Origin of the sequence: Pseudarthrobacter sp. PvP004 (genome assembly GCF_017876035.1) — a bacterium.
In the GTDB taxonomy this organism is placed as follows: Bacteria; Actinomycetota; Actinomycetes; order Actinomycetales; family Micrococcaceae; genus Arthrobacter; species Arthrobacter aurescens_A.
In genome coordinates this window covers 4457350-4572692 of sequence record NZ_JAGINL010000001.1, presented here as the reverse complement: position 1 = coordinate 4572692, position 115343 = coordinate 4457350, and the positions used below count along the sequence as shown (strand labels likewise).

The following is a 115343-nucleotide window of genomic DNA, read 5'->3' as shown; positions in this document are numbered from 1 at the left end:
CCTTGGCGCCGTTCTTGGCCGCGGCGGACATCGTGGTCAATTGCACCCTGCAGGATCCGAACGCCCCGCTGACCTACCTGCGGACGGAGGACCTGGCGGAATTCCAGCCGGACAGCCTGATCGTGGATGTTTCCTGCGACGAAGGCATGGGTTTCAGCTGGGCGCGGACCACCACGTTCGACGAGCCCATGTTCCGCGTGGGCGGGCACGTCAACTACTACGCCGTGGACCACAGCCCGTCATATCTTTGGAACTCGGCCAGCTGGGAAATCAGTGAGGCCCTGCTTCCATTCTTGGAAACCGTGGTGGCGGGACCGGACGGATGGGACGCCAATGAGACCGTCTCCCGGGCCATCGAAATCCGTGAAGGTGTCATCCGCAATCCGGACGTCCTGGAGTTCCAGGGCCGATCCGCGGAGTACCCGCACCTACCTGTGGCCTAGCGCCACGCAGAATGAAGCGCCCCCCGGTTCGCCGGGGGCGCTTCGACTGTTTAGACGGTCTGCGGCTCCCGCACGATCCGCAGCACCCGACGCCGATCCCGCAGGTCTACTTTGATGTGCAGGGATGACTTCCGGGCCAGTACGACGGCGACTACCGCAGCTGCGATGGCCGGCACGCCACCGGAGATCAGGACGGCCAGGTGCGGACCGAGGTGCTCGGCGAGCCAACCCATCATGGGACCGCCGATTGCCTGGCCGCCGATCAGCACCACCAGGTACAGGCTCATGACACGGCCGCGAATGCTCATGTTGGAGCTGGTCTGCACCATTTGGTTGGCCGCGGTGAGGAACATCAGGCACCAGAATCCGGCCAGGACCATGGTGACGCTGAACCACACCATGGTTGGCATGAGCGAGGAAACACAGAGCATCAGGCCGTACAACCCGGCGGACGTCACCACCGAGCGCAACCGCAACTGACGACGGCGGGTGGACGCTACCGCACCGGTCAGCGCACCGAGCGCAACCATGGCGTTCAGCAGGCCGTAGCCTCCGGCACCGGCGTCGTACACGTGGTCCGCGAACGCGGCCAGCAGCACCGGCAGGCTCATCGCGAAAACTGCCACGAAGCCGGCCATCAACCATGGCCAGTAGATGGTTGGCTTGCTCAGCGCGTAGTTGAGGCCTTCGCGCAGCATTCCTTTCTTGCGGGGCGTCGGCTGGCTGAGGTGCAGCTGGTCCTTGCGGAGGATCAGCAGCATGGCCACCGTGGAGCAGCACGCCACGGCGTTGGCGGCGAAGGCCCAGCCGGCACCAACTGCTGTGAGCAGCACACCGGCCAGGGCGGGACCGATCAGTCCACCGAGCTGGAAGGTGGTGGAGTTCACGCTGATGGCGTTCCGCAGGTACTTGGGGCCCACGAGTTCGTTGACGAACACTTGCCGGGCCGGCTGGTCCAGGACGGTCACAAAGCCCAAAACCAGGGCGATGACGTACACGTGCCACACTTCTACGCGCTGGCTTAGGGAGAGCACCGCGAGCACGGCTGCGAGTACCGCTGCCGCCGACTGGCAGATGATGAGGATCTTTCGCTTGGCAAAGCGGTCGGCGATCATGCCGCCCCACGGACCAAGGAAAAGCGACGGCATGAACTGCAGCGCCACTGTGATTCCGACGGCGGTGACGGAACCGGACAGCTGGAGCACCATCCAGTCCTGGGCGATGCGCTGCATCCAGATGGCGATCACGGCAATAAAGTGGCCGATCGCGAAGATCCTGAAGTTGGGGACTTTCAGGGATATGAAGGTATGCCGCCAGGGCAGCTTTTCGCTCACGACGGCGAGTGGCTGGGTGACGGTGTCCGGCGGCTGAGGCGCGGAGAGGGAATCGATGACGGGCTGGCTGACGTTTGCCGCTGAAGGCGGTGGGGGTGCCAAAAGTAGTCCTCGGATCGAGAGTTTCGGTGGGATACGTTTAACGCTATGGTTGCCAGCAGCAATTATGGAAGCGTATTGCGCCTATAACTAGCATTGCGGAATGCAATGAGCCCTCTCCACCGGCGCAGTACTCCGGCCCGGCGCTGACCTGCGCTTTAGGAGTTACGTGTTCGAACCTGTCCAGCTCCGTTCCTTTTTGGCCGTCGCAGAGACGCTGAGTTTCACCAAGGCTGCAGAGCGCCTGGGGCTGGCACAGCCCACAGTCAGCCAGCATGTCCGCAAGCTCGAGGCTTCCGCCAAACGGGTGTTGGTTGCCCGCGATACGCGCGAGGTCCGGCTCACCGACAACGGCGATGCCATGGCCGGATTTGCCCGCAGCATCCTGGCCGCCCACGACTCCGCTGCCCGCTACTTTTCCGGTTCAGCCATGCGCGGGCGGCTCCGCTTTGGCACTGCCGACGACCTCGCTATCACCGGCCTTCCCCGGATCCTTCGCGAGTTCCGGCAGCTGTACCCACAGATCAACTTGGAGCTCACCGTCAGCCAAAGCGACCAGCTCTACAAGCGACTCAACGCCGGGCAACTGGACCTGGTGTTCGTGAAGTGGGTGGCCGGGGCGAAGGAAGGCACCGTGGTCCGGCACGACAACTTCGCCTGGGTGGGCGTCGAGCAGACCGTGCTGGAACCCGGGGCACCCGTCCCCCTCATCGCCTACCCCGCCCCAAGCCTCAGCCGAAAACTTGCTATCGACGCTTTGGAAGCCGAGGGCCGGACCTGGCGGATCACCTGCAGCACCAAGCAAATCAGTGGCGTGCTCGCTGCTGTGCGCGCCGGTATTGGAGTTGCGGTAATGCCCGCATCCTTGGTGCCGGAGGACTTGAAGGTCATCACCCAGAGGTTCGGCCTACCCCCGGTGGGTGACGTCGATTTCACCCTGATCCGCAATCCGCTGGCCAACGCTGAAGTGATTGACGCCCTCACTCAGGCCATCATGGGCCGGACGTTGAGTAAGTCGAACTAGTGGACAGGACGGCTTGGCCGGCTGCGGTCCACCAGCGACAGTCGGGGTGGGAATGCGACTTTCGAAGGCGGCGGGTTGAGGACGCCGAAAGCGACCGGAACATCCGAAGCCTGAACCGACGGCCGTAGTACGCTCACCCAATGATTCACGCTGAGCTAACACGTCCATCGTCAAGCCTCCATGCGTCCTGGCTGGAAAGCTGGGACGAGTGGGGAACCCTTGACCAAGACGGCTCCGCGGCCTTTCTGGCAGCCCGCTACGAGTTGGATCTTCGCGACAGCAACCACTTCGCCCAGTGGGTTGAACTGCTGCATCACATGCCCTTGGCAGAATTCCAGCCTCCTGAAGGCGTGGTCAACCAGAGCACCATCTGGGTGGTGGAGGGCAATTCGTATCTGGGTTCCACCAGTCTCAGGCACGCCCTTTCGAGTGAGTATCTGACCGAGGTGGGAGGACATATCGGTTATGGAATCCGGCCCAGTGCCAGGGGCCGGGGACTCGCCAAGCTTGCCCTCACTGGGGCCCTCCAGGAAGGGCGCGCCCTGGGGATGGAGCGCGTCATGGTCACCTGCAAGCAGTCCAACCCGGCTTCCGCCCGCACCATCGAGGCCTGCGGCGGCATCCTTGAAGGCGTCCGCCCACCGGAGAGTTTCAGCCCGGACCTGGGCGTTACCGAACCCATTCGTCGTTACTGGATAGATCTCTAGCCCACAAAAGTGCGCGGTCAAGGTCATTGCTGACTCGGCACGTACACCGCACCCATTTCCGCCGAATGCACCCGTAACCTCTGGTGCGCACGGCGGGAAAGGGCGCGGCGCCGGCGCAAAAGGGGTGCGCACCGCGGGAGTGGGTGCCCAAAATGTTCAACAGGCGATACACCCTTACTGGGTAAGCGCATTCCCGGTATCCTGTGAAGCATGATCGACCTCACCACGTTGGCTGACCTCACGCCTGGCATTTGCTCCGTCACTCTCCGCTCACACGGGATTGACGATGTGGTCCGGATTTCCTCGGACGCAGGCTTGGCCGGCATCGAATGGGGAACGGATGTGCACGTCAGCGATCCCGGTTCAGCTGCGCACGCGAGGGAAGCCACGGAGGCGGCTGGACTCAGCGTCCTGTCGTTGGGTTCGTACTACCGGTGCGGCGCATTCGGAGACTTCACCCGCGACCTGGACCTCGCTGCAGCGCTCGGAGCCCCCCGCGTCAGGGTGTGGGCCGGTGAACTCGGTTCGGCGGACGCCAGCCAGGAGCACTGGGATGCGATCGTGAAGGACACTCGGCGAATCGCGGACCTCGCGTCCGAGCGCGGAATCGCCATCGCGTTCGAGTACCACGGCCGAACCCTCACGGACTCCCCCGCCACCACTCTTGAACTCCTGAACCAGGTCAACCACGCCAACGTCGGCACTTACTGGCAGCCCGCCGTCGGGCTTTCAGACAAGCAGGCGCTGGAGTCCCTCCACGAAGTCTTGCCGCACCTGGTGGGCGTGCACTGTTTCTCGTGGGGGCCCCAAGCTGAGCGTTTCCCGCTTCGGAACCGGAAACTGCTGTGGCAGACCGTTACCGACGTCCTGCGCGGCAACGGCAAGGACATGGACATCATGCTGGAATTCGTGGAGGACGACCTTCCGGACAACGTGCTCAACGACGCCGCTTTCCTGCACACCATCACACTGGGTGAGGACTAAACGGTCCAGCCCATCCGGTGAAGCCATGCGGCACAAAGCACGGTCCACTGATCCGCGCCGGGCGTCCCCGTAGCCAAGCCAATGCCGTGGACACCGTTCGGAAATACGTGAAGCTCCACTGAAACGCCGGCCCTGCTCAGCGCTCCTGCGTACGCGAGGCTGTGGCTGACTGGAACGGATTCGTCGTCGGCAGTGTGCCATAGGAAAGCGGGCGGAGCGTCAGGCGTGACGTGCAGTTCCGTTGACAGCTCACGCAGGACTTCCGGCGTTGCGCCCACTCCTGCGAGGTTGTCCACGGACCCCTGATGCACGGAATCCACGAACGAAATCACCGGATAGCAGAGGATGCTGAGGTCTGGAACTGACGCATCAATATCCAGCCCGGGATCTCCAGTGAGCACGCCCACGGACAGCGTTGAAGCCAGATGCCCGCCGGCAGAAAACCCGAGGACCCCAGCCCGCGCCGGATCGACGTTCAATCCATGATCACCATCGCGGATCCAGATCAAGGCCTGCTTGGTGGTGGCCAACGGCGCCGGGTGCCGATGCGGAGCCACTGGATATCGCAACACAAACGCGTGGATCCCCAGCGAAGCAAGCCATTCAGCCACCGGCTCGGCCTCGTGGTCGGCCTGCTTGGCGTAGCCTCCGCCGGGTAGCACCAGGACGGCGGGGGCCGCTCCGGTGGAACGCCCGACGGCGGGAATCACCGTGAGTGCCCGGGGCGCCTGGCCAGCGGCGGAGGTCATACTTGCGATTCGGCCGGGATCTCCGTGCTGCGGCGGAGCTTGACCGCGCCACTGACGGGAGGCGTGTCAGGATCTCCGGCAGCGAGGCGCCCAATGTCCTCCAGCGGCAGATGCACGGTGGACAAAGCCGGGCGGAAGTCCCGCAGGGTTTCGATGTCGTCAAAACCGGCGATGGTGGCGTCCCGGGGAATCCACACGCCTTCGGGCCGGAGCGCCGCTGTAACTCCAATGGCCATAACATCATTCACGGCGAAGATGCAGAGCCGTTCTTCGGAAGCCTTGATCCGCTCGGCGAGCGCCAGGCCGGCGTCGTATCCGCCGGCGCGGTTGAAGCCCGTGCGCATGATCTCTGCTTCGGGCCTGCCGGCGTCAGCGAGTCCGCGCTGGAAACCGCGGACACGGTCGTCGGAGGTGTACAGCCCTTCGGGACCTGCAACGATCAGGAACTCACCGTGGTGCGTGGCGGCCAGTTCCGCAGCGAGGCCTGCAGCAAGCTCCTCATTGGGGACTTTCACCACGTGGTAGCCCTCCGTAGTGGAAGCGCCAACCACCGGGTGGCCCACGACCCCCACGTGACCGCCGTTGCGGCAGTAGCGGTCCAGTTCGGCGGCGAGTTCCACGTTGCCTTGCTTGTCCTCGGCGCGCACGGAGCGCGAGCCGGCGATCACGATCGAATCGGCACGCCGGGCGGCAAATGCGGCCACTGCTTCTTTTTCATCCGCGGGCGCGCCGGACGTGCTGGCCAGCAGCACCATGCGGTTCTGCTGGCGGGCTGCTTCCTGGACGCCACGTGCGATGGCGGAGAAATAGGGATCGGCGATGTCATGAACAATGAGGCCGATCAATCCGGAGCTGGATTTCGCCAGTGCCTGTGCCTGGGCGTTGGGTACGTAGCCGAGCTTGTCGGCGGCCTCGCGGACACGCTCTGCGATGTCCTCGGCGGGTTTGCGGGACGAGCCGTTCAGGACCCGGGATGCCGTGGCAAGGGAGACTCCTGCCAAACGGGCAACTTCACTCAGTGTGCTGGCGGCCACGGGGCCCTCCTTTTCTGCAAGCGTCGGGACTGGCGCTAAGGAAATTATGGCAGTTCTCGCTGAATTATGGGAAAGCGCTTGCCAACCCGGCGCGCCATAGTGCATGATCGATGCAACGGGAATGCGCTTTCCCACATGAGAACAGCAAGCACCGGCATCCGCAGAGCGACCGGCACACAAGGCACTGGAGAAAACATGGGCTACGAAACAAAGACGATCCGCATCGCCATGAACGGCATTACCGGCCGTATGGGTTACCGCCAGCACCTGCTGCGGTCCATCCTGCCCATCCGCGACGCCGGCGGCTTCACCCTTGAAGACGGCACCAAGGTTCAGGTTGAGCCGATCCTGGTTGGACGCAATGAAGCCAAGATCCGCGAACTCGCCGAGCTCCACAAGGTCTCCGAATGGACCACTGACCTGGACGCCGTCATCGCTGACCCCACCGTTGACATCATCTTTGACGCCTCCATGACCAGCCTCCGCGCCGCCACCCTGAAGAAAGCAATGCGCGCCGGCAAGCACATCTTCACCGAGAAGCCCACGGCCGAGACCCTCGAAGAAGCCATCGAGCTGGCACAGATCGGCAAGGAAGCCGGCGTCACCGCAGGCGTTGTGCACGACAAGCTGTACCTCCCCGGGCTGGTGAAGCTCCGCCGTCTGGTGGATGAGGGCTTCTTCGGCCGCATCCTTTCCATCCGTGGCGAATTCGGCTACTGGGTCTTCGAAGGCGACGTCCAGGCTGCACAGCGTCCCTCCTGGAACTACCGCAAGGAAGACGGCGGTGGAATGACCACGGACATGTTCTGCCACTGGAACTACGTCCTTGAAGGCATCATCGGCAAGGTCAAGAGCGTCAACGCCAAGACCGCCACGCACATCCCCGCACGCTGGGACGAGGCAGGCAAGGAATACAAGGCCACCGCTGACGACGCTTCCTACGGCATCTTCGAACTGGAGACCCCGGGCGGCGACGACGTCATCGGCCAGATCAACTCCTCCTGGGCCGTCCGCGTCTACCGCGACGAACTGGTCGAGTTCCAGATCGACGGCACCCACGGTTCCGCCGTCGCCGGTTTGAACAAGTGCGTTGCGCAGCAGCGCGCCCACACCCCCAAGCCCGTCTGGAACCCGGACCTGCCCGTCACGGAATCCTTCCGCAGCCAGTGGCAGGAAGTTCCCGCCAACGCTGAACTGGACAACGGCTTCAAGCTGCAGTGGGAAGAATTCCTGCGCGACGTCGTCGCCGGCCGCGAGCACCGCTTCGGCCTGCTTTCGGCAGCACGCGGTGTGCAGCTGGCCGAGCTCGGCCTGCAGTCCTCGGCTGAGCGCCGCACCATCGACATCCCGGAGATCACCTTCTAATGACGTCACTGATTCTTCCCACCGACGACGGCGGCACCCGCGAGTACCGCCTTCAGGCAGCCACCTCGTGGGTCAAGCCGACCGCTCCTTTGACGGCACGCCGCGCTTACGCCGCCGCCCACGTCATCCCTGAGGTCGCCGCGGACAACACTCCCGGCGCACCGGCTCAGCTCGATTGGGACGCCACGTTGGCCTACCGGCACGAGCTGTGGTCCTACGGGCTTGGCGTTGCCGACGCCATGGACACCGCGCAGCGCGGCATGGGCCTTGACTGGGCAGCCACCCAGCAGCTCATCAAGCGCACCGGCGCCGAGGCCGCCTCCGTTGTTGCAGCGGGCAACGCTGCCATCACCGGCAAGTCCGTCCGCGACCTTGTCTCTTGCGGCGCAGGCACCGACCAGCTGGATATCGCTGCCCTTCCCGAGGGCGCAGCGGGTATCCAGGCCGTCATCGACGCCTACCGCGAGCAGATCGCCGTCGTCAGCGAAGCCGGTCCCAAGGTCATCCTCATGGCGTCCCGCGCCCTGGCCAAGGTTGCCAACGGCGCTGACGACTACCTGCACGTCTACTCGACACTCCTGCAGGAAGTCGACCAGCCCGTCATCCTTCACTGGCTTGGCACCATGTTCGATCCCGCACTGGCCGGCTACTGGGGCTCCGACGACGTCTCTGTGGCCACCGATACGTTCCTCAGCTTGATCCGCGAGCACTCGGACAAGGTTGACGGGGTGAAGGTTTCGCTGCTGGATGCTTCCCACGAGGTCGCCCTGCGCGCTGCACTTCCGGAAGGCGTCCGCCTCTACACCGGCGACGACTTCAACTACCCGGAACTGATCGACGGCGACCAAACGCACCACTCGGACGCCCTGCTGGGCATCTTCGCTGCCATCTACCCTGCCGCTTCGGTTGCCTTGCAAAAGTACGACGCCGGTCAGGGCACCGAAGGTCGCGCCATCCTTGACTCCACCCGTGAGCTCGGAAAGCACATCTTCAGCGCACCCACGTTCTACTACAAAACCGGCATCGCCTTCATGTCCTGGCTCAACGGCAAGCAGCCCGGCTTCCAGATGGTGGGCGGCCTGCACTCGGGTCGCTCCGTGCTGCACCTGGCTAAGACGTTTGAACTGGCCGATCAGGCCGGCTTGCTGAAGGATCCGTCGCTGGCCGCGTTCCGGATGTCCGACTTCCTGCGGATCAACGGGGTGGGCGCATGAGCGCGGACTTCTCCCGGCTGTCGCTGAACAGCGCCACCACCAAGAAGTGGACCCTGGCCGAAGCCGTGGATGGTTGCGCACGCGCGGGGATCCCCGCGATCGGACCGTGGCGTGACCGCGTGGCCGAGGCTGGCTTGGACAAGGCAGCGAAGCTGATCAAGGACGCAGGTCTCCGGGTTTCCTCGCTCTGCCGCGGTGGCTTCCTCACGGCGGCTGACGCTGAAGGACAGGCTGCAGCGCTGGCTGACAATTTTGAAGCCGTCCGTGAGGCAGTAGCGCTGGACACGCAGGAGCTGTTCCTGGTGGTTGGTGGGCTCGCTCCGGGTGAGAAGGACGTGGTGGCTGCACGCCAGCGCGTGGCCGACCGCCTTGAGGAACTTGTTCCGTTCGCTTCGGAGAACGGCGTGCGCCTGGTGCTGGAACCCCTGCACCCCATGTATGCCGCCGACCGCGCGCTCATCTCCACCCTTGGCCAGGCTCTCGATCTCGCCGCGCCGTACGACGCAAAGGCTGTCGGCGTCGCCGTCGATACCTTCCACGTCTGGTGGGATCCGGAACTGAAGGCGCAGATCGAACGCGCCGGCCGCGAAAATCGCATCGCCTCTTACCAGGTGTGCGACTTCAACCTGCCCATCGCTGCGGACGCGCTTTTGTCCCGCGGCATGATGGGCGACGGCGTCATCGACTTCGCCACCATCGGCACCTGGGTCAGGGATGCCGGATACACCGGCGACATCGAAGTTGAAATCTTCAACCAGGAAATCTGGGACGCCGACGGCGACACCGTCCTGGAAACCATGAAGCAGCGCTACGCGGAGCTGGTCCTCCCGTTCGCCTAACAACGTGGTCCTCCCGCGGATGCCCTAAGTTCCGCGGGAGGATCGCTCCAAAAAGCCAGCGGGCTCCTGCCAAGGTCACGGCAGGGGCCCGCTTTTGTGTCAGCGCCACCCATGTTTCAGCTTTGCTGGCTCGGGACTGTGCGGCCACCACCTACTTTGATTGCTGGCATCGGCGGACACGCCGCATTCTGGGCGTGTCGAGAGGCTTTGAGTTTCGAAGAGGGTGGTGACCGCACGCTCGTCTTTTGTGTCGGTTGTAAGTCCTCGAACGGGCAGGTGAGATAAGTGGTACACAGCGGAAACATTGCGTCGACGAGAGGAAACAATGGCCACCTACGCTGGTTTTACCTGGACAAAGACGTCCACGAAACCACTGAAAGGACACCACCATGATGCTCTTGAAGACCCTGAACTTTTTCCTCGACGCCAGCGGCAGCCATAGCGGATCCGGCGATTCCAACAGCGAACCCGCTCCTGCCTTTACTACCGAACGCCTGACCTCCAGCGCTTGGGAGGGTTGGTGGGACGACGCCGATCAGGGCTTCCCCGCCGAAGCCTGAGTCGTCAACCCGCCACAAGCCCGTCCCAGGACCACTTGGGAACCATCCGGCCAGCGGGGACGTCCTCTGCTGAGCGCTGATAGCGGGCGGCGGTCCAATGCGTGCCCCACCACCTCGTCCGGCCAGGAACGGATTCAGGAGGCTCGCGCAGCGAGCTGCACCTTGGCCTTCGGCAGGCCGATGAAGGTGACCGAACCGCCGTCCGGCGCTGTCAATTCCAGCCTGATGTTTCGCGAGCCCTCTTGGGGTTCGATTGAGTCCACCAGGAAAACCTCACCGCTGATCCGGACGCTGTCACCGTTTCTGATGGTTTTGAGCTTGGTGTTGTGCGCTTCAGTGCTCATGGCGGGGAGCTCCACGTCGGCTACTTGTTCTTCCTGGGCTCGTCACCGTGAGTTTCACGGATTTCTTCGCCGTCCCGAACCACTTGGTCTTCCTTTTCCTGCATCTTGTCGCTCTTCTTGGTATCGCGCGGCGGCAGTTGGATGCTTTCTTCGGCTTTAATACCGCCCTGCAGTTGGCGTCCGCGCTCCATCTCGGCATCGAATTCGGCTCCGAACAGCAAGGACATGTTCAGGATCCAGAGCCACAGCAGCATGATGATCACGCCTGCGAGAGCGCCGTACGTCTTGTTGTAGTTGCTGAAGTTGGCAACGTAGAAGCCGAAACCCAGCGACGCCAGCGCGAAAATTACCAGAGCGATCAGGGAACCCATGCTCATCCAACGGAACTTAGGCTGCTTGACGTTGGGGGTGAAGTAGTAGAGCACCGCAATGATCGCCACCACAATGATGATGAGGACCGGCCACTTGGCGATGTTCCAGACGGTCAGGAACGTCTCCGACATTCCGATTGCGCCTCCTACCGCCTCCGCTACGGGACCGCTCAGCACCAGCATCCCTGCCACCAACGCAGCGCCCACAACGGAGACAACGGTGACCGCCAACATCGTGCCGCGCAGCTTGACGAAACCGCGGCCTTCGTCCACTTCGTACACCCGGTTCATCGCCCGGCTGAAGGCTGTGGTGTACCCGGAAGCGGACCAAAGCGCCACCAGAATACCGAGAATCAGCGCGAAGCCAGCGGCGTTGGACTGAGTCAGCTCCTCGATGGGCTGACGCATGGCGTCTACGCCCGGTCCCGGAGCGAACTGCTGGACAATATCCAGCAGGGCGCCGGTGGTTTTTCCTGCATCGCCGAAGATCCCGATCAGAGAGACCAACGCCAAGAGCGCCGGGAACAGGGCAAGCACTGCGTAATAGGTCAAACCAGCAGCAGCGTCCGGGCACTGATCCTTGGTGAACTCCCGCAAGGTCCGCTTGGCGATGTACATCCACGTGGGCTTGGCGAGGTCGTTGGGACTATCCGGCTTGCGCGAATCTTCGGGGGAAGGTGCGGTCTTCGCCTTGGCGGTGCTGGTGTGGGCTGAGTCTTGTGTAGTCATGGGGCACTCGTCCGTTGGGGTAGTTTGCGCGAACAACTGGCCCATCAATAGTAAGCATGCTGATGATTCATTCGGAAGAACCTACGCCGAATTATCGCCTACGAGTCCGGAAGATTATCGCGGACCTGACGGTGCGGCGTGATTCGAGCGCTCCCCAAGGCTGAGCCCTGGGGAGTACAGCTAGGCCAGCTTGCTCGCCAGCAGGAACTCGAACGGGGACTCAATCACGGACCTGATGACTTGGCCCGCGGCTCCGAGGAGCGTTCCGGAATGCTCAAGGGAAGAAACCGTGAGGTTGCCCGGATCCAGCAGGCCCGGCGCGTGGCGCTCCAAACTGCCGAGCAACGCCGGCCTGAGCCACTCCGCCAGTACGGCGAAATGCCCGCCGAGGACTACGGCTTCAATATCCATCAACCGGGCAGAAGACGCGAGCGCAACGCCTAAGTACCTCCCGGCGTCGTGAACTGCCTGCGTGGCTTGCAGCTCCTGGGCGGTCAAGGCCGCCAGTAGCAGTTGCGTGCGTCCGCCCAGCGAGCCATCCGGGATGCCGGCCGCCTCGAAAATAGCCTCCTGGCCGGCAAAGGTTTCCAAGCATCCGGCTCCACCGCAGGAACAAGCCGGCCCGTCCGGGTGCACCACGATGTGGCCAAGTTCGCCCGCCGACCCGCCAGGTCCGGTGTAAAGCTCCGAGCCGATGATGACGCCCCCGCCCACGCCCACCTCACCTGAGACGTAAAGGAAGTCCGGCCGGCCTTCGCCATACCAAAGCTCTCCCAGCGCGGCACTGTTGGCCTCGTTGGACAATCTGACGCCAAGCGGGGCGCCTTCCAGCAAGGACCTAGGATTCAGCTCCTTGTGTTCCCAGTGCAGGTTGGGGGCGGACAACACCATGTTGCGCTGCTCATCCACCAGGCCCGGCACCGCCAGTCCGCCACCGAGGATCGAGATGTCCGCTGCGGCCGCGGCGGCTATGGCTTGGGCAGCCAGACCACCCAAGCGTTCCATGACCTTTTCAGGCTCCAGCCCCCGGTTTCGGGATTCAACGGTGGAGTGGAACCGGAGGTTGCCCCCCAGGTCTACGAGGCCAACAGCCAGGTAATCCACATTGATCTCCATGCCCACCACGCCACGGCGCGCGCTGAGCTCCAAGCCTTGGCCCGGCCGCCCCCGTTCACCGTCGCGATACAGACCAACTTCCGAGACCAGCCCGGATTCAACCAGATCGGCAACCAAGCTGGAAACGGCTGCCTTGGTGAGCCCGGTTCCGGCAGCCAACTGCGCGCGGCTGGGCTTGGCATCCCCGGTCCGTGCGATGGAGTCCATCACCAATGAAAGATTTCGACGGCGGACGTCACCTACGCGTCCGGGCGCGGCTTGCTCATTCACTGGCGTGGGACCTCCCTGCAGATTCAAAAAATTCTCCCGCTTCCATTGACCATGATCCATTATCCCTCATATAGTTCAGATTGAAAACTAATTGGAATGATCTTCTTCCAGTTCTTCCCAGTGCTTTGCAAAGGAGCAAAAATGACCCCGCAGCCCACCCCGCAGGACCGCTTCACCTTTGGCCTCTGGACCGTCGGCTGGACCGGCGCCGATCCGTTCGGCGTAGCCACCCGCCCGGCGCTGGACCCGGTGGAAGCAGTCCACAAGCTCAGCGAGCTTGGCGCCTACGGCATCACGTTCCACGACAATGACCTGATCCCCTTCGACGCCACGGCGTCCGAGCGCGACCTCATCCTGAAGAACTTCAAGGCAGCGTTGGCCGAGACCGGACTGAAGACGCCCATGGTCACCACAAACCTGTTCAGCCACCCTGTGTTCAAGGATGGCGGGTTCACCTCGAACGACCGTTCCATCCGCCGCTTTGCCCTGAGCAAGATCCTCCGGAACATCGATCTCGCTGCTGAACTGGGTGCCGAGACCTTCGTGATGTGGGGCGGCCGCGAAGGCAGCGAATACGACGGCTCCAAGGATCTTTCCGCAGCCCTGGATCGCATGAAGGAAGGCGTGGACACCGCGGCCGGCTACATCAAAGAGAAGGGCTACGGCCTGCGCATCGCCCTTGAGCCCAAGCCGAACGAACCCCGCGGCGACATCTTCCTGCCCACCGTGGGCCATGGCCTGGCGTTCATCGCACAGCTGGAACACGGCGACATCGTAGGCCTTAACCCGGAAACGGGCCACGAGCAGATGGCCGGGTTGAACTTCACCCACGGCATTGCACAGGCCCTGTGGGCGGGCAAGCTCTTCCACATCGACCTCAACGGCCAGCGCGGGATCAAGTACGATCAGGACCTTGTTTTCGGCCACGGCGACCTCACCAGCGCCTTCTTCACCGTGGACCTCCTGGAGAATGGCTTCCCCAACGGCGGACCAAAGTACGACGGTCCGCGCCACTTCGACTACAAGCCCTCCCGTACCGACGGTTACGACGGCGTGTGGGAATCAGCCAAGTCCAACATGTCCATGTACCTCCTGCTGAAGGAACGCGCACTGGCCTTCCGCGCGGACCCCGAGGTTCAGGAAGCACTCGCCACCTCAGGCGTCTTCGAACTGGGCGAACCCACGTTGAACGCTGGAGAGACCACGGCGGATCTGCTGGCTGACGCCAGCGCCTTCGACACGTTCGACGCCGATCAGGCCGCCGAGCGCTCGTTCGCCTTCGTCCGCCTCAACCAGCTGGCCATCGAGCACCTGCTCGGCGCCCGCTAGGTCCTTCCCACCCACCGCAACCCCGCCGCCGGGCTCCCAAGGGTTCTCTTTGGAGACTCCTTGCCAGCCCGGCGGCGGTCCCCCTAAGGAACAAAAGCATGCCTCTCGTAGCCGGGATCGACAGCTCCACCCAGTCCTGCAAAGTGGTCATCCGGGATTCAGTCACTGGTGCCTTGGTACGTCAGGGCCGGGCCTCCCACCCCGAGGGCACAGAAGTCCACCCGGATCATTGGTGGTCAGCCCTCCAGGAAGCAATCGCACAGGCGGGCGGGTTGGAAGACGTCGACGCTGTATCCGTCGGCGGCCAGCAGCACGGCATGGTGTGCCTTGACGAGTCCGGAGACGTCGTCCGCCCGGCGCTGCTGTGGAACGACACCCGTTCGGCCACGGACGCGGAAGAACTGATCCTCGAGGCCGGCAATGGAGATGCCACCGCGGGAGCGTCCTACTGGGCATCGCGCACCGGAACCGTGCCGGTGGCATCACTGACGGCCACCAAACTGCGATGGTTGGCACGGAACGAACCCGGAAACGCCCAACGGACAGCAGCCGTATGTCTTCCCCATGATTGGCTGGCCTGGCGCTTGGCCGGCCACGGACCCGGAAGCGGGCCGGCATCCTTGGACCTCCTCCGCACGGACCGCTCGGATGCTTCCGGTACGGGCTACTTCTCTGCCAGCAGCGGCGAATACCTGCCTGAGGTCCTCAACAGCACGCTCGGCCACGTGCCCATACTGCCCGTTGTCGTCGGGCCGTTGGAAGCCGCGGGTAAGACACCTGGCGGCGCATTGATTGGGCCGGGGGCGGGCGACAATGCGGCAGCGGGACTGGGCGTGAGTGCCGCCGTGGGGGATGTTGTCATTTCGATCGGAACATCGGGGACGGTCTTCGCCGTTTCAGATGTTCCAGCGCAGGATGAAAGCGGGCTCGTGGCAGGCTTCGCGGACGCTACAGGCAATTACTTGCCGCTGGCCTGCACGCTCAATGCGACCAGGATCTTCGACGCTACAGCTGCGCTGCTCGGTGTGACCCTCACGGAGCTCGGCGACTTGGCTTTGTCTGCTCCGGAAGGCGCCGAAGGGCTGACTCTCGTCCCGTACTTCGAGGGCGAACGAACCCCGAACCTGCCGGAAGCCACGGGTTCACTCCACGGCATCACGGTTTCCAACTACACTCCCGCCAACATGGCACGGGCCGCAGTGGAGGGCGTGTTGTGTTCGTTGGCCGACGGGCTGGCCGCCCTGCAGGCGCAGGGTGGCTCCGCACAGCGCATCATCCTGGTGGGCGGCGGCGCTCAATCGACGGCGGTCCAACAGATCGCGGCCGCAGCCTTCGGATTGCCCGTCTTCGTCCCAGCACCCGGAGAATACGTGGCGGACGGCGCAGCCAGGCAAGCCGCAGGCATCCTGACAGGCAAATTGCCGGAATGGCCACTCGAGGGAACTGAGGTTGCTCACCGAAAAACCACCGGGAATCCGGAGTTCCTGACGAGGTACCGCCACTACGCTGCCAAGGTGGCCAAGGGCTGATCAACGCCGCGCGTGCTCTATCGTGACAGGGTGAGCACTGAAGAATCCGCACCGTCCCGGCCTCCCGTCATGGAGGACGTTGCCCGAGTGGCAGGTGTCTCCCACCAGACCGTCTCCCGGGTGTTGAATAACCACCCCAATGTGAGCTCAAAGACCCGCGAGCGCGTGGAACAGGCCATCACTGAGCTGGGGTACCGCCGGAACACTGCCGCGCGAAGCCTGGTCACTCGGCGATCCCAGACCATTGGCGTGCTTGGCAGCGAAATGGCACAGTACGGGCCGTCGCACACCCTCCTCGGAGTCCAGCAGGCGGCGAGGGAGGCGGGCTATTTCGTCAGCATCGCGGCCTTGCGGGAAGTAACGCCGGAGACCATCAAGGACGCCATGGCGCACTTCATGGACCAAGGCGTTGACGGCATCGTGGTGACCGTGCCCCACCCGGGGACTTTTGACGTCCTCAAAGACATCACAGCGCAGGTGCCCTTGGTTGCTGTTGGGTCCATCGGTGACGAGCACCTCACGGGCGCCACGGTGGACCAGCGGCAGGGTGCGCGGCTCGCCGTCGAGCATCTCTTGGAACTGGGGCACCAGCGGATAGGACACCTATCCGGGCCCGCTGATTGGATTGACGCCGCTGCCCGCATCGAGGGCTGGCGGGATGCGCTGACGGAGGCCGGGATCGAAGGGGAGACCCTTATTGAGGGCGATTGGAGCGCCGAATGCGGGTACCGCGAAGGTTTGAAAATCGCCGCAGACCGATCCGTGACAGCCCTGTTTGTCGCCAATGACCAGATGGCCCTCGGTGTACTCCGTGCGCTCAACGAACTTGGCGTCCGGGTGCCTGAGGACATCAGCGTGGTGGGCTTTGACGACCAACCGGAGTCGGCATACTTCATTCCGCCGTTGACCACGGTGGCGCAGGACTTCGAGGAACTCGGCCGGCGTTGCATCGGCTTGCTGTTGGATCGGCTGGAGAGCGGCAGCACCGGCACTCCTGTCACGGTGGCACCGCGGCTGGTTGTCCGCTCCACAACGGCGCCGGCCATCAGCTAAGCGTCCCGCCCGCCAAGAACCCGCGTCATGAGCCTCGCTTTCGGACTGCACGCTCTTGACATCAAAGTTGTGAGCGCTAACAATTGCATCAGACCTTCTTCAGTTTTCCACCCCGACCCCCGGCAATGAGGCCTTGGCCAGCCGGATGGAGACCCCATGAATACCTCTGAAAACATCCCGCTCGACGAACAGTTCGTCATTGGCGTGGACTATGGCACTTTGTCCGGCCGCGCCGTCGTTGTGCGCGTATCTGACGGCGCCGAGATCGGCAGTGGCGTGTTCGAATACCCGCACGCCGTCGTGACGGACAACCTGCCCGGAAGCAGCCAGCGACTCCCCGCCGATTGGGCCCTCCAAGTACCCAACGATTACCGCGACGTCCTGCGCAACGCTGTACCGGCCGCCGTCGCCGATGCCGGAATCAACCCGGAAAATGTGGTGGGCATCGCCACCGACTTCACCGCGTGCACCATGGTTCCGACGACGGCGGACGGTACGCCGCTGAACGAACTGGAACGCTTCGCGGATCGACCACACGCCTTCGTCAAGTTGTGGCGTCACCATGCGGCCCAGCCGCAGGCGGACCGCATCAACCAGCTCGCCGCAGAACGCGGCGAATCTTGGCTTCCCCGTTACGGCGGTCTGATCTCTTCTGAGTGGGAGTTCGCCAAGGGACTGCAGCTCCTTGAGGAGGATCCGGAAGTTTACGGCGCCATGGAGCACTGGGTTGAGGCCGCCGACTGGATCGTTTGGCAGCTCTGCGGCAGCTACGTCCGCAACGCCTGCACCGCCGGGTACAAGGGCATTTACCAGGACGGAAAGTACCCGTCCCAGGACTTCCTGACTGCACTCAACCCGGATTTCAAGGACTTTGTGTCCGAAAAGCTCGAACACACCATCGGCCGCTTGGGAGATGCCGCCGGCTACCTCACGGAAGAAGCCGCGGCATGGACCGGCCTCCCAGCGGGAATCGCAGTAGCAGTAGGCAACGTGGACGCCCACGTCAGCGCACCGGCCGCGAACGCCGTTGAACCAGGACAGCTAGTAGCGATCATGGGCACCTCCACCTGCCACGTAATGAACGGGGACGTCCTCCGCGAAGTCCCCGGCATGTGCGGAGTGGTGGACGGCGGCATCGTGGATGGGCTGTGGGGTTACGAAGCAGGCCAGTCAGGAGTGGGCGACATCTTCGGTTGGTTCACCAAGAACGGAGTACCACCGGAATACCACCAAGCCGCCAAGGACAAGGGCTTGGGCATCCACGAGTACCTCACCGAACTCGCGGAAAAGCAGGCAATCGGCGAGCACGGGCTGATCGCCTTGGACTGGCACTCGGGCAACCGCTCAGTGCTGGTGGACCACGAACTCTCCGGCGTGGTGGTGGGCCAGACCCTGGCCACCAAGCCCGAGGACACATACCGGGCGCTGCTGGAAGCCACTGCCTTTGGCACCCGGACCATCGTGGATGCCTTCCGCGATTCCGGCGTCCCGGTCAAGGAGTTCATCGTGGCCGGAGGGCTCCTGAAGAACAAGTTCCTGATGCAGGTGTACGCCGACATTACCGGCCTGCAGCTCTCCACCATCGGATCGGAGCAGGGTCCTGCGCTGGGCTCGGCAATCCACGCCGCCGTGGCCGCAGGGAAATACAAGGACATCCGTGAAGCCGCCTCCTCCATGGCTGCCGCTCCCGGCGCCGTCTACACGCCCATCCCGGAAAACGTGGCCGCCTACGAGGTCCTCTTTCAGGAATACCGCACCCTGCACGACTACTTCGGCCGCGGCACCAACAACGTCATGCACCGCCTCAAGGCCATCCAACGCGCTGCGATCCTAGGCTCCTCACACGAAGGACCAGCGACTCAGGCCAGCACCTTGGAAGGAGCATCCGCATGAGCTCGCTTCTGGAATCCATCGCGAAGGTCCGCAGGGACGTCTGCGATCTGCATGCCGAACTGACCCGCTACGAATTGGTCGTTTGGACCGCAGGCAACGTGTCGGGCCGTATCCCGGGTCACGACCTCATGGTCATCAAGCCATCCGGCGTCTCCTATGACCAGCTCACTCCTGAGCTCATGGTGGTCACTGACCTGTACGGCACACCCGTCCGGGGAATGAACACCGGGAGCGCCGGCACCGTGGATTGGGGCAACCCGGAGCTCTCCCCGTCCTCCGATACCGCAGCGCACGCCTACGTCTACCGGCACATGCCCGAGGTAGGAGGTGTGGTCCACACCCACTCCACTTACGCCACGGCCTGGGCTGCGCGCGGCGAGGAAATCCCCTGCGTGCTGACCATGATGGGCGATGAGTTCGGCGGGCCCATTCCGGTGGGACCGTTCGCGCTGATCGGCGACGACTCCATCGGCCAAGGCATCGTGGAGACCCTCAAGAACTCCAACTCCCCCGCGGTCCTGATGCAGAACCACGGCCCCTTCACCATCGGCAAGTCCGCCCGCGAGGCCGTCAAGGCTGCGGTGATGTGCGAGGAAGTGGCCAGGACGGTCCATATTTCCCGCCAACTCGGTGAGCCACTGCCCATTGACCAGGCCAAGATCGAGTCCCTCTACAAGAGATACCAGAACGTTTACGGCCGCTAAAGCGCAGCCGCTCACAAAGCAGCCGCTTTCAGCCCGTAGCCACCACGCCGGACCCCATACTCCAGGAGCACCACATGCCCAGCGCCACCAGTAATCCCGCTAACAACACCTCCCTCGAGCAGTACGAGGTGTGGTTCCTCACCGGCAGCCAGCACCTTTACGGCGAAGACGTCCTTAAGCAGGTAGCAGCGCAGTCACAGGAGATTGCCAACGCCCTCAATGCCAACAGCAACGTTCCGGTCAAGCTCGTCTGGAAGCCGGTCCTCACCGATTCCGATGCCATCCGCCGCACAGCACTCGAAGCCAACGCGGACGATTCCGTGATCGGCGTGACCGCTTGGATGCACACGTTCAGCCCCGCCAAGATGTGGATCCAGGGCCTGGACGCACTGCGCAAACCCCTGCTTCACCTGCACACGCAGGCCAACAGGGACCTTCCCTGGGCCGACATCGACTTCGACTTCATGAACCTCAACCAGGCAGCCCACGGAGACCGCGAGTTCGGGTATATCCAGTCGCGACTCGGCGTGCCGCGGAAGACCGTCGTCGGACATGTCAGCAACCCTGAGGTTGCCCGCCAGGTTGGTGCGTGGCAGCGCGCCTCGGCTGGTTGGGCCGCCGTCCGCACACTGAAGTTGACCCGTTTCGGCGACAACATGCGCAACGTCGCCGTCACCGAAGGCGATAAGACCGAAGCCGAGCTTCGCTTCGGCGTCTCGGTGAACACCTGGTCCGTCAACGAGCTCGCTGACGCTGTCCACGGCGCGGCAGAGTCCGACGTCGACTCCTTGGTTGCCGAGTACGAGCGGCTTTACGAGGTGGTCCCCGAACTTAAGAAGGGCGGCGCCCGCCACGAGTCGCTGCGCTACAGCGCCAAGATCGAACTGGGTCTCCGCAGCTTCCTGGAGGCCAACGGTTCCGCAGCTTTCACAACCTCGTTCGAGGACCTGGGGGCGCTGCGTCAACTCCCAGGCATGGCGGTCCAGCGCCTCATGGCTGACGGTTATGGCTTCGGCGCCGAGGGCGACTGGAAGACCGCCATCTTGGTGCGCGCCGCCAAAGTCATGGGCGGCGACCTGCCCGGCGGTGCCTCCCTCATGGAGGACTACACGTACCACCTGGAACCGGGAAGTGAGAAGATCCTGGGCGCGCACATGCTGGAGGTCTGCCCGTCATTGACCGCCAAGAAGCCGCGCGTTGAGATTCACCCGCTGGGCATCGGCGGCAAGGAAGACCCCGTCCGCATGGTGTTCGACACCGACGCCGGTCCCGGCGTCGTGGTGGCGTTGTCCGATATGCGGGATCGCTTCCGTCTGGTGGCGAACGTGGTGGACGTCGTGGATCTTGACCAGCCGCTGCCCAACTTGCCGGTTGCCCGCGCACTCTGGGAGCCCAAACCCAACTTCGCTACCTCCGCCGCCGCGTGGCTCACCGCCGGCGCCGCGCACCACACGGTATTGTCCACGCAGGTGGGTCTGGACGTGTTCGAGGACTTCGCCGAAATCGCCAAGACCGAACTTCTCACCATCGATGAGGACACCACCATCAAGCAGTTCAAGAAGGAACTCAACTGGAACGCGGCCTACTACAAGCTGGCCGGCGGCCTGTGAGCACCGAATTCACGCTGAGCGCGGGCGGCTACACGGCAGTTGTCACCGCCCGCGCGGCCGCGCTGCGCGTCCTGCAGTTTGAAGGCCGGGACCTCATTGTCCCGTTTCCGGAGGGTGGTCCCATCCCGGACTACCGTGGCGTTATCGCCGCGCCGTGGCCCAACAGGATCGCCGACGGCACGTACAGCTTCGACGACGTGGAGCACCACGTGCCGATCAACGAACCGGAGCGGGCCACGGCCTTGCACGGGCTCGCCTTCCCGCTCGATTGGGTCCTGAAAGAGTCCGACGCCGGTTCGCTCACCTTGACGTGCACGGTAGGACCCACGGCCGGGTACCCTTTCGTGCTGGAGCTTTCGGCCCGGTTCATGCTGGACGAGGCCGGGCTGCACACGCAGGTGACGGCCAGGAACGCAGCCGATGTCGCTGCTCCCTACGGCGTCTGCCCGCACCCCTATCTCGTGGCGGGCACCTCGCCTCTGAATGAATGGGTCCTTGAGTTCGCTGCGGATTCATTCTTGGAAGTCACCCCGGACAGGCTGCTGCCAGTGGGCGTCGTGGGCGTGGAGGGCCACGCGTTCGACTTCCGCAATGCGCGGGCCATCGGCAGCACGGAAATCGATCACGCCTTCACGGGAATAACGTTCGACGGCGGGCTGGCGCGGCTGGCGCTGAGGGACCCGGCGGGCACCGGCGTCGGAATGTCCTGGGACGAAAGCTGCCCTTGGCTGCAGATCCATACGGCCGACAAGCCGGCACCGATCCCGAGCCGCATTGGCCTGGCCGTGGAGCCCATGACCTGCCCGCCGGATGCCTTCAACAGCGGCACGGAGCTGATCCGGCTGGAACCGGGCGCATCACACACGGCGTCCTGGAGCATATACGCCCTGTAGTTACCCAACTGAGTCGCAGTTCAGGCCGTTTTGACCGCTCAAGACGGCCTTAATTGCGACTCAGTCGGGTGAGCCGGCCGTGCTTTGGCGGACCACAAGTTCGGGCGTGAACACCACTGCCCGGTGCTTGGTTCCGCCGCTGTCCTGCTCCTCAGCGAGCAGCTCGATTGCCGTCCGGCCCAACGCTTCTGTCGGCTGGCGGATGGAGGACAACGGGACCACTGCGGAGATGGCGAAATCGATGTCGTCGTAGCCAATGAGGGCGATGTCCTCCGGGATGCGCACCGTCCGCAGCATTGTCAGGGATTGCATGACTCCGAGCGCCAGGAGGTCGTTGGAGCAAAAGACCGCTTCAGGCCGTGCCGCCGGGTCTCTTTCCACCAGCTTGTTGCCCACTTTGCGACCGGTCAGGACTGTCTGCCCTTCGGAGTCGAGCACCTCGATGCTGGCATCCGATACTTCGCCGACAGCGCGCTGCGCGCCCTTGAGTCGGCTGGCCACCTGGCGGATGGAGGGCGTACCAACAAAGGCCAGACGACGGCGGCCCAAGTCCAGCAGGTGCCTGGCGGCCAGATACCCACCTTCCTCGTCATCCACGGAGACTGAGCTGCAGCGCTCGGTGTCCGCGAGCTCATCTACCAGGACGGTGGGGACTCCCCGTTCGCGGAGGGTATCGATCCGTTCTCCGACGTCGCCTACCGGAGAAATCAGCAGGCCCTGGACGCGCTGTTCCTGGAACAGGTCCATGTAGTGGGCTTCACGGGAGGCGTCTTGGCCGCTATCCCCCACCAGCACCACGCTTCCAAGGGCCGTGGCAGCATCTTCAGCGGCACGAGCCACGGAGGAGAAGAACGGGTTTCCAACGTCGAGCACGATCAAGCCGATGGTGCGGCTCTGGCCAGCACGGAGTTGGCGGGCGGCGTCATTGCGGACGAAGCCTAGTTCAGCGATGGATTTGAGAACGCGTTCCTTGGTCCTCTGTGAAACCCGGTCCGGATAGTTCAGCACATTGGAAACAGTTCCCACTGCTACCTGGGCGTGAGTGGCAACGTCTTTGATGCTGGCTGTCTGGGACATGCTTTCCGATCTCCGCTGGCTGACGTCAATGTGTTGGAAACGCCTTGACACCCTCCCGTTTACGAGGGTAATTTGAATCGTAACAAATGAAACGATTCAAAGACGAGTAACCCTGGAGATCCGCACATGAGGGTTTGTTTCCGCTCTTCAGTCCAACCGGAACTGATGGCCGAGTACAAGCAGCGCCACGCCGCCGTATGGCCGGAGATGCTGGCCGCACTGAAGAACGCCGGGTGGAACAACTACTCACTGTTCCTCGCTCCGGATGGCCAATTGATCGGCTACCTGGAATGCGAAGACTACGAGGCAGCGCAGGCCCGCATGGCCGTGACAGAGGTCAACGCCCGCTGGCAGGCCGAGATGGCCACCCTCTTCGCGAACAGCGATGTCCTTCCGGACCAAGGTTTTGAGGTGGTCGAGGAAGTTTTCAACCTCGAAGACCAACTTGCTGCGGCGGACGACGCCACAGCCGCCGCCACCACACACATAGACAAAGACCCCGCCCACGAGTACCAAAAGGAACAAGCATGAACACCACAGAATCGGCCCTGGGCCGTCTAGGGGAACTGGCCATTGAAGTGCCGTCCTGGGCCTACGGAAATTCCGGGACCCGGTTCAAGGTCTTCGGCACTGCAGGTACACCGCGCACCGTCCAGGAAAAGATCGCGGACGCCGCGAAGGTCCACGAGCTCACCGGCCTGGCCCCCACGGTCGCCTTGCACATCCCGTGGGACAAAGTGGACGACTACTCGGCCCTGCGCGAGTACGCCGCGGGTCTGGGTGTTGGGTTGGGCACCATCAACTCCAACACGTTCCAGGATGACGAGTACAAGTTCGGCTCGCTGACCTCGTCCAACGAGTCCGTGCGTCGCCGGGCCATTGATCACCACTTGGAGTGCATCGAGATCATGCACGCTACCGGTTCCAAGGACCTGAAGATCTGGCTGGCGGATGGCACCAATTACCCTGGCCAGGACGATATCCGCGGCCGCCAGGACCGCCTCGCCGAGTCCCTCCAGGAAATCTACGCAGGCCTCGGCGACGAGCAGCGCCTGGTCCTGGAGTACAAGTTCTTCGAGCCGGCTTTCTATCACACCGATGTTCCGGACTGGGGCACTTCCTACGCTCAGACCCTTGCCCTGGGTGAGAAGGCGTTCGTTTGCCTGGATACCGGGCACCACGCCCCGGGTACCAACATCGAGTTCATCGTGATGCAGCTCCTGCGCCTGGGCAAGCTGGGTTCGTTCGACTTTAACTCCCGCTTCTACGCCGATGACGACCTGATTGTTGGCGCGGCCGATCCGTTCCAGCTGTTCCGCATCATGCACGAGGTCATCCGCGGCGGCGGTTTCGGCAAAGATTCCGGCGTCGCGCTGATGCTGGACCAGTGCCACAACTTGGAAGAGAAGATCCCCGGCCAGATCCGCTCAGTGCTCAACGTCCAGGAAATGACGGCCCGCGCCCTGCTCGTGGACACCGCAGCACTCTCCGAAGCGCAGCGTGCCGGGGACGTTCTGGCCGCCAACGGCATCTTCAACGATGCCTTCTACACCGACGTCCGCCCGGTCCTGGCCGAGTGGCGCGAATCCCGCGGCCTCCCCGCCGACCCGATGGCCGCGTACAAGGCCAGCGGTTACCAGAAGAAGATCAACGAGGACCGCGCAGGCGGCCAGCAAGCCGGATGGGGCGCTTAAGAGCATGACCACGAATAAGACTGTTGAAGAACTGATCAGCCGTTCCAACCGCCTCGGTGCGGATAAGCGGAACACCAACTTCGCCGGCGGCAACACCTCCGCAAAGGGCACCGAGAAGGATCCGGTGACGGGTCAGGACGTTGAACTCCTGTGGGTCAAGGGCTCCGGCGGAGACCTCGGCACGCTGAATGCTGAGAACCTTGCAGTCCTTCGGCTGGACCGGCTGCAGGCACTCAAGGATGTTTACCCCGGCGTCGAGCGTGAAGACGAAATGGTGGCCGCCTTTGATTACTGCCTGCACGGCAAGGGCGGCGCTGCACCGTCGATCGATACCGCCATGCATGGTCTCGTTGATGCTGCCCATGTTGACCACCTGCACCCGGACTCGGGCATCGCGATCGCCACCGCAGTGGACGGCGAAGCCCTGACGTCCAAGGTCTTCGGCGACAAGGTCGTGTGGGTTCCGTGGCGTCGCCCTGGTTTCCAGCTGGGCCTGGACATCGCGGCGATCAAGGAAGCCAACCCGCAGGCCATCGGCACCATTCTGGGTGGCCACGGCATCACCGCATGGGGCGCCACCAGCGAAGAGGCCGAGGCCAACTCGTTGTGGATCATCGATCAGGCCGAGAACTACATCAAGGACAACGGCAAGGCCGAGCCCTTCGGCGCCACGCTTCCCGGCTACAGCGCCCTCCCCGAGGCCGAGCGCAGGGCCAAGGCGGCCGCCCTCGCACCAGTGATCCGAGGCCTGGTCTCCACCGACAAACCGCAGCTGGGGCACTTCAGCGATGACGCCGTCGTGCTTGAATTCCTTGAGTCCGCAGAGCACCCGCGCCTCGGTGCGCTGGGCACGTCCTGCCCGGACCACTTCCTGCGGACCAAGGTCAAGCCGCTGGTCCTGGACCTGCCGGCCGATGCCTCGATCGAAGACTCCGTGGCCCGGCTCAAGGAACTGCACGCGGCCTACCGCGAGGACTACCAGGCGTACTACGACCGGCATGCTGACGCTGATTCACCGGCGCTGCGTGGCGCGGACCCGGCCATCGTGCTGATCCCCGGCGTGGGCATGTTCTCCTTCGGCAAGGACAAGCAGACCGCACGCGTGGCCGGCGAGTTCTACATCAACGCCATCAACGTGATGCGCGGCGCGGAGGCGATCTCCACGTACGCCCCGATCGAGGAATCCGAGAAGTTCCGCATCGAGTACTGGGCGCTGGAAGAAGCCAAGCTCGCCCGGATGCCCAAGCCCAAGTCCCACGCAACCCGCATCGCGCTGGTGACCGGTGCGGCGTCGGGCATCGGCAAGGCGATCGCCACCCGCCTGGCGTCCGACGGCGCGTGCGTGGTCATTGCCGACCTGAACCTTGAGAACGCACAGAAGGTTGCCGAGGAACTGGGCGGTTCCGACGTCGCCATCGGCGTCCAGGCGGACGTGACCGATGAAGCGCAGATCGCTGCCGCGGTTCAGGAGGCCGTGCTCGCCTTCGGCGGCCTGGACCTGGTGGTCAACAACGCCGGGCTGTCCATCTCCAAGCCGCTGCTGGAAACCACCGAGAAGGACTGGGACCTGCAGCACAACGTCATGGCCAAGGGCTCGTTCCTGGTGTCCAAGGCCGCGGCCAAGGTCATGATCGATCAGGGCATGGGCGGAGACATCATTTACATCTCCTCCAAGAACTCCGTGTTCGCCGGCCCCAACAACATCGCCTACTCCGCTACCAAGGCAGACCAGGCCCACCAAGTGCGACTGCTCGCCGCCGAACTGGGCGAGCACGGTGTCCGCGTCAACGGCATCAACCCCGACGGCGTGGTCCGAGGCTCCGGCATCTTCGCCGGCGGCTGGGGCGCCAAGCGTGCCGCCGTGTACGGCGTGGACGAGCAGGAACTGGGCAAGTACTACGCCCAGCGCACGCTCCTCAAGCGCGAAGTCCTCCCGGAGAACGTGGCCAATGCCGCGTCCGTGCTCACCAGCAACGAGCTCTCCCACACCACCGGCCTCCACATCCCCGTGGACGCCGGCGTGGCAGCAGCATTCCTCCGCTAGGACCAACAGTGACCAACGGAACCACCACGAACACCGCCCCGGCATACGCCGGGGCGGTGTGCGCTCCCGCAGACATCAACGCGGTGTTCGCCGCCATCGACATCGGAGCCTCCTCCGGCCGCGTCATGCTCGGCCGCGTCTCCCCCTCCACAGGCGTCTCCCTCGAGACGATCCACCGCTTTCCCAACGGAGTAGTGGAGCTCGACGGCGGCCTCCACTGGGATTTTGACGCCCTGTTCGCCGAGGTGCTCAAGGGACTCACGGCGGCCGCTTCCGTGGCGGCCACGAACGGCGAGCGCATCGTGAGCGTCGGCATCGACACCTGGGCAGTGGACTACGGCCTGGTGAACAAAGCCGGCGAACTCACCGCGCAACCCTACAGCTACCGGGACGCGCGCAGCCGGGCCACGGTGGGACGGGTCCATGCGGCCATTTCCCCGGAGAAGCTGTATGCCACCACCGGCTTGCAGTACTTGCAGTTCAACACTTTGTACCAGCTGGCGGCGGAGCCGAACCTGGACGGGGTACAGGCTCTCCTGATCCCGGACCTGATCGCGTTCCTACTCACGGGAGAGCGTCGGACCGAGGCTACCAACGCTTCCACCACGGGGCTCTTCGATGCCGTCAAGGGCGAGTGGGCCACCGGATTTTTGGATGCCTTGGGGCTCCCTCGGAGCATCTTCCCGCCGCTCATCCAGCCCGGCGAAACCGTGGGCACACTGTTGCCGGCGATCCTGAAGCAGACGGGCTTGCCCGCGGATGCCACGGTGGTGGCCGTGGGTTCCCATGACACAGCATCAGCCGTGGCGGCCGTCCCCGCTGACGGAGACGACTTCGCCTATATCTCCTCCGGTACCTGGTCCCTGGTGGGCGTGGAGTTGGACGCCGCAGTGCTGACCGAAGCGAGCCGTAGCGCCAACTTCACCAACGAACGCGGCGTGGACGGAACCATCCGCTATCTCCGCAACGTCGGCGGCCTGTGGTTGTTGAGCGAATGCCAGCGTTACTGGGCTGCCCAGGGATTGAGCCAATCGCTCCCTGCCTTGCTGGAGTCCGCTGCTGCTCTTCCTGCTGGCGGGCCGCAGATCAACGCCGATGATCCGGCCTTCACGGCACCTGACAACATGCCTGATCGTATCCGCGCAGCTGTGCGCAACACAGGTGCGCTGCTCCCGGACCGGCCTGCCGCCGTCGTGCGTTGCATCATGGACAGCCTTGCGGCCGGTTACGCCAGAACGCTGGCCGATGCCGAGCGGCTCACCGGTCGAAGCACCAGCGTGGTGCACATAGTTGGAGGCGGTTCCCAGAACCGGCTCCTGTGCCAGCTCACCGCAGACGCGACTGGCAAATCCGTGATCGCGGGACCTGTGGAAGCGACGGCACAGGGCAACGTCCTGGTGCAGGCGCGTGCTGCGGGTGTAGTCGCGGGTGGCCTAAGTGAGCTGCGCGCGCTCGTTGCGGCGGGAACGCAACTGGTGCGGTACGAATTTAGGGATGCTTTTGCGTCACAATCAGGAGGATCCTAGTTAGAGCCGAGTCTACGACGAACAAATGTAACCGAATGGTGCCATAATAGAGCAATGAACATGAACGCGGAGGCTGTTGGCCGCACTATGCGCGAGCGACGGAAAGCCCTCGGCTATACGCAACAAGCCCTGGCTGACTCCATAGGGACTTCCCGCAAGTTTGTTGTGGACCTGGAATCAGGAAAGGAAGGTGCATCCTTCGGGTTGGCCCTGAAGGCGATGCGAGTCCTCGGCCTGGAAATAACCTCCCATGAGAGCTCTTTCCATGAATTCGCGGCTGACTTTGAACGCACTCTGAACGAGGGCGACTACCACTACGCCATCCGGTTGCTGGGCGAATACACCAACTCCTCGCTCGCTGCGGGCCGGGCACTGATGCCCGCCGCCCCTTCCTTCAATGACGATGCTTACCGGGCAGCACTTGGCGCAGTCACGCTATGGGTCTCAGCAAAGACCGGCTCTCCCGCACCAAAGTGGGCGAAAAACGCCAAGGCATCGTCGCAGCCGGTTTTCCTGGCCGAGAAGCTCCATCCGGTCAGTGACCGAATGAAAGACCTCATTCGTAGTGAGACTCCCGCTGAGATCGCTGCAATGAACGTATGGATCCGCGAGAGAGATTTGGCCACGGTTTGAGGGTGCTCGAATTCCAACGTGCCGACGTGGTTGAACTGCTTCGCGAATAGGAAGCCCGGCTTGGAACCCGCGGCGTCACCTTAGACATCCAAATCGTAGGTGGCGCCGCACTCCTGCTGCATGGCATCTTGGACCGCGCAACCAGCGATATTGATGCACGCTACACTCCCATTGGCGACGTGGATGAAGTGGCCGCAGCCATGGAGCAGGAGTACGGGTTGCCCCCGAAGTGGCTAAACAGCAATGCAGCAGCCTTCCTCCCCGAAGAAGCGCGGTGGATCGCCGGCCCAAAGGGGACCTCATCAGCCATCCAGCTCGCCGACCTGCCCACCTTGGCTGCAATGAAGATAGCTGCGGAGAGGGCGAAAGACATTGAGGACCTTGGCCACATAGTGCTGGCACTGGGGATCGAAAAAGCCGGCGACCTCGTGCAACTCGCTTTCGAGAAATATGGCGAGCACTCTATAGCTCTCAGCGCACCAGCAGACAATTACGAAATCGTTGCTGAAGAAGCAATGGCCGCAGCCAGAGCCTTGCGTCGACCACCCAGCTAGCCTTTCACTAGCGCTAAGAACGCGAACGTCTGGTACGTCACAGCGCCGGGTGAGGGTGCCGCGCTAAACTGATCGCATTATGATCCGCACAATGTTCAAGTCCAAGATTCACCGCGCAACGGTGACCCACGCCGACCTCCACTACGTCGGTTCGGTCACTGTCGACCTGGACCTCCTGGACGCGGCCGACATCCTTCCCGGCGAGCTCGTCTCCATTGTTGACGTCACCAACGGCGCCCGGCTGGAGACGTACACCATTGCCGGCGAGCGCGGTTCAGGCGTGATCGGGATCAACGGCGCGGCCGCCCATCTGGTACATGTGGATGACACGGTCATCCTCATTACCTACGCGGAAATGACCACGGAAGAGGCCCGGACATACGAGCCCAGGGTGGTCCACGTGGGCAAGGACAACAAGATCCTGCAGCTCGGCAACGACCCCGCAGAGGGCCATACACCCGGTCTCATGCGTCCTCCGCACGCACTCAGTAACGCGGCGCACCTCAGCTAAGGCTCCACAGCAACGTTCGACGTCGGCACTCACCGGAGTGCCGACGTCGAACGCGTTTACACGTCCGTATGACGGAACTCTCGGCAGAAAACGCTTACTCGGACGGCGATTCTGGCTAGGCTGGGAACCGTGATCCAACGATTCCCACACAGCGCAGCCTCATGATTGGTGTCCTGTCCGGGTTCTTCGTGGTGTGGGCCATCATCCTGGTGGGCATGTTCGTTGGACGCCGGAACATCCTTGGCGAGAATGCCCGGTCCGTCCTGAGCTCGCTGACTTTCTTCGTGGCGAGTCCGGCGCTCCTGTTCGAGACCTTGAGCAAAGCCAAACTGCATGACGTCTTTGCCGCCCCGTTGCTGGTCACAGCCGTGGGCGCTGTGGTGACGGGCTTGCTGTTCTTTCTGATTGCGAAGTTCTGGCTGAAGCGGGCCATGCCCGAAGCCCTGATGTCCTCCATGAGCTCGTCCCTGGCCAACTCCGCCAACCTTGGCATCCCGATTGCCGTTTTCGTCCTGGGTGACGCGAGCTACGTGGCACCGCTGCTGATCTTCCAGCTGGCGTTCTTCACGCCCCTGTACCTGATGGCCCTCGACGCCAGCACCAGTACGCACCGAACAACTCCCCTGCGCTTCCTGCTGATGATCGTGAAGAACCCCATGATCGTGGGCTCGGCGCTGGGCCTGTTGGTGGCGGGTACGGGTTTCCACGTCCCGACGCTCATCCTGGAGCCGATCCACCTGATCGGCGGTGCCGCGATTCCGGCCATGCTGATGTCCTTCGGCATGAGCCTGAACGGATCCAAGCCGTTGCAGAAGGCCTCGGGGCGGAGAGTGGATACCCTGCTGGCAAGCGGCTTCAAGCTGATTGTCCACCCCCTGATCGCATACCTGTTCGCCCGCTTCGCGCTGGGCATGGACGGGCACGCACTCTTTGCCGTGGTGGTGACATCCGCGCTTCCCACAGCCCAGAATGTTTTCGTCGCGGCGAACCGTTACCAAGCGGGTATTACCGTGGCCAAGGACACCGTTCTCATCACCACCATCGTGGCCGTGCCGGCCATGATCGCCGTGGCGCTGCTGCTCACCTAGCGCTGAGTTACTCCACGTCCGCACTCGCCAGATAGTGGTCCAAGAGCTGAGCGCAGCGGATGAAGCCCAGATGCGAGTATGCCTGCGGGTGGTTGCCCAAGTGTGTTTCCGTACCGGGATCGTACTCCTCCGGCAGCAAGCCCGTTGGCCCGAACAACGCCACCAGCTGGTTGAACAGCTCCAAGGCATCATCCAAGCGGCCAACGGCAAGGTACGCCTCGATCAGCCAGGTGGTGCAGATGTGGAAACCGCCCTCCAAACCCGGCAGTCCGTCGTCGTACCTGTACCGGAAAACGGTGGGCCCCACACGCAACTCCCGCTCAACGGCAGTGACGGTATCCAGGAAGCGCTGGTCCTGAACATCCAGCAGGCCCGAAAGCCCAACGTGGAGGACGGCGGCGTCCAGGTCAGGGCTGTCGTAAGCCACCGTGTAGGACATTGCAGACGAATCCCAGCCTTCGCGGAGGACTTCCTCGCGGATGGTTTCGGCAGTGGGGGCCCAATCAGCGTGGGCTGGGCGCCCGTGCAAAGCTGCAGCCTGGAGGGCCCTGTCCAGCGTGACCCAACACATGACCTTGGTGTACACATGGTGCCTGGGGGGCCTGCGTGCTTCCCAAATTCCGTGGTCGGGCTCGTGCCAACGGGCAAGCACCGCATGGGCCATCTGCTCCATGAGGAACCAGTGCTCATCGGGCAGGAACCCGCGGCGCTCGGCAAGATCATGGATCAGCTCGGCGATGGGACCGAACACATCCAGCTGCACTTGGTGGTCTGCCGCGTTGCCGATCCGGACCGGACGCGAGCCCGCATAACCGGGCAGGCTCTCCACGATTGCCTCCGTGGACAGAGGAGAGCCGGTCACCGAGTAGAGGGGGTGCAGCCACTCGGGCCCGGGAGCATTCTGGAGGATGCCGTCCAGCCAGGCAAGGAACCCGTCGGCCTCCTGCGTGGAGCCCAACGACACCAGCGCATTCACTGTCATGGACCCGTCACGCAGCCAGCAATACCGGTAGTCCCAGTTGCGGGTTCCCCCGATGCCCTCAGGCAGCGATGTGGTGGGCGCGGCCAGCACGGCGCCGGTGGGTTCGTGGACGAGCGACTTCAGCACCAGCGCGGAGCGCCGCACCAATGACGTTTTGATGGTGGGCAGTTGCAGTGCCTTGATCCACTCCCGGGAGGACTGCCCGACGGCGGCACGCCGGTTTGGTTCGCCGTCCGGGTCAGCGGGTGGTGGCTCGGTGTCACCGCAGCGAAGGTTCAGCACCACAGGACCGTTGTCCAGGGGAATCTCGGCGGTTGCAGTGGCGTATTTACCGTCGCTGGTGATCATGAAGGTGACGCCTTGCGCGGAGAGGATGATCGGATCCGAGGTACCCATGATGTGGACTTCGTCGCCACGGGTCTCCATGCTGAAGGGCGCGTTGGCGTAATCAGGCCTGGGGGCAAACACCACACGCGCAGCCCCCGTTCCGGAGAGGACGCGGACCAGGCTGGTAATGCCTTCCGGCGCGGGCTCCAAGTAATCGGTCACGGTGACATCGGCCCAGCGGGTCTCCACAATCATGGTGTTGTCCACGTAACGCTGCGCCAGCACCTGTGAGGCCTTCACCGGCTCGATGCTGAAGTGGCCGGCGGGCTCACCGCCAAGAATGTGGGCAAAAATCGACCCGGAATCCGGCAAAGGATGGCTCATCCAGCACACTTTGGCGTCCGGGGTAAGCAACGCGGTGGAGCTTCCGTTGCCGATCATGGAATGCCGTTCCAGGCCTACCGCGTCTTCGCCGAACAACCATGCCCGCCGAAGTTCGAACAACAAAGCCAGCACGCGGGCAAAGGCCTCCGGGTCCGGAAGGGTATGTGCCGCCGTCGTATCCCCCGGCCCCACGTGCAGGCCAAGGTCCGGTCCGCGCAGGGTGGCGATCGCTTTTTCGTCACTCTCGGCGTCGCCGGCAAAAAGTGCGGCGCTGACGCCCAGCCGCGCACGAAGCTGCTCCAGGGCCTGGCCTTTGGCCGGTTCCTCAACGGTCAAATCCAGCACCGTTCCATCAATGATGAAATACAGCCCGAACTCGATGGCTATCTTCTGCGAAACGAAGATCACCCGCTCCACTACCTCGGGAGTCGCCGGGCGGGTATGCACGGCAACACCCACGGGTTTGCGGACAACGCTGATGCCCTTCTCGGAAGCAACGGCTTCGGTCAACGCGGCGGCCACTTGTTGAAGCAGCTGCTCCGTGGCGAGGGAGAGCGTGTAGGCATAGCCCATGTCGAACTCCACGCCGTGGGACCCCACCAAGTGAACCTCTGCCGGCAGCCGGGACACCGCCGCCAAATCCCTCAGGGACCTACCCGAAATGATCGCGGTGTGCGTGTTGGGCAAGGCGGCCAGCGCACGGAGTGCCACAGCAGCACTGTCCAGCGGCAACGTTTCCGTGGAAACACCCTCAGCGGAGCAGAGCGTCCCGCCATAGTTGCATGCCACCAGCAGCCCGGGCACCCGGGCGAGTGCCCTGAGTTCCGAGAACAGCTCGGGCGTGATGCCATGCTGCGCGTCGGATTGGAGGACGGTCCGGAGGAGGCCAAGCGGGAGCGATTTCATCAGCAGTGCCGAGTCGGCCACTGCTTGGTTCAAGTGCGTAGGCATGGCGAATCCTTCCGAAGCGGATAGCTATAGTCTCCGCCCGGACGGTTTCGCTTGACTACCTAGTAGATTGCGAATGCGTAAAGCTTTTCCTTGGATTTATGCGCTCACAAGCCCGGCAACCTCGGCCAGCAGTTCCACGGACCGCAGGCGCTCTTCGGTGCCGATGCTCTGGTGGGCCACGATCAGTTCATCAGCATCAGCGAACGCCGCAAACTCGTCGAGGTAGTCGCGCACCACATCCTTGGTACCCACGGCGGAGAACTTCATCATCTGCGCGATGTGCTGACCCTGAGGGGAATCGAGCACCATGTCCGCTTCGTCATCGGTGAACTCGCGGCCGCCACCGAAGAACAGTGACACACGGGCCCGCTTCACTGCGAGATGGATGGCCTGCGCCTCGGCGTTGGAGTCCGCGGCAGTAACGTTCACGCCGGCGATCACGTGCGGCTCGGACAACTGATCCGAGGGCTTGAACTCGCGGCGGTAGACGGCCACAGCATCCTGCAGAGCGGCAGGGGCAAAGTGTGAAGCGAAAGCGTAGGGAAGACCCAACTGGGCGGCCAACTGGGCGCCGAAGAGCGAGGACCCCAGAATGTACAGCGGCACGTTGGTGCCCTTGCCCGGCGTCGCTTCAACACCTTGGATGCGGGTGGGCCCAGTGAGGTAGCCCTGCAGTTCAAGGACATCCTGCGGGAACCTGTCCGAGGACGTGTGGTCGCGCCGCAGCGCGCGCATGGTGTTCTGGTCGCTGCCGGGAGCCCGGCCCAGGCCGAGGTCGATCCGCCCCGGATGCAGCGTTTCCAGCGTGCCGAACTGCTCAGCGATGGTCAACGGCGAGTGGTTGGGCAGCATGACACCGCCGGCCCCGAGGCGGATGGTGTTGGTGTGCGCGGCGACATGGGCGATCAGGACACTCGTAGCCGAGGACGCAATGGCGGACATGTTGTGGTGCTCGGCGTACCAAACGCGGCGGTAGCCCAGCTCTTCAGCCTTCTGCGCCATGGCCACGCTGCCCGCGAGACTTTCCGCCACCGTCTGGCCCTTCCCGATGGTTGCCAGGTCGAGGATGGAAAGAGGAACAGTCACGGTGGAGGCCTTTCGGTACGTTTTGCGGTGCCGCACGGTTGATTGCCGGCACTCTAGCGACAACGACGGCGGCACCCGGCTTATTTCTGTGAGTTGCGTCGCGCGGTGCCTCGGCTTGTGTTTTGTGACCCTGTTCGACGCCCGATTAACTGCCGTGAACCCCTGTATCCCCGCGTTTCGGAGCACTTTGACCGCCTCCCACGGCTGCCGGATAGTTGCAGCCACAAGTACGCATCAGAAATCTCTGTCCATGATCAGGACAAACCCAAGGAGAACCAATGGCACGTTTTGCAGGCAAGACCGGCGTCACAGCGGCGCTGGCCGCTACCGCTCTGCTGGGGCTCGCCGCCTGCTCGGACCCGGGCGCGACGGCGGCAACGGGAGCGTCAGCCCCGGCGTCGAGCGCTTCTTCCAGCTCGTCCACGAAAGAATTCAACCTGACCCCGCAGCAGGACCGCATCAAGGTGACGGTGGACTCCGCAGCGGCTGCGCTGGTTCCGGACGCCATCAAGGCGGACGGCAAGCTGACTGTGGTGACCACCGGCGGCACTCCCCCGCTGAGCACGTTCGCCACGGACAACAAAACGCTGATTGGCAGCGAAGTGGACATTGCCTACGCCGTGGGCGAGAGCCTGGGCCTGCAGGTGGAAGTGCTGCCGGTAGCGTGGGCAGACTGGCCGTTGGGCGTCGAATCGGGCAAGTACGAGGCCGTTCTTTCCAACGTCACGGTCACCGAAGCGCGCAAGGAGAAGTTCGACTTCGCCACGTACCGCAACGACCTCCTGGGCTTCTACGCGAAGACGGACTCGGACATCTCCACCATCAAGGAAGCCAAGGACGTGGCCGGCAAGCGCATCATCGTCGGCTCAGGAACCAACCAGGAAGCCATTCTGGTGCGTTGGGATGAGGAGAACAAGAAGAACGGCTTGAAGCCGGTGGAGTTCCAGTATTACGACGACGACTCCGCCTCCCAGCTCGCCCTCCAGTCAGGCCGCGCAGACCTCACGTTCGGGCCCAACGCGTCCGCGGCGTACAAGGCAGCGAAGGACGGGAAGACCAAGGAAGTGGGCACGCTTGACGGCGGCTGGCCCCTGAAGGCAGAAATCGCCTTCACCACGCAGAAGGGCAACGGCTTGGCTGTGGCCGCTCAGGCTGCGCTCAACACCCTCATCAAGGACGGCAACTACGGCAAGATCCTGGATCGCTGGGGACTCGCCTCCGAGGCAATCCCGGCGTCCGAACTGAACCCGGCAGGCCTGCCCAAGAAGTAGGAACCGCTGTGGCAGGGCACCTGCCGACGCCGAATCCCCGCCGGACACCAACCGGCGGGGATTCTTGCGTTCGCTGACCCAACGTGGGTGCGGCCGGAAGTGGTTAGAAGTGGGAGGGATCGGTGTTGGCTCCGCAGAGGATGACCGCCACCGTTTCCCCGTCGTTCGGTTTGTATGCCCCGGACAGCAACGCCGCGTAGGCAGCCGCGGCGCCGTGCTCCACGACGATGCGATGCTTCTCCCACAGGGCACGACGGGCCTGGACAATGTCCTCGTCCGAGACCAGCAGGCTTTGAACACCGGTGCGTCGGGCAACTCCGAAACCGATCTCCCCGATGCGCCGGGCTCCGAGGGAGTCCGCAGCAATTCCGGAGACGGCCACGTCCACAGGCTCGCCCTTGGCCAACGCGGTGTGCAGTGTGGGGACCGTCTCCGGTTCGACGCCCACTACACGAGCCCCGCCTTCGGCGGCTGCGGCAATGCCGCCCATCAGTCCACCGCCGCCTACAGCAACAAGGATGGTGTCGACGTCGGGCAGTTCATCCAAGAGTTCAAGCCCTACCCCGCCCGCGCCAGCCACGATCTCGGGCTGATCATAAGCGTGGCAATACACAGCGCCCTTCTCCTCGGCGAAGCGGATCGCGGCGGCGTAGGCCTCCGCGTATTCGGCGCCGCCTTGGACCACCTTGGCACCACTGGCGTACAGCTTGTGGACCTTGTTTGCCGGAGCCGACTCGGGAACGAAAACCGTGGCGGGGACTCCGAGTTTGGCGGCAGCGTACGCGTTGGCCAGGCCTGCGTTGCCGCCGGAGGCCACCACGATACCTACCGCGGGGTCCAGCTCACCGCTTTCCTTGGCCGTGAGCAGGCGGTTGAAGGCACCACGGGCCTTGAAGGAGCCGGTGTGCTGCATGTATTCGCACTTGAACCACAGGTGATACGGCTCCTGCTCGCCACTTTCCGCCAGCGGCGTATGCCGAACCCACCCGGCTGTCCGTGAGTACGCTGCTTCTACTTCTTCGCGTGTGACCATCGTGGCTGCACCTTTCGTCCGTTTCATCCTATGGTTTGCGTGGCCGCCTCGGACCCAGCCGAATAGGCTTGTTCACATGTCCGTCGACTTTGTCCTCCGTCCCTCCGTAGCCTCCGACGCCGCCTGGATTGCCGAACTTCGCGCCGTGGTGATGCGCCCGGACCTTGAGCGACTTGCCCGATGGGATCCGATCCGGGTCCGTGAGCGCTTCCTTAACGCCTTCCAGCCGGAACACACGTACGTCATACATTCCGAGGGCGTGGACGCAGGAGTGATCGCCATCAGGCCCGAGCCGGATGCCCGGTGGATCGAACATTTCTTTGTTGCACCGGCCCACCAGGGCAAGGGGCTCGGCAGCGCTGTGCTGAGGCACGTCATGTCGGCTTCCGTTGACGAGCGGCCGTTCCGCCTGGATGTGTTGCAGGGAAGCCCGGCACGGCGTCTCTACGAACGGCATGGCTTCGTGCTGGAATCCGAGGACCCGATCGATGTCTTCATGATGGCGCCTGCCACCCCCTGACCCCGCGCCCGGAAGTGCGGTAACCTCAGCACACACCACGCGGCAACGACGCGATACTTTCCGGGGGGAAAAATGGGGATTCTTCGATCGCGCTCGTTGAGGCGCGCAGCTACCACCGCAATGGCATTGGGACTCTTGGTTTCCGGGCTGACTGCTGCCGGCCCAGCCACTGCAGCATCCCAGCCGACACCGTATATTGACGGCGTCCCTTACGTCGGTTCTGAGATGCGCCGCCAGTACAACTACGACTATTGGGGTTGCAGGAACCCGGACGGCTCCGGAGATGCGATCACCCTGGAGTGGTTGCGCAACGGCGAACCACTTCCTGCCGAGCGTCAGGGTGAAACTTTGCGTGTCCTCCCTGAGGATCAGGGCAGCCGCATCTCCTTGAGGGTGTACCCGCTCACGCCCGGCGAACCCGGCTGTCCCACCGGGACACAGCTGAGCGCCGAGACGAAGCCCATCAAAGCCTCCAGCCGCGCCATGGGCTGGACCGGGCGCGGCAATTTCGAGCCGCTGGCCCGCACACACGACGGCAGGCTCATCCTGTACCCGCGGACGTACACCTATTACAAAGGCATGTGCGAGGGGCCGTGCCCGGTCTATTTCGGCGCGTGGGATGAACCCCGGCAGGTCGGGGCGGGTTGGAATATGTTCAACATCGTTTTCTCTCCCGGAGATTTTGATGGCGACGGATTCAACGATCTCCTGGCGAGGAACGCCTCCGGCCAACTGTTCCTTTACCGCGGAGACGGCGATGGCGGTTGGCTTCCCACCCGCCAAGTAGGTGCCGGGTGGAACATTTTCGATTCCATCGTGGGTCCCGGGGATTTCAACGGTGACGGCACCAACGATGTCCTGGCCCGGAACGCGGGCGGTGACCTGTTCCTGTACCCGGGCAACGGAAACGGCGGCTGGCTCGCACCAAGCAAGGTGGGTTGGGGCTGGCAGGTCATGAACAAGATCATCCCCGGCGGCGACATGAACGGCGACGGCACCGTGGAGGTCTTCGGCCGGGACCACAGTGGCGGCCTGCAGTTGTACTCCGCCGACGGTCAAGGCGGATGGGGTGCCCAGGCGTATATGGGTGGTGGCTGGAATGACTTCCAGGATGTGGCGGGCCTGGGCAGTTACGCCCACCAGAAGTACAACAACCTTGCTGCCATCAATGGCAACGGCGACCTCGTGTTGTACTCCACTGGCGCCATGACCACCGGTCTTTACGGGCCCCAAGGTCCTGTCGGCAGCGGCTGGAACGTGTTCAGGGAACTGCTCTAGTTCCCTGAGCCGGACTAGAGCGGCTGGCTCCCCACCGTCAGTTGCAAACTGACCGTTCCGCGCGAAACGTCGACGACGGCGGCACTTGAGTCGCCGCCGTCGGGCGCTGTTCCGCGTCGGCCCGGCTGGAAGCCGAGCCGACGCAGCAACGTCTTCAGCAGGTGACCTGCCTTCATGAAACGTGCGCCGACTCTTCGGAGCGCACCGGCGTTTCCAGCCCCAGGTTTTCGCGCAGCGTGGTGCCGCGGTATTCCGTGGGGTAGACGCCGCGTTCCTGGAGCTCAGGCACCAGGTGGTTCACGATGTCGTCCAAACCCGTGGGGATGAGCCATGGCGAGATGTTGAAACCGTCCACCGCCCCAACCCGTGCGAACTCGGCGAGATGGTCGGCCACTGCGGTATAGGAACCCGTGAACGTGGCGTCGATGCGAGCCGTTTTTGAAGTGACGAACTGGCGGATGGAGAGGCCCTTGTCCTTGGCCTCGGCCCTCCACTGATCGGCAAGCTGGCGGGCCTTGGCACCGTGGAAACCACTGCCGCGCGTTTCGGAGGTTTCCTCCACAACAGGATCAATCTCGGGAAGGGGACCGTCGGGATCATAGGAAGAGAGCTCCCGGCCCCAAAACTGTTCCAGGTAGGCAATAGCCTGCTGCGGACCGATCTGCAGGCTCCGGACCCAAACCTTCTTCTCCTGGGCTTCCTGGTCCGTGGCGGCGAGGATGAACTCGCTGGCCGGCATGATCTGCACGGCGTTGGCACCGCGGCCGGCGGCTACGGAGCGCGCTACGATGTCGCGGCGGAACTCCACGGCGTCGTCGAACTTGGGGTGGGCGGAGAAGATCACGTCAGCCTGGCGGGCTGCGAAGTCGCGGCCGTCCGGGGAATCGCCGGCTTGGAAGAGCACGGGGCGGTACTGGGCGCTGCGCGGCAGGCGCGGGGTCACATCAACGGTGTAGTGCTGGCCTTCGTGGAGGACTCGTCGCGCAGGTCCGGTGGAAGTTTCCCACGAGTCCCAGATGCGCTTGGCGGTCTCCACGAACGCTTCGGCATGTTTGTAACGGTCGGCGTGGTCCAGGTATCCGCCGCGGCGGAAGTTCGCGCCGGTCCAGGCGTTGTCCGTGGTCACAATGTTCCACGCGGCCCGGCCTCCGGAGATCAGGTCCAGTGAGGACAGGCGGTGTGCGAGGTCCGCGGGGTCGTTATACGTGGTGTTTTGCGTGGCCACCAAGCCGATGTTCTTGGTGACTGCGGCAAGTGCGGCAAGCATGGTCTGGGCGTCAGGACGGCCCACCACATCCAGTGCATGGGGACGCCCGAGGTGTTCACGCAGGCGGAGGCCTTCACCCAGGAAGAAGGCTGCGAACTTTCCGCGCTCGGCTGTCTGGACGATGTGGCGGAACGACTCGAAGTCCGTCTGCGAGCCTGATTCGGGAGCCTTCCAGATGGTGCCGGAGTTGACGCCCTGGAAAAAGATTCCGAAGTGGATGTGGCCGCTCGGCTGGAAAATGTCGCGTGTCATGGTGTTCCCCTACTTTCCGGCGGCAACAGCAGCCGCGGCAGTGGTCGAATAGCGGTTCTCCGCCGGAGCCAGCCCCAGCAGCTCACGGAAAGTTCCGTCCTGGACAGGCGCCTTCAAGGAACCGCGGCGACGCAGCGCCGGGAGGACCAGCCGTGAAAGTTCTTCCAGCTCCACGTCCAGAACAGCTGGGTGAAGACGAACGCCGTCGGCTTCCTGGAGAAGTGCATCGAGCAACTCAGTAAGGCCGGCAGCCGAGCCCACAAACCGAGCAAGCCCGTTTTCCTGCAACTGGACCGGGCGTGAATCCGCAGCCTGCCCACGCGAGTCCAGGACGACGTCGAGCTCTGCCACAACGGCCACTGAAGCACCAAGCCGGGCCCTCACATCGCGGATCTCGGCAGTGAGGAGCTCCGGCGTCGGAGCGGAAACCAGCACGGCGTCCACCGCGTCAGCGGGCACCAGGCCCTCGCCCACCAATGACGCCGCGGCGAGCACGGGGAGTTGACCCTGCAGCGGCCGCGGGATGATGGACGGGCCCTTCACGGAGTAGCCAGTACCAGCGAAGTCTGCGGGAGTTTCGAAATCCGCGTAGTGCAGCTTGTCGACGTCGATATACCGCCCGGTGGCGACATCGCGGATGACGGCGTCTTCCTCCCAGGAGTCCCACAAGCGGCGGCCCACCTCAATGGACGCCGCGGCTTCCTGCGCCAGTGCCTCCCCCTGAACAAAAGAGCGTCCGACGGCGGCAGCAGCATCGGGTGACTCAGCTGCGGTAGCGATCCACCCGGCACGGCCCCCGGACACATAGTCCAGGCTCGCGAGCTGCGTGGAGACGTGGAAAGGCTCCGTATAAACGGTATCCACCTCAGGGACCACAGCAATGGTCCGGGTCACCGGCCCGGCAAAAGCCGCGCGCTGGAGGGCGTTGGCCCGCCCGGCCTCCGGCGTGTCCTTGAAGGTTGCCGCATGGAAACCGGCGGACTCGGCCGCGAGGACGGCGGTGGCAAGGTTCTCATAACCCGCGCCGTCAAGTTCAATGGCCAGGAACCCGGCCTTGCGTTCTTCGAAGGTACTCACTGCTGATCCTGACGTTCGTAGGGAATCTTTTCGCCTGCTTCGATGGCCACGGGAAGCCGGTTTTCGGCGGGCGGCAACGGGCAGGTGGCGAGGTCGGTGTAGGCGCACGGCAGGTTCACGGCCCTGTTGAAGTCGAGCTGCACGGAGCCATCAGCGGCGGGGACCACGGACAGCGAGCGGTTGGCCGCATAGGTGGTCTTGCCGGAGGTCTGGTCGGTGAACAACACAGATAGTGACCCCGGCGCGTGGCCGTTGAACGCCGTCAGCGCGAGTTCCTCACCGGCCAGTTTGAAGCGAATCTCACCCGGAGCTTGGTAGACGTGCTGGATGCCCTCGACGGCGGCACCCACCGTGGTGGGGCGCGGAGCCTCGAACGGGACAAAAGTGCCAGCCACAGCAAATGCAGCATTGGGCGTGTAGGCGGGCGTGCCTTGGTACTCCTGCAAGAGCTGATTCTGCGGGTTTCGGGGCCGGACGATGTACTCGCCGCCCCGCTTGGCCACCTCGATCACCGTGTCGCCGGAAACCAGGTTGATGCCACCGCGTTCCTCGATGGGACCCAATTCCACAGGAGTGCCGTTGTTCAGTTCCACGCCGTCCAGCTGCAGGCTTTCGCCCGGTTCCAGGACAACACGTACGACGTCGTCCTCCGCCTTCCAGGTGCCAGGCGCGCCTTCGAGTCGGCTCGCCTCGCTGCTGAGCCAGTGCAGGTGGGTCACGGCGAGGAAGCCATGCGGGTGGGCACGGTGCCGCTCGTGGGCGTCGTGCCATTCCTGCCATTCTTCGTCGAAGGATTCGAGTGCTGTATCAGTGTGCAAAGACATGGGCGTTGTCCGTCCTGTTGAAGGCATGATCTGCGGTGACTGCTGCTGCGGCGTCGGGTTCTGTGGCCCCGGCAAATTCGGGTCGGCCCGCGAAGGGATCCCCGGCTTCCCACAGCTTCGCCGTCTCCACCACCTGGTTCAAGCGGTCAGCGGTGGAGACAATCTCCCCCGTCACTGGATTCTTCAGGTGGGGAATGATGTCCAGGACTTGGAACTTCATTTGCCGGTACCAAAAGTTGCTTCGGTGACTGTCTTGGATTCGGGGATGGCTTCCTCGGAGAGGCCCCAGCGTTCCAGGACTTTGCCGTACGAGCCGTCCTTGATGGTGGAGTTCAGGGCGTCCGTGATGGCCGGAGCCAGTCCGTTGCCCTTGAGGGTTGTGGCGGCGACGAGTGTTTCCGCGGGCCAGCCGGCGTTGACCTTGCCCACCACTTTAAGGTCATCCCGGGTGTTCTCGCGGTACGTCACCGATGGGTACGGTGCCAGGTTCAGGTCGGTACGGCCCGAAGAGAGGGCCAGGATGGTGTCTGCGTCGGAGGAGTAGTACTGCAAGGTGGCCGGTGCCTTGCCCTTGGCTTCGAGCTCCTTGTTCCAGGCCAGCAGGATCTTCTCCTGGTTGGTGCCGGAGCCCACGGAGATCTTCAGCCCGGAAATGTCGTCCGAGCCCTTGATGTCGTAGGTTGAGCTCTTCTTCGCCTCAAAGCCCATGTACGCGGCGCGGTAGGTGGAGAAGTCGAACAGCTTCACACGGGCTGCGTTGATGCCCACGTTGGAGAAGACGGCCTCGAAGTCGCCGGACTGGGTCTTGAGCGGCCAGTTCTCCCACGATGTCACTTGGAGGTCCAGTTCCAGCCCGAGCTTGTCGGCCACGAGCTGGGCGATGTCCACCTCCACCCCGATCGGAGTCTTGTCGTCCGTGGCGTGGAAGGACAACGGAATGGACCCCGCAGTGGTGGCAACGGTCAGCTTGCCGTCCTTGGCGATGGCTTCAGGAACAGCAGAAGCTGCGGCGGCGTCTTTCTCACCGCGGATGCGGTTCTGGTCCACGGACGTGTTGTAGACAATCCCGTTCTTGGCAGCTTCGGACTCCGGCTGGGCTGCCGACGCTCCAGGATCGGAGCACCCGGCCAGCACGGGAAGCACGACGGCGGGAAGTACAGCGAGTGCCAGAATCTTGCGTTTCTTGGTGGAGCTGGTGGTGCGAAGCATGGGGATGTCCTAGATGTTGAAAGCTGGTTCGATGACTTTGGAGAAGAAGCTGCGGGTGCGTTCCTCGCGGGGGTTGGCGAAGATGTCCTGCGGTGTGCCGGACTCCACAATTTGGCCTTGGTCCATGAAGACCACGGTGTCCGCGACATCCCGGGCGAAGCCCATCTCGTGGGTCACCACAATCAGCGTGGTGCCGGACTTGGCGAGTTCGCGGATGACGTCCAGGACCTCGTTGACGAGTTCCGGGTCCAACGCGGAAGTGGGTTCATCGAACAGGAGGATCTTGGGATCAAGTGCCAGCGCCCGGGCAATCGCGACGCGCTGCTGCTGGCCGCCGGAAAGCTGGCGCGGGTAGGCGTCGGCGCGGTCCTTCAAGCCAACCCTGTCCAGAAGTTCCAGGCCGCGTTTCCGGGCTTCGGCTTTGGAACGCTTCTGAGCCACGATGGGCGCCTCAATGACGTTCTCCAGCGCCGTGAGGTGCGGGAACAAGTTGAAGCTCTGGAACACCATGCCAATGTGGGTGCGCTGCTTGAGGATGTCCTTCTCACGAAGTTCGTGGAGCTTGTTCCCGCGGACTTCGTAGCCCACCAATTCGCCGTCAATGGTGATGTAGCCGCCGTCGACTTTTTCCAAGTGGTTGATGGTCCGCAGCAGGGTGGACTTGCCGGAGCCGGACGGGCCGACAATCACAGCCACCCCGCCTGGTGGGACGGACAAGGAGACGCCCTTGAGGACTTCGGTGGCGCCAAAGGACTTCCGGACATTGGTGATGTCCACTTGGCCGCGGGTAGCCGCCGTCGTACCGGGCCGTGCCGCTGTGGCGGCCCCTGCCGCCGTCGTGCCTTCCGGAGCCGCGGCCGAAGCGGCAGCCTGCTTTTCCTCTGCGACCTTTGCCGCCGTTGCGGATTCTTTGCGTGCAGCGATGATGCTCATCGGGCGTCCTTCGTGGGAGAGGCAGCAACGTGGGTGGTGAAGAACTTACGGGCCTTCTGCAAGGGAGTAAGCGGGAGGGTCCGCAGGGCGCCCTTGGAGAAGTGGCGTTCGATGTAGTACTGGAAAACGCTCAGTACCGAGGTGATCACCACATACCAGAGCGTGGCGACCAGCAGCAGCGGAAGCACCTGCTGGGTCCGGTTGTAGATGACCTGAACCGTGTAGAAGAGCTCGGAGTAGGCAAGGACGTAAACGATCGAGGTGCCCTTGACCAAGCCGATGATCTCGTTGAACGCGTTGGGCAGGATGGCGCGCATGGCTTGCGGCAGCACAATCCTGGTGGAGCGCTTCCACGCCGGGATACCCAGGGCTGAGGCAGCTTCGAGCTGACCCTGGTCCACGGACAGGATGCCGCCGCGGATGATCTCGGCGGAATAAGCGGCCTGGTTCAGCGTGAGCCCCAGGACTGCAGCAGCGAACTGGCTGATGAGCGTGGTGGTCTGGGCCTCGAAGAAGCGGACGTCCGTGAAGGGGATGCCCAAGCTGATCTTCTCGTAGAGGTAGCCAAGGTTGTACCAGAGCAGGAGTTGGACCAGCAGCGGTGTCGAGCGGAAGATCCAGGAGAACGTCCAGGACACCGAGACCAGCAGCGGTGAGGCGGACAGGCGCATGAGAGCCAGGATGAAACCGAGCACAAAGCCAAGGACACCGGAAATGGCAGTGAGCTTGAGGGTCTCGATGAGTCCGTTGACCACCGACTGGGCCGTGAACCATTCGGCCACCACGCCCCACTCCCAGCGCGGGTTGGTGACCAGCGACCACGCAATGGCTGCGACGCCTGCAGCTACCAGTACGGTACCCACCCATCGCCAGGGATGCCGGGCCGGGACCAGCTTGTACTCGGAGTAATCCGGGGTGGGCGGTGCAGTTTCCGCCGTGGCAGGCGGTGCGATTGCACTCATGCGCCACCTCATTTCAGATCGGTTGTTGTCTATCGGATGGCTGCCAATCTAGGGCCGCGCGAAACCCGGCAGCAAGGCGGGAATTTGCACTTCTTCACTGGACTTCGCGCGGCTTCGCCGGAGTTCGCACAGCGTCACAATCTGCGTCACGAGACGTCCTATGAGACGTGGTTTTGCGCGTTTTAACGCTGCATGACGTGTGGTGAACGGCGGTTACCGCCGCCTCGACCGGCAGCCTGCTTCGTCCTTAGATTGGGCATCACCAACCACTGCTTTCAGGAGATCCCATGCCGTCTCGAGTACCCGCCATCGCCTTCATTGGCGGCGGCCCGCGCACGGCCGGCGTCCTGGAACGGCTGGCCGCCAACCGTCCCGCGTTGTTCGCAGGTCCCCTGCACGTCCACGTCATCGAACCACACCACCCAGGCTCCGGGAGGATCTGGCGCTATGACCAGGATCCCGGCCTGCTGCTGAACTCCACCGCTGCGGACGTCACCATGTTCACGGATGCCTCGGTGGCCTGCGATGGGCCTTCCGTTGACGGACCCGGGCTCTCCACCTGGGCGGCAGGGGTGTTGGATGGCAGCATCCGCGACGTTCCCGCTTTCGAGCCGCACCTGCTCCACCAACTCCGCGCATTGACTCCCGCGTCTTTTCCCACCCGGCAGCTACAGAGCAAGTACCTTGAGTGGTTCTTCCGCCGCGCCGTTGGGGCGCTCGGCCCGGACGTCACAGTGACAGTACATCGCGACACGGCCACCGGCGTCTCGGCGGCGGCGGACGGCATCTCCGCCGCGGCGGGCGGCGGGCACGACGACGATGCGCACCGCGTGCGGCTGGCTTCCGGCGCAGAGGTGGTTGCCGACGTCGTGGTTTACGCGCTGGGCCACACCGACTCCCTGCCCGATCCCGAATCTGCACGCCTCAGCGAATTCGCTGCCCGGCACGGCGGGTTCCACGCGCCGCCGTCGTACACCACGGACGTGGACTACTCCGCGGTTGAGCCCGGGCAGGACGTGATCGTCTCCGGCATGGGGCTCGCGTTTGTGGACCTGCTGGTGCTGCTGTTTGAGGGCCGCGGCGGCCGCTTTGAAGAAAGGCCCGACGGCGAACTGGACTATGTGCCTTCGGGCGCCGAACCCCGCGTCTGGGCAGGATCACGACGCGGCGTGCCGTACCACTCCAAGATCTCCTCCGTCCTGCGGGGCGAGCCGATCGCCCGTCCGCGGTACTTCACCGCAGAGGCCATTGACGCCCTGCTCGCAGAGCACCAGGAACTCGATTTCCGCACACACCTGTGGCCCCTGATCGCCAAAGACGCCGGCTACGCCTACTACCGTGAGCTGTTCACGGGGTACCCGTCCCGCGTGGTGGGTACCTGGGCCAGCTTCGAGGCGAGGTTCGACGCCCTTGATTGGTACAGCGCTGCCCGGGAAGAGCTGGCGGCATTCTCCGTGCGGGACCCCGCGCTGCTTCTGGACCTCGAGAAACTTGACCATCCCCTGAGCGGCTGCGCGTTCGCCGATCACCAGGCCGTTCAGCGCTCGGTGGCCGCGTACATCCAAAGCGACCTCAACCTCCGGACCAGCCCGGACCATTCCGAGACCCTCGCCCTGTTTACCGCCCTGTTGTTCGTGTACATGGACTTGGGGCGTTTGGTCCCGCAAGAGCGGCTCAACGCGCGCTCCCAGCAGACCATCCATGGTTGGTGGCACGGATTCTTCAGTTTCGTGGACTCGGGGCCGCCCGCGCACCGGCTGCGCGAGATGCTGGCCCTGCACAGGGCCGGGCTCCTGAAGTTCCTGGGCCCCGGCATGTGGGTCCGCGCCGACGACTCTCTTGGCAGGTTCGTAGCCGGGACGTTCCAGTCGCCCGTGGTGGTGGATGCCTCTGCGTACATTGAGGCGCGGCTGCCTTCTGCGTCCGTGGAGCGTTCCGCGAATCCCGCCTTGGCTGACCTGCACGACGCCGGATGGGGCACCGAACAAAGGCTCCTCACCTCCGAGGGCGCCCACTCCACCGGGAAGCTCCTGGTCTCCGGGAATCACCAGGTCCTGTCCCCTGTTGCTACTCCACAGAGGGGTTTGTTCGCGGTAGGCCCGTGGACGTCCGGGTGGGGCGCGGGGGCTTTTGCCCGTCCCAACACCAACGCAGCACCCTTCCGGGAGAACGACGCCCTGGCGCGGAGCATCCTGTCCACGGTTGCCACCACCCGCCCAACTGAGTCGCAGTTAACGCCGTTTTGAGCCCTCAAAACGGCCTCAGCTGCTACCTACTTGGGTTCCACCTACGAAAGGCCTGACATGACCACCACCCCCACCCTGCCGACGTCGGGCCTTACCGTCCTCAGCCTGCCCATGCGCGATCCTCGCGTTCGCCCGCTCCTGGACGAGCTCGCGGTCGAATACGAAACCCGCTACGGCAACCTGTTCGGCACCGGCGGCGCTGCGGAGGAACTGAACAGGTACCCGGCCGAGGAATTCGAAGCTCCCCACGGCGCCCTGATCATCATTCAGGAGAACGGCGAGTCCGTGGCTGGCGGCGCGTTCCGCCGTTACGACCAACACACAGCCGAGCTGAAGCGGATCTGGACGCACTCAGCTCACCGCCGCCGCGGTTTGGCGCGGCTGGTGCTGGCCGAACTGGAAAACGAGGCTCGACGGCGGGGCTACAGGAAGCTGTACCTCACCACCGGGCCACGACAGCCGGAAGCCAAAAACCTGTATCTGGCAACGGGCTACAAAGCACTGTTCGACCTCGCTGCGGACCCCGAGGACATCAAGCATTTGGCCTTCAGCAAGGATCTTGCCGCGCACAGCTAAGCTATGCGCATGGCCAACAAACCCACCGCAACAACTGCCGAAAAACTCGCCACCATCCAGCAGGGGTACACCCTGGAAGGTGCCACCATCGAGCTAGGCGCCGCGATTGTTGACGGCGAAATCCACAAAGAGGCCCAGGTCCGGCTCCCACTTGCCATGATGAACCGGCACGGGCTGGTGGCCGGCGCCACGGGCACTGGCAAGACGGTCACGCTGCACATGATCGCCGAGCAGCTTTCGACGGCGGGTGTCCCGGTTTTCCTCGCTGACATCAAGGGTGATCTGTCAGGATTGGCGACGCCGGCCACTGGCAGTGAGAAGCTGACGGCCCGTACGTCTGCGCTGGGCCAGCAGTGGGAGGCCAAGAACTTCCCGGTGGAGTTCTTCTCACTCGGTGGAGACGGCCACGGCATCCCCGTCCGCGCCACCATTACCTCGTTCGGGCCCATCCTGCTGTCCCGCATCATGGATCTCAACGACACCCAGGAATCCAGCCTCCAGTTGATCTTCCACTTCGCGGATAAGAACAACCTGGAACTGATCGACCTCAAGGACCTCCGCGCAGTCATCCAGTACCTCACCTCGGACGAAGGCAAGGCCGAACTCGCAAACCTTGGTGGACTGTCCAAGGCCACAGCCGGTGTGATTCTGCGCGAACTGGTGGGTTTGGAAGCGCAAGGCATGGAGAAGTTCTTCGGCGAACCCGAGTTCGACACCGCTGAACTCCTCCGCACGGCACCGGACGGCCGCGGTGTCATCAGCTGCCTGGAACTTCCCACGCTGCAGACCAAGCCCTTGCTGTTCTCCACATTCCTCATGTGGCTGCTGGCCGACCTGTTCGAGGACCTGCCCGAAGCGGGCGACCTGGACAAGCCCAAGCTCGTCTTTTTCCTTGATGAGGCCCACCTGCTGTTCAACGGTGCGTCCAAGGCCTTCCTTGAAGCCATCACCACCACCGTCCGGCTCATCCGTTCCAAGGGCGTGGGCATCTTCTTCGTCACCCAGACCCCCAAGGATGTTCCCGCCGATGTCCTCGGCCAGCTGGCCAACCGCGTGCAGCACGCCCTTCGCGCCTTCACCCCTGAAGATGCCAAGGCCTTGAAAGCCACAGTGTCCACTTTCCCGGTCAGCGACTACGACCTCGAAGAAACCCTCACGTCCGCAGGCATCGGTGAGGCCGTGATCACCGTCATGAACGAGAAAGGCGCACCCACCCCCGTTGCGTTGACCCGGCTCCGTGCCCCGGAATCCGTGATGGGCCCAAGCGCCGATGACCTCATCCGGAGCACCGTTGCGGCGTCCTCCCTGCTGGTCAAATACGGCACCGCCGTGGACAACCTCTCCGCCTACGAGAAACTCAATGGGCAGGCGGCCGCTCCTACGGGCGACGCCGCGCCGGGATTGCCGCCTGTGCCGGCTTCTAGTTCCGGGGTTCCTTCCGGGGCTTCGCAAGCCGACATCGACGCCGAAGCCCGCCGTATCGAGGAAGAAATCCTGGGCCGGCCCAGCTCACGGTCCTCGTCGCCTGAGTCCTTCCCGGCACCTCCCGCGCCCGTTCCCGCACCGGCTCCGACCTCGCAGCAGGACGGTATGTTCGGTGACATCGCCGGCGCACTCGGTGGAGCGCTGGGCGGTGGGCTCAAGAGCCTGGTCCGATCCATGGGAACACAACTTGGACGCGACCTCATGCGCGGGGTGTTCGGCACGTCCTCGCGGCGACGCCGCTAGTCCTTTCCAGCTGCCGGAACCACGACGTCGGGTGGCCGCAGCGCTTGCTGCCGTCCGGCGTCGGGCCTTCTCCAAACGGTGGATATAAGTCGCTCCGAGGCATTCCTGCACGGCGATGGCTGCCACGGCAGGTAACGTAAAGGGCGTGCAGTTGAGTCAAGCGTTCGTCAAGACCGCAGCCGGATGGCTGCTCGGTCTGATGCTTGCTGCCGCAGGAGCGATCGTTTGCATCAACCTGGTGAGCTCATCGGTGGCCAGCCCTCAACAGCCCGTCAAGGAGTATTTGGCGGCCCTGCAGAAGGGCGAAGGCGAAGAGGCTCTGGGCCTCCTGCGCGCCAAAATTCCCAGCTCCAACCCTGCCATGCTGGACGGTACGGCCCTGCAAACCGCAGTTTCCAAGATGTCCGACGTCAAGGTGGGAAACCCCGAGGCCCGGGGCAGCAACCGCATGGCGGTGCCGGTGGATTACAGTCTTGACGGCAGCCGGCTCCACACTGAATTCCTGATGGAGCGGACTGGGACACAGTGGCTTTTCTTCGCCAAATGGGCGTTTGTGCCCACTACGCTCCCCACCATAGAAGTCACTGTGGTCAACGCCAGCGAGGCCACACTCAACGGCGTCCCCGTGAACATGCCCAACGGCCGCAATAACTTTGCCGTGTTATTTCCTGGCAAGTACGAGGCCAGCTTGAACGGCACCTACTTCGAGGCGCCGGCAGCGTCGGCCCTGGTTTCAACCCGCGACGGCGGCCAGGCACCCCTGAACCTGCAGACACGGTCTACCGCCGCCATGAATGAAGCCGTGGCCGGCAAGGTCCGCGAATTCCTGGACAGCTGCGCGGCGCAAGCCACCGAGCAGCAGCGTCTACAACCCGATTGCCCGTTCTATCACGCCAGCAACGCCCGCGTGGTGGACGGAACCATCAAGTGGGAAATCACCGAGTATCCCAAGATCACCATCGAGCCGTTCGGTGGCAAATGGGTAGTGGCTCCCCTGGATGGCAAGGCCACACTGACTGCCCGGGAGATCGACCTTTTCACCGGGTTCGTCAACGACCTCAACGTGGAGCACGACTTCAGCTTCACCACCCAGCTGGACGTCAGCGGCGACGCTGTGACGGTCACCCCGATGCTGACCTTCTAGCCTCTTTTTCGGGCGGCCCGGGTGTCGGATCTGGCCCAGTTTCCACCCCCTAGCCCCCCCATTCAATGCCTGTGGTGGCAAGAGAGCCGCCCTAAAGTGGGCTAGTTCGACCACATGCGAGCCGGCCCTCGAAGAAGAACTTCACGCACATGCCGGAGCATTCGCTCTGGTGCATGCACAACGTCGTCATAGAAGAACCTCAGCACCAGCATCCCTTGCCTGATTGCTTCGTTGTCCCGCCGACGGTCCTTTTTGAACTGCCGCGGCTCCATGTGGGATGCGATACCGTCTATCTCGACTATGAGAAATCCTTCGAGGAGAAAGTCCACGGTTCCTACGCCCTCAATCCAGACCTGGGTCTCGGTGCGGATGCCCACATCACGGAACAGGACCCGTGCAAGGGTTTCTATTAATGAACCTGCGCCCCGATCCACCTTGGCCAACACATTCCGCGCCTGCCCGCCCCGATTCCCCACAAGATGGCGGCGCAAGTAATCAAGGGTGATGTCGCCGCGAATATAGGCACTTTCGACCATCACGAGCGATTCCAACGGAGGAAGGCAGAGAAGTGCGTGCAAAAGAACGTCCGGCAGTGCGACGAACGGCTCGCTCCGCCGAGGTTGGGACAGGGACGTGCGGTGGCTGATGCAACCGGCGGACCGTCGACCGTTGTTCTGCCAGTAGTGGGGCTCAGCGGGTTTGTGCAGCAGCCACAAGCCGTAACGGCCAGCCGCCGATGCGCATGTCAGCAGCGATCTCGCTCTGACAGCCGCAACAAACTCCGGAGCCGCGCCGGGGAGGCCCAGCACTCCCCGCTCCACGCGCTGGATACTTCCCGCCTGCAACGCGGCTCGAATCGCCTTTTCACTGACACCACGGCCTTGTACCTGCCGGGTCAGTGCCACGCCGCCCAGTTGTCGCAGGGCTTCCTCGGGTTTCATCCCTCCAGCGTGCCGTCTGACCAAGGGAGCCAGCAGCCGCAGGGTGGGCTATGTGGATAAGCTGTCGCTCCGGAGTAGCCCACTTTCGACGGTTCCCACGGCATAAGAATGGCCCGGGCAACCCCTTGAGGGGTCAAACCCGGGCCATTCTCGGTAGCTAACGTTTAGTCCATGCCGCGCAGGTCCAGGACCAGCTCGGACTCACCGTCGGCCTGCAGGATTACCGGAATGCCCCAGTCCTGCTGGTAGAGGTGGCACGCTGCGTGATCGGGGATTTCGCCGTCCTCAGTCTCGGGACCATCGCATGCGGCCGCGCGGGCGGTGATGTGGAGGATGCCCTCGGGAACATCGGCGGACAGCTCCAGGGTGCGCAGCAAGCCCACCGATGTCCCACCACCGGAGACCAGCAGTTCCGGCGGCGTGGAGGAAATCTTCAGCTGTGTGGGATCGCCCCAACGGTCGTCCAGCTTCTGGCCGGTCGGAGCCTTGAAGCGCACTGCCAGCTCAAGGGTTCCGGGGGTCACCGGGCTCTTGGGACGGTGTGTCTGCGCAGCTCCCTCATCCACCTGCTGGGCTTCCTTGGGAATGGGAACCAGGACCAGTTGGTGCTTGTTCGACTCCACCACGATAAGCAGCGGATCGCTGCCTTCTACCTGGACCACGACGACGTCACTCGGCTCAGCGAGGCCCCTCGCCAAGGTGGATACGGACTTGGTGGCAGGGTCGTAGCGGCGAACGGCACCGTTGTAGGTGTCAGCGATGGCCACGGAATTGTCCGGCAGAACCGTGACACCCAAGGGGTGCTGCAGGCGTGCTTCAGAAGCCTCGCCATCACGGAACCCGAAATCAAACAGGCCCTTGCCGATGGCAGTTTCCACGCTCACACCGGAATCGCTGATGACCAGGCGACGCAAGGACGACGTTTCCGAGTCAGCCACCCAGATGTTGTCTTCACCGTCGATGGCCAGCCCGGACGACTGTGCGAACCATGCCTCCTCCGCCTTGCCGTCCAGCAGGCCTTCAAGTCCGGAGCCCGCGAGGATGGAAACCTCGTTGGCCAGGGGGTCGAAGGCGAAAATCTGGTGGGTTCCCGCCATGGCGATGACGACGCGCTGCAGCTTTTCGCTCCAGACCACATCCCACGGCGAGGATAGTGAAACCTCGGTGCCGAGACCAAGCGCCCCCACATCGATCGCGTCGGCAGCGAAGTCAGCAGGGCCGCCGTCGTGGTGTTCAGACCAAGTGCCGGCGCCGGTGTCTGTCACCCGGGCGGGACCGGCGTCGAGCAGCCGCTGAACACCGTTGCCGGCGAGCGTCTGCACGTAGCCGGAACTCAGCGTGACGCCACGGAGGCGGTGGTTCACTGTGTCAGCCACAACGGCGTCGTAGCCCAGCTTCCAGGCGAGCTCCGACGGCAGCAGCGTCACGCCCTGAGGCTCGTTGAACTGTGCAATCTCCGACTGTCCGTCCAGGTAGCCCTTGGTGCCGGAGCCGATGACGCGCTCCACGGTTTCAAGGTCCGGGCGGAGTTCCACCAAGCGGTGATGGCCGGAGTCCACAACCAGGTAGTTGCCGTTGGGAAGCTGGGTCGCCTTTCCGGGGAAGCGCAAAGTGCCCGACGTCGGCTCGGGGGCCACGTACGGCCCATTACCGCGGTGGAGGGTCCCCTTGGCTTCGTGCTCTGCCACGAGTTCCTCCAGGAGGACAGCGAGGCCGTCGGCGTGGCCCTCGCCGGAGAGGTGGGCCACGATGTAGCCCTCGGGATCAACGACCACCAGTGTGGGCCATGCGCGGGCGGTGTAGGCCTTCCACGTCGCGAGCTCGGGATCGTCCAGGACCGGGTGGTGAATTTCGTAGCGTTCCACGGCAGATGCCAGTGCAACAGGATCCGCTTCGTGTTCGAACTTGGGCGAATGCACGCCGACCGTCACCAGCACGTCCGAGTACTTTTCCTCAAGGGGGCGCAGCTCGTCCAGCACGTGCAGGCAGTTGATGCAGCAGAAGGTCCAGAAGTCGAGCAGCACGATCTTGCCGCGCAAGGACTCGAGGTCCAGGGATTTCCCGCCCGTGTTGAGCCAGCCGCGGCCCTCCAGTTCGGAGGCCCGGACCCGGTGTTGGGTACGTACGGTTTCGCTCATCAGCGTCCTTCCAGCTTGGTGTTCGGTTCAGTCTGCCCGGCAGAGTCTGTGGTGGGGCGTTCGGCGTTGCTGCGTTCCGCCTGCGCCGTGGTGGATCCCTGGGGCGTCCTGGATGCTTGGGTGGTGCGGTTTGCCATCTTTGCGTCGCGGTCAGCGAGCCGGGCAAACATATCGTTGTAAGCACTGAGATCGGCGTCGTTATTCCTGTCGGCTGCCCGATCTACCCGTCGGGTCTCCCGTTCGTCCGATCGGGACCACAAGACGGCGACGCCGATTGCCACCAGCAAAGTGGGGACTTCGCCGATGCCCCACGCCACTGCGCCGCCCAATTGTTGGTCTCCAATGGCCGACGGCCCCCAGGCCCGGCCCAGGTTTCCAAAGTAGTCAGCGGCCAACAGCCCGGTGCCACCCATGATGGCCACGCCGAAGAATGCATGGAAGCCCATGGTGGCCAGCAGTAGGAGCAGGCGCATCGGGTAAGGGGCTCGACGCGGGAGAGGATCGCTGCCAATCATGCTCAGCACAAAAATGTAGCCCGTCAGCAGGAAGTGCACGTTCATGAGCTCATGGCCAACATGCTCGCGCATCGCAAGGCTGAACAGGTCAGAGTAGTAGAACAGCACAATGGAGCCCGCGAAGTTGGCTGCAGCGAACAGCGGGTGCGTTACGATCTGCGAGAACTTGGAGTGCACAAACAGCAGCAGCCATTCGCGCAAACCCCGTGACCCGTGGATACCTTCGCCTCGGGCCGGGAGTGCCCGCAAGGCAAGGGTTACGGGGGCGCCCAGGACGAGGAAGATCGGCGCCACCATGGTGAGGGCCATGTGGTCCACCATGTGCGCAGAGAACAGGACACGGCCGTAGACAGCGGGCGGACCTGAGGTGATGTACGTGAGCACCACCAAGCCGATCAGCCAGTTGGCTGTCCGGAACCAGGACCACTTATCTCCACGCTTGCGGACCTTGATGATGCCCAGGATGTAGGTGACCGCGCCGAACAGTGCGATTCCCATCCACAGCCAATCCAGGCGCCATTCCGTAAGCCAGCGCTCCGGAGTCAACTCTGGTGGAAGCTCGTATCCGGAGAGGATGAACGACGGCGAGGCATCGGGCGCGTAGGTGGTGGGCTGCGGCGGAGCCGAACGTCCCAGCGCAACGGCAAGTCCCGACGTCGCGCCCATCACCAGAAGCTCAACCAAAACAAGCTGCCACAGCACACGGCGGGCCGACATGGAGCCGTTCTTGCCCAGCTGCGGGATGACCCACTGGCGGTGCATGAAGCCGATGCCGCCCAGCACCAGGGTGGCCAGCGACTTGGCGATAATGAGCTGGCCATAGGCCGAGCCAAAAAGGTCGGCGGGGTTGGTGACGCGGATGGCAGCGTTGATGACACCCGAGGCGAACACCAGGACAAAGGCAAAGCCTGCCAGCGACGAGAAACGACGCAGGGTCTGCTCTGTGATGTCCGGTGTCCCCTTGTTCTTGGAACCCGTAAGAATCCCGGAGAGGACCGCGAGCATGATGATGCCGCCCACCCATGTGGAAACACCCACCAGGTGGAGGCCCAGAGAATTGATGGCCCCTTCGTGGTCGCTGGAGCTGGAGGAGTGTCCGATCAAGGCTGTAGGAACCAGTCCGATCAGGGCCAGCAGGAGTGTGAACGCCAGGCCCGTCAATGATCGGACGCCGAACAGCGCGGTGGTCACAACGGCGGCGATGATGGTGACCGCGAGCCAGGCCTTGCCGGTCTCAATGTCCGTCATGAAGTAGACCAGGGAGCGCGTGAACTCGGCATCTCCGGACAGCCCCTGCCCCGCCACGTCTGCGTATGTCAGGACCAAGACCGCGACGGCGGACAGTGTCCATGCGGCGCCGGCCGCCGCCGCAACGGCCAATGCACGGGCGAAGGCCGGGTGTTCCGGCGCGTCAACGTCCTTCTCACGGGACCGGGAACCGCCAAGGTTTTTGGGCAGGATGCCCACAGCGAAGATCAGGCCACCAACCACCGTAGCCACGGATACGTTGTGGATGGCCTTCGCTACGGGAAGGCCCCACCGGACCAACTCACCGGGATCAGAAACCTGCCGGGCGGCTGAGGCGCCGGAGAAGATAAGGGCCGCTGCGAGAGCCAGGAACAGCACCGCCAGTCCGGCCAGTTGCCACGGCAAGGAAATACCCGCGACCGAAGCGCCTCCCCGCGCTCCCGGCTTGGGAACAGGCGAAGGGGCAGTAGCGGAACTTCTTACTGATGGCACTTATCCATTGTCCGCTACCTGCCGCCGGGCTGCGAATCGGAAGAGCGCTATGTGCATTAACTAACAGCCTTAACAGCAAAAGGGACGGCAACCAGCAGGTTGCCGTCCCTTCAAGGCGTTCGCCGAAGAGTTACTTCTTCTTGGCGACAGCAGCCTTCAGCTTGGAGCCAGCGGTCAGCTTGACGCTGTGGCCGGCTGCGATCTGGATGGTTTCGCCGGTCTGCGGGTTGCGGCCGGTGCGAGCTGCACGGTCGGTGCGCTCAACTGCGAGCCAGCCCGGGATGGTGATCTTTTCGCCGGCGGCGACAGAAGTCTCGAAAACTTCGAACAGTGCATCGAGCACGGAGTTGACTGCTGCCTGGCTGGTGCCAGCCTTGCCTGCTACCTCTGCAACGAGTTCACTACGGTTCTTAGCCATTTACGTCCTCCTGGACTCATACGTTTTTGAGCTTTCAAGCGGAATGCGAGCAAGCCACTGTTCGAAAACTTACCAGCTTGGGCTGCCATGGCCAGCAAATTCCGCGTGTTTCCGCGCCTTTTTGACCAAAATCACCGGAATTTCGGGGTTTTTAGGAGTGCTTTACGCCCTTGGCGTACCCTACGGCGATGGCAGCTGGCACAGCTGGCACTCCGTAGGTCCTTCCCGGTTAGAACATAATGCGTTGGAACAGGACATGATCCTGCCATTCCCCGGCGATCCGAAGGTAGGACGGCGCCATCCCTATCCGCGCGAAACCGCACCGCTTCAGGACCGCTTGCGAGGCCGTGTTGTGCGCCAGCGTCGCGGCCTGGATCCGGTGCAGGCCGAGCTCATTGGTGCCCATATCTACCACAGCGGCCACCGCGCCCGACGCTACGCCCTTGCCCGTCCACGCCTCATCCACCCAGTAACCGAGGTTGGCATTCAGGAAGGGCCCGCGGACAATACCGGAGAGGGTGATCATCCCTATGATGCCCTTCGCTGTCGTCAACGCCCAGGGCACCTCATTGCCCTGTTCGTAGAGGTTCAGCTTCGCTCGGATCACCGCTTCTTGGCCCGCGGTGGTGAAAAACTCATCGGCCCGGACCGGTTCCCACGGTGCCAGGTGCTCACGGTTCCGCCGGTAGGCAGCGGCCAGGGCGGCCGCATCTGACTGCTCCAGAGGGCGCAGAAAAAGCTGACCAGCCTCTTTACCAGCTGAGTGGTGCTCCAGGCTTCGCGTGAGAATCATCCCCAGACTCTACCTGCCGCCTCCTTTGCGATTGCGCTCAAGTGGGGCGACTGATAGCTTTCCTGTGATCGTGATTTTCCGTCAGGAGGTGAGTCCCATGTACGCAGTATCCACAGTGGGCGCTCCCCTGCAGTCCACGATCTCGCGACTGAGCTAGTCGCCACCGGGAGCGCCAGTCAGGCAATTCGCGAAAGGCGACTCCCATGAACACAACATCTTCTTCTCCTCTGCAGCAGCCTCAACTGACAGTTGATGCTTCTTACCGGGTGCCTATCGGCGAGCGGGCGCTAATCCTCGGTGGCGGCGGGTCAACAGGCAATGCCTGGTTGATCGGCGTCGTCGCCGGCCTGTTCGACGCCGGGTTGGACGTGACCGCTGCAGACCTTACCGTCGGCACATCGGCCGGTTCGACGGCGGCGGCCCAGTTTGCCGGGGCAAATCCCACCGCGCTCTTTAACGACATCATTGCTGCTGCCCCGCAGAACGCGGTTTTTGCTTCAGGCCGGGCCACACCTGCCAGGTCAGGGGCAGGGCGAAACAACGGAGCCCGACCCGTGACAGACCACATGGAACGTACGGGCCAAATCCTGGAGGCCTCAGCGGATATGGCTGATATGCGCCGCAGAATGGGCGCAGCAGCAATGGACTTGGCCGAGGCAATGGATGGCTCCAGTGCTCGCTGGCGAGCAACCGTTTCAGCCCGGCTACCCCATCAAGAGTGGCCTGAACGACTGGTGCTCCTCACTGCGGTTGACGCCAAAACCGGCGAACCGGTGGTGTTCGACCACCACAGTGGAGTGGACTTGGTTGACGCTGTGGCCGCCAGCTGCGCCAGTGGCTTCGCTTACGCCATAGGCAGCAAGCACTATATCGACGGCGGCTACCGATCCAACGCCGAGAATGCCGACTTGGCTGCCGGGTACAGGCGCGTGCTGGTGCTGTCACCATTTGGGGGCAGGACACGGACGCCGTTGGAGTGGAACATGCATCTCGCGGCACAGGTGGGCGAACTGCGCAGTAGCGGCAGCCGGGTTGAGACCATCTTCCCCGACACCGAGGCGGAGCACCTGTTCGGCATCAATGCCATGGACCTGACCTTGCGGCCGGCGGCGGCCCGGGCCGGTTTCGATCAGGGCAGGGCCTTGGCCGGTTCCCTAAGCGAGTTCTGGCGCTGACCCTACCCGAGTCGGGACGCGACTGACGGTTGCTTTCAGCCGTCAGTGGCGTCTGCTCCTGTTAAATGCGGGGAGCCCCGACCTGGTGGTCGGGGCTTCCCGTGAATGGTTGTCCGGCGGTGTCCTACTCTCCCACACCCTCCCGGGTGCAGTACCATCGGCGCTGTGGGTCTTAGCTTCCGGGTTCGGAATGGGACCGGGCGTTTCCCCCACGCTATGACCGCCGTAACTCTGTTACCCGAACCCCGGTGCCAGGTTGTTCTGGGTGGGGGTGGGAAATCTTTTGGGTTACAACTGTGGTGTTGTGTATTTAGTTGTTGGTTCCTGGAACGGTTGTTGTTCGGGAACCACATAGTGGACGCGTGCAGTGTGTTGTGTGGTGTAAGTTGTTGGCCTATTAGTACCGGTCAGCTTCACGAGTCTTTAGTCCTCGCTTCCACATCCGGCCTATCAACCCAGTGGTCTGGCTGGGGGCCTCTCACACATAATGTGTATGGAAATCTCATCTTGAAGCGAGCTTCCCGCTTAGATGCTTTCAGCGGTTATCCCATCCGAACGTAGCTAATCAGCGATGCACTTGGCAGTACAACTGACACACCAGAGGTTCGTCCGTCCCGGTCCTCTCGTACTAAGGACAGCCCTTCTCAAATTTCCTGCGCGCGCAGCGGATAGGGACCGAACTGTCTCACGACGTTCTAAACCCAGCTCGCGTACCGCTTTAATGGGCGAACAGCCCAACCCTTGGGACCTACTCCAGCCCCAGGATGCGACGAGCCGACATCGAGGTGCCAAACCATGCCGTCGATATGGACTCTTGGGCAAGATCAGCCTGTTATCCCCGAGGTACCTTTTATCCGTTGAGCGACGGCCATTCCACAATGTACCGCCGGATCACTAGTCCCGACTTTCGTCCCTGCTTGAGATGTCTCTCTCACAGTCAAGCTCCCTTGTGCACTTACACTCGACACCTGATTGCCAACCAGGCTGAGGGAACCTTTGGGCGCCTCCGTTACTTTTTAGGAGGCAACCGCCCCAGTTAAACTACCCATCAGGCACTGTCCCTGACCCGGATCACGGGCCGAAGTTAGATGTCCAAAGTGACCAGAGTGGTATTTCAACGATGACTCCACCCGAACTGGCGTCCGGGCTTCAACGTCTCCCACCTATCCTACACAAGCCACTCCGAACACCAATACCAAACTATAGTAAAGGTCTCGGGGTCTTTCCGTCCTGCTGCGCGTAACGAGCATCTTTACTCGTACTGCAATTTCGCCGAGTTTATGGTTGAGACAGCGGGGAAGTCGTTACTCCATTCGTGCAGGTCGGAACTTACCCGACAAGGAATTTCGCTACCTTAGGATGGTTATAGTTACCACCGCCGTTTACTGGGGCTTAAATTCTCAGCTTCGCCCGTAAGGGCTAACCGGTCCTCTTAACCTTCCAGCACCGGGCAGGAGTCAGTCCGTATACATCGTCTTGCGACTTCGCACGGACCTGTGTTTTTAGTAAACAGTCGCTTCCCCCTGGTCTCTGCGGCCCACACCCGCTCACGGAGAGCAAGTCTCCATCACGGGGCAGGCCCCCCTTCTCCCGAAGTTACGGGGGCATTTTGCCGAGTTCCTTAACCATAATTCTCTCGATCGCCTTGGTATTCTCTACCTGATCACCTGTGTCGGTTTGGGGTACGGGCGGCTAAAACCTCGCGTCGATGCTTTTCTTGGCAGCATAGGATCACCGGATCCCCCCGAACGGGGGTCCCATCAGATCTCAGGATCGTGCTCGAAGCACACAGGAACGGATTTGCCTATCCCTGACCCTACATCCTTAGACCGGGGCAACCATCGCCCGGCCCGGCTACCTTCCTGCGTCACACCTGTTAATACGCTTACCTCCCGGGATCAGGTCCCGCGCTCGGCCAAAACCCACAACACCACAAGGGTGAGCGGGCAGGCTCCGGGCGGTTAGTATCCCCCGCTTGGCATGGGCGGTTTTTCGCCGGTACGGGAATATCAACCCGTTGTCCATCGACTACGCCTGTCGGCCTCGCCTTAGGTCCCGACTTACCCAGGGCAGATTAGCTTGACCCTGGAACCCTTGATCATTCGGCGGACGGGTTTCTCACCCGTCTTTCGCTACTCATGCCTGCATTCTCACTCGTGTAGGCTCCACCGCTGGTTTCCACCGCGACTTCACTGCCCACACGACGCTCCCCTACCACTCCACACCCCTGAACCACGAAGGCTAGGGCATTATGTGAAATCCACAACTTCGGCGGTGTACTTGAGCCCCGCTACATTGTCGGCGCGGAATCACTTGACCAGTGAGCTATTACGCACTCTTTCAAGGATGGCTGCTTCTAAGCCAACCTCTTGGTTGTCTTCGCAACTCCACATCCTTTCCCACTTAGCACACGCTTAGGGGCCTTAGTTGGTGGTCTGGGCTGTTTCCCTCTCGACTATGAAGCTTATCCCCCACAGTCTCACTGCTGCGCTCTGACTTACCGGCATTCGGAGTTTGGCTGACGTCAGTAACCTTGTAGGGCCCATCGGCCATCCAGTAGCTCTACCTCCGGCAAGAAACACGCAACGCTGCACCTAAATGCATTTCGGGGAGAACCAGCTATCACGGAGTTTGATTGGCCTTTCACCCCTACCCACAGCTCATCCCCTCCATTTTCAACTGAAGTGGGTTCGGTCCTCCACGACGTCTTACCGTCGCTTCAACCTGGCCATGGGTAGATCACTCCGCTTCGGGTCTAGATCACGCCACTACACTCGCCCTATTCAGACTCGCTTTCGCTACGGCTACCCCACACGGGTTAACCTCGCGACGTAACACTAACTCGCAGGCTCATTCTTCAAAAGGCACGCCGTCACCAGAATCAGACTGGCTCCGACGGATTGTAAGCACACGGTTTCAGGTACTGTTTCACTCCCCTCCCGGGGTACTTTTCACCTTTCCCTCACGGTACTGGTCCGCTATCGGTCATTAGGAAGTATTTAGGCTTATCAGGTGGTCCTGACAGATTCGCACGGGATTTCTCGGGCCCCGTGCTACTTGGGATACTCCCCAGGCCGTGCACAACATTACGGTTACGGGGCTCACACCCTCTCTGGCCGGCCTTTCAAGACCGTTCACCTATGCCTGCACCTCACCTCACTGGTCCGGCAGAACCAGAACGGAAAGTCCCACAACCCCGCCCATGCAACGCCCGCCGGCTATCACACATGGAAACGGTTTAGCCTGATCCGCGTTCGCTCGCCACTACTAACGGAATCACTATTGTTTTCTCTTCCTGCGGGTACTGAGATGTTTCACTTCCCCGCGTTCCCCCCACGCACCCTATGTGTTCAGATGCGGGTCACACAATCACCTTGCAGCGTTGTGCGGGGTTTCCCCATTCGGACATCCTGGGATCAACGCTCGGTTATCAACTCCCCCAGGCTTATCGCAGATTCCTACGTCCTTCTTCGGCTCCTAATGCCAAGGCATCCACCGTGTGCCCTTAAAAACTTGACCACACACAAACCGGACTCTCATCCGATCATGCATCATCTATTCGAGAGAACCATGACCACAAGGGCCAGGTTCATTCATAAGAAATTGCTGTAAGAACACACACACCAACCCCAAAAAGGGATCAGCCACGTGTGTGTTCTAGATGCTCGCGTCCACTATGTAGTTCTCAAACAACAACCCCGTCAACCAGACCACCACCCACCACAACCCACACCACAGCGGGGCCGTGCACGATGAACAGTGCTACCGGAAGCAGGAACAAAAGAAACACCAGAAGATGCCCCCATGCATTGCTGCAAAAAGGTCCTGTTGCCTCAGGACCCAACAGTGCGCCAAACACAACCCCACACACCCGCACCCCGGCAGCGTTCCAAACAACACCACACCCACAAGGGGCACAGGTTGCCGTACTGGCACCAGGACACAACCGGTGAAGGCCATGCCAAACAAGTTTGATTCGTTGATATTCCACCCATGAGCACCCACCGCAGAACAGACGCCTGCGCAATGGGCAACACTGACAACCACCACCACACCCATGCAGGCGCAGCAACCAGTTGTTAGCAGCTCCTTAGAAAGGAGGTGATCCAGCCGCACCTTCCGGTACGGCTACCTTGTTACGACTTAGTCCCAATCGCCGGTCCCACCTTCGACGGCTCCCCCCACAAGGGTTAGGCCACCGGCTTCGGGTGTTACCAACTTTCGTGACTTGACGGGCGGTGTGTACAAGGCCCGGGAACGTATTCACCGCAGCGTTGCTGATCTGCGATTACTAGCGACTCCGACTTCATGGGGTCGAGTTGCAGACCCCAATCCGAACTGAGACCGGCTTTTTGGGATTAGCTCCACCTCACAGTATCGCAACCCTTTGTACCGGCCATTGTAGCATGCGTGAAGCCCAAGACATAAGGGGCATGATGATTTGACGTCGTCCCCACCTTCCTCCGAGTTGACCCCGGCAGTCTCCTATGAGTCCCCGCCATAACGCGCTGGCAACATAGAACGAGGGTTGCGCTCGTTGCGGGACTTAACCCAACATCTCACGACACGAGCTGACGACAACCATGCACCACCTGTAAACCGACCGCAAGCGGGGCACCTGTTTCCAGGTCTTTCCGGTTCATGTCAAGCCTTGGTAAGGTTCTTCGCGTTGCATCGAATTAATCCGCATGCTCCGCCGCTTGTGCGGGCCCCCGTCAATTCCTTTGAGTTTTAGCCTTGCGGCCGTACTCCCCAGGCGGGGCACTTAATGCGTTAGCTACGGCGCGGAAAACGTGGAATGTCCCCCACACCTAGTGCCCAACGTTTACGGCATGGACTACCAGGGTATCTAATCCTGTTCGCTCCCCATGCTTTCGCTCCTCAGCGTCAGTTACAGCCCAGAGACCTGCCTTCGCCATCGGTGTTCCTCCTGATATCTGCGCATTTCACCGCTACACCAGGAATTCCAGTCTCCCCTACTGCACTCTAGTCTGCCCGTACCCACTGCAGAACCGGAGTTGAGCCCCGGTCTTTCACAGCAGACGCGACAAACCGCCTACGAGCTCTTTACGCCCAATAATTCCGGATAACGCTTGCGCCCTACGTATTACCGCGGCTGCTGGCACGTAGTTAGCCGGCGCTTCTTCTGCAGGTACCGTCACTTTCGCTTCTTCCCTACTGAAAGAGGTTTACAACCCGAAGGCCGTCATCCCTCACGCGGCGTCGCTGCATCAGGCTTGCGCCCATTGTGCAATATTCCCCACTGCTGCCTCCCGTAGGAGTCTGGGCCGTGTCTCAGTCCCAGTGTGGCCGGTCACCCTCTCAGGCCGGCTACCCGTCGTCGCCTTGGTAGGCCATTACCCCACCAACAAGCTGATAGGCCGCGAGTCCATCCAAAACCACAAAAGCTTTCCACCACCATGACATGCGCCAGATGGTCGTATCCGGTATTAGACCCAGTTTCCCAGGCTTATCCCAGAGTCAAGGGCAGGTTACTCACGTGTTACTCACCCGTTCGCCACTAATCCCCCCAGCAAGCCAGGGATCATCGTTCGACTTGCATGTGTTAAGCACGCCGCCAGCGTTCATCCTGAGCCAGGATCAAACTCTCCGTTGAAGAAAAACAAATCAAACAGACACAACCACACCCACCGGAAATAACGGCGAACACGGCTGCACAAAATTCGAAACCAGCTGAAAACCAGACCACCACACACGGGGGTGCATGACAATCCGGCATAAATTCAACCAATTGATAAAACAATCGGTATCAACAAACTTGGCACACTATTGAGTTCTCAAACAACAGACCCCCCAAAACATCACCCACAGCACACCACAAAGCAGCGCACCCAACAGGGCCATTGGAAAAGAAGAGTTATTTTTTGGCCGCCTACCGAACCGTACACACCTTCCGGCTTTCCGTTTCGCACCCGGCGACTCAGAAAACAATACACGCCCCACACCCCCAACGCAAATCCACCCCCAACCCCACCCCAACCACCCCCAAAACCCCCACCACACCGCCGTCGAACCCTGCTTCTTAGCGGTCCATCAGCTCCCGCATCGCCGTAATCACTGCCATAGGATTCTCCTCAGCCATGAAGTGACCTGTGTTCAGCGTCATGTGTTTGAGGGCCGGCGCCCACGCGCCCCAAAGTGAAGCGGCGTCGTAGCCCAGCGCCGCACCCCAATCCTGCTGCATCACAGTGACCGGCATGTCCAGGGTGCGTCCGGCGTTCCTATCCGCGCGATCATGCGAGATGTCGATTCCTGCAGAAGCCCGGTAGTCCGCGACGATCGACCACACTGCTTCACGCGATGCCCGCAGGTACTCGTTCCGATACTCCGCAGTAATGGACTCCGGATTATTGATCCATCCGTCCAGGAAGGAGGCGAAGAACGAATCAGCCGTCGCTTCGATCATGGGCTCCGGAATCCCGGGCGATTGGGCCATCAGGTATAGATGCCAAGCCACTTTGGCGTCCGCCCCGCGGAGGATCTCCCACATATCCAACGTCGGGAGCACATCCAAGGCGAGAAGGTGCGTCACGGTTTTGGGATGATCCAAGCCAGCCCGCAGAGCCACAAGGGCACCCCTGTCATGGCCGGCCAAGGCGAACCGGTCATGACCAAAGAATCGGGCAGCCATCACGACATCGGCAGCCATGGTCCGTTTTGAGTACGTCCCCCCGTCTTCTTCCGCGGGTTTGTCACTCGCTCCGTAGCCGCGGAGGTCAGGGCAAATGACGGTGTGATCCTTCGCCAGATCAACGGCGACGTGCCTCCACATCAGATGCGTCTGCGGAAAACCATGCAAAAGTACGACGGCGGGTCCGCTCCCTGCGACCGCTACGTTCAAGTGCACATCGGGTGCTACCGGGACGCGGTGATAGGTGGCGTCGGTCAACAAGGTCAAAGCCATGGAGTCTCCATTCGTTGGTGGTTAGTCCACTCTCCCGCTACCGAATCAGCCCTCAATCAGCCGGCGCTCTTCGGCCCGGCTATCAATCAAGGGTGTCGCACCCCCTGAATACGATTGACCTGTGAGCAACCTCCAGATCCGAGTCCTCGGCCCCATCTCGGTGATCGCTGACGGAGTGTCGCGGGAACTCACCAAGCGAAGGCATAGGGAAATCATTGGGATTCTCGTGGCACAGCGGGGCCGGGCTATGTCCACGGCATCGCTGATTGAAGAGCTGTGGGATGGCAGCCCGGCAGAAGGAGCCGTGGGAGCTGTCAGGACCTTCGTCGGCGAGCTTCGCCGTATCCTTGAACCGCACAGGCCTCCCCGGACCCCGCCAAGCGTCCTCCTCACCGTCGGTGACGGATATGCGCTACGGCTCAATGCCGAGGCTGTGGACGCTTGGGGCTTCGAATCTGCGGTGGCCGCGGCAGTAGGAGCATCTCCTGAGGAGGTGGATTCCCTGTTGTCCACAGCCCTCTCGGACTGGCACGGCGCGGCCTTTGAAGAATTTGCCGAACGGCCGTGGGCCATTTCTGAGGTGAAGCGACTTACGGAGTTGCGTAAGACCGCCGTCGAACATTGCGCAGAAGCGCGGCTGGACTGCGGCCGGCCAGCGGACGCAGTCTCCATGCTCGAAGCACACGTGGAGGGGAATCCCTGGCGCGAAGAAGGGTGGCGCTTGCTGGCGCTGGCCTTGTATGGGAACCGACGCCAAGGTGATGCGCTGGCCGCCCTTCGGAGGGCACGCAGCCAGCTTGTCAACGAACTCGGGCTGGACCCCAGCCCTGGACTGGTTGACTTGGAGGGGCGGATTCTTCGCGGGGATTCGGAGTTGTATCGCCCAAAAACCCCAGGCCTGGCTATGACAGCCACCGCCTACTCACGGGGCGGCACGAGAGTTCAGTTGGAAGCCTCGAATGCCGTGTTGGGCAGCTTGGCCGTCGCCGGCAACCTTCAAACAGTCCGCACCCAACGCCTTGCAGCCATTCAAGCTGCTGCAGACCTTAACGATCCTGAACTCACCGCCCGCATCATCGGGGGCTACGACGTACCTGGAATTTGGACCCGCACGGATGATCCGGCTGCGGCCGCCGTCGTGATAGCCGCCGCGGAGGATGCGCTTGCGGCCAACCCGAGACTCAGCGACCGAAGCCGTGCCCGCCTTCTGGCAACCATAGCCATGGAGTCCCGAGGAACAGGCGATCGGCACCAGGAGGCCTGTGAAGCGGAGTCAATTGCCAGACGATTGGGAGACGCTCAGCTGCTCTGCTTCGCCCTCAGCGCCCGGTTTATGCAAACGTTCGCCGCGGCCGGGCTTGCAGCCCAACGCGCCGATATCGGCCAACAGCTGATTGCAGCAGCGTTCGACGCCGATTCTCCCACCTTTGAGATCAACGGGCGGCTGATTCGTATGCAGGCGTTGTGTGCCATGAATGACATCAACTCGGCCAGTACCGAAGCGGATGCAGTAGACCAGCTGGCCTTAAGGCACCAGAGACCATTGGCCAGCGTGTTCACCCACTGGTTCCGGTGGACTTTCCTTACCAGCAACCTGCCGCCTCCCCTACCGACAGAAATGCCTGGCTTCGCTGACGGAATCGCGGCGTTGGCCACCCTCGGCCTCGAATTGCGCCAGGAGACTGAACTGGGTGGTGCTGAACTGAACAGTATTGAACTGGGTAGCGCTCAGCTGAGCGACGGTGACTTTGGCCCATATGAACGCTGGGTTCGGCCCCTCTTGCTGGTGAGGGCAGGAGCACGTGGCCAAGCGGCCGAAGCTCTTCGGCGCCTTCCGGATCCCCCACATGATCTCTTGCTCGAGGCGACCTGGTGCATCGTGGCTCAGGCAGCCTGCGAAGTGGGTGAGCCTTCTCTGATGCGCAGGGCATTGGCTGCGCTGGAGCCGGCCAAGGGGGAACGCGCAGCCGGAAGCGGCGTAGTGGATCTCGGCCGCGTTGATCACTACCTGGGGCTGCTTGGGGCAGGGGATGTCTCAGTTTGATGGGTGTTTTGAAGGTGTGGGGGTTTGTGGTTTTGGTTGTTAAATGCGGGGAGCCCCGACCGTGGTGGTCGGGGCTTCCCGTGAATGGTTGTCCGGCGGTGTCCTACTCTCCCACACCCTCCCGGGTGCAGTACCATCGGCGCTGTGGGTCTTAGCTTCCGGGTTCGGAATGGGACCGGGCGTTTCCCCCACGCTATGACCGCCGTAACTCTGTTACCCGAACCCCGGTGCCAGGTTGTCCTGGGTGGGGGTGGGAAATCTTTGGGTTACAACTGTGGTGTTGTGTATTTAGTTGTTGGTTCCTGGAACGGTTGTTGTTCGGGAACCACATAGTGGACGCGTGCAGTGTGTTGTGTGGTGTAAGTTGTTGGCCTATTAGTACCGGTCAGCTTCACGAGTCTTTAGTCCTCGCTTCCACATCCGGCCTATCAACCCAGTGGTCTGGCTGGGGGCCTCTCACACATAATGTGTATGGAAATCTCATCTTGAAGCGAGCTTCCCGCTTAGATGCTTTCAGCGGTTATCCCATCCGAACGTAGCTAATCAGCGATGCACTTGGCAGTACAACTGACACACCAGAGGTTCGTCCGTCCCGGTCCTCTCGTACTAAGGACAGCCCTTCTCAAATTTCCTGCGCGCGCAGCGGATAGGGACCGAACTGTCTCACGACGTTCTAAACCCAGCTCGCGTACCGCTTTAATGGGCGAACAGCCCAACCCTTGGGACCTACTCCAGCCCCAGGATGCGACGAGCCGACATCGAGGTGCCAAACCATGCCGTCGATATGGACTCTTGGGCAAGATCAGCCTGTTATCCCCGAGGTACCTTTTATCCGTTGAGCGACGGCCATTCCACAATGTACCGCCGGATCACTAGTCCCGACTTTCGTCCCTGCTTGAGATGTCTCTCTCACAGTCAAGCTCCCTTGTGCACTTACACTCGACACCTGATTGCCAACCAGGCTGAGGGAACCTTTGGGCGCCTCCGTTACTTTTTAGGAGGCAACCGCCCCAGTTAAACTACCCATCAGGCACTGTCCCTGACCCGGATCACGGGCCGAAGTTAGATGTCCAAAGTGACCAGAGTGGTATTTCAACGATGACTCCACCCGAACTGGCGTCCGGGCTTCAACGTCTCCCACCTATCCTACACAAGCCACTCCGAACACCAATACCAAACTATAGTAAAGGTCTCGGGGTCTTTCCGTCCTGCTGCGCGTAACGAGCATCTTTACTCGTACTGCAATTTCGCCGAGTTTATGGTTGAGACAGCGGGGAAGTCGTTACTCCATTCGTGCAGGTCGGAACTTACCCGACAAGGAATTTCGCTACCTTAGGATGGTTATAGTTACCACCGCCGTTTACTGGGGCTTAAATTCTCAGCTTCGCCCGTAAGGGCTAACCGGTCCTCTTAACCTTCCAGCACCGGGCAGGAGTCAGTCCGTATACATCGTCTTGCGACTTCGCACGGACCTGTGTTTTTAGTAAACAGTCGCTTCCCCCTGGTCTCTGCGGCCCACACCCGCTCACGGAGAGCAAGTCTCCATCACGGGGCAGGCCCCCCTTCTCCCGAAGTTACGGGGGCATTTTGCCGAGTTCCTTAACCATAATTCTCTCGATCGCCTTGGTATTCTCTACCTGATCACCTGTGTCGGTTTGGGGTACGGGCGGCTAAAACCTCGCGTCGATGCTTTTCTTGGCAGCATAGGATCACCGGATCCCCCCGAACGGGGGTCCCATCAGATCTCAGGATCGTGCTCGAAGCACACAGGAACGGATTTGCCTATCCCTGACCCTACATCCTTAGACCGGGGCAACCATCGCCCGGCCCGGCTACCTTCCTGCGTCACACCTGTTAATACGCTTACCTCCCGGGATCAGGTCCCGCGCTCGGCCAAAACCCACAACACCACAAGGGTGAGCGGGCAGGCTCCGGGCGGTTAGTATCCCCCGCTTGGCATGGGCGGTTTTTCGCCGGTACGGGAATATCAACCCGTTGTCCATCGACTACGCCTGTCGGCCTCGCCTTAGGTCCCGACTTACCCAGGGCAGATTAGCTTGACCCTGGAACCCTTGATCATTCGGCGGACGGGTTTCTCACCCGTCTTTCGCTACTCATGCCTGCATTCTCACTCGTGTAGGCTCCACCGCTGGTTTCCACCGCGACTTCACTGCCCACACGACGCTCCCCTACCACTCCACACCCCTGAACCACGAAGGCTAGGGCATTATGTGAAATCCACAACTTCGGCGGTGTACTTGAGCCCCGCTACATTGTCGGCGCGGAATCACTTGACCAGTGAGCTATTACGCACTCTTTCAAGGATGGCTGCTTCTAAGCCAACCTCTTGGTTGTCTTCGCAACTCCACATCCTTTCCCACTTAGCACACGCTTAGGGGCCTTAGTTGGTGGTCTGGGCTGTTTCCCTCTCGACTATGAAGCTTATCCCCCACAGTCTCACTGCTGCGCTCTGACTTACCGGCATTCGGAGTTTGGCTGACGTCAGTAACCTTGTAGGGCCCATCGGCCATCCAGTAGCTCTACCTCCGGCAAGAAACACGCAACGCTGCACCTAAATGCATTTCGGGGAGAACCAGCTATCACGGAGTTTGATTGGCCTTTCACCCCTACCCACAGCTCATCCCCTCCATTTTCAACTGAAGTGGGTTCGGTCCTCCACGACGTCTTACCGTCGCTTCAACCTGGCCATGGGTAGATCACTCCGCTTCGGGTCTAGATCACGCCACTACACTCGCCCTATTCAGACTCGCTTTCGCTACGGCTACCCCACACGGGTTAACCTCGCGACGTAACACTAACTCGCAGGCTCATTCTTCAAAAGGCACGCCGTCACCAGAATCAGACTGGCTCCGACGGATTGTAAGCACACGGTTTCAGGTACTGTTTCACTCCCCTCCCGGGGTACTTTTCACCTTTCCCTCACGGTACTGGTCCGCTATCGGTCATTAGGAAGTATTTAGGCTTATCAGGTGGTCCTGACAGATTCGCACGGGATTTCTCGGGCCCCGTGCTACTTGGGATACTCCCCAGGCCGTGCACAACATTACGGTTACGGGGCTCACACCCTCTCTGGCCGGCCTTTCAAGACCGTTCACCTATGCCTGCACCTCACCTCACTGGTCCGGCAGAACCAGAACGGAAAGTCCCACAACCCCGCCCATGCAACGCCCGCCGGCTATCACACATGGAAACGGTTTAGCCTGATCCGCGTTCGCTCGCCACTACTAACGGAATCACTATTGTTTTCTCTTCCTGCGGGTACTGAGATGTTTCACTTCCCCGCGTTCCCCCCACGCACCCTATGTGTTCAGATGCGGGTCACACAATCACCTTGCAGCGTTGTGCGGGGTTTCCCCATTCGGACATCCTGGGATCAACGCTCGGTTATCAACTCCCCCAGGCTTATCGCAGATTCCTACGTCCTTCTTCGGCTCCTAATGCCAAGGCATCCACCGTGTGCCCTTAAAAACTTGACCACACACAAACCGGACTCTCATCCGATCATGCATCATCTATTCGAGAGAACCATGACCACAAGGGCCAGGTTCATTCATAAGAAATTGCTGTAAGAACACACACACCAACCCCAAAAAAGGGATCAGCCACGTGTGTGTTCTAGATGCTCGCGTCCACTATGTAGTTCTCAAACAACAACCCCGTCAACCAGACCACCACCCACCACAACCCACACCACAGCGGGGCCGTGCACGATGAACAGTGCTACCGGAAGCAGGAACAAAAGAAACACCAGAAGATGCCCCCATGCATTGCTGCAAAAAGGTCCTGTTGCCTCAGGACCCAACAGTGCGCCAAACACAACCCCACACACCCGCACCCCGGCAGCGTTCCAAACAACACCACACCCACAAGGGGCACAGGTTGCCGTACTGGCACCAGGACACAACCGGTGAAGGCCATGCCAAACAAGTTTGATTCGTTGATATTCCACCCATGAGCACCCACCGCAGAACAGACGCCTGCGCAATGGGCAACACTGACAACCACCACCACACCCATGCAGGCGCAGCAACCAGTTGTTAGCAGCTCCTTAGAAAGGAGGTGATCCAGCCGCACCTTCCGGTACGGCTACCTTGTTACGACTTAGTCCCAATCGCCGGTCCCACCTTCGACGGCTCCCCCCACAAGGGTTAGGCCACCGGCTTCGGGTGTTACCAACTTTCGTGACTTGACGGGCGGTGTGTACAAGGCCCGGGAACGTATTCACCGCAGCGTTGCTGATCTGCGATTACTAGCGACTCCGACTTCATGGGGTCGAGTTGCAGACCCCAATCCGAACTGAGACCGGCTTTTTGGGATTAGCTCCACCTCACAGTATCGCAACCCTTTGTACCGGCCATTGTAGCATGCGTGAAGCCCAAGACATAAGGGGCATGATGATTTGACGTCGTCCCCACCTTCCTCCGAGTTGACCCCGGCAGTCTCCTATGAGTCCCCGCCATAACGCGCTGGCAACATAGAACGAGGGTTGCGCTCGTTGCGGGACTTAACCCAACATCTCACGACACGAGCTGACGACAACCATGCACCACCTGTAAACCGACCGCAAGCGGGGCACCTGTTTCCAGGTCTTTCCGGTTCATGTCAAGCCTTGGTAAGGTTCTTCGCGTTGCATCGAATTAATCCGCATGCTCCGCCGCTTGTGCGGGCCCCCGTCAATTCCTTTGAGTTTTAGCCTTGCGGCCGTACTCCCCAGGCGGGGCACTTAATGCGTTAGCTACGGCGCGGAAAACGTGGAATGTCCCCCACACCTAGTGCCCAACGTTTACGGCATGGACTACCAGGGTATCTAATCCTGTTCGCTCCCCATGCTTTCGCTCCTCAGCGTCAGTTACAGCCCAGAGACCTGCCTTCGCCATCGGTGTTCCTCCTGATATCTGCGCATTTCACCGCTACACCAGGAATTCCAGTCTCCCCTACTGCACTCTAGTCTGCCCGTACCCACTGCAGAACCGGAGTTGAGCCCCGGTCTTTCACAGCAGACGCGACAAACCGCCTACGAGCTCTTTACGCCCAATAATTCCGGATAACGCTTGCGCCCTACGTATTACCGCGGCTGCTGGCACGTAGTTAGCCGGCGCTTCTTCTGCAGGTACCGTCACTTTCGCTTCTTCCCTACTGAAAGAGGTTTACAACCCGAAGGCCGTCATCCCTCACGCGGCGTCGCTGCATCAGGCTTGCGCCCATTGTGCAATATTCCCCACTGCTGCCTCCCGTAGGAGTCTGGGCCGTGTCTCAGTCCCAGTGTGGCCGGTCACCCTCTCAGGCCGGCTACCCGTCGTCGCCTTGGTAGGCCATTACCCCACCAACAAGCTGATAGGCCGCGAGTCCATCCAAAACCACAAAAGCTTTCCACCACCATGACATGCGCCAGATGGTCGTATCCGGTATTAGACCCAGTTTCCCAGGCTTATCCCAGAGTCAAGGGCAGGTTACTCACGTGTTACTCACCCGTTCGCCACTAATCCCCCCAGCAAGCCAGGGATCATCGTTCGACTTGCATGTGTTAAGCACGCCGCCAGCGTTCATCCTGAGCCAGGATCAAACTCTCCGTTGAAGAAAAACAAATCAAACAGACACAACCACACCCACCGGAAATAACGGCGAACACGGCTGCACAAAATTCGAAACCAGCTGAAAACCAGACCACCACACACGGGGGTGCATGACAATCCAGCATAAATTCAACCAATTGATAAAACAATCGGTATCAACAAACTTGGCACACTATTGAGTTCTCAAACAACAGGTCGCTAATCCAAAGCAGTACCACCAGCCTCAGCTGGATCGCTCCGGAGCAACTTTTCAAACTTACCCGATCAACCAAATCTTTGCAAATCAACGTTTCCGCGATTCCCGATCCAGGCCTCGGCCCCACCCGTCACAAGCACGCTCAAAAGCGTGCCATTTTTCAGGCTGTCATCAAGGGGGTTGGCCTCCGCGGCTCTCAGCTCCAGGCTGTCTCACTCGCGGCGACTCAGAAGACATTACACGCCCACGGGCCCCGGCACAAATCACCCGCAAACCGACCCCAAAACCCCGCAAACACGGGCCCAACACACTCATCAAGACCCCAAACCAGTAAAAACCCCGAGAAAAACAACCTCAGTGAAGCCCGTCACAAAGCCCAACCACCCACCAGCCACACGGCCGCCGTCCCAACCCGACCACCGCCGTCGAACACCAGCCCAAACCCGAGGGACCTGAGAGAGCGACACCCCCAAACCCGAGGGACCTGAGAGAGCGACGGCTCCAAACCCGAGGGATGTGAGAGAGCGTCGGAAGGTGGCGGCGGTTATCCGGCAGCGCGCGTCCAAGCGACGAAGGAGCGAGCGCGCCGAGGATGACCGCCGCCTCCGCACCAACCACACCCTCCGCGCCAACCACACCAGCCCACCCCCAGCCACACCACCCAACGCCGGCAAGATTAAGCACGCTTAAACGCAAAAAGGGCCGGCAACCATAACGGTTGCCGACCCTCTCAGAGCTTCGTGATTACCAAGAAGACTTGGTGATGCCCGGGAGCTCACCACGGTGAGCCATGTCGCGGAAACGAACACGGGAGATACCGAACTTCTGGAGCGTGCCGCGGGGACGGCCGTCGATCTGGTCGCGGTTACGCAGACGGATCGGGGAGGCGTTGCGGGGCAGCTTCTGCAGGCCGAGGCGTGCAGCTTCGCGTGCTTCGTCAGTCGCGTTGGGGTCAACCAGGGTCTTCTTCAGTTCGAGACGCTTGGCAGCGTAACGCTCAACAATGACCTTGCGCTGCTCGTTGCGAGCAATCTTGGACTTCTTTGCCATGTGTTTAGCGCTCCTCTCGGAATTCGACGTGCTGGCGGATCTTGGGGTCGTACTTCTTCAAGACCAGACGGTCAGGATCGTTACGACGGTTCTTGCGGGTTACGTAGGTGTAACCGGTGCCCGCGGTGGACTTCAGCTTGATGATCGGACGTACGTCCTTGTCCTTTGCCATTAGAGCTTTACTCCTCGTGCCAGGATGTCGGCGACGACTGAGTCGATGCCGCGTACGTCGATTGTCTTGATGCCACGGGCTGACAGGGTCAGCGTGACGTTACGGCGCAGGGACGGAACCCAGTAGCGCTTCTTCTGAATGTTCGGGTCGAACCGACGCTTGTTGCGACGGTGCGAGTGCGAAATGCTGTGTCCAAAGCCCGGCTCGGCTCCGGTCACTTGGCAGTGTGCTGCCATGACTCTCCTCCAAAGATTGAATGTAACGGCGTGCAGATGTTCCTGCGTTGCCGTGCGACAGGCAGCGTCCGCATCCGGGTCCAGACCATTTCGATGGTTTCCGCAGCAAGTGCGGCGAAGAAGGTTGGCCTCAGGACCGGGCAGTGAAAATCACTGGAACAGATCCTGGGATACCGGGCGAATACAGGAATGCACGCAACTTGAGCCCCTAACTACCGGCCACCGGGATGTCAGTAAAACCAACAGTCACCACTAACCGGAGCAATTGCACACGATCCGCACTACCTAGCGCCTAACTATTCTACGGGCCAGGCCAAATTAAGACCAATCCGGCATCATACGCCCAAGAAGCCCACAAGCAGGACAGCCCGGATGAGTGTGGCGGAACGTATCTAAAGGGGGCGGATCAGTTCAGGATATTTCGGGCTCAAACCGTCGCCGGAAGAGACGCCCCGCACACGGCGGGCCACCCAGGGTGCCGCGGATTCCCGGAACCATCGTGCGTTGGCTTTCAATGCTTCAACACGATTCATCAGACGGACCGGCGCCAGTTCAGGAATCTCAATGACATGCTCGTGCTCAAGGACATCCAAGACGCGCTTCGCCATATTGACGTGGCCCGCTGTGGACATATGCATGCGGTCCTCACCCCAGAGGCGCCAGTCGTCGTACTCGTCGAACCGCCAATAGTCCACCAGCAGGGCACCGTGGTTTTCGGCGATTTCGCGCACCAGTTCGTTGTAGATCGCCGTGCGGCCGCGCATGGCGCTGAAAACCTTCGAGCCCTTCGCGTCAAAGCCCGTGAACAGGACCACGGTGGCTCCCGACGCGCTCAACTTGGCTATGCCGGCGTCGTACTCCTCCAAAAGCGAGTCAATATCGATCTTGGGCCGCAGGATGTCGTTCGCCCCCGCGTACAGCGTGACCAGGGTTGGATTCATGGCGACGGCGGCATCGACCTGCTCAGCCATGATCTGCCGGAGCTTCCGGCCTCGGATGGCCAGGTTGGCGTAGCCAAAGTCCGCGTTGCTGTGCGCGAGTTGCCCTGCGACGATGTCGGCCCAACCCCGGACGCCGTTGGGGCGGGCGGGATCGTCGTCTCCGACACCCTCAGTAAACGAGTCCCCAAGGGCAACATAGCGGGCAGAAAAATCCATGCCGCCAGTCTGCCACTTCAACACTCGAGGCCACAAAGCCCGCGACGGGCGGGCTAGGAGTCGCGCAGGATCCAGTGGTTGTTGTCCAAACGGGCAACGATTTTTTCGCCGATGCGCGCAAGGTCGGCTACGTCCTCGGGACTGAGCGAATCGAGCATCAAGGTGCGCACGGATTCCACGTGGCCCGGGGCGAGGGACACGATGGTGGACATGCCGGCGTCCGTCAGGTGGGCAACGGTCACGCGGGCGTCGCCGGGGTGCGCCTGCCTTTCCACCCAGCCGCGCTTCTGCAGTTTGGTGACCACGTGGGAAAGGCGCGACAAGGAGGCACTTGTGCGCGCGGCGAGCTCACTCATGGGGAGGTACCGGCCCTCGGTTTCGGAGAGCATAGCGAGCACGTTGTAGTCGAACAGGGACAGTTTGCCGGCCGACTGAAGCTGGGTGTCCAACGCCGAGGGGAGCAAGGTGTTGATGCTCAGCAGGGCCAGCCAAGCACGGCGTTCGTCGGCATTCAGCCAGCGGGGTTGAGTCATGCCTCCATCTTATGAGAATTCGCTACTTCCTTAGGTCGCGGCCCCGGCTCAGGCGATAGGCTGGCGGCATGTTTGTCGTCTCATTGACCTACAAAGTTCCCGACGAAATTGTCGATTTCCACCGCCCGGGCCACATGGCCTGGCTTAAGGACGCGTTCGACGGCGGCATCTTCCTTGCGTCCGGACGTCGCGTCCCAGCCACGGGAGGCGTGCTGCTGTCCAAAGTGGACCGGGCCACGTTGGATGCCTCGCTGGCCAAGGACCCGTTCTACAGCAATGGCGTGGCGGAGTTCGAGATCATTGAATTCACGGCTACCAGCGTGGCCGAGGGTTACGAAAACCTGCTCGATAGCTGAATTGCGCGGCTTGTTCCCAGCCGTTCCGGCAGCACCACCGGCATGAGCTCCGGCCAGCGCGCCCCCAGACGGTCGCCGCTCGAGACGCCGCGGAACCGACGCGACAGCCAAGGCCCGACGTCGCGCCTCAGCCAGGCGACGTCGTCGGCGATGTTTTCGGCGCGGGTCCGCGGACGGGGCGCGGCGAGCGTTGGTGATTGGAGCGAGTGCGGAGCCCCGAGGACTTCAAGGACTTTCTTGGCCATGTAGCTGTGCCCGGGACTGGACATGTGCAGGCGATCGGGTGCCCAGAGTCGCGGGTCCTGGAACTTCTCAAAGCACCAATAGTCCACCAGCAGCGTCTGATACGTCGCTGCAATACGCCGAATCTGGCGGTTGTAGATGGCAGTACGCACTTTGAGTGGTTCCAGCAGGGGAGACAACGGAACGTTGTAACCGGTGAAGAGCAGGACCGTGGCTCCGCTGGCTTTGAGGCGCCGCACGGCATCCTCGTAGTCCCCGATGAGCTTGTTCATGTTGAGTTTTGCCATGAGGAGGTCGTTCCCGCCGGCGTAGAAGCTGACCAGCGTGGGATTCATGGCGAGGGCGGGCTCGATTTGTTCATCGATGATCCGCTGGAGACGCCGCCCGCGAATGGCCAGGTTGGCGTATCGGGTGGTGTGGTTGTCCCTTGCCAGTTCTTCGGCCACCCGGTCCGCCCAGCCCCGGCAGTTGTTGGGGAGCCGGAGATCGTTGTCGCCGACGCCCTCAGTGAAGGAGTCGCCAAGCGCCACGAACCGGATCTGGTGTTTCACTGCGTTGTCTCCCGGTCCTCCATGAGCTTTTTCAGGCCACCCTTGCGTGGAACTTTCACGGGTTCCGGCCAGCGCGGGCTGACGGAATCCCCCAGCGTGACACCGCGAAGTTTGCGTCCGAACAGCGGGACCACCCAGTCGTTGACCCAGCGGCGCTGCCGGCGCTCCCATTCGCGCATGGACATGCGCGTGGGCGGGTCCCATTCCTTCGGGGAGATCTTGTGCGGGACGTTGAGGTGGTCCAGCACCTGGGCGGCCAAGTACTTGTGGCCCGCCTTGGACATGTGGAGCCGGTCCGGTGCCCACATCCGGGAGTCCTTATAGGCATCGAAGCACCAGTAGTCCACCAGGATTGCGCCATATTTGGCGGCGATGTCGCGGACTCTCTGGTTGTAGAGGGTGTTGCGTTTCTTGAAGGGTTCCAAGACGGCCGACACCTTCACGTCGAACCCGGTAAACAGGACCAAGGTTGCCCCGGTTTCGCTCAGGCGCGCGACGAGCAATTCGTAGTCTTTGAGGAGAGCATCCATATCGGTACCGAAATCGAGGATGTCGTTACCGCCTGCGTAGAGCGTAATGAGCGTTGGTTCCATGGCCATGGCGGGCTCGAGTTGTTCGTCGATGACGTGCCGGAGCCTCTTGCTGCGCACTGCCAGGTTGGCGTATTCCCAGCCCGGCTGGGCCTTGGCCAACTTTTCGGCAACCCGGTCGGCCCATCCGCGGACCCCGTTCGGCAGGACCTTGCTCGGGTCCCCCACGCCTTCGGTGAAGGAATCACCGATGGCGACATACCGCCGTCGAGCTTTACTCCCGCCCCCGAATTCCTCCCGCACCCCAACGACGCTACCCGCCCCCGGTTACACCGGAGCCAACCCAAAGTGAACAAGCAAAACGGGAAGTGAGAGAGCGTCCGCCCCAAACCCGAGGGAAGTGAGAGAGCGTCCGCACCAAACCCGAGGGAAGTGAGAGAGCGTCGGAAGGCCGGGTGGCGGGCATCCGGCAGCGTGCGTCAAAGCGACGAAGGAACAGCACGCCGAGGATGGGCGCCACCCGGCCGTCAAACTGCGGCGACTCAACGATGCAGCGGGGCTTAGCCCTCAGCTTTGCCTCGTCGCCAGTAACCCATGAACGCAACCTGCTTGCGGTCAATGCCAACGTCCCGCACCAGGTACCGCCGCATTTCCTTGATCACGAACGCTTCTCCGGCGATCCATGCGTAGAACGGCAGGGCGCCGGCGGGAAGGGTGGGGTTTTTGCTGGCTTCGATGGCTGCGGTATCCATGCGCTGCGGGGTTTCCCAGAGGATGTCCTGGTCCACGTTGACGTCTTCGGGTTCGGGTCCGGCGGCGGTCCCGTCGCCCTTGATGCCTACCCAGCCGGGCACAGGAACTGCCTTGGTTACGGCTTCTTTGAGGAGTTCGCCGTGGGGACGGGAGCGTCCGATGGCAGCTCCGCGTGCGAGCCAGGTGATTTCGATGTCGGCTTCGGTGGAGAGGTCTTGGAAGTCGCCGGCTTCTGGTACCTCAAGGAAGGCGTGCCCGGTCATGTCGGCGGGGAGGCTTTCGAGGATGGCGCTGATGGCGGGGACGGCGGTTTCGTCGCCGGCCAGGAGTATGCGCTGGGCGAGGCCCGGACGCCATTCGATACCGCCGTAGGCACCGGCCGTGGTGCACTGGGCTGCGCGGTTGTTGGGGCCGATGATGGTCAGGGCGTCGCCGGGCTTGGCTGCTTTGGCCCAATTGGCGGCGGGTCCACCGTGGCCGGCGTCGTCGAAGTGCATGACGAAGTCGATGTCGATCTCGGGGTAGACGGCGTCGAGACGCTCAGAGCGCACGGTATAGGTGCGCATGTCACCACGGACGGACGGGTCCATGGCCAACCATTCCTGGTACCAACCGGCTTCTTCCATCTTGAACGGAGGCAGCGGGATCTGCTGGCCGGAGGCGTCGAAGGACGGGATCATCAGCTTCACGCGGAGGTCCAAAGTGTCCCCTGCAACGCCGAAGTCTCGCAGTGAGTAGCCACCAAACGTGATCCGGCGGAAGTTGGGGCTGAGCTCCTGCACGGCCGTCACTGTGACGTCGAAGGCGAGGGTCATGGGCTCCACGGCGGCACTTGCTTTGGCCTGTGTTGGTTGTGCACTCATGAGGCGATCTCCAGTTCGTTGGTTGAAGCGGGGCGTGCGTGGTGGCGTCCGATGGGGACGATGAGCGGTGTGCCTGAGATGGGATCCGGAACCACTCGGGATTCCAGGCCGAAAACGTTGAAGACCAGTTCCTCCGTCACCACCACCGGCGCCGGACCTTCGGCCACGATGCACCCGCCTTTCATGGCGATGACATGGTCTGCGTAGCGTGCGGCGAGGTTGAGGTCGTGGAGCACGATCGCCACCGTGGTGCCGCGGCTTCGGTTGAGGTCCGTGATCAGGTCCAGGACTTCCACTTGGTGGGCAAGGTCCAGGTACGTGGTGGGTTCGTCCAACAGCAGGACGTCGGTTTCCTGCGCCAGTGCCATGGCGATCCAAACCCGTTGGCGTTGCCCGCCTGACAGTTCGTCGATGCTGCGGTCGGCGAGTTCCAGCGTGGAGGTGGCGTCGAGCGCGCGCTGCACCGCGGCGTCGTCGGCTGCGCTCCAGCTGCGGAAGAAGCCTTGGTGGGGGTAGCGGCCGCGGCCTACGAGGTCCCGGACGGTGATGCCGTCAGGAGCGGTGGGGTGCTGCGGCAGGAGGCCGAGTGTCCGGGCGAGTTCGCGGGCGGGCCGGGTGTGGATGTCCTTGCCGTCCAAGGTCACCGTGCCGCGGGCGGGCTTGAGCAGCCGCGAAAGACCGCGCAGCAGGGTGGACTTGCCGCAGGCGTTGGCGCCCACGATCATGGTCACTTTGCCTTCGGGGATTTCGGTGGAGAGTCCCTCCACAACCTTGCGTGCCTCGTATTGGAGCGTCAGGTCCTGGGCATTAAGGATGGCCATGTCAGGCTTCCTTTCGGTTCGACGTGACCAGCAGCCACAGCAGGAAGGGTGCACCGAGGGCGCCGGTGATGACGCCGACCGGGAGGACGGTTCCGTCGAGGATGACGGGGGCGATGTTGGAGGCGAGGAAGTCGGCCATCAGTACGATCAGCGCACCGGTGAGGGCCGACGCCGGGAGGCTGGGTTTGCGGACGATGCGGCGGGCAATCGGGCCGGCGAGGAAAGCAACGAACGCCACCGGACCGGCGGCAGCAGTTGCGACGGCGGCAAGCCCGACGGCGGTCAGCACCAGTCCCAGCCGGGCGGCGTTGACCTTGATGCCAAGGCCCGCGGCTGCGTCGTCTCCGAGTTCGAGGATGCGCAGCGGGCCGGCGAGGGCAATGACGGCGGGGAGCAGGACCAGCAAGGAGACTCCGAGGACGCCTGCGCGCTCCCAGTTGGAGGAGTTCAGGGAGCCGTTGAGCCAGATGAGGGCGTCGGCTGCGGTGCGGATGTCCGCACGGGTCATAAGGAAGTTGACCACTGCGTGAAGTGCAGCAGCGATGCCAACGCCTGCAAGGATCAGGCGGTTGCCTGCGGCGTTGCCCCGGCTGCCTCCGCCCGCGCCCGAGCCGTTGCGGGAGATCGCGTAGATGATGGCCGCGACGCCGAGCGCTCCGCCAAGGGCGGCCCAGGAAACTACCGCTCCGGAGGCACCGAAGATCACGATTGCCGTTACGGCCGCCGCGCTGGCGCCGTAGCTGATGCCGATGATGTCCGGGCTGGCCAGCGGGTTGCGCAGCATGGTCTGGAACAGGGCGCCGGCCAGGCCGAAGGCGATGCCGATCATGGTTCCAACGACTGCCCGGGGCAGCTTGTGTTCCATCACGATGAAGCTGGCGCCGGGGATTTTCTCGCCGCCGGTCAGGTGGTTGATGACGATGGTGAAGAAGTCCGGGATGGTCACGGTGTAGCTGCCCAGGAGCACGTAGACCGCGAACATGACGATGACGGCGAGCCCGAGGAAAAACGTTGGGCTCAGCACGCGCCGAAGTGACAATTGATGACCATGTTTGCCCGCATCATTGGCATTAAGTGCCAACTCGGTGGGGAGTTTGTGAACAGTCGTCACAGTCCAGCCCCCTTTCCGCGGCGGATGAGCCAGACGAAGACCGGGGCCCCAATGATCGCGGTCATGATGCCTGCAGGGACTTCGCCCGGGAGAAGGATCACGCGGCCGATGATGTCGGCGGTAATCAGCAGGATGGGGGCCGCAACGGCGGAGAACGGCAGGATCCAGCGGTAGTCCGGCCCGGTCAGCGAGCGGACAGCGTGGGGAATGACCAAGCCGAGGAAGGCGATGGGTCCGGCCACGGCAGTGGCGGATCCACAGAGCAGCACGATTCCCAACCCGGTGATGCTGCGGGCCAGGGTGACGTTTTGGCCGAGGCCGCGGGCAATGTCGTCGCCCAGGGCCAGGCTGTTCAAAATGCGACCGCCGGCCAGGACAATCACGGCCCCGACTGCGAGGAACGGCAGCGCGGGTAGGAGGACGGACCAGTCACGTCCGCCAACGGTGCCCACTTGCCAGAACCGGAAACGGTCAAAGGTGTCCTGGCTGGAGACCAGGATGACGTTCATCAGGGAGAACAGGCCGGCGCTCAGGGCCGCACCCGCCAAGGCGAGCTTGACCGGCGTCGCACCGTCGCGTCCCCTGGATGCGATGGCATAAACCACGACGGCGGCCGCTGCGGCGCCGATGAAAGCGAACCAGATGTAGCCGGACAGCGAGCCGATGCCGAAAACGTAGATCCCCACGACGACAGCAAGGGCAGCACCGGCATTGAGTCCCAGGATGCCGGGATCGGCCAGTGGGTTACGGGCCACGCCCTGCATTGCTGCGCCCGCCAAGCCTAGTGCGGCGCCGGCGAGCAGGCCCAGCACGGTGCGGGGAATCCGGGCGATGACCACCGCGTGGTTACCATCTGCCGGATTGAAGTTGGTGAGTGCTTCCCAAACGGTACTAAGGGGCAGCCCCCGTGCGCCGACCGCCAGGGATGCGACGCAAACTGCTGCGAGTACGACGACGGCGGCCAGCAGCCAAGCGGTGCGCTTGCCTGCCGCGCCTCGGGAACCGGTTCCCCTTCGGGTTCCCACGGCGCCAGGGGTGACGCCTCCCGGGCCAGCCGACACCGAAGTGCCGTTGCCCCGCCCCTGGACTGCCGTCGTCGTACTCAGTTTCATTGCAGTTACTTGCCGGCTGCGTCTGCTGCTGCGCCCAGCTGCGGCAGGAACGTGTCCAATGCCCACGGCAGGCTCAGCGGCGATGAAGCGGAGAGCGACAAGGTAAGGCTCGAGTTCGTGTCAGCGATGAAGGAGCCCTTCTTGACGGCAGGAATCTGGCTGAAGAGCGGGTCAGCCTTGATGGTGTCGGCGGTGGCAGTGTCCGCGACCCAGGTGATGAAGACATCGGAATCGAGCTCGTTGGCCTTCTCAGCGGACCACGGGATGAAGAAGTCCGTGGACGTCTTGGTGTTCTGCGTAACCACGGGAGCGAGCTTCATGCCGATTTCGGAGAGGAAGCGCGGGCGGTTGTCGATGGCCGTGTAGAAGCCGGTGGAAGCAGGCGTCACTGGATCGAGGTTGCCGTAGATGAAGGTCTTGTCCTTGATCTGCGGGTACTTGGAGACCTTGTCCTGGATGGTGGCCTCGGTGTCCTCGATCAGCTTCTTGGCCTCGGCTTCCTTGCCGAGGGCCTTGCCGATGATGGTGGTGCTTTCCTGCCATGGCGTACCAAAAGCGAGCTCCGGCTGTGCCACAACGGGGGCGATTTCGCTGAGCTTCTTGTAATCAGCCTCTTCCAGGCCCGAATATGCGGCCAGGATAACGTCCGGGCTGAGCTTTGCGATCTCGGTGAAGTTGATGCCGTCAGCCTCGGAGAACTGGACCGGAGCCTTGTCGGTGCCAAAACCGGCGCCGAGCTTCTCCAGTGCTGCGTCCTTCCAAGGTGTTGAGCCCTTGTCGTTGTTGCCCCACTCGTTCTTCGGAACACCAACGGGGACAACGCCCAAGGCGATCGCGACGTCATCATTGACCCACGAGACGGTAACTACGCGCTTGGGCTGTTCCTTGATGGTGGTCTCACCAAAAACATTCTTGATGGTCACCGGGAAAGCCGCGGATGCTGCCTCGGAAGAGGCTGGAGCCGAGGTGGAGGGGCCGGTGGAGCAGCCAGTGAGGGAAAGAGCGACGGCGGCCAGGGCGGCCGTCGCGGTTCCTGCTGTTTTCAGCAGGGCGCGGCGTGGGAGAAGGGAAGCCACGGGACTCCTTAAGTAAGTGATGCGAACCTAAGTAAGGCTAGCCTAGCCTGCCGATAATTAAGAAACGTTTGCGTCACGTAATCCTCCCACTGGGGCGGATAACCGTCCAGCATGACGCAGGTCACACCCTCTCTCACATCCCACGCCCTTCAGCCGGACCCTCTCTCACGTCCCACGCCCTTCAGCCGGACCCTCTCTCAGTGGACATCTGCCCGGAAGTTTTGAAAGTATTAGCGGCAGCGGACTACCGCTTCTTTGGATAATGACGAGGGGATGAGCGTGCGCACTGTTCCAGTTGCCGCAGCCATGGTTGGCGAGGTGGCCGCTTTGGCCTGCTTGGCACTCCCCCGCGCGTCGGCATCTTTTTAGGTTTCCAGGCACCCGCCCCTTATTGAGGGCCTCAAAGCTGTGCCGCTTTCCTTCCTCGGATGACCGACGCCTTCAGCCATTTCCCGCACGCCCATCATCAGCCTGCGGACGTCGACCATTTCCGAAAGAAGCTTTGCCATGCAGAAAATCACTGCCCAACAGATCCGTTCGTCCTTCATTAACGCCAGTCGTTCCGAGGCCGCCAAGCTGAACCTCCCCCGCGACTTCGACTCCCTGGACTGGGACAACTTGGAGTTCCTCGGTTGGCGCGACGAGAAAATGCCCCAGCGCGGCTACCTCGTGGTTCAGTACCGGGGCAAGCTCACCGGGATCATGCTCCGTGCTCCTGAAGGCGGGTCCGGGAAGAGGCGCGTAGTCCTCTGCGAACTGTGCCGCGACGTGTTCTCCAAGGACGACGTTTACCTGTGGGTCGCCAAGAAGGCCGGGCAATCCGGCAAGGACGGGAACACAGTGGGGACACTGATCTGCGCCGACTTCGGCTGCAGCGCCAACGTGCGCAAGGAACCGCCCGCCAACGAGATCAACCCGGACCCGGCCGCCGTCGTCGTTCGCCACATCGCAGGACTGGAATCCAGGACCGAACAGTTCCTGGACCGCGTCCGCGCCAAGTAGGCCAATGTAGCTGGCAGTAGTGGTTGTCATGAGGGCTCAGAACAACCACTACTGCCAGTCAGTTGGGTGCCACGGACCCTACCGCAGGACGATGTCCACGGGGTTTGCCTCCGACCGCCACGCCCCGGGCTCGCCTGGCCCGGCAATGACTGGAGCCGTGAGCACTCCCGAGCGGTTGGTGCGCTTGTCCCGGAGGATTTCAGTGACGGAGCCAAGGTGCCTCGACAGGTCAATGACGTTCTCCGGAGCGGCCAGCAGCAACTGGAACCCGAACTCGTGGAGTGCTTTGATGCCGGCGCCGGCGAATTCTTCGGAAGCCAGCACGAACGCCTCGTCCATCATCACCGTGCCGTAAGTGGTGAATCCTTGCTCGGCGATGCCCAACTGGTAGCTCAGCGCAGCGGCCATGATGAACGCCGTGAAACGCTGGCGCTCACCGCCGGACATGGACCCGGTATCGGCGTGCATGAAGACATCGGTCTTCTTCTTGCCTGCTTTGCCGGAGCCACCGGCTTTGCCCGATTTCGGGGCTACCTCGCGGTGTTCCTTGCACTGAATGAACAGGTGCCCGCGGACGTCCAGCACCTCAGCCCGCCAGCGCCGATCCTCCGGCGTCTGGGATCCGAGCCGCTTCACCAGGGTCTCCAACGATTTATAGCGCGCAGTGAGCTCGGCGTCGTCGTCGATTTCTGCCGTTGAACCAGCGGCGGCGGCACGCGAGGGCCTGGTGTGCTTCGCCTTCAGGGCGTTTTGGATCGCATCCTTGAATTGCTTGGCCGTGGCCGGGAGCGTCTGCTTGATGTCCAGTTCCAGGAAGCTGCCCTCATGGAAGTTCACCTGGGACAGGATGCCGTTGAGCGGCAGGATGCGGCTGGTGATGCTGCGGCGCTCCTCATCCAGCAAATGCAGGAGCGTGCTGAACGACTCGTGCGTGCGCTGGTTGAAGAACAACCGGAACTCGGCCTCTTGGGCGGGTAGGCCGTCACTCACGATCGCGTGGTAGCGGGATTCGAAGTCCCCGGCCGCGCCGATCGACGTTCCGTGGTCCGCGCTGATGGCGCTTCCCCAGTCGCGAACGAATGCTTCGAACATACGGGTCAATCGTTCGGCTGTGGCCTGGCCGCGCGATTCCGCGGCGTGCAGCTCGTCGAGCAGCTTGTTGCGGACACTGTTGGCCAAGTTGTCGAGTTCGTACAGCTCGGAAACCTCAGCGGCACCACCGAAGTACGGTTCCAGCGCGGTGACGGTGGAAGCCGACGGCGGTGTCTGCTCAAGCTTCAGCCTCGCCGCATCGAGCAGGCCGTCAGCGGTTGTCATCTTGTGGTCCAGCGCTTTGTACTCGCTCTGGAGCACAGCGGCGGCGCCTGTGGAGGACTGGTGCTTTTCGCGCACGGCTTCGATGTTGGCACGCAACGGCTCAAGGTCCGCCTGCGCGGCCAAAGCATCCGTCAGGCGTTGTTCGATTCGAGCAAGTTCGTCCGCGGCCACGGCTGCGGACACTTGTTCCCAGGGCCGTTCGTCTTCAGCGACGCGACGCAGAGCTTCGAGCTGCCGGGCCATGCCTTGGTGCGAATCCTCGCGGCTTTGTGCAAGTTCCGCGGCCTTGACGAGCTCGTTTTCCAGCTCCCCCACTCGCGCGGCGACCAGTTCAAGCTTGGAGGCGTTATCGAAACCGAGGACGTAATCCTGCCGGCTCGTGAACCGGTCGTCCTTCTCCACAGTGTGCCTGTTGCGTTTGACCACGCCACCCAGGCTCAGGCCCTTGTCCATCGAGGCAAGCTCATCCGGATCCTCGACACACGGGTAGGCGAAGTCCAAGGCGATCCGCTCGCGGATCCACTCACCGGCGTCGGCATTGGCACCCGAGGTAAGGATGCTCAACTTAGTCAAGAGATCGCCGTCGGACACGTCCTCCACAGCCAGCGCACCGCCGGCGAGTGGCTTGGAAACATCAACAGCGCGCAGCGCGCCCCGGACGGTGTTGTCGTTCAAGTAACGGGTGACCGCCGCGAAGTGCTCGCCGGGAACCAGCAAAGTGGTAGCGAGGTTGCGCAACGCCCGTTCGGCAGCGGGACGCCACTGATCCTGCCCTTCGGCGAGGTCGATCAGCTCACCGCCAAACGGCATCCGCTCTTCCGGGACGCCTGTTGCGGCTGCGATGGCGGCGCGGTTTTCAATACTCGACGGCGGCAGCAGGGACTTGCGCGATCGCAACGACAACAGCTCCTGCTGAGCCGCCGCAAGCTCTCGTTTCTTCGTGGCATGGCCGTCGAACGCCTCGAAACGAAGCTCCTTGAGCGCTTCCGAATCGTCCTTCAACTCGGCCGAGCGGGCAGCTGCCTGCTCATGCGCCTGATCCCAGCCCTCGGCCGACCATTCAAGGTTAAGTCCGGCGTCGGCCAACGCCTTCTTGGCCGAATCCTCAACCTGCTGGCGCAGCTTCAGGCCAACCTTGGCGTTCTCCAACGACTGCTCAATCGCCGAAATCGCGTTGCCGCCGCGGTTGTTGTAATCCAGTTCAAGGTCACGGAGGTCTTTGGACAAGGCGTCCCGCACTGTGCGCTCAGCCGCCAATTCCTGGGCCTTGGACTGGGCCAACTCCTTGAAACGGGCCAGCGTCTTGGCGTGGACTGTGACCGCAAGCTGCTGCTTGTAGGCCTCAAATTCCTCCCCGGCCAGCTCCCGGAGGCGGTTCGCGTCCAGCAACGCCTGCGCGTACTCCTTGTTCAACCCGGGAACCGGAGCCAACTGGTCACGCTGCTGCCGAACGTCTTCCAACCTCTGCCGGATGGACATCAGGTTGCTGAACTCTTCCACCACATCATCAGCGGCAGCCAACGTGGCCGGAGCGTCGAGCACCTGATCGCGGAAGAACGTATTCACGCTGCCGCCCAAGCCCTTACCGGCCTGGATCACGCGAAGCAAAGGAAGTGCCTGGTCCGAGTTGATCCCGAGCAAGCGACGGAAGCGCTCCGCGAACGCCTTGTGCACATCGAAGACCTGCCCGTCCGGGAAGATCGACTCCAGCGCGCCCTTGGTGAACCGCTTCTGCGCAATCCCCTCGATCGCTTCAAGGTCCAACGGCTTGCTGTCGATCACATAAAAACGCCCGACACTCGACTCCGTGCCATTCTTCGGCAAGTCGAACAGCGCCGACACCGTCACCTTCGTGCCGGCCGCATTATCAAACGTCAACGCGACGGCGGACCACGTGGCACCGGGGCGCTGGAAGGCACTCGCCGAGCTGTCTCCGACCGCCTTATCACCAACCTTGCCGCGCATGTACGTGAACGTGGTCCTCTTGTCCTCCACAGCACCGCCGGAACGCTGTGCAGCGGCCTCGTTGGAGCGCGGGCGGGCATCAAAAACGCGGAGCATCGCATCAAAGAGAGTCGACTTACCCACGCCCGAGTTACCGGTCAGGAGGGTTCCCTTGCGGTCCACGTGCATGGTGTGGGCTCCATGGAACGTGCCCCAGTTGACCACCTGCACCAACGCGAGGCGCATCTGGCCGGGGTTCGTGAGCTCGCCGAGCGGGAGCATGCTTGCGATGGTCACTTCTGTGTCCCGTCAGTCGTGGTTGCGTCCGCGGCGGTGCTTACGTCAGCGCGGTCGTCACCTTCAGGGTCGTCGTCCACGTCATCACCTGAGGGGTTGGGTTGGTTGGAGTCGGAGGAGTCGAGATCCAGCAACGGTTCTGTTCCGGATTCGTCAGCTGCTACTGCTATCAGGGCCTCTATTTGGGCCGGGATGTCGCCGATGTTTTCGAACGGGAGGGCCAGAGGGAGGGCGTTGCTGATGGTGTACGTGTCGTCCAGCGGGGTGGGGAGGATGAGTTGGCGTGCCAGGAGTTTGGTGATGGTGCGGGTGACCACGTCGGAGTCGCGGAGGGCGTCTTGTTGGCCCGCGGGTGTGTAGTTGGCGACGAGGTCGGAGATTTCTTCGCGGGTGATGGTCGGGTCTGTTTGGGCTGTGACGTGGCGGTCCAGCAGGAGGCGTAGTCGCAGCAACACAATGGTTTCCACGCGGCTCAGGGCGCGCTGCTGCCTGAGGATGCTGGAGCGGGAGCTGGCGCCGATGACTTCCGGGTCCACGGGGCGAAGGACCGCGATTTTGCGGTCGTGATCGAGCTGGAGGGTGAGGAACAGCTCGGAGAGGCGGCTGCGGAGGATCAGTTGGTTGTCCAGCAGCGTGGTCCACAGTTTCTCGTCGCGGCCACCGTCGATGTAGGGCCCCTTCAGCAGTTTCACCAGTGCATGCCGCACCTTCATGGGCAGCACACCAGTGTCGCCGGGGAAGAGCGCGGCGCCGTCCACGAAGGTGTCCCGCGGAGTAATGCGGAACGGATCCGCGTGGCTGACCTCGGGAGCCGGCTCAGCCTCGACACCGACTTCAGCCACCGCTTCGGTGACTTGTTCCGCTTCGGTGACGTCCGTCGTCGTGATTTCCTCAGTCATCAGAATCCTCATTCAGCGAGACGACAGGCAAGTACGCCGTGCGGATGCTGCCGTCGATTTGTTCGAAGTCGATGTGTTCCCATGCGGCCCTGTCGAAGGCGGCGCCCGTTTGCAGCGCCATGGACAGCAGGGTTCGCACAGTGTTGATGTGCCGTTCTTCGGCGGGCAGGTTTTCCCAGGCGTCGCCCAGCGTGGCTGCACCGGCCATGGCTGCCCGAACCACCGCGGGTTTTGCTTTTCCGGTGCGCGCTGACCGCACCCGGTCCGAGTCGCTGAAGGCGATGGGATCGGCCAGGCGCGGGGGTGTGGCAAATTCGTCGGGGTCGAAGAGTTTGACCATGGCCAACGACTCGAACCCGGCGTTGAACAGCACGGGCCCGCGGACCAGGCCGGGGCGGTCACGTTCGTAGGGCATGGATCGGATGGCTTGTTCGGCTTCGGCCAGCACCTTGCGCAGGCTGACTGATTGCCGGACGTCGTCGCTCTGGATGTAAGTGTTCAGGCTTTCGGAAAGCTTGCCGTAGATGCGCTGGATCTGGCTGTGCTGGGTGCGCAGTTCGGCAACCAGGTTTTTCAGCGTTTCGCGGTCCTCGTGGCTGAGGTCGTCCGCGAATTGCCGGCTCAGTACCTCGCCGATCGCCGAGCGGAACCGCAACTGCTGCTGCGGATCCTCCAGGAAAGCGGTGAATGAGCGGAAGGTACGGCCTTCCGGGCTCTGCCGCAGGCGCTTGTCGGCTTCCAGAACCTGGGCCATGGTGGCGCCCTTGCTCAGGGATTCTTCGATGATCTGGTTGCGGAGCTCGCCCACCAGTTCTTCGATGCGGTCACGCATTTTCTTGTAGTCGGCAGGCAGGCTGGCCGCGAGGTCAAGGATGTTGCCGGCCGCTTCAACGGCTTCCTCATCATCCAGGAGCCCGTCGAACTCGCCGGAACTGATGTCTTCCACCAGTTGCTGGCGCTCCTGGATTTCCTCTTCGAGGGCTTCCAGTCGTGCGCTCTGGTCAGGGTTGGTCTCGTTGGCGAGCTTCTCCACGTCGCCCAGCAGCGTGCCCAGCCGGGAACCGTTCAGAGTGGAACGCTCGCTGGAGAGGCTGTCCAGGAACGCAAGCACACGAGCCGCGGGTTCGGTGACTTCGTAAACGATCTGACCTGATTGGTTGCGCCGGGTCAGGAACTGTTTCCGGGTCCATTCGTCGCCAAAGAGCTTGCCGTTCTGCTGGCCACCCAGCGCCGGGTCCTGCCTTCGGAGCTGCTCCAGGAAAGCGTCGACGTCGGCATGGAACTCTTCCAGAGGAAGCTGCGGCCGGGTGCGGGTGAAGGATGCTTGCAGCACCGCGATCACCCACGGCGCCGACCGTGTCAGGGCCCACGCGGGGCCCCTGGTCAACTGTTCGAGGTCACGGAGCCGCGCGCTAATGGCATCGGCCGAGGACATGGCTGAACGGGACAACTACTCTCCTTCAGCTGCTGCGAAACCTGGCTGGCAGCGAAAACTGCCCCGTACAAGGTTAACGCAGAGCGTCGCGCGGGCCACCGGCAGGGCGAAGGTGCCGTCGAGCGCGCCTCACGAGCCGTCGTCGTGCCCGCCGGAAGCTTGCCCGCCGCAACCATTCCGTAACCTACCGTGCGGTATGGTTTCGATCCCATATCAACGCTGCCACGGCGCGCTTCTGCACTAGCCGGAAAGTACCCCCGCCCCTAGTGTCAGATCATCGACGCAGCCACGCCGCGTCAACCCACGCACCGTCGCCCCGGGGGGAACCATGGATTTCGACTTCACTGCGCTTGAAACAGCCACTTACGTATTCATTGGAACGCTGGTCTTCGCTGCAATTCTGGTGGCTTTTATCGCCGCCGCAGCAATGGCAACAATTATTCTCATCGGAGCAATGGGCATTGCCTGGTATTCCGTTAAGGCGGTGCTGGGTGGCCTGGTCCACGGCATTAACTTTGCGTGGGACCGAGTGGTTCACCACGCCGGACAGGTGGAAATTCCGGCGGAATTCCAGCCGCAGGTTTCCCCTAGCACGGGTAGCTACTCGCGGGTAGCATTGAGGGACAGCTGAAGGTTCGCACCTAAGGCGGACCCTGGCTCCATCCGGCAACACCGGCTAGAGGAGTTATCCCATGACGTCCGCCACTGACAACAGTCTCGCCGCCGCAAGCGTCAACGCCACCGCAGAGGAAGCGCGCGCCGTCGCCGAAGCCGCGCGCGAAACAGAATGGAACCGGCCCAGCTTCGCCAAGGGCCTCTATCTGGGTAGCTTCGACCTCAGTTTGATCCACCCTTGGCCGCAAGCCAAAACAGACGATGTTCAGCGGGGCGAGGAGTTCATGGCCGAACTCCTCGCCTTCGCCAAAACCATGTCCGGCCGCGTGATCGAGCGCGACGCCAAAATTCCGGACGAATACCTGAAAGGGCTCGCGGACCTGGGTGTTTTCGGCATGAAAATACCGCGGGAATATGGCGGATTGGGCTTGTCCTTGGTCTATTACGGCCGCGCACTTGCACTTCTTGGGTCGGTTCATCCGAGCCTGGGCGCCCTGATTTCCGCCCACCAATCCATCGGGGTTCCGGAGCCCGTGAAGGAATTCGGCACATCAGAGCAGAAGCAGGAATACCTGCCGCGTTGCGCAGCCGGCGCCATTACAGCCTTCCTCCTGACAGAGCCCGACGTCGGCAGTGACCCCGCGCGCATGGGCGCCACTGCCGTACTGTCCGACGACGGCGCCTCTTACCTTTTGGACGGCGTGAAACTGTGGACCACCAACGGCGTGATCGCCGAACTCGTGGTGGTGATGGCCAGGGTGCCTTCACACAGCGATGCCGACGGCACCGAGCACAAGGGCGGCATCTCCGCGTTCGTTGTGGAGATGGACTCCCCCGGCATCACTGTGGAAAACCGCAACGCATTCATGGGCCTGCGCGGGATCGAGAACGGCGTGACCCGCTTCCACCAGGTCCGGGTTCCCGCCGCCAACCGGCTGGGCCGCGAAGGCCAAGGCCTCAAGATTGCCCTCACCACGTTGAACACTGGACGGCTTTCCATACCCGGCCTCTGCGTTGCCGCCGGGAAGTGGAGCCTGAAAATTTCCCGCGAATGGTCCAACGCCAGGACGCAGTGGGGCCGTCCCGTGGGCAAACACGAGGCCGTGGGCAAGAAGATCGCGTTCATCGCCGCAACCACTTTCGCGTTGGAGGCCGTGTTTGAACTGTCCGCCGAGATGGCCGACGCCGGGTTGAAAGACATCCGGATCGAGGCCGCCCTGGCCAAACTGTGGTCTACGGAACTGAGCTGTCGGATCGCAGACGAACTGGTGCAGATCCGCGGCGGCCGGGGCTTCGAAACGGCCGACTCACTGGAAGCCCGGGGCGAACGCGCAGTCCCGGCTGAGCAACTTCTCCGCGACCTTCGCATTAACCGGATCTTCGAGGGCTCCAGCGAGATCATGAAACTCCTCATCGCTCGCGAAGCCGTGGACGCACACCTTGCCGCCGCGGGAGACCTCGCCTCAGCGGATGCGAGCCTGCAGGACAAGGCGAGGGCCGCCGTCGGGGCCTCGGGCTTCTACGCTCGCTGGCTCCCCAAACTCGTAGCTGGCGCTGGCATGGATCCCAGGTCCTATGCGGAGTTCGGGCGCTTAGGCAAGCAGCTTCGGTTTGTGGAGAGGTCGTCGCGGCGACTGGCCCGGCAAACCTTCTACGGCATGGGCAGGTGGCAGGCCAAACTTGAGCACAAGCAGGCGTTCCTGGGCAGGATCGTGGACATCGGTGCTGAACTGTTCGCCATGGCAGCCAGCTGTGCGCGGGCGGAGATGCTGCTCCGGACTCATCCTGAACAAGGCGCCACAGCGTACGAGCTGGCTGAGGCGTTCTGCGAACAGGCGCGGGTGCGCGTGGACGAATACTTCGATCAGCTGTGGAGGAATACTGACGACGGCGACCACGACCTTTCGCGCAAGGTCCTCGCCGGCGATTACGCCTGGTTGGAAGCCGGTGTCCTGGACCAGTCCGAAGGAACCGGCCCATGGATCGGCGATGCCTCGCCGGGCGCTTCAACCAAGGAGAACCTGCACCGCAACTACAGGTAACGCCTTCCCGCTGTATTCCTTCCCAGTTAGTGCGGGGAACACCGTGACTTTGACAGGTCAGGCCGCGGAACTACCGTGATCGGCGCCCGGCAATATGGAGGCAACTGGGAAGGAACGCCACTAACGCACGTCCCCGTCCACATAGAACCAACGCTTGTCCTCCCGCACGAAACGGCTGATTTCGCGCTGAACGCCGCGTTCGCCGTCGAGCCTGTAGTGCGCAGCGAACTCCACTGTTCCCGTCGTGTCCAGAGGACCACCGTTGGATGTGGAGACGATGTCCAGCCGGCGCCACTCCAAGTCCGAATCGAGATCCATGGACGCTGGACGGGTGGAGGCGTGCCAGGTGCGCAGGAGGTAGCCCGGGTCCAGCACCACGAAAGCCGAATACCGGGAGCGCATGAGCTGCTCGGACGTCGGGGCGTCAGCGTCGCCGCGGTGGTAGCGTCCGCAGCAATCGTCGTACTGTTCGCCGGAGAGGCAGGGGCAAGCGCCGTTGCGGAGTCGGGCTAAGTCAGGGGTCACGAGGTCCCAATCTGAGGCTGGAAATGAGAGCTGGGCAACATATTTTCCCACGCCACATAACAGCTTTGAAACAACCCCGCCAGAGGGTGGGGCGGGGCGTGATTCCGTCGGTGCTGGACCTTAGGCTATATATGCAAGCTGGGTGGGCATTGGGCGCATCACAAAACGACGGCCAGGGGAGGCTAACGTGGAGGATCCGACAACACTCGCCATCAACCTGACGTATTTGGGCACACTCGGACTCGCGGTCCTCATGTTCCTGGGTCTCGGGTTGATCATCATCATCACTTTGGTGATTGCCGGAGTTGGGCGGCTACTGTCGATCATTCTCCTGGCGATGATTGGGATTTTCCCCAAGAAGGACACCACGCCCATCGTTCACCTCCCTCAGCACCCGGCACATGTGACTGATCCCGTGGCTGCCGAGGACGATTCCGTGCCTTCTGCGGCGCCGGAGCCTGCTTTCGTGACCGCTGCTCCTGCCGCACCGGAACCTGCTGCCGTTAACCCGCAAGTTGCTGCTGCCGCGCCCGCCGCGCCGAAACGCGACCTCCTGGCAGATGTCCGACGACGGCTCTCGGGTGCCACTTCCGCCCTCAAGGAAGGCGCGTGGAAGGCTAAAGTCGACCCCCGCAATCTGCCGAAACCGGCGGAGGTCAAATCAGTGGTGGAACATCAGACCGCCCACCATCCGATCGTTGTTGCGGCCGCCAAGGAACCGCCTGTGCTCGCGAAGGACTGGGCGGACGCCGTTGCAGAAGCAGACGAACGGGCTGCCGCACGCGCCAAAGCGCAACAGCCACCGGCCATCAGGGTCACCGTCCGCGACCTTGACGAGCCCACGCCGTCGTCCAACGGCAAAACTCCGGCTCCCAAGCGTCCGGACTTCCCGCCAAAGAGGCCGGACAGTGGACCCACGCAATCCGGCGCAACCAAGAGCCCGGCCCCGGGCAATGGGGCAAAGAAACCAGGCCCGGACACTTCCAAGAATGGAAAGACTCCGAGCCCGATTCGCAAAGGTTCGCTTAGCGGCGCCAGCCGCAACTCCTAGATGCCTAGGCTGCCAACTGCCTAAACGCAGCACCGTGGTAGATCAATGGTTTGGATTCGAGATTGATGGTGGTGGCCTTGACCTCCAGCACAACGATCGCATGATCACCGGCCGGCGTCTCGGACACAATTTCGCATTCGAAACCCAGCACCGCACCGTCGATCAGCACTGCACCTGAGTCGCTCACACTGGTGTCCAGCCCGGCAAAACGGTCGCGCGTTTTGGACGCCAGCTGGAGCGCCGCCGCTTCCTGGCCCTCGGCGAGCACCGAAACGCCAAGCCGCTGCGCCTGGCGGAGCTTCGGCCAAGTGGTGGAAGAGTTCTGCACGGCGAACATCACCAACGGCGGCTCCAGTGAAACCCCCACCGTGAAGGACGATGCAACCAGAGCGTCCGGCGTGAAATCCACCATCGCGCTGAACGCCGCAACTCCAGACGGAAACTGGGCAAATGCTGCCTTGATGGCCGCCGTTTCTTCCACTGTGGTCTGTGTCATTCCGCTGTCCCCTAATCGTGCGTAGCCTGAGTTCCTTTCCCATAATTCACCTGCTTCCGGGAACGGCAATATTTGTTGATTCGAAAGACATTTGTGTTGCCGCATGTCAAGAAATGTCGCGAAGTAAGGCCTCTTCCATTACCTCGCAAGACGAAAAACGAAGAACTTCTACCATTTGCGTTTATGCCTCCGGCGGCCGTGTGTAGCCTCGATTGAACATCCAGTCCATGGCCGCAGATGCAGGCTTGGACACCAGCGCAGTCCCACCAGCACAGTCCCACCACAGGAAGCCGACATGAGCCTCAACGAGCTACGAACGCTTGGACGCACTGGCGCCCTGATCAGCCCCCTCACATTGGGCACCCTGAATTTCGGCACAGGCGCCGCACCCACGGGTCCCGCCGAAAGCATTCGCATCATCAAGGCAGCCCTCGATGCCGGGATCACCAGCGTTGATACCGCTGATATCTACTCGCAGGGCGAGGCCGAGACCGTGGTTGGCCAAGCCATCCACAGTCGTCGCGACGACGTCTTCCTGGCCACCAAGTTCCATGGCCAGATGGGTTCCAACCCGGCGCACGCGGGAAACTCGCGCCGGTGGATCGTCCGGGCTGTGGAGGACAGCTTGCGGCGGCTGAATACGGACAGGATTGACCTCTACCAAGCGCACCGCCCGGACTACAACACTGATTTGTTGGAAACCATCACTGCCCTCAACGACCTCATTCGGCAGGGCAAGATCCTCTACTACGGCACGTCCGTGTTCAGCCCCGCCCAGCTTGTTGAGGCCCAGTGGATCGCGAACACCAACCACCTGACCCCGCCCGTTGTGGACCAGGTTCCCTATTCGCTGTTGGTGCGCGCCAACGAACGCGACGTTTTCCCCATCACCCAGCAGTACGGCGTCGGGGTTTTGAGTTACGGACCGCTCGACGGCGGGTGGCTGGCTGGCGGTTACCGCGTTGGCGGGGGCCAACCGGAGAGTTCACGCTTCTCCGCCCTTCCCGGCAGATTCGACGTAAACGCACCGTTCAACCAGGGCAAGCTGCACGCCGCCGACGCTTTGGCGCAGCTCGCGGCCCGCCATGGTTTGACCCTCATCCAGCTTGCCGTTGCGTTCGCCATGAACCACCCTGCCGTGACCAGCGTGATCATCGGCCCCCGCACGGAAGAGCACCTGACGGACTACTTGAAAGCAGCAGACGTGGTGCTGAGCGAGTCCATCCTGGACGAGATCGACGACATCGTGGCCCCAGCCGTGAACTTCCTGGAGCGCGACGCCGGCACTGTTGCACCCCACCTCGAGTACCCGGAACTACGACGCCGGTAGCCCCCTTCCGTTGTGAGGCCCGCTCTGCACGCTCTCGGCACGCATTAGCGCGCATAGCAGGCCTCACAACAGGCTATTGACGCGGGTTCGGCCGCGGCGTGATCCTTGACCTAAGTGCTGCGGCACTCCGCAGCGTCAGCTTCCAGTAGAACGCCGCCGCCCCATGTCCAAGCACCATGTCAAACAAAGAGCATCGAAAGCCGCCAACCCCGGGCAGCCAACCCAAGGTCCGCTCACGCACGAGGAATTGCAACTCTCCGGGCGGAACCACTCCATGCCCCTTGAGGCCCTACACGACGACATCACGCCGGCCGGGCTGCATTACCTGCTGATTCACTTCGATATCCCCCACGTTTCCGCTGAGACATGGCGGTTGCGGCTCAGTGGCGCGGTTAATCGGAGCCTCGAGCTGAGCCTTGAGGACATCAAAGCCCGGCCCGCCGTCACCATGCCCGTCACCCTGGAATGCGCAGGAAACGGCAGGTCACTTTTGCAGCCCCGCCCCGTCAGCCAACCCTGGGTTCTCGGCGCGGTGGGCACGGCGGAGTGGACCGGAACCCCGTTGGCACCCTTGCTGGAGGAAGCAGGCCTGGCGAGTGACGCCGTCGAACTTGTCTTTACCGGTGCCGACAACGGCATTCAGGGCGGCGTCGAAGAGCCTTACGCGCGCTGCCTTTCGGTGGCGGAAGCCATGCATCCCGAAGTCATGCTGGTCTACGCCATGAACGGCAACCCGCTGCCCAAACAGCACGGCTTCCCCTTACGGCTTCTGGTCCCAGGTTGGTATGGCATGGCCAGTGTGAAGTGGTTGACGTCGATCGAAGCTGTGACGTCGCGGTTCATGGGTTTCCAGCAGGCCGTCGCGTACCACTACCTCCAAGGTCCAGACGGGCCAGGCATACCCGTGTCCCATATTCGCGTCCGCTCCCTGATGATTCCGCCCGGCATTCCGGACTTCTACACCCGGCGACGCGTAGTGGATGCCGGTCCCGTGATGCTGCACGGGCGCGCATGGTCCGGGCACGGCGACGTTGAACGTGTCGAAGTGGGGATCGACGGCGAGTGGATGCCCGCGCATGTGGATCCGCCGTTGGGTGATTTCGCGTGGCGGCGGTGGTCCATGGTGTGGGTCGCCAGCCCCGGCGAGCACGTGCTGCGGTGCCGGGCGATGGATACGTCCGGCGCCCTGCAGCCCACTGAACAGGTGTGGAACTACCAGGGCATCGGAAACAACATGGCGCAAGTGGTTGAGGTGACGGTGCGGTAGTTTGGGATGGACTGCGCGCTACAGCCGCCGCAGGTGGGCCATAGTTTTGGAGGAGCGATTGAGCCAGCACTCGGCAGGCACAGCCCTTCCAGCTATAACCCTGGGCACCGGATTACGCCCGCCCACAGATGTCTACCGTTTGGTTGGCTGGGCACTCGACATGGGCTACCGTTCCTTCGACACGGCCGCGCTGTACGGTACGGAGGCCGCGATTGGACGTGCCATTCGCGATTCCGGCATCGATCGGCGCGAGTTGTTCATCACGGTGAAAGTGCGTGGGAATGAGTACGGGAGCCGGGCGCGCGTTCATCAGGCAATCGAACGGAGTCTCGAGGCCCTCGGCACGAGCTTCGCTGACATGGTTGTTCCACACTGGCCCCTGCCCATGGTCAGGGCGTTGCCCTCCACTTTCGCGCAGATGCTGGACGCCCGCGCAGAGGGGCTGGTTCGCGGCGTTGGACTGAGCAATGCTTCCTCAGCGATGGTCCGCGCCGTAAGAACGGAGACCGGCGAGTGGCCGGTTGTGAACCAGCTGCATCTCTCGCCCATCGTTGGGCAGACGGACTTCACCCGCTTTGCTGAGACGGTCCCGGTCGGGATCCAGGCATACCGCGTCCTGGAATCAGGTTCAGGGCTCATGCAGACGCGCCTCATTTCGGAGCTTTCCCAGCAGTACGGCTGTTCACCCGCCCAATTGCTGATCGGGTGGCAACTCGGCCTAGGGCACAGAGTGGTGCTCGGAGCCAGCACCCTGGAGCAACTGCGTGCCAACCTTGACTCCCGGCCACTGGAGCTAGCGCCCGCTGACAGCCAGCGGCTGGCCCGGTTGGACCGGTTCTCTCTGGCTAAACCGGATCCAGTGACTCACTTTGAACTGTAATCGGCTGGCCGGTGGGTTGCCCCATAAAAGGCGAAATACGCGGGGACATCGAATAAGGGCGTTCGATCAGTGGCCATGAGGGCGGCTGCTCCGACGCGGACACTGACGGCTGATGCCGACTCAATGCCCCCGAGAACATAACGCCAAGGACCTGGGAAAGACTCATCCAGGGCAATTTCAATCATGTTATCCACGAAATCACTGATAGCCCCGGGATGACCCTCCGAGGCGCCGTGCCATAGCTGCCCATAGGTTTCCTGATCCCCAGTGGCAACTGCCAAGGCCAGCCGGGCCGATTGAGCCCTGGAAGGTGCGGTCATTCGTTGTGTCATCATATTCACGGTGCGCGCCGTTTGGATGGCTTCTTCCATGCAAGGCCGGCCAATTAACGCCGGAATATCGACGGTGAAAGCCCCCTTCTCCAGGAAGAGGCTGACAGTCTCGCTGGCCTCCGGAGGCACTCCTTCCAAACCTGCGACGTTCACCGCCCCCGTCTTCGGCCAAGCGTGCTGCAACGCATGCCCCAGTTCATGGAGCAAGCTCAGGAGGTTCTGAAACGACAACTTCAATGCCTCGCCTGCCTGACGCGTCACACCACAGGAAATAGCAGAACTGGCTGGAATCCAACCATCGGCAAGAAGCACGCGGTTTCGCACCGGCTGCGTATAGTTCTGCCTGAACCTACGCGACGTGCCTGCGAACTCCACCCTGATCCGGGCAAGCGGCATTGCCGCCGTGGAAAGGGAGGCAAACCAGACATCCGAGCCGGCGGGCTCAACTGTCAGGGAGACACCGGCCGTCACCGCCACAATGTGCTGGGCGATCCGAAACGCCTCTTCTACGGAGAAAAGGCTGGACCTTACGCCGCGGATTTTCTGCTGCAGTACATAGGGCACGTCTGCGTATAAATCAGCCGAAGGCCCAACGCCGGCGCGGAGATGTTCAACGTCTTGAAGCGCAGCCTCGTGGAATTGGGCCAAGACCTCGCGAAGTTGCAGGTCTGGAAGCTTGGTCTGGTGACGATCTGTCTTCAGGGCGCGCTGGAGATCCCCGGCATGCTCACGTGCAATCCGGCTCCACGCCTCCACCAACCGTTTCCTGGTCAGGCTGGAATCCAGCGTGGCCAGGAGCTGCCGGTAAGTTACGGAGGGATCATCCGCGCCACTCCCTGAGACCAGCGAAGTCACCAGTTTCCGTTGCTGATTACGGATTTCCGCGATGATGGCAGCTGTCCGGCGGGGGCTGGAAGCCGGTGAAGCGGCGTCGTTAACCATCTTTTGCTGGAGCTGATCCCGTAACGTCCTACGCGCAGCATCCATCGTCGGAGTTACCGGAGCTGCCCTGTCCAACCAATGAATAAACGCCAGATCATCTTTGGCATTCGAATAGAACAGATCCCTGACGTCCTGCAGTTCGGCAAGGTCTGCGTCCCGCTGGACTTCCCGCATGGCAAGGAACCAGGACTCAACCACGTTATTGATGGCAAGGACGTCAGCTATTTCACTGTCGGAACCGATGCGGGATCCTGTCCTGACGTCACGGAGCGCATAGAGTTGCCGCATTCGTTCCGCGATGGTTTGCCTGTCCGGAAGCGCAAAGGGGTCCAACCCATAAGCCGTGGCCAACAGGCTTTTACGGGATGAATCAGCGGAAGGCACCGCCGGAACCTCCATCCAGTCGGAATGAGGCACCATTGGCAATGTCGCCCAAGTCGAAGCCGCAGGAAACCAATCGGGCGCATTCCGATGGTTCAATGAACCTTCTGATCCTGGACTCCGGGTTGGCCCGCGCCAACGTTCGTGAAACGAGCTCCTCAATTCCTACCTTGTACTTGACTGACGCGGCAGCGAACTCCTCCCTACGCTGTTCGCTGTTCAGCGCACCGAAGATCACTTCGAAGACAGCTCCTCCGCGGGTCCGGCACAGGTCGGTGAGGGCTCCTGTAAGAACTTTGAGTGCGGCTTTGCCCGCAGCATAACCAGCAGAACCTGCATCCGGCGTGTAGATCGCTTCCGATCCAACGACAGCGATGGATAGAGGACTGTCCGACTTTTCAATCAAGAGCCTGAGAATGTCGTAGCCGCCAGCACCATTGACCAAGAGCGACTGAGTAACACCATCCCGTTCGCCTGAAGCAGGGTGGTCCGACCTGGGGTCGAAAGCTGCAGCAAAGATGATCCTGGAGGGGATCACATCAAGGGACTCAACTGTCTGCCGACGCCCTTCGCTCTCCGCGAGGTCACATTCCATCCATGTCATGCCCTCAACGGACGGAGGCGCGGACGCGCCCGAATGCACGCCAATGACGGCACTGCCGTGCTGAATGAATGACTTGGCCAGGTCCAGGCCCAAACCGCGGGAAGCACCGATGATAAGAACCTGGTTATTCATCATCATTTCCTCGCTTCACGGCGAGCAGCATCCCGTGCTCGGTGCCGAGGAATGATGCGGTAACCCGCTGCGACCTGGCGAGGGCGCGCACCACTTGACGGATTGATTCCCCCAATCGGTCATCTTCGCCACCTTCATGGACAGCATAGGTTCCACCGGCAAAGGCATCATCGATAAGGAGCGCCCCTCCTGCCCGCAAAAGTGGGAAGGCTGCCTTCACGTATTCGACGTACTCGGTCTTGGCGCCATCGATGAAGATCAGATCAGCACTTTCCGGGGCCATGCGGGAAAGTGCCGACACGGCATCCTCGGTGGATATCCGGACCCTGTCATCGAGCCCGAAGCGCGAGACATTTTCCCGGGCGATCTCTGCCGACTTCGGATCGATCTCAAAGGAAATCAGCTGGCCACCCTTTCCGAGACCGCGTGCCAGATGGATCGTTGAGTATCCAAAAAGTGCTCCGATTTCGATGACCAGTTGCGGCCGCGCAAGCAGGGTAAGGCATTCAAGGAGCTTGGCAGCGTTGTCATCCACTTGGATGGGTGGAAGCTGCTCATCGACTATCGCCTGCCGCAACATGCTGGTCAGTTCCGGGTCGCGTGCTGGAAGCATCGCAGAAATATAGTCGGAGGGATACTCACGCGTAGAGCTCATCGGGTTTCCTTCGTCAGCCGTTAAGGGGTCTTGTTTGGTTGCTCCCGCAGCCTGCTCCAAGAAGGTGATCAGGGCGGTGGGATCCGGCGCCTGGTGGGGTTCCTTCCCGAGGATTCTTTCGAACCAGGCTGCGGGCGGTGTCTGGTCGTGCGAAGCCAACCCATGACGTTGCATCCACGTACCGGCAACCTCCGACATGGCCCAAAACAGTCCATACTCTGCACCAGGGCGGGTCGCCGGGATAGGCCAGGTCAACCTATGCAGGGCCTCCAGGTACGTTGACGCATGCCCGGCCGGGTCGGAATCAGTGACCTGTCGCCACACATCCTGGTAGTCAAACTCCGGATGCATCAGCCATTTCCGGTCCAGTTCCATGACCAGTGCACGCAGGGGTAATTCCTTGAGCGCCTCCAACTGGAGGATGCCCTGCCATTCAGCCAGGCCCTTGCCGGACGGTTCTCCAGCCGCAGGGATAACGCAACCGCCCCACCCGGCGTCGAAGACAGTCCATTCAAGCCAGAGACTCAGCAGGTCTATTTCGGTTTCTCCGGCCGATTCGAGTCCGTGTCTGAGGGGCTCACGGGATGCCGTGAGCGCATGATGGACGGCATGGCCCAGCTCGTGGAGAGTGGCCTTCAGATCCCGAAGGTGCATGACAAGGCGCCCATCAGGACGCGACGAACAGCGCAGGCCCACATGGGCTGTGGGCACTCCGGGACCGGTCGCCGAGGTGGCTCGCCCGGTCGCCTCCCGGGAGTCGGAATTCGGGCCAAGCAGTGGCCAGATGACGACGCCGGACGAGGGCACCTTCCCGTCGGCGGAACCTCCGAAAAGCACTTCCCATCGGTCACCGGCAAAGGAGGCACGCGCCGTCGAACCGGTGACGGCTTCCAGCCGTCGGCGTATTTCCTCTAGGACTCTGTCAACGTCGAGCATCGGTTCCCGGGTTTGCAACGCGAGCGCCAACATTTTGGCCGGGGTTTCCTCCATGGCCAGCTCAGCACAGGAGACCAGCGACAAGGGAGCCGTGCCAAAGATCCTGGACATGCCGTTGACGACGGATGCGGAAAAGGTCCCAACGAAATTGTCTGCCGCAATGCCCCGGCATGAAGGATCCGATGCTTCCGCCCTCAGGTTGCGGACTGCTACCGCCAGGTCTTGGACGGCCAGTGATTCCACGTCCAACGCAGCATCCCAGGCAGTTCGGACAGCTTTGCGGTGAGAGCGAGTTGGCGCGTGCGCAAGGGACCGCTCCACCGCGACAAACGCGGGTAGTCTGTCATCTTCCGCGGGAGGAACGCCGCCCCCGAAGGTGCAGTGTCTTTCTTCTTCACGGAGCGCCCGGGCCGCTTCCTCAACAGCAACCCTGGAATCAGCCGGTCCACGTTGTGGCCCGTCCGCTTGTCCGTTGAGTGAGGCGCGGAAAGCGTGGTCGAAGAGGTCGTCATTGGCTTCGAGGAAAGCCATCAGATACGCGGTGTTGTTGTGATCCACCAGGGTTTCCCCGGAGGCGGACATTCGTGAGTTCCGCTCTTGCAACCAGTTCCGAAGGCCAACCTTGTAGCCGGGCTCCGTCATTGCCGCCACGTTCGTCATGGTCGTTGCCCACTTTCCGGGTCTTCCAGCATGGGATGGTCAAAGCGGTAGCAATCGCCGTCGTACGAAGCCACGTACAGGCTGCCATCACCGCAAGGCATGGGCGACGTGTGCACCGCGGTGGGGTGATCGGGCCGGCCAATAATCTGCGAAGACTCCCACAAGAACGCACCACTGCATGCATCAAGGCAGCAAACAGTTCCCCGGTCGCTGGTGAAAAGCACCGTCTGTTCCTCCCCCATGACCAGGGATGTGTACTCGAAGAGCCCGCCACCGGTCCAGTGCCATACCCGGGCACCAGTTACCGCATCCACCGCTGAGATTCCCTGTCCCCTTACCGGAACAATGACGAGTTCCCGAATCGATGCGAGGCTGCCATCGATCCGTCCACCCATCGTCAGGTCAGCCAGCTGCGTTCCGCTTCGGGTCCATCGGCAGAGGACTCCCTCCGTCGTAGCGCAGACCACCATGTCCTTGCAGATTGTGGGTGACGATCTGATGATCCCATTGGCTCTGGCACGCCATTGGAGCAGACCGTCCGCCTGCAGGCAGGCCACATCGTCGTGGTCCACCACCACTACTTCTCCGGATTCGAAAACCACGGGTGACGCATAGGGTGCGCGGTCGTAAGCATAGGTGTTCTGGTAAGTTGCGGACGCTGTGTCGAAGGTCCACTTCGTATTTCCGGACGCCACATCGAGGGCCACCAGTCTGTGCCCGAAAACCGGAACGTAGGCCGTCCCGCCGTCGGGCGAAAAGGCGATGGTGCCCAAGACTGGGCCGGACAGGGCAGCCGTCCACACGGCACGGCCCCTGAGGTCGAAGCGGACAACCATCCCGCCCGTGCTCGCAACCAGGAAATCGGCAGCTCCCGGAATAGCAACAGGGGAAGAGTAGATTCCTGCGTCCAGGCGTCGAACCCAATACTCGCGCTGCATGGTCGTGTCCAGGAACCGGACTCGACCATCCTCGCCCCCGATGATCACACCTATGTCCGCCACAGGGAGGGGGCTCGCATTAAAGGCGACCGGAACGTGGTCATCCGAAAGCAGGCTTTTCTCGTTGACGGTGCGGACCGCAACCACCTGCGGTTCCCGACGGCGCGATCCCGGCCAGGTGGTTTGGGCCGTGCATTCCATGGAGGTCTTGCCCATGGCGTGCCGCGAGTGGAGACCCATTGCTGATACAGCTTCCAGCGTCATTCAGGCCCCTCCCATAAGCCGGTATCCGAGCTGCCGGGTCCGCATGCTGTACCTCAATGCCAGGAGAAGCGACGCGACGGCTGCGGATGCAACGGCAACCAGTGCCGATTCCCAAACCAGAATTCCGACGATAGCGATAGGAATGGTTACCAGATACGTGACCACCGTTGATGGCAAGGATAGCCATGCGGCCCGCTGCTCAACCGTCAGGATTTCGCCGCACAAATTCTCCACGACGTAGGCGGGAACCGCGATGAGATACGCGGCAGTCAGTAGCCAGACCAGACCGACGTCGACCTCGTCACCGCCCAAAACCTTGGCAAGGACGGGGACGGCCGCTGCTACGCCTGCAGCGGCGATGAAACTGGGCCACACCACGTACTTGCGCGAACGTTGCACTACAGCGTGGGCGTCTTGCTGGCTCCGCCCTCGGGAGTATCCGACAAAGACGCCGACGGCGCCGAGGGTCGCCTGCGGTACCCGGCAGTAGAGAGTCCAGATCCTCGTTGCGACCGCTGCAGCCGCGACAGTGCCTACGTCCAGGCGGCTGATGAGCATGAAGGGCACTACAGCCGCGGCGTAGTTGTTCATCTGCCTGAGCCCGATGCCAAGACTCGTGGTAAACATCTCCCGGGTCAACGGGATAATCCGCTGTTGGTCGGAGCCGTCAGTGCGTTCTCCCCGGGACCGGGAGAAATGCCGGGCGAGGACAACAAAACCGCAGGCAGCAGTCAAGACCTGGGCAATCACTGTCGCGATGGCCACTGCCATCACCGGGTTGGCTGCCAATACTTTCAGCGGGCCATACACCAAGGCTGCGTTGAAGGCGGCATTCAGGACGAACACCGTGGCGATGAGGACTATCGAAGCGCGTTGTCGTCCCACGATGCGCAGGGTGATCGACACGGCCGCCAGGGCCAACGTGAACGGAATGCCAAGCATCCGCACCGTCAAGTAATCGGTTGCTATGGCAGCAACTGCCGGCTCAGAGCCCACGAGGTCAAAAATCAGGGGAACAACTCGGCTGACCAGCATTCCGGCAGCAGTCCAGACGGCGGCGACCAGAAGCAGGGCGGCAAACAATTTGGACAATAGCTTGCTGGCGTCGTTGCGGCCCTCAGCGCGGGCCAATTTCACGGCGAAAACGTCGATGATGCCCGCAAAGAACGCCATGAACAGTGCGGTGACCAGATCGCCTAAACCTATGCCAGCCACCATGAGTGCCCCAAACGGGGCCACGAAGGCCAGGTCGATGGCCCCGTTTCCCGCGCTCAGGAGATCGACTGCGAACATGGTCCCGGCCAAGGAGACAAACGTCCGCGGCGAAAGTATGGTGTGGGAAGCCGCGCCCGACTCTGCCGTGTCCTCCGTTGAATTGACCTGTTGTGACATCAGCTCAGCTTGCTGCCAACTGCTGCCGCACAGCCATCAGCGTTGCATGGGTGTTGTTGTCCAGCATGTTGTCTACCGTGGCCAACACCTCGGATGGATCCGGGAGCATGCTGGCGAGGACCAGATACCGGGCAATCGCTCTGTGGGTCATTCCTGCCTTGGCGTACTGCTGCGCTGCTTTGCGAAGGTGGTGGGTCACGTAAGGAGCCCCCAGAGAGGTGGCTCGATCATAGGTTTCTGCAGCCAACTCAGCCTTGCCGAAGGCTGCGAGCACATCTGCGTATTCACCGGCGCTCACTGACCACAGCGGATCCCAAGCGACCAGGTCCTTGGCGGCTTGAAGCGCCTTCTCCTCGTCACGTGAGACGTAGAGATGTTCTTTGACGGAGGACTCAAGGTACGTCTTATGCAGATTCCGGGCGAAGGGAGCATCGCTGTCTTCCATGGCCCTCTGAGCTGAAACAGCCGCTTCATTCATGAGTGCCCGAGTACGGGAAACGTCACCGATCTCGGCAGGGATCATCGCCACGCCGCGGTACCAGGCCGACGTCGAAACGGCAGGTATCTTCTTTCCGTGCTCCAGAACCACCGTGTTTCCTGTCCTGGCGAACCACTCGAAATCTTCTTTAGTGACTCCGACACCCTTCAAATACCAGACCACGGCAATGCTGCAAGCGTCGAGCAAGCGGTGGGCCGGGACCTCCTGGGATGCTGCAGTCCTGCGAACCTCTGACATGAGGTTCACGTCCAGCCCACGTCCTTGGGTGCGGTTTCCAATGATGTAGCGAAGCAAGGCGGCCTCAAACTGGAATCGCGCTCCCCGCCCACCTGCACGCGTCAACACGCTGCTTGCAAGCTCGAACCGCGAGAGGGTAACCAAAGCACTGGCTAGGACTATGGCATCAGCATCATCCATCGTCTCAACGCGGGCCATACGATCGCGAAGTTCGTTCAGGCGCTCACCACCATGGGTGCGGAGCGTCGTCACGTCTTCGTAGTCGAGCCCGTGAAGGTCGCACACTTCCCGAACGACATCCGGCTCGAAAACCTGCCCTATCGGGTAGTAGTAGTCCCCCGGGATGGTGGCCGAAAATGCCGCAACGTTCTCGCGGGAAAATTCCACGATCTCGTCCTGCTGCGAGGGCAAATCAAATCCGATGATTGTTTCTGTGAAAGAGTTCCAGCGGTCCCATCCGGCAATCTCGGAAATATTCAAAGCTTTGCTGATGGATTTGGCATGGTTAATACGTGATATCAATGCGTGCTCCTCATTTCAGGACGTCAAGCGTGAAATTGCACCCATCAGCAGGTCCGCGGCGCGCATGGCATCCGCTAGGACGGCCGGCTCCCGCGCTTCCCGGGCGGCACTGAACTCCACAATGTCCAAACCGACGATGGGATTATTGCGAAGAACCACATCCAGGACCCTTATGAGGTCGGCCGTATCCATTCCAATGTGCGCAGGGTATCCCGTGGAACCCATTTGGGCCTGTTGGATGACATCAACGTCAATCGAAACGTAGGTGGGCACCTCAGAGCCGAGCGCCTCTACCAGCCCCGGTTCGTCCCGCAGCAGCGGGGAGGTCACAGGAATAATGCCCGCGCTCACGTCCAGGCGCCCTGATAACTCTGCAGACGACGACGCGCTGATTGCGATAAAGGGATCCATTCCTACCTGCAGCACACTCCGCCGACCCAGTTGCTCGCCCACATGGGAGATGACGTTGGTGTTGAACAGTGGATCCAAGGGCTTAGATGTCACCGGTTCCCACAGTTGTATGTCCAAGTGCTGGTCGAACTGAATCACCCGGGCGGGCGCAGTTCCCCTGGCTATGAGACCGCTGATGACTCCGGCAGTAATGCTGTGGTCACCCCCGATGACGCATGGCACAGAACGGGAATCGAGGTCGGCGACGACACTTCCGATCTCTTCCGCCACTTCCTGGGCAGAGGACCCGACCGGAACGATGTCCCCCAGATCAACGGCAGCGAAATCCGTTCGACTAGTCTCCGCGTTCATCAGGCAACCATCCGGGTAGCCCCAGGTATAACGGCGGGAAGCAGCCCGAAGAAACGCCGGGCCGTTTTCTGCACCGTCGTGTGGAGAGCCTGCTGAGGATGCCACTCCCAGAATTGCCACACGGGCACTACCAAGGTCGCGCGGGTCCGCGCCGACGGCAAGTCCGGCAAACCCGCGCGGTGGTTTTCTAAGCATCACGTTCCGTGTCAATAGGGCGGCAATGGGCCGGTTGGGCGCTAACCCAACCGGCCCACCAAATTACTTGGCCAGGATAGCTTCGAGTTCAGCATCAATCGACTGAACGGCCACAAGACCTTCGGTCGCAGCTTCGGTACCAAATTCTTCTTCGAAGAAGATGCCCGGAGTTGCCGCACGGAAGAAAGCAGGGCTCTTCTCGTAGTTCTTTTCAGTCATTTAATTCCCCTCCAATTAAAATTGCCAATCAGATATTGATTGAACTCCAGCAATACGTACTGATCAGTACGTGAACACGCTAACACACGCATTCCGCCCAAAACAGGGCTCCAGGGGGATTTCTAAATCAACTTTATCGCCTTATATCAAGTGCATTTTGAAATCAAGTCAAGTGCCGTCTGGTCAAAACAATTGCAGATGCAGGAAAGTTCAAATTGTGCAAGTCAAATTGATGACCGCCCCGCTATGCGGGCACTCAAGAGGGCCACTGGTGCCTGAAAACTGGGTCTGCCGTGCACACATCCCGGTTATCGGCGACAATTCAATGATGAGCATCCCGTCATCGTCCCCGGCCAACGTCCGAGTCGACGCTTGGCTGTGGGCGATCCGCGCGTATAAGACCCGTTCCGCTGCCACGGCCGCCTGCCGAGCAGGGCACATCCGGATCAACGGGAACCCGGTCAAGGCGTCGCAGAGCGTGATCATTGGAGACACCATCCGGGTCCGGGAGTCAGGCTGGGAGCGGATCCTTGAGGTACGGCGTCTCATCGCCAAACGTGTCGGCGCCGAAGCCGCTTCCCACTGCTTCACCGACCACACTCCCCCGCGTCCCGTAGCCCCCAAGCTCGGCCTCCCCCAGCGAGACCGCGGCGCCGGCCGACCCACCAAGAAGGACCGACGGGACATGGAGAAACTGCGGGGCTAGGTGTAGAGATGAGCTGCTCTATGCACTTATCCACAGGCCGACTTTTCTGACATGAATCCTGCTCCGCCCCCGGCCTAGACTGACCGGCACACCGCCGAACTGCTGCTGGGGAGCTTTCCATGTCACTACCGTCGTTTGCCTCTTTTCCTTTTGTTCGTATCCGAACGGGGGTAGTGGGAGTCGGCGTTCTGATGCTTCTGAGCGGCTGCGCGAGCGGCTCCACACCGGGCGTCACACCTTCAGAATCCAACCCGACGACGGCGGCGCCCACCTCAAGCGTCTCGGTTCCGGCAGCGTCGGCTACTCCGTCTGCCTCCCCTGTGTACAAGCCAGCCGACGCGGCGGGGAAAGCACAGAACGTACCCGTTCCCGTGATGCCGGAGCTGGCGAAGGAGAACTCGGAGGCAGGGCTGGAGGCGTTCATTGGGTACTGGTTCCAGGTGCTTAGTTACGCGTACGAAACCGGCGATGTCTCCAGAGCCAGCGAGTTGTCTCGGTCTAGCTGCTTGCTCTGCACAGATCTCCTGTCGAACGTCGCGACAAACTACACAGAGGGCCGATGGCTTGTCGGCGGAAGGTATCGGACACCTGTAATCGAAGTCCTGTGGGAGTCCTCGGCCCTAACGCAAACCGCGAGAGTGCAGGTGCTGCAGGACCAGATCCTGTATAAAAATGCAGATGGTTCGAATGGTAGAGAGCCGACGCCCGCGATTAATGACGCGGCCGCCTTCTTTGGTGAGTTTGCCAATGGGGCGTGGTCTGCAACAGATCTTGGGGTCATTAGATGAGTTCTCTATCTGCCCGATTGGTAGCCGTGGGTATCTTACTCGTTTCGGTATCGCTTTACCCGGCGCCTTCATGGGCTGCCAACTCACCAAGCCCAGGCACCGGATTTACTGATCGCTCCATTTCGGTCGGCGCAGAGTTCACCATAAACCCAACGACGGGTATGCCTTCCACGAATCTAACCACCGCAGCCGAGGACCCAAATCAGTACATGGCCGACACCCACTGCCGCGCCGACGGCCCCGACACCAAAGACCCGGGCTGCGACGCCCTCGACTGCCCGGCAACCACACCCGCAGGCGAGGAAGGCACTCCGGTCATCTGGAAAGAAGCGCCCAAAGCCATCACCAACCCCGGCTGGACCGACTGGATCCCCGTCAGCGGACCCACCTGCCTCTACGACCCCCAACCCGAGAACGTCCTGGCCAACATCGCCGCCCGGATCCTGAACGACTTCCGCCAACTCCCCGTCAACCCCGGAAACCTCGAAGCCCAACCCTTCCCCCACACCCTCAAAGGCGGACCCACCAACTTCTACGCCACCGCCGCAGACCAAACCTTCGACCTCACCATCCTCGGCCAAGCAGTCCACCTGACCGCCACACCCACCAGCTACACCTACACCTACGGAGACGGCACCACCCTCGGACCCACACCCGCCGCCGGCTACACCATCCCCGAAACCGAATGGCTCAACAACCAAACCCGCACCAGCCACACCTACACCGACACCGGCAACTACCAAACCGCCGTCACCACCAGCTTCACCGGCACTTACTCGGTCAACAACGGCCCACCACTACCCATCAACGGCACCCTGGACATCACCACACCCACCAAAACAATCCACGTCTGGAAAACAGAAAAAGCACTCGTCGCCGACACCTGCCAGGAAAACCCCAACTCATGGGGCTGCCCCGGCACAGAAACCAGATAGGCAGACGGCGCCACGTACCGCCACCACCCACTTTGATCGCCGCATCCTGGCGACACACCAAAAAGACGGCGCCTCGAAACCACCCACGATTCAAAGTGGGTGATTGCGGCCCATGAAAGCAGGGATACTTCGCCTTAAGTGAAGAAAAGCATCAGTTCCGAAGAACCGATGCTTTTCGCCTGCCGAAACTTAGGAGAACCAGGTACCTGGAGGACCCATGAACAGCAGGAAGCTGAACACTGCTCCCACGGCGACCAGGGTGACAACTACGGCAAGAATCGGGTTCCGAAGAACCCAGGCCTGGGCTTTCTCAAATCCGCCTCGGGGTGCCTCTCCTCCAGCGGTCAAGCGCCAGTCGCCAGCGAGGAGGCCGCGGCGGTCCAGAGACTTCTCCATGGGGATGGTGGCATAGGGGATGACGGCGGAAGCGATAGCAAGCAAGCCCGTTCGAGTTGACCACTTCTGGTTGATCCACGTGAACGCAGCCGTCGCAGCGTAGCAAAGGAACACGAAACCGTGGATGCCTCCGGCAATGCTCACCCCAACGTCGGTGGTGCGCGTGACGTACTTAAGGAACAGCCCGATCAACAACAGCGTCCATGTCACGGCTTCGGCGAAAGCAACGGTACGGAACAAAGTGCGGGGCTGCATGGAAGTCCTCAGGTAGAAAACGGGAGTCACACCCTATTTTACCGGCTGTAGAACTTCCCTCATGTCATGGCAAAGGCCTCGCAGGGTTACGGCAATGGCAGCGTCTCCCGGTTCCGGATGCGCGAGTCGCCGAACTCGATGGCCACAGGAGCAATGTCCATAGGTGACTCGTGCCGGGATCTCGCCTTGCCTACAGCGATATGGGGCAACCACCGCGGTGACTTGTAACCAAGCGCGGGCGAGCTCAGGATGAAGTCGTCAATGTTGTCGAGGCCGAGGTCGTCGAAAAGTACGTGTAGCCCTTGCACCAAGAGTGCCTGGTAGTCGTGAACCTCCTGCGGCACGTCAACCTCGAGACCCATAAGGCGCCCACCGCCCAAAGGGATCAGTTTGTCCGATTTCCCCAAAAAGCCCTGCAACACCGGCAGCTCCGTCAACCAACTGGCGATCTCGGGAAGCACTTTCTCTGGCGCCGACAGACCTTTGGTCCACGCAACGATGTCGCTGCCGAGATCGTCCAAAATGCCGACATGCAGAAAGGTCATGTGGAGGCTCTGCGGTTTACGGAGGGAATCGACGAACCGGTTCAATCCTTCGTAGTCCGATGCCCCTGCCCCGACGCGGAGGACAGGCACCTCCACCGTGATCCGGGGTCCATGCGATGTGCTTCCAGCGGGGACGAGGGCCGTCATGGATGACATTATGCGCGGGAATCCAAGCGAGCGGCAGGCCGACGGCGGGAAGCAAGTTCCGCCGTCGGCCTGTTTTGGCGGGGGTGTCAGGTTCTTACTTCTTGGAGCGGGCCTGAACCAGGTTCGCAAACGGAAGCCTCCCGAAAGCAGAAACGAAATCTGCGTGGTAGGCAGCCTCGGCGGCATTGACGTCGGATGCGGAGAATTCCTTCCACGCAACGATCAGGTCCAGGGCATCGCGGAGTTGCCAGATGAGCCGGGCGTCCCAGACGACGGTTGGCCGCCCGCGGCCGTAGTCCATGAACTCTTGTATCTGCTTGCGGAGCCCCCGGTTGCCTTGGCTACCGGCGCTGGCCTTGCCGATGTACAGCACCGAAGCATCCGTAATCCATTCGGACTCCAGGGCTTCGCGCTTGAGCGAGGGGTCCTTCTTCTTGAACGTCCCGGCAGTGCTCTTGTTTAGGAACGCTGGCTCGAAATCCGCGGGGCGGAGGATCATGAAGATGCCGGGTCCTTGGGGAATCCGCATGGGGTCGAGTTCGTCGAGGGGCCGGAAGCCGGTGAACCCTTCCTCGGTGAGCGACTTTTTGGTGAAGAGCATGGTCCATTGTGCGGGACCACGCGGCGACCGGCCGAAAGACGCCAAAGCCTGAAGCAAACCTTTCAGCGTTGACACGCTCTTGTGACCCGTGCCATATTCAAAACGTGAACCTGTCAGACAGCCGGACAGCCGGACAGCAAGGACCCCAGGGTGGGCATACGCCCATCTCACGCATCTCCGCAGCCGAAGCGGTCTTTGCGGCCCTCCGGCGTGCCATTGAGGGCGGCCAGTTCGATATCGGCACCAAGCTGAGCTCCGAAGCGACGCTGGCAGGCCAGTACGGCGTAAGCCGCTCCGTCATCAGGGAAGCACTGAGGTCCTGCAACACCTTGGGCCTTACGGTGACCAAGACAGGCAAGGGCACATTCATTGTGGCCAACAAGGTTGCTAACGACCTTACCTTGGGTCAGTACAGTGCGCGGGATCTTAACGAGGCACGCCCGCACATTGAGATTCCGGCAGCCGGACTCGCCGCCCAGCGCCGCACGGAGGAGGAACTGGAGCACCTCAAGGACATCGTCCAGGAAATGCTCACCGAGAACGATCCCGAAGCTTGGGTGAACCTGGACGCCAGCTTCCACTCGGCCGTTGCCCGGGCCAGCGGAAACAGGGTGTTCGCCAGCGTCGTCTCTGATATCCGTGAAGCTCTGGCCCACCAATCCGAAACTTTGAACCTCGTCGCTGACCGGCAACACCGCTCGGACGAGGAACACGTCGCCGTGCTCAACGCAATCGAAGCCGGCGACTCCGAAGCCGCAAGCAAAGCGATGGCCGCTCACCTGCAGGCCGTTAGCGTGGCACTGGACACGATCCTCAGCAAATGACCCACCCAAAGGACACAGCCACCATGCCCGTCCCCGAAGCACCGGCCCACAACGCCGCGCCCGCGCCCGCAACGGCGCAGCACATCAAGACGCCCCACCACGTCCCCCTCGTAGAGGTGACCCGTGACGGCCTGGTGGAGAGCATCCATTACGGCTCGCTGATTGCGCTCAACGCCGATGGCAGCACCGCAGTCCAAGCCGGCGAGCCGGACGCCCCCATGTATCCCCGCTCAAGCCTGAAGCCGTTGCAGGCTGTTGCGCTGCTCAAAGCGGGGTTGGATATCCCCCAGGATCTTCTGGCATTGACCGCGGCCAGCCATTCCGGCGCCCAAATGCACCGGGATGGCGCCACCGAGATCCTGAAGCTGCACGGCCTCACCGAAGCGGCCCTCGGTAACAGCACGGACCTCCCCTATGGCGTGGCTGAACGCGAAGAGTGGCTCCGCCAAGGTAACGGCCCAACCCAGATAGCCCAGAATTGCTCCGGCAAGCACGCTTCCATGACGGCCGTCTGCGTCATCAACGGCTGGCCTGTGGAGGAGTACTTGCATCCCGAGCACCCGCTGCAGGTGCTCGTCCGCGACACCATCACGGAACTGACGGGCGAGGAAGCCGCGGCAGTCAGCACTGATGGCTGCGGGACACCGTTGTTCGCCCACTCCCTTCGTGGGATGGCGCGCGCATACGGCCGCCTCGCCGCTGCCGACGAAGGCACGGACGAGGGCCAGGTTGCCCATGCCATGCGCCGATACCCGCAGATGGTGGCCGGCGAAGGCCGCGACGTCACCGCCCTTATGCGGGCCGTCCCGGGCTTGCTGGCGAAGGACGGCTTTGAAGGCCTCCAGCTGGTGGGCCTCCCGAATGGCACCGGACTGGCGGTGAAGATTTCCGACGGCGGCGATCGCGCCCGCATGCCGGTCACCGTTGAGGTTCTGCGCCGGTTGGGCGTCGACGGCGGCAGCT

96 protein-coding genes, 6 rRNA genes and 1 pseudogene (2 of these 103 only partly in view) are annotated in these 115343 nt (G+C 62.2%); 45 read left to right on the top strand and 58 right to left on the bottom strand.

Annotated elements, in window-relative coordinates; all coding sequences use genetic code 11:
- Positions 1-443 carry the 3' portion of a N(5)-(carboxyethyl)ornithine synthase gene (locus J3A64_RS20875; protein WP_011776305.1) on the top strand. It extends 715 nt beyond the left edge of the window, so the window shows 443 of its 1158 coding nt (coding positions 716-1158); its start codon lies off the left edge, out of view; it ends in the stop codon at positions 441-443.
- A 50-nt stretch (positions 444-493) separates the two neighbouring features.
- Here the strand turns inward: J3A64_RS20875 and J3A64_RS20870 are convergent, their stop codons facing one another.
- Positions 494-1879 (bottom strand): MFS transporter, encoded by a 1386-nt coding sequence (locus J3A64_RS20870; RefSeq protein ID WP_011776306.1) that lies wholly within the window; start codon positions 1877-1879, stop codon positions 494-496.
- Between the two features lie 166 nt (positions 1880-2045).
- Between J3A64_RS20870 and J3A64_RS20865 the strand changes: the two genes are divergently transcribed.
- The 3 genes from J3A64_RS20865 (at position 2046) to J3A64_RS20855 (ending at position 4591) form a co-directional block, all read left to right on the top strand.
- Positions 2046-2900: a LysR substrate-binding domain-containing protein gene (locus tag J3A64_RS20865; protein ID WP_011776307.1), complete on the top strand. Its 855-nt coding sequence runs from the start codon at positions 2046-2048 to the stop codon at positions 2898-2900.
- Between the two features lie 140 nt (positions 2901-3040).
- Complete coding sequence (locus tag J3A64_RS20860; protein WP_210065706.1) at positions 3041-3607, top strand: GNAT family N-acetyltransferase; 567 nt, start codon at positions 3041-3043, stop codon at positions 3605-3607.
- A 210-nt stretch (positions 3608-3817) separates the two neighbouring features.
- Positions 3818-4591 (top strand): sugar phosphate isomerase/epimerase, encoded by a 774-nt coding sequence (locus J3A64_RS20855; protein WP_011776309.1) that lies wholly within the window; start codon positions 3818-3820, stop codon positions 4589-4591.
- Here J3A64_RS20855 and J3A64_RS20850 read toward each other — a convergent pair.
- Together J3A64_RS20850 and J3A64_RS20845 are read right to left on the bottom strand one after the other, a co-directional pair.
- Positions 4588-5340: an alpha/beta hydrolase gene (locus J3A64_RS20850; protein ID WP_210065704.1), complete on the bottom strand. Its 753-nt coding sequence runs from the start codon at positions 5338-5340 to the stop codon at positions 4588-4590. The two genes, J3A64_RS20855 and J3A64_RS20850, sit on opposite strands and share 4 nt — an antisense overlap.
- Positions 5337-6374, bottom strand: coding sequence for a LacI family DNA-binding transcriptional regulator (locus J3A64_RS20845; protein ID WP_014922953.1), 1038 nt, complete (start codon positions 6372-6374; stop codon positions 5337-5339). The genes J3A64_RS20850 and J3A64_RS20845 overlap by 4 nt, the downstream gene beginning before the upstream one ends.
- 195 nt (positions 6375-6569) lie before the next feature.
- On the opposite strand from J3A64_RS20845, the gene J3A64_RS20840 reads away from it, so the two are divergent.
- From J3A64_RS20840 to J3A64_RS20825, 4 genes are all read left to right on the top strand, one after another.
- Entirely contained in the window at positions 6570-7739 is a 1170-nt protein-coding gene (locus J3A64_RS20840) for a Gfo/Idh/MocA family protein (protein ID WP_210065702.1), read from the top strand.
- Complete coding sequence (locus tag J3A64_RS20835) at positions 7739-8953, top strand: dihydrodipicolinate synthase family protein (protein ID WP_210065700.1); 1215 nt, start codon at positions 7739-7741, stop codon at positions 8951-8953. Before J3A64_RS20840 ends, J3A64_RS20835 begins: the two co-directional genes overlap by 1 nt.
- Positions 8950-9792, top strand: coding sequence for a sugar phosphate isomerase/epimerase (locus J3A64_RS20830; RefSeq protein WP_011776313.1), 843 nt, complete (start codon positions 8950-8952; stop codon positions 9790-9792). The genes J3A64_RS20835 and J3A64_RS20830 overlap by 4 nt, the downstream gene beginning before the upstream one ends.
- Positions 9793-10181: 389 nt before the next feature.
- Positions 10182-10352 carry a hypothetical protein gene (locus J3A64_RS20825; protein WP_043470743.1) on the top strand — a complete coding sequence of 57 codons (171 nt, stop codon included), beginning with the start codon at positions 10182-10184 and terminating at the stop codon, positions 10350-10352.
- A 134-nt stretch (positions 10353-10486) separates the two neighbouring features.
- Here the strand turns inward: J3A64_RS20825 and J3A64_RS20820 are convergent, their stop codons facing one another.
- From J3A64_RS20820 to J3A64_RS20810, 3 genes are all read right to left on the bottom strand, one after another.
- Positions 10487-10696, bottom strand: a complete 210-nt coding sequence (locus tag J3A64_RS20820) for a hypothetical protein (protein WP_011776315.1) — start codon at positions 10694-10696, stop codon at positions 10487-10489.
- Positions 10697-10716: 20 nt separating this feature from the next.
- On the bottom strand, positions 10717-11796 hold the full coding sequence (locus J3A64_RS20815; protein WP_043470744.1) for a YihY/virulence factor BrkB family protein: 1080 nt from the start codon (positions 11794-11796) through the stop codon (positions 10717-10719).
- A gap of 180 nt (positions 11797-11976) precedes the next feature.
- Positions 11977-13242, bottom strand: coding sequence for an ROK family transcriptional regulator (locus J3A64_RS20810; protein ID WP_210065698.1), 1266 nt, complete (start codon positions 13240-13242; stop codon positions 11977-11979).
- A gap of 81 nt (positions 13243-13323) precedes the next feature.
- Here J3A64_RS20810 and xylA point away from each other — a divergent pair, with 81 nt between their 5' ends.
- The 7 genes from xylA (at position 13324) to J3A64_RS20775 (ending at position 22193) form a co-directional block, all read left to right on the top strand.
- Positions 13324-14511 (top strand): xylose isomerase, encoded by a 1188-nt coding sequence (gene xylA, locus J3A64_RS20805; RefSeq protein WP_210065696.1) that lies wholly within the window; start codon positions 13324-13326, stop codon positions 14509-14511.
- A gap of 98 nt (positions 14512-14609) precedes the next feature.
- On the top strand, positions 14610-16040 hold the full coding sequence (locus J3A64_RS20800) for a xylulokinase (RefSeq protein WP_210065695.1): 1431 nt from the start codon (positions 14610-14612) through the stop codon (positions 16038-16040).
- A gap of 69 nt (positions 16041-16109) precedes the next feature.
- The gene (locus J3A64_RS20795) at positions 16110-17093 is read left to right on the top strand and encodes a LacI family DNA-binding transcriptional regulator (RefSeq protein ID WP_043470746.1); all 984 of its coding nucleotides are present in this window, start codon (positions 16110-16112) and stop codon (positions 17091-17093) included.
- Positions 17094-17249: 156 nt separating this feature from the next.
- Entirely contained in the window at positions 17250-18986 is a 1737-nt protein-coding gene (gene araB, locus J3A64_RS20790) for a ribulokinase (RefSeq protein ID WP_210065694.1), read from the top strand.
- Positions 18983-19690 (top strand): L-ribulose-5-phosphate 4-epimerase, encoded by a 708-nt coding sequence (locus tag J3A64_RS20785; protein WP_011776322.1) that lies wholly within the window; start codon positions 18983-18985, stop codon positions 19688-19690. The genes araB and J3A64_RS20785 overlap by 4 nt, the downstream gene beginning before the upstream one ends.
- 74 nt (positions 19691-19764) lie before the next feature.
- Positions 19765-21300: an L-arabinose isomerase gene (gene araA / locus J3A64_RS20780; RefSeq protein WP_011776323.1), complete on the top strand. Its 1536-nt coding sequence runs from the start codon at positions 19765-19767 to the stop codon at positions 21298-21300.
- The gene (locus J3A64_RS20775; RefSeq protein WP_014922964.1) at positions 21297-22193 is read left to right on the top strand and encodes an aldose 1-epimerase family protein; all 897 of its coding nucleotides are present in this window, start codon (positions 21297-21299) and stop codon (positions 22191-22193) included. The genes araA and J3A64_RS20775 overlap by 4 nt, the downstream gene beginning before the upstream one ends.
- A 60-nt stretch (positions 22194-22253) precedes the next feature.
- Here the strand turns inward: J3A64_RS20775 and J3A64_RS20770 are convergent, their stop codons facing one another.
- Entirely contained in the window at positions 22254-23270 is a 1017-nt protein-coding gene (locus J3A64_RS20770) for a LacI family DNA-binding transcriptional regulator (RefSeq protein ID WP_210065692.1), read from the bottom strand.
- A 126-nt stretch (positions 23271-23396) separates the two neighbouring features.
- Between J3A64_RS20770 and J3A64_RS20765 the strand changes: the two genes are divergently transcribed.
- From J3A64_RS20765 to J3A64_RS20730, 8 genes and pseudogenes are all read left to right on the top strand, one after another.
- Positions 23397-23801, top strand: a complete 405-nt coding sequence (locus J3A64_RS20765) for an L-rhamnose mutarotase (protein ID WP_011776326.1) — start codon at positions 23397-23399, stop codon at positions 23799-23801.
- Complete coding sequence (gene rhaI / locus J3A64_RS20760) at positions 23798-24964, top strand: L-rhamnose isomerase (RefSeq protein WP_011776327.1); 1167 nt, start codon at positions 23798-23800, stop codon at positions 24962-24964. The genes J3A64_RS20765 and rhaI overlap by 4 nt, the downstream gene beginning before the upstream one ends.
- Before the next feature lie 4 nt (positions 24965-24968).
- Positions 24969-27008, top strand: coding sequence for a bifunctional aldolase/short-chain dehydrogenase (locus tag J3A64_RS20755; RefSeq protein WP_210065690.1), 2040 nt, complete (start codon positions 24969-24971; stop codon positions 27006-27008).
- An 8-nt stretch (positions 27009-27016) separates the two neighbouring features.
- Complete coding sequence (locus J3A64_RS20750; RefSeq protein WP_307807220.1) at positions 27017-28534, top strand: rhamnulokinase family protein; 1518 nt, start codon at positions 27017-27019, stop codon at positions 28532-28534.
- A gap of 54 nt (positions 28535-28588) precedes the next feature.
- Positions 28589-29167: a helix-turn-helix domain-containing protein gene (locus J3A64_RS20745; protein WP_210065688.1), complete on the top strand. Its 579-nt coding sequence runs from the start codon at positions 28589-28591 to the stop codon at positions 29165-29167.
- A gap of 80 nt (positions 29168-29247) precedes the next feature.
- Positions 29248-29721, top strand: a pseudogene (locus J3A64_RS20740) (DUF6036 family nucleotidyltransferase); the annotation flags it as partial.
- Positions 29722-29800: 79 nt separating this feature from the next.
- Positions 29801-30232, top strand: coding sequence for an aspartate 1-decarboxylase (gene panD, locus J3A64_RS20735; RefSeq protein ID WP_011776332.1), 432 nt, complete (start codon positions 29801-29803; stop codon positions 30230-30232).
- 161 nt (positions 30233-30393) lie between these two features.
- Positions 30394-31320, top strand: coding sequence for an AEC family transporter (locus J3A64_RS20730; RefSeq protein WP_014922971.1), 927 nt, complete (start codon positions 30394-30396; stop codon positions 31318-31320).
- Between the two features lie 7 nt (positions 31321-31327).
- Here the strand turns inward: J3A64_RS20730 and J3A64_RS20725 are convergent, their stop codons facing one another.
- Entirely contained in the window at positions 31328-33964 is a 2637-nt protein-coding gene (locus J3A64_RS20725; protein ID WP_210065686.1) for a trehalase-like domain-containing protein, read from the bottom strand.
- Between the two features lie 96 nt (positions 33965-34060).
- On the bottom strand, positions 34061-35050 hold the full coding sequence (locus J3A64_RS20720; protein WP_011776335.1) for an LLM class flavin-dependent oxidoreductase: 990 nt from the start codon (positions 35048-35050) through the stop codon (positions 34061-34063).
- 278 nt (positions 35051-35328) lie between these two features.
- Between J3A64_RS20720 and J3A64_RS20715 the strand changes: the two genes are divergently transcribed.
- The gene (locus J3A64_RS20715; RefSeq protein WP_011776336.1) at positions 35329-36321 is read left to right on the top strand and encodes an ABC transporter substrate-binding protein; all 993 of its coding nucleotides are present in this window, start codon (positions 35329-35331) and stop codon (positions 36319-36321) included.
- Between the two features lie 103 nt (positions 36322-36424).
- On the opposite strand, the gene J3A64_RS20710 is transcribed toward J3A64_RS20715, so the two are convergent.
- Positions 36425-37354, bottom strand: a complete 930-nt coding sequence (locus tag J3A64_RS20710; protein ID WP_210065684.1) for a threonine/serine dehydratase — start codon at positions 37352-37354, stop codon at positions 36425-36427.
- A gap of 76 nt (positions 37355-37430) precedes the next feature.
- Between J3A64_RS20710 and J3A64_RS20705 the strand changes: the two genes are divergently transcribed.
- Both J3A64_RS20705 and J3A64_RS20700 read left to right on the top strand, forming a co-directional pair.
- On the top strand, positions 37431-37874 hold the full coding sequence (locus J3A64_RS20705; protein WP_286176423.1) for a GNAT family N-acetyltransferase: 444 nt from the start codon (positions 37431-37433) through the stop codon (positions 37872-37874).
- Positions 37875-37946: 72 nt separating this feature from the next.
- Positions 37947-39152 carry a VCBS repeat-containing protein gene (locus J3A64_RS20700; protein ID WP_210065681.1) on the top strand — a complete coding sequence of 402 codons (1206 nt, stop codon included), beginning with the start codon at positions 37947-37949 and terminating at the stop codon, positions 39150-39152.
- A gap of 14 nt (positions 39153-39166) precedes the next feature.
- On the opposite strand, the gene J3A64_RS20695 is transcribed toward J3A64_RS20700, so the two are convergent.
- Genes J3A64_RS20695 through J3A64_RS20660 form a run of 8 tightly spaced genes read right to left on the bottom strand, consistent with a single transcriptional unit; the run spans position 39167 to position 45676 of the window.
- Positions 39167-39328: a hypothetical protein gene (locus J3A64_RS20695; RefSeq protein ID WP_011776340.1), complete on the bottom strand. Its 162-nt coding sequence runs from the start codon at positions 39326-39328 to the stop codon at positions 39167-39169.
- Entirely contained in the window at positions 39325-40671 is a 1347-nt protein-coding gene (locus tag J3A64_RS20690) for an NtaA/DmoA family FMN-dependent monooxygenase (protein ID WP_210065680.1), read from the bottom strand. The genes J3A64_RS20695 and J3A64_RS20690 overlap by 4 nt, the downstream gene beginning before the upstream one ends.
- A 9-nt stretch (positions 40672-40680) precedes the next feature.
- Positions 40681-41748 (bottom strand): LLM class flavin-dependent oxidoreductase, encoded by a 1068-nt coding sequence (locus tag J3A64_RS20685; protein WP_210065679.1) that lies wholly within the window; start codon positions 41746-41748, stop codon positions 40681-40683.
- Positions 41745-42572 (bottom strand): DUF1684 domain-containing protein, encoded by an 828-nt coding sequence (locus J3A64_RS20680; RefSeq protein ID WP_210065678.1) that lies wholly within the window; start codon positions 42570-42572, stop codon positions 41745-41747. The genes J3A64_RS20685 and J3A64_RS20680 overlap by 4 nt, the downstream gene beginning before the upstream one ends.
- Positions 42556-42792 carry a hypothetical protein gene (locus J3A64_RS23830; RefSeq protein ID WP_286176422.1) on the bottom strand — a complete coding sequence of 79 codons (237 nt, stop codon included), beginning with the start codon at positions 42790-42792 and terminating at the stop codon, positions 42556-42558. Before J3A64_RS23830 ends, J3A64_RS20680 begins: the two co-directional genes overlap by 17 nt.
- Entirely contained in the window at positions 42789-43781 is a 993-nt protein-coding gene (locus J3A64_RS20670; protein WP_014922980.1) for an ABC transporter substrate-binding protein, read from the bottom strand. Before J3A64_RS20670 ends, J3A64_RS23830 begins: the two co-directional genes overlap by 4 nt.
- Before the next feature lie 9 nt (positions 43782-43790).
- Positions 43791-44714 carry an amino acid ABC transporter ATP-binding protein gene (locus tag J3A64_RS20665; protein ID WP_286176421.1) on the bottom strand — a complete coding sequence of 308 codons (924 nt, stop codon included), beginning with the start codon at positions 44712-44714 and terminating at the stop codon, positions 43791-43793.
- Positions 44711-45676: an amino acid ABC transporter permease gene (locus J3A64_RS20660; protein ID WP_011776347.1), complete on the bottom strand. Its 966-nt coding sequence runs from the start codon at positions 45674-45676 to the stop codon at positions 44711-44713. Before J3A64_RS20660 ends, J3A64_RS20665 begins: the two co-directional genes overlap by 4 nt.
- Positions 45677-45963: 287 nt before the next feature.
- Between J3A64_RS20660 and J3A64_RS20655 the strand changes: the two genes are divergently transcribed.
- The 4 genes from J3A64_RS20655 to J3A64_RS20640 all read left to right on the top strand — a co-directional run bounded on the left by J3A64_RS20655 (position 45964) and on the right by J3A64_RS20640 (position 51370).
- The gene (locus J3A64_RS20655; protein WP_210065677.1) at positions 45964-47922 is read left to right on the top strand and encodes an FAD/NAD(P)-binding domain-containing protein; all 1959 of its coding nucleotides are present in this window, start codon (positions 45964-45966) and stop codon (positions 47920-47922) included.
- Positions 47923-47979: 57 nt separating this feature from the next.
- Positions 47980-48498 carry a GNAT family N-acetyltransferase gene (locus tag J3A64_RS20650; RefSeq protein WP_014922984.1) on the top strand — a complete coding sequence of 173 codons (519 nt, stop codon included), beginning with the start codon at positions 47980-47982 and terminating at the stop codon, positions 48496-48498.
- A 3-nt stretch (positions 48499-48501) separates the two neighbouring features.
- The gene (locus J3A64_RS20645; protein WP_210065676.1) at positions 48502-50226 is read left to right on the top strand and encodes a helicase HerA-like domain-containing protein; all 1725 of its coding nucleotides are present in this window, start codon (positions 48502-48504) and stop codon (positions 50224-50226) included.
- 115 nt (positions 50227-50341) lie between these two features.
- Entirely contained in the window at positions 50342-51370 is a 1029-nt protein-coding gene (locus J3A64_RS20640) for a hypothetical protein (RefSeq protein WP_043806390.1), read from the top strand.
- Between the two features lie 101 nt (positions 51371-51471).
- Here J3A64_RS20640 and J3A64_RS20635 read toward each other — a convergent pair whose 3' ends face one another.
- From J3A64_RS20635 to J3A64_RS20615, 5 genes are all read right to left on the bottom strand, one after another.
- Positions 51472-52311, bottom strand: a complete 840-nt coding sequence (locus tag J3A64_RS20635) for a type IV toxin-antitoxin system AbiEi family antitoxin domain-containing protein (RefSeq protein WP_011776352.1) — start codon at positions 52309-52311, stop codon at positions 51472-51474.
- A gap of 164 nt (positions 52312-52475) precedes the next feature.
- Positions 52476-54449, bottom strand: coding sequence for an NHL domain-containing thioredoxin family protein (locus J3A64_RS20630; RefSeq protein WP_011776353.1), 1974 nt, complete (start codon positions 54447-54449; stop codon positions 52476-52478).
- A complete protein-coding gene (locus J3A64_RS20625) occupies positions 54449-56704 on the bottom strand; it encodes a cytochrome c oxidase assembly protein (RefSeq protein ID WP_374100553.1) in 2256 nt (751 codons plus the stop codon). The genes J3A64_RS20630 and J3A64_RS20625 overlap by 1 nt, the downstream gene beginning before the upstream one ends.
- A gap of 130 nt (positions 56705-56834) precedes the next feature.
- The gene (locus J3A64_RS20620; protein ID WP_011776355.1) at positions 56835-57122 is read right to left on the bottom strand and encodes an HU family DNA-binding protein; all 288 of its coding nucleotides are present in this window, start codon (positions 57120-57122) and stop codon (positions 56835-56837) included.
- 229 nt (positions 57123-57351) lie between these two features.
- On the bottom strand, positions 57352-57915 hold the full coding sequence (locus J3A64_RS20615) for a GNAT family N-acetyltransferase (protein ID WP_011776356.1): 564 nt from the start codon (positions 57913-57915) through the stop codon (positions 57352-57354).
- Between the two features lie 203 nt (positions 57916-58118).
- Here J3A64_RS20615 and J3A64_RS20610 point away from each other — a divergent pair, with 203 nt between their 5' ends.
- Positions 58119-59090 (top strand): patatin-like phospholipase family protein, encoded by a 972-nt coding sequence (locus J3A64_RS20610; RefSeq protein WP_210065675.1) that lies wholly within the window; start codon positions 58119-58121, stop codon positions 59088-59090.
- A 111-nt stretch (positions 59091-59201) separates the two neighbouring features.
- Here the strand turns inward: J3A64_RS20610 and rrf (J3A64_RS20605) are convergent.
- The 4 genes from rrf (J3A64_RS20605) to J3A64_RS20590 all read right to left on the bottom strand — a co-directional run bounded on the left by rrf (J3A64_RS20605) (position 59202) and on the right by J3A64_RS20590 (position 66015).
- Positions 59202-59318: ribosomal RNA gene (gene rrf / locus J3A64_RS20605) — 5S ribosomal RNA — on the bottom strand.
- Between the two features lie 148 nt (positions 59319-59466).
- Positions 59467-62609: ribosomal RNA gene (locus tag J3A64_RS20600) — 23S ribosomal RNA — on the bottom strand.
- Between the two features lie 575 nt (positions 62610-63184).
- Positions 63185-64707 (bottom strand): 16S ribosomal RNA (locus tag J3A64_RS20595).
- Together the 16S, 23S and 5S rRNA genes form the textbook arrangement of a ribosomal RNA operon.
- Before the next feature lie 426 nt (positions 64708-65133).
- Complete coding sequence (locus J3A64_RS20590) at positions 65134-66015, bottom strand: alpha/beta fold hydrolase (RefSeq protein ID WP_210065673.1); 882 nt, start codon at positions 66013-66015, stop codon at positions 65134-65136.
- 121 nt (positions 66016-66136) lie between these two features.
- Between J3A64_RS20590 and J3A64_RS20585 the strand changes: the two genes are divergently transcribed.
- Positions 66137-68059, top strand: coding sequence for a BTAD domain-containing putative transcriptional regulator (locus tag J3A64_RS20585; protein WP_210065671.1), 1923 nt, complete (start codon positions 66137-66139; stop codon positions 68057-68059).
- Between the two features lie 90 nt (positions 68060-68149).
- Here the strand turns inward: J3A64_RS20585 and rrf (J3A64_RS20580) are convergent.
- The 8 genes from rrf (J3A64_RS20580) to J3A64_RS20545 form a co-directional block, all read right to left on the bottom strand.
- Positions 68150-68266, bottom strand: a 5S ribosomal RNA gene (gene rrf / locus J3A64_RS20580).
- Positions 68267-68413: 147 nt separating this feature from the next.
- Positions 68414-71556, bottom strand: a 23S ribosomal RNA gene (locus tag J3A64_RS20575).
- A 576-nt stretch (positions 71557-72132) separates the two neighbouring features.
- A 16S ribosomal RNA gene (locus J3A64_RS20570) occupies positions 72133-73655 on the bottom strand.
- Between the two features lie 938 nt (positions 73656-74593).
- Positions 74594-74899, bottom strand: a complete 306-nt coding sequence (gene rpsN, locus J3A64_RS20565) for a 30S ribosomal protein S14 (protein ID WP_011776360.1) — start codon at positions 74897-74899, stop codon at positions 74594-74596.
- A gap of 4 nt (positions 74900-74903) precedes the next feature.
- Positions 74904-75071 (bottom strand): 50S ribosomal protein L33, encoded by a 168-nt coding sequence (rpmG, locus tag J3A64_RS20560; RefSeq protein WP_003798558.1) that lies wholly within the window; start codon positions 75069-75071, stop codon positions 74904-74906.
- Positions 75071-75307 (bottom strand): 50S ribosomal protein L28, encoded by a 237-nt coding sequence (rpmB, locus tag J3A64_RS20555; RefSeq protein WP_011776361.1) that lies wholly within the window; start codon positions 75305-75307, stop codon positions 75071-75073. The genes rpmG and rpmB overlap by 1 nt, the downstream gene beginning before the upstream one ends.
- A 392-nt stretch (positions 75308-75699) precedes the next feature.
- On the bottom strand, positions 75700-76464 hold the full coding sequence (locus J3A64_RS20550; protein ID WP_011776362.1) for an SGNH/GDSL hydrolase family protein: 765 nt from the start codon (positions 76462-76464) through the stop codon (positions 75700-75702).
- Between the two features lie 53 nt (positions 76465-76517).
- The gene (locus J3A64_RS20545) at positions 76518-76997 is read right to left on the bottom strand and encodes a MarR family winged helix-turn-helix transcriptional regulator (RefSeq protein WP_011776363.1); all 480 of its coding nucleotides are present in this window, start codon (positions 76995-76997) and stop codon (positions 76518-76520) included.
- Between the two features lie 68 nt (positions 76998-77065).
- Here J3A64_RS20545 and J3A64_RS20540 point away from each other — a divergent pair, with 68 nt between their 5' ends.
- Positions 77066-77353, top strand: a complete 288-nt coding sequence (locus J3A64_RS20540; protein WP_011776364.1) for a YciI family protein — start codon at positions 77066-77068, stop codon at positions 77351-77353.
- On the opposite strand, the gene J3A64_RS20535 is transcribed toward J3A64_RS20540, so the two are convergent.
- The 7 genes from J3A64_RS20535 to J3A64_RS20505 all read right to left on the bottom strand — a co-directional run bounded on the left by J3A64_RS20535 (position 77329) and on the right by J3A64_RS20505 (position 84413).
- Positions 77329-78147 (bottom strand): SGNH/GDSL hydrolase family protein, encoded by an 819-nt coding sequence (locus tag J3A64_RS20535; RefSeq protein WP_210065669.1) that lies wholly within the window; start codon positions 78145-78147, stop codon positions 77329-77331. The two genes, J3A64_RS20540 and J3A64_RS20535, sit on opposite strands and share 25 nt — an antisense overlap.
- Positions 78144-78980, bottom strand: a complete 837-nt coding sequence (locus J3A64_RS20530; protein WP_210065667.1) for an SGNH/GDSL hydrolase family protein — start codon at positions 78978-78980, stop codon at positions 78144-78146. Before J3A64_RS20530 ends, J3A64_RS20535 begins: the two co-directional genes overlap by 4 nt.
- Before the next feature lie 257 nt (positions 78981-79237).
- Positions 79238-80293 (bottom strand): siderophore-interacting protein, encoded by a 1056-nt coding sequence (locus J3A64_RS20525; RefSeq protein ID WP_210065665.1) that lies wholly within the window; start codon positions 80291-80293, stop codon positions 79238-79240.
- Positions 80290-81114: an ABC transporter ATP-binding protein gene (locus tag J3A64_RS20520; protein ID WP_210065664.1), complete on the bottom strand. Its 825-nt coding sequence runs from the start codon at positions 81112-81114 to the stop codon at positions 80290-80292. The genes J3A64_RS20525 and J3A64_RS20520 overlap by 4 nt, the downstream gene beginning before the upstream one ends.
- Position 81115: 1 nt before the next feature.
- A complete protein-coding gene (locus J3A64_RS20515; RefSeq protein WP_210065663.1) occupies positions 81116-82225 on the bottom strand; it encodes an iron chelate uptake ABC transporter family permease subunit in 1110 nt (369 codons plus the stop codon).
- Positions 82222-83337, bottom strand: coding sequence for an iron ABC transporter permease (locus tag J3A64_RS20510; protein ID WP_210065662.1), 1116 nt, complete (start codon positions 83335-83337; stop codon positions 82222-82224). Before J3A64_RS20510 ends, J3A64_RS20515 begins: the two co-directional genes overlap by 4 nt.
- A 5-nt stretch (positions 83338-83342) precedes the next feature.
- On the bottom strand, positions 83343-84413 hold the full coding sequence (locus tag J3A64_RS20505; protein WP_011776371.1) for an iron-siderophore ABC transporter substrate-binding protein: 1071 nt from the start codon (positions 84411-84413) through the stop codon (positions 83343-83345).
- 507 nt (positions 84414-84920) lie between these two features.
- Between J3A64_RS20505 and J3A64_RS20500 the strand changes: the two genes are divergently transcribed.
- The gene (locus tag J3A64_RS20500) at positions 84921-85415 is read left to right on the top strand and encodes an FBP domain-containing protein (RefSeq protein WP_210065661.1); all 495 of its coding nucleotides are present in this window, start codon (positions 84921-84923) and stop codon (positions 85413-85415) included.
- A gap of 78 nt (positions 85416-85493) precedes the next feature.
- Here the strand turns inward: J3A64_RS20500 and J3A64_RS20495 are convergent, their stop codons facing one another.
- The 3 genes from J3A64_RS20495 to J3A64_RS20485 are packed head-to-tail and all read right to left on the bottom strand — an operon-like array spanning position 85494 to position 91322.
- A complete protein-coding gene (locus J3A64_RS20495) occupies positions 85494-88973 on the bottom strand; it encodes an ATP-binding protein (RefSeq protein WP_210065660.1) in 3480 nt (1159 codons plus the stop codon).
- Positions 88970-89872, bottom strand: a complete 903-nt coding sequence (locus tag J3A64_RS20490; protein WP_014923003.1) for a DUF4194 domain-containing protein — start codon at positions 89870-89872, stop codon at positions 88970-88972. Before J3A64_RS20490 ends, J3A64_RS20495 begins: the two co-directional genes overlap by 4 nt.
- Entirely contained in the window at positions 89865-91322 is a 1458-nt protein-coding gene (locus J3A64_RS20485; protein ID WP_043470754.1) for a DUF3375 family protein, read from the bottom strand. Before J3A64_RS20485 ends, J3A64_RS20490 begins: the two co-directional genes overlap by 8 nt.
- A gap of 313 nt (positions 91323-91635) precedes the next feature.
- Here J3A64_RS20485 and J3A64_RS20480 point away from each other — a divergent pair, with 313 nt between their 5' ends.
- A complete protein-coding gene (locus tag J3A64_RS20480; RefSeq protein ID WP_011776376.1) occupies positions 91636-91938 on the top strand; it encodes a hypothetical protein in 303 nt (100 codons plus the stop codon).
- A gap of 61 nt (positions 91939-91999) precedes the next feature.
- Complete coding sequence (locus J3A64_RS20475) at positions 92000-93964, top strand: acyl-CoA dehydrogenase family protein (protein WP_011776377.1); 1965 nt, start codon at positions 92000-92002, stop codon at positions 93962-93964.
- A 120-nt stretch (positions 93965-94084) separates the two neighbouring features.
- On the opposite strand, the gene J3A64_RS20470 is transcribed toward J3A64_RS20475, so the two are convergent.
- Complete coding sequence (locus J3A64_RS20470) at positions 94085-94540, bottom strand: YchJ family protein (RefSeq protein ID WP_210065659.1); 456 nt, start codon at positions 94538-94540, stop codon at positions 94085-94087.
- Between the two features lie 136 nt (positions 94541-94676).
- Between J3A64_RS20470 and J3A64_RS20465 the strand changes: the two genes are divergently transcribed.
- Entirely contained in the window at positions 94677-95540 is an 864-nt protein-coding gene (locus J3A64_RS20465; protein WP_011776379.1) for a hypothetical protein, read from the top strand.
- A 4-nt stretch (positions 95541-95544) separates the two neighbouring features.
- On the opposite strand, the gene J3A64_RS20460 is transcribed toward J3A64_RS20465, so the two are convergent.
- On the bottom strand, positions 95545-96036 hold the full coding sequence (locus J3A64_RS20460; protein WP_210065657.1) for a flavin reductase family protein: 492 nt from the start codon (positions 96034-96036) through the stop codon (positions 95545-95547).
- Positions 96037-96331: 295 nt separating this feature from the next.
- Here J3A64_RS20460 and J3A64_RS20455 point away from each other — a divergent pair, with 295 nt between their 5' ends.
- The 3 genes from J3A64_RS20455 (at position 96332) to J3A64_RS20445 (ending at position 99513) form a co-directional block, all read left to right on the top strand.
- On the top strand, positions 96332-97366 hold the full coding sequence (locus tag J3A64_RS20455) for an aldo/keto reductase (RefSeq protein ID WP_011776381.1): 1035 nt from the start codon (positions 96332-96334) through the stop codon (positions 97364-97366).
- 163 nt (positions 97367-97529) lie between these two features.
- Positions 97530-98633 carry a sulfite oxidase gene (locus J3A64_RS20450; RefSeq protein ID WP_210065655.1) on the top strand — a complete coding sequence of 368 codons (1104 nt, stop codon included), beginning with the start codon at positions 97530-97532 and terminating at the stop codon, positions 98631-98633.
- Positions 98634-98691: 58 nt separating this feature from the next.
- A complete protein-coding gene (locus J3A64_RS20445) occupies positions 98692-99513 on the top strand; it encodes an aldo/keto reductase (protein WP_210065653.1) in 822 nt (273 codons plus the stop codon).
- Here J3A64_RS20445 and J3A64_RS20440 read toward each other — a convergent pair.
- The 8 genes from J3A64_RS20440 to J3A64_RS20405 form a co-directional block, all read right to left on the bottom strand.
- Positions 99498-101171 (bottom strand): hypothetical protein, encoded by a 1674-nt coding sequence (locus J3A64_RS20440; protein ID WP_238324394.1) that lies wholly within the window; start codon positions 101169-101171, stop codon positions 99498-99500. The two genes, J3A64_RS20445 and J3A64_RS20440, sit on opposite strands and share 16 nt — an antisense overlap.
- Entirely contained in the window at positions 101158-101904 is a 747-nt protein-coding gene (locus J3A64_RS20435; protein ID WP_210065652.1) for an SDR family NAD(P)-dependent oxidoreductase, read from the bottom strand. The genes J3A64_RS20440 and J3A64_RS20435 overlap by 14 nt, the downstream gene beginning before the upstream one ends.
- Positions 101897-104155, bottom strand: a complete 2259-nt coding sequence (locus J3A64_RS20430; RefSeq protein WP_210065651.1) for an O-methyltransferase — start codon at positions 104153-104155, stop codon at positions 101897-101899. Before J3A64_RS20430 ends, J3A64_RS20435 begins: the two co-directional genes overlap by 8 nt.
- A complete protein-coding gene (locus J3A64_RS20425; protein ID WP_210065650.1) occupies positions 104152-105357 on the bottom strand; it encodes a PQQ-binding-like beta-propeller repeat protein in 1206 nt (401 codons plus the stop codon). Before J3A64_RS20425 ends, J3A64_RS20430 begins: the two co-directional genes overlap by 4 nt.
- On the bottom strand, positions 105358-106749 hold the full coding sequence (locus J3A64_RS20420; protein WP_210065649.1) for an MATE family efflux transporter: 1392 nt from the start codon (positions 106747-106749) through the stop codon (positions 105358-105360). It lies immediately after the preceding gene.
- 4 nt (positions 106750-106753) lie between these two features.
- On the bottom strand, positions 106754-108007 hold the full coding sequence (locus tag J3A64_RS20415; RefSeq protein WP_210065648.1) for a hypothetical protein: 1254 nt from the start codon (positions 108005-108007) through the stop codon (positions 106754-106756).
- Positions 108008-108022: 15 nt separating this feature from the next.
- The gene (locus J3A64_RS20410) at positions 108023-108889 is read right to left on the bottom strand and encodes an arginase family protein (protein ID WP_307807229.1); all 867 of its coding nucleotides are present in this window, start codon (positions 108887-108889) and stop codon (positions 108023-108025) included.
- A gap of 138 nt (positions 108890-109027) precedes the next feature.
- A complete protein-coding gene (locus J3A64_RS20405; RefSeq protein WP_011776391.1) occupies positions 109028-109183 on the bottom strand; it encodes a hypothetical protein in 156 nt (51 codons plus the stop codon).
- Positions 109184-109508: 325 nt separating this feature from the next.
- Between J3A64_RS20405 and J3A64_RS20400 the strand changes: the two genes are divergently transcribed.
- From J3A64_RS20400 to J3A64_RS20395, 3 genes are all read left to right on the top strand, one after another.
- The gene (locus tag J3A64_RS20400; protein ID WP_026267468.1) at positions 109509-109889 is read left to right on the top strand and encodes an RNA-binding S4 domain-containing protein; all 381 of its coding nucleotides are present in this window, start codon (positions 109509-109511) and stop codon (positions 109887-109889) included.
- A gap of 119 nt (positions 109890-110008) precedes the next feature.
- On the top strand, positions 110009-110677 hold the full coding sequence (locus J3A64_RS23825; protein ID WP_307807219.1) for a DUF6318 family protein: 669 nt from the start codon (positions 110009-110011) through the stop codon (positions 110675-110677).
- A gap of 209 nt (positions 110678-110886) precedes the next feature.
- Positions 110887-111612 (top strand): hypothetical protein, encoded by a 726-nt coding sequence (locus J3A64_RS20395; protein WP_210065645.1) that lies wholly within the window; start codon positions 110887-110889, stop codon positions 111610-111612.
- 189 nt (positions 111613-111801) lie between these two features.
- Here the strand turns inward: J3A64_RS20395 and J3A64_RS20390 are convergent, their stop codons facing one another.
- From J3A64_RS20390 to J3A64_RS20380, 3 genes are all read right to left on the bottom strand, one after another.
- Positions 111802-112263 (bottom strand): DUF3817 domain-containing protein, encoded by a 462-nt coding sequence (locus J3A64_RS20390; protein WP_238324398.1) that lies wholly within the window; start codon positions 112261-112263, stop codon positions 111802-111804.
- Positions 112264-112349: 86 nt separating this feature from the next.
- Entirely contained in the window at positions 112350-112955 is a 606-nt protein-coding gene (locus tag J3A64_RS20385) for a hypothetical protein (RefSeq protein WP_286176420.1), read from the bottom strand.
- Between the two features lie 94 nt (positions 112956-113049).
- On the bottom strand, positions 113050-113556 hold the full coding sequence (locus tag J3A64_RS20380) for a hypothetical protein (protein ID WP_043470764.1): 507 nt from the start codon (positions 113554-113556) through the stop codon (positions 113050-113052).
- Between the two features lie 104 nt (positions 113557-113660).
- On the opposite strand from J3A64_RS20380, the gene J3A64_RS20375 reads away from it, so the two are divergent.
- On the top strand, positions 113661-114380 hold the full coding sequence (locus J3A64_RS20375; RefSeq protein ID WP_014923019.1) for a FadR/GntR family transcriptional regulator: 720 nt from the start codon (positions 113661-113663) through the stop codon (positions 114378-114380).
- Positions 114377-115343, top strand: the 5' portion of a protein-coding gene (locus J3A64_RS20370) for an asparaginase (protein WP_085939264.1). It continues 83 nt past the right edge of the window; the window shows 967 of its 1050 coding nt (coding positions 1-967); the start codon lies at positions 114377-114379; its stop codon lies beyond the right edge, outside the window. Before J3A64_RS20375 ends, J3A64_RS20370 begins: the two co-directional genes overlap by 4 nt.

Coding starts and splice junctions, on each gene's coding strand:
- J3A64_RS20860 (WP_210065706.1), top strand. CDS start 3,041: ATGATTCACGCTGAGCTAACACGTCCATCGTCAAGCCTCCATGCGTCC.
- J3A64_RS20855 (WP_011776309.1), top strand. CDS start 3,818: ATGATCGACCTCACCACGTTGGCTGACCTCACGCCTGGCATTTGCTCC.
- J3A64_RS20850 (WP_210065704.1), bottom strand. CDS start 5,340: ATGACCTCCGCCGCTGGCCAGGCGCCCCGGGCACTCACGGTGATTCCC.
- J3A64_RS20840 (WP_210065702.1), top strand. CDS start 6,570: ATGGGCTACGAAACAAAGACGATCCGCATCGCCATGAACGGCATTACC.
- J3A64_RS20835 (WP_210065700.1), top strand. CDS start 7,739: ATGACGTCACTGATTCTTCCCACCGACGACGGCGGCACCCGCGAGTAC.
- J3A64_RS20830 (WP_011776313.1), top strand. CDS start 8,950: ATGAGCGCGGACTTCTCCCGGCTGTCGCTGAACAGCGCCACCACCAAG.
- J3A64_RS20825 (WP_043470743.1), top strand. CDS start 10,182: ATGATGCTCTTGAAGACCCTGAACTTTTTCCTCGACGCCAGCGGCAGC.
- J3A64_RS20820 (WP_011776315.1), bottom strand. CDS start 10,696: ATGAGCACTGAAGCGCACAACACCAAGCTCAAAACCATCAGAAACGGT.
- J3A64_RS20815 (WP_043470744.1), bottom strand. CDS start 11,796: ATGACTACACAAGACTCAGCCCACACCAGCACCGCCAAGGCGAAGACC.
- J3A64_RS20810 (WP_210065698.1), bottom strand. CDS start 13,242: ATGGATCATGGTCAATGGAAGCGGGAGAATTTTTTGAATCTGCAGGGA.
- xylA (WP_210065696.1), top strand. CDS start 13,324: ATGACCCCGCAGCCCACCCCGCAGGACCGCTTCACCTTTGGCCTCTGG.
- J3A64_RS20800 (WP_210065695.1), top strand. CDS start 14,610: ATGCCTCTCGTAGCCGGGATCGACAGCTCCACCCAGTCCTGCAAAGTG.
- J3A64_RS20795 (WP_043470746.1), top strand. CDS start 16,110: ATGGAGGACGTTGCCCGAGTGGCAGGTGTCTCCCACCAGACCGTCTCC.
- araB (WP_210065694.1), top strand. CDS start 17,250: ATGAATACCTCTGAAAACATCCCGCTCGACGAACAGTTCGTCATTGGC.
- J3A64_RS20785 (WP_011776322.1), top strand. CDS start 18,983: ATGAGCTCGCTTCTGGAATCCATCGCGAAGGTCCGCAGGGACGTCTGC.
- araA (WP_011776323.1), top strand. CDS start 19,765: ATGCCCAGCGCCACCAGTAATCCCGCTAACAACACCTCCCTCGAGCAG.
- J3A64_RS20770 (WP_210065692.1), bottom strand. CDS start 23,270: ATGTCCCAGACAGCCAGCATCAAAGACGTTGCCACTCACGCCCAGGTA.
- J3A64_RS20765 (WP_011776326.1), top strand. CDS start 23,397: ATGAGGGTTTGTTTCCGCTCTTCAGTCCAACCGGAACTGATGGCCGAG.
- rhaI (WP_011776327.1), top strand. CDS start 23,798: ATGAACACCACAGAATCGGCCCTGGGCCGTCTAGGGGAACTGGCCATT.
- J3A64_RS20755 (WP_210065690.1), top strand. CDS start 24,969: ATGACCACGAATAAGACTGTTGAAGAACTGATCAGCCGTTCCAACCGC.
- J3A64_RS20745 (WP_210065688.1), top strand. CDS start 28,589: ATGAACATGAACGCGGAGGCTGTTGGCCGCACTATGCGCGAGCGACGG.
- panD (WP_011776332.1), top strand. CDS start 29,801: ATGATCCGCACAATGTTCAAGTCCAAGATTCACCGCGCAACGGTGACC.
- J3A64_RS20730 (WP_014922971.1), top strand. CDS start 30,394: ATGATTGGTGTCCTGTCCGGGTTCTTCGTGGTGTGGGCCATCATCCTG.
- J3A64_RS20725 (WP_210065686.1), bottom strand. CDS start 33,964: ATGCCTACGCACTTGAACCAAGCAGTGGCCGACTCGGCACTGCTGATG.
- J3A64_RS20715 (WP_011776336.1), top strand. CDS start 35,329: ATGGCACGTTTTGCAGGCAAGACCGGCGTCACAGCGGCGCTGGCCGCT.
- J3A64_RS20710 (WP_210065684.1), bottom strand. CDS start 37,354: ATGGTCACACGCGAAGAAGTAGAAGCAGCGTACTCACGGACAGCCGGG.
- J3A64_RS20705 (WP_286176423.1), top strand. CDS start 37,431: ATGTCCGTCGACTTTGTCCTCCGTCCCTCCGTAGCCTCCGACGCCGCC.
- J3A64_RS20700 (WP_210065681.1), top strand. CDS start 37,947: ATGGGGATTCTTCGATCGCGCTCGTTGAGGCGCGCAGCTACCACCGCA.
- J3A64_RS20695 (WP_011776340.1), bottom strand. CDS start 39,328: ATGAAGGCAGGTCACCTGCTGAAGACGTTGCTGCGTCGGCTCGGCTTC.
- J3A64_RS20690 (WP_210065680.1), bottom strand. CDS start 40,671: ATGACACGCGACATTTTCCAGCCGAGCGGCCACATCCACTTCGGAATC.
- J3A64_RS20680 (WP_210065678.1), bottom strand. CDS start 42,572: ATGTCTTTGCACACTGATACAGCACTCGAATCCTTCGACGAAGAATGG.
- J3A64_RS23830 (WP_286176422.1), bottom strand. CDS start 42,792: ATGAAGTTCCAAGTCCTGGACATCATTCCCCACCTGAAGAATCCAGTG.
- J3A64_RS20670 (WP_014922980.1), bottom strand. CDS start 43,781: ATGCTTCGCACCACCAGCTCCACCAAGAAACGCAAGATTCTGGCACTC.
- J3A64_RS20665 (WP_286176421.1), bottom strand. CDS start 44,714: ATGAGCATCATCGCTGCACGCAAAGAATCCGCAACGGCGGCAAAGGTC.
- J3A64_RS20660 (WP_011776347.1), bottom strand. CDS start 45,676: ATGAGTGCAATCGCACCGCCTGCCACGGCGGAAACTGCACCGCCCACC.
- J3A64_RS20655 (WP_210065677.1), top strand. CDS start 45,964: ATGCCGTCTCGAGTACCCGCCATCGCCTTCATTGGCGGCGGCCCGCGC.
- J3A64_RS20650 (WP_014922984.1), top strand. CDS start 47,980: ATGACCACCACCCCCACCCTGCCGACGTCGGGCCTTACCGTCCTCAGC.
- J3A64_RS20645 (WP_210065676.1), top strand. CDS start 48,502: ATGCGCATGGCCAACAAACCCACCGCAACAACTGCCGAAAAACTCGCC.
- J3A64_RS20640 (WP_043806390.1), top strand. CDS start 50,342: ATGGCTGCCACGGCAGGTAACGTAAAGGGCGTGCAGTTGAGTCAAGCG.
- J3A64_RS20635 (WP_011776352.1), bottom strand. CDS start 52,311: ATGAAACCCGAGGAAGCCCTGCGACAACTGGGCGGCGTGGCACTGACC.
- J3A64_RS20630 (WP_011776353.1), bottom strand. CDS start 54,449: ATGAGCGAAACCGTACGTACCCAACACCGGGTCCGGGCCTCCGAACTG.
- J3A64_RS20620 (WP_011776355.1), bottom strand. CDS start 57,122: ATGGCTAAGAACCGTAGTGAACTCGTTGCAGAGGTAGCAGGCAAGGCT.
- J3A64_RS20615 (WP_011776356.1), bottom strand. CDS start 57,915: ATGATTCTCACGCGAAGCCTGGAGCACCACTCAGCTGGTAAAGAGGCT.
- J3A64_RS20610 (WP_210065675.1), top strand. CDS start 58,119: ATGAACACAACATCTTCTTCTCCTCTGCAGCAGCCTCAACTGACAGTT.
- J3A64_RS20590 (WP_210065673.1), bottom strand. CDS start 66,015: ATGGCTTTGACCTTGTTGACCGACGCCACCTATCACCGCGTCCCGGTA.
- rpsN (WP_011776360.1), bottom strand. CDS start 74,899: ATGGCAAAGAAGTCCAAGATTGCTCGCAACGAGCAGCGCAAGGTCATT.
- rpmG (WP_003798558.1), bottom strand. CDS start 75,071: ATGGCAAAGGACAAGGACGTACGTCCGATCATCAAGCTGAAGTCCACC.
- rpmB (WP_011776361.1), bottom strand. CDS start 75,307: ATGGCAGCACACTGCCAAGTGACCGGAGCCGAGCCGGGCTTTGGACAC.
- J3A64_RS20550 (WP_011776362.1), bottom strand. CDS start 76,464: ATGGATTTTTCTGCCCGCTATGTTGCCCTTGGGGACTCGTTTACTGAG.
- J3A64_RS20545 (WP_011776363.1), bottom strand. CDS start 76,997: ATGACTCAACCCCGCTGGCTGAATGCCGACGAACGCCGTGCTTGGCTG.
- J3A64_RS20540 (WP_011776364.1), top strand. CDS start 77,066: ATGTTTGTCGTCTCATTGACCTACAAAGTTCCCGACGAAATTGTCGAT.
- J3A64_RS20525 (WP_210065665.1), bottom strand. CDS start 80,293: ATGAGTGCACAACCAACACAGGCCAAAGCAAGTGCCGCCGTGGAGCCC.
- J3A64_RS20520 (WP_210065664.1), bottom strand. CDS start 81,114: ATGGCCATCCTTAATGCCCAGGACCTGACGCTCCAATACGAGGCACGC.
- J3A64_RS20510 (WP_210065662.1), bottom strand. CDS start 83,337: ATGAAACTGAGTACGACGACGGCAGTCCAGGGGCGGGGCAACGGCACT.
- J3A64_RS20500 (WP_210065661.1), top strand. CDS start 84,921: ATGCAGAAAATCACTGCCCAACAGATCCGTTCGTCCTTCATTAACGCC.
- J3A64_RS20490 (WP_014923003.1), bottom strand. CDS start 89,872: ATGACTGAGGAAATCACGACGACGGACGTCACCGAAGCGGAACAAGTC.
- J3A64_RS20480 (WP_011776376.1), top strand. CDS start 91,636: ATGGATTTCGACTTCACTGCGCTTGAAACAGCCACTTACGTATTCATT.
- J3A64_RS20475 (WP_011776377.1), top strand. CDS start 92,000: ATGACGTCCGCCACTGACAACAGTCTCGCCGCCGCAAGCGTCAACGCC.
- J3A64_RS20460 (WP_210065657.1), bottom strand. CDS start 96,036: ATGACACAGACCACAGTGGAAGAAACGGCGGCCATCAAGGCAGCATTT.
- J3A64_RS20455 (WP_011776381.1), top strand. CDS start 96,332: ATGAGCCTCAACGAGCTACGAACGCTTGGACGCACTGGCGCCCTGATC.
- J3A64_RS20450 (WP_210065655.1), top strand. CDS start 97,530: ATGTCCAAGCACCATGTCAAACAAAGAGCATCGAAAGCCGCCAACCCC.
- J3A64_RS20435 (WP_210065652.1), bottom strand. CDS start 101,904: ATGAATAACCAGGTTCTTATCATCGGTGCTTCCCGCGGTTTGGGCCTG.
- J3A64_RS20430 (WP_210065651.1), bottom strand. CDS start 104,155: ATGACGAACGTGGCGGCAATGACGGAGCCCGGCTACAAGGTTGGCCTT.
- J3A64_RS20425 (WP_210065650.1), bottom strand. CDS start 105,357: ATGACGCTGGAAGCTGTATCAGCAATGGGTCTCCACTCGCGGCACGCC.
- J3A64_RS20420 (WP_210065649.1), bottom strand. CDS start 106,749: ATGTCACAACAGGTCAATTCAACGGAGGACACGGCAGAGTCGGGCGCG.
- J3A64_RS20405 (WP_011776391.1), bottom strand. CDS start 109,183: ATGACTGAAAAGAACTACGAGAAGAGCCCTGCTTTCTTCCGTGCGGCA.
- J3A64_RS20400 (WP_026267468.1), top strand. CDS start 109,509: ATGATGAGCATCCCGTCATCGTCCCCGGCCAACGTCCGAGTCGACGCT.
- J3A64_RS23825 (WP_307807219.1), top strand. CDS start 110,009: ATGTCACTACCGTCGTTTGCCTCTTTTCCTTTTGTTCGTATCCGAACG.
- J3A64_RS20395 (WP_210065645.1), top strand. CDS start 110,887: ATGGCCGACACCCACTGCCGCGCCGACGGCCCCGACACCAAAGACCCG.
- J3A64_RS20390 (WP_238324398.1), bottom strand. CDS start 112,263: ATGCAGCCCCGCACTTTGTTCCGTACCGTTGCTTTCGCCGAAGCCGTG.
- J3A64_RS20385 (WP_286176420.1), bottom strand. CDS start 112,955: ATGACGGCCCTCGTCCCCGCTGGAAGCACATCGCATGGACCCCGGATC.
- J3A64_RS20380 (WP_043470764.1), bottom strand. CDS start 113,556: ATGCTCTTCACCAAAAAGTCGCTCACCGAGGAAGGGTTCACCGGCTTC.